The organism is Candidatus Pantoea bituminis (genome assembly GCF_018842675.1).
Taxonomy (GTDB): Bacteria; Pseudomonadota; Gammaproteobacteria; order Enterobacterales; family Enterobacteriaceae; genus Pantoea; species Pantoea phytostimulans.
This window is the reverse complement of record NZ_JAGTWO010000004.1, coordinates 2,361,152-2,476,494: the sequence shown is the minus strand read 5'-3', so window position 1 is coordinate 2,476,494 and position 115,343 is coordinate 2,361,152. Positions and strand designations below refer to the sequence as shown.

General features: G+C 50.6%; 89 protein-coding genes, 5 tRNA genes and 19 pseudogenes (2 of these 113 running past the window's edge). 71 read left to right on the top strand and 42 right to left on the bottom strand.

The features are described 5' to 3' along the window. Positions 1-793 carry the beginning of a 30S ribosomal protein S12 methylthiotransferase accessory factor YcaO gene (ycaO, locus tag KQP84_RS15450; protein ID WP_215847194.1) on the bottom strand. 971 nt of this gene lie to the left of the window's left edge, so the window shows 793 of its 1,764 coding nt (coding positions 1-793); its start codon is at positions 791-793; its stop codon lies off the left edge, out of view. Positions 794-1,104: 311 nt separating this feature from the next. On the opposite strand from ycaO, the gene serC reads away from it, so the two are divergent. From serC to KQP84_RS15390, 12 genes and pseudogenes are all read left to right on the top strand, one after another. Beyond that, positions 1,105-2,190, top strand: a complete 1,086-nt coding sequence (gene serC / locus KQP84_RS15445) for a 3-phosphoserine/phosphohydroxythreonine transaminase (protein ID WP_215847193.1) — start codon at positions 1,105-1,107, stop codon at positions 2,188-2,190. 85 nt (positions 2,191-2,275) lie between these two features. After that, entirely contained in the window at positions 2,276-3,562 is a 1,287-nt protein-coding gene (aroA, locus tag KQP84_RS15440; RefSeq protein WP_215847192.1) for a 3-phosphoshikimate 1-carboxyvinyltransferase, read from the top strand. A gap of 192 nt (positions 3,563-3,754) precedes the next feature. Beyond that, the gene (gene cmk, locus KQP84_RS15435; RefSeq protein WP_215847191.1) at positions 3,755-4,435 is read left to right on the top strand and encodes a (d)CMP kinase; all 681 of its coding nucleotides are present in this window, start codon (positions 3,755-3,757) and stop codon (positions 4,433-4,435) included. Between the two features lie 122 nt (positions 4,436-4,557). Next, complete coding sequence (gene rpsA, locus KQP84_RS15430) at positions 4,558-6,231, top strand: 30S ribosomal protein S1 (protein ID WP_215847190.1); 1,674 nt, start codon at positions 4,558-4,560, stop codon at positions 6,229-6,231. Between the two features lie 83 nt (positions 6,232-6,314). Continuing rightward, positions 6,315-6,599 carry an integration host factor subunit beta gene (gene ihfB / locus KQP84_RS15425; RefSeq protein ID WP_003849360.1) on the top strand — a complete coding sequence of 95 codons (285 nt, stop codon included), beginning with the start codon at positions 6,315-6,317 and terminating at the stop codon, positions 6,597-6,599. A gap of 203 nt (positions 6,600-6,802) precedes the next feature. Further along, positions 6,803-9,054, top strand: a pseudogene (locus tag KQP84_RS15420) (DNA internalization-related competence protein ComEC/Rec2). A gap of 34 nt (positions 9,055-9,088) precedes the next feature. Beyond that, the gene (gene msbA, locus KQP84_RS15415) at positions 9,089-10,837 is read left to right on the top strand and encodes a lipid A ABC transporter ATP-binding protein/permease MsbA (RefSeq protein ID WP_215847189.1); all 1,749 of its coding nucleotides are present in this window, start codon (positions 9,089-9,091) and stop codon (positions 10,835-10,837) included. After that, the gene (gene lpxK, locus KQP84_RS15410) at positions 10,834-11,835 is read left to right on the top strand and encodes a tetraacyldisaccharide 4'-kinase (RefSeq protein ID WP_215847188.1); all 1,002 of its coding nucleotides are present in this window, start codon (positions 10,834-10,836) and stop codon (positions 11,833-11,835) included. Before msbA ends, lpxK begins: the two co-directional genes overlap by 4 nt. Before the next feature lie 28 nt (positions 11,836-11,863). Continuing rightward, positions 11,864-13,090 (top strand): winged helix-turn-helix domain-containing protein, encoded by a 1,227-nt coding sequence (locus KQP84_RS15405; protein WP_215847187.1) that lies wholly within the window; start codon positions 11,864-11,866, stop codon positions 13,088-13,090. Between the two features lie 82 nt (positions 13,091-13,172). Continuing rightward, positions 13,173-13,355 carry a Trm112 family protein gene (locus KQP84_RS15400; protein ID WP_215847186.1) on the top strand — a complete coding sequence of 61 codons (183 nt, stop codon included), beginning with the start codon at positions 13,173-13,175 and terminating at the stop codon, positions 13,353-13,355. Further along, complete coding sequence (gene kdsB, locus KQP84_RS15395; RefSeq protein ID WP_215847185.1) at positions 13,352-14,101, top strand: 3-deoxy-manno-octulosonate cytidylyltransferase; 750 nt, start codon at positions 13,352-13,354, stop codon at positions 14,099-14,101. Before KQP84_RS15400 ends, kdsB begins: the two co-directional genes overlap by 4 nt. A 111-nt stretch (positions 14,102-14,212) precedes the next feature. Next, positions 14,213-15,106 carry a protein kinase family protein gene (locus tag KQP84_RS15390; protein ID WP_215847184.1) on the top strand — a complete coding sequence of 298 codons (894 nt, stop codon included), beginning with the start codon at positions 14,213-14,215 and terminating at the stop codon, positions 15,104-15,106. Here KQP84_RS15390 and elyC read toward each other — a convergent pair. Next, positions 15,086-15,869: pseudogene (elyC, locus tag KQP84_RS15385) on the bottom strand (envelope biogenesis factor ElyC). The gene KQP84_RS15390 and the pseudogene elyC overlap by 21 nt on opposite strands. A 125-nt stretch (positions 15,870-15,994) precedes the next feature. On the opposite strand from elyC, the gene cmoM reads away from it, so the two are divergent. From cmoM to KQP84_RS15350, 7 genes and pseudogenes are all read left to right on the top strand, one after another. Then, positions 15,995-16,780 (top strand): tRNA uridine 5-oxyacetic acid(34) methyltransferase CmoM, encoded by a 786-nt coding sequence (gene cmoM, locus KQP84_RS15380; protein WP_215847183.1) that lies wholly within the window; start codon positions 15,995-15,997, stop codon positions 16,778-16,780. Beyond that, entirely contained in the window at positions 16,777-18,099 is a 1,323-nt protein-coding gene (gene mukF / locus KQP84_RS15375; protein WP_215847182.1) for a chromosome partition protein MukF, read from the top strand. Before cmoM ends, mukF begins: the two co-directional genes overlap by 4 nt. Beyond that, positions 18,080-18,805, top strand: a complete 726-nt coding sequence (mukE, locus tag KQP84_RS15370) for a chromosome partition protein MukE (RefSeq protein WP_215847181.1) — start codon at positions 18,080-18,082, stop codon at positions 18,803-18,805. Before mukF ends, mukE begins: the two co-directional genes overlap by 20 nt. Beyond that, positions 18,802-23,288, top strand: a pseudogene (gene mukB / locus KQP84_RS15365) (chromosome partition protein MukB). Before mukE ends, mukB begins: the two are co-directional and overlap by 4 nt. 150 nt (positions 23,289-23,438) lie before the next feature. Further along, positions 23,439-25,250: a L,D-transpeptidase gene (gene ldtD / locus KQP84_RS15360; protein ID WP_215847180.1), complete on the top strand. Its 1,812-nt coding sequence runs from the start codon at positions 23,439-23,441 to the stop codon at positions 25,248-25,250. Between the two features lie 186 nt (positions 25,251-25,436). Beyond that, positions 25,437-25,988, top strand: coding sequence for a peptidoglycan L,D-endopeptidase MepK (gene mepK / locus KQP84_RS15355; RefSeq protein WP_215847179.1), 552 nt, complete (start codon positions 25,437-25,439; stop codon positions 25,986-25,988). Between the two features lie 35 nt (positions 25,989-26,023). Continuing rightward, complete coding sequence (locus KQP84_RS15350; RefSeq protein WP_215847178.1) at positions 26,024-26,653, top strand: MBL fold metallo-hydrolase; 630 nt, start codon at positions 26,024-26,026, stop codon at positions 26,651-26,653. A gap of 57 nt (positions 26,654-26,710) precedes the next feature. On the opposite strand, the gene KQP84_RS15345 is transcribed toward KQP84_RS15350, so the two are convergent. From KQP84_RS15345 to pncB, 4 genes and pseudogenes are all read right to left on the bottom strand, one after another. After that, positions 26,711-27,901 carry an amino acid aminotransferase gene (locus KQP84_RS15345; RefSeq protein ID WP_215847177.1) on the bottom strand — a complete coding sequence of 397 codons (1,191 nt, stop codon included), beginning with the start codon at positions 27,899-27,901 and terminating at the stop codon, positions 26,711-26,713. 221 nt (positions 27,902-28,122) lie between these two features. Beyond that, the gene (gene ompF, locus KQP84_RS15340) at positions 28,123-29,298 is read right to left on the bottom strand and encodes a porin OmpF (RefSeq protein ID WP_305798590.1); all 1,176 of its coding nucleotides are present in this window, start codon (positions 29,296-29,298) and stop codon (positions 28,123-28,125) included. A gap of 301 nt (positions 29,299-29,599) precedes the next feature. Then, a pseudogene (gene asnS / locus KQP84_RS15335) lies at positions 29,600-30,999 on the bottom strand (asparagine--tRNA ligase). A gap of 164 nt (positions 31,000-31,163) precedes the next feature. Next, positions 31,164-32,375 (bottom strand): annotated as a pseudogene (pncB, locus tag KQP84_RS15330) (nicotinate phosphoribosyltransferase); the annotation flags it as partial. Positions 32,376-32,602: 227 nt separating this feature from the next. Here pncB and pepN point away from each other — a divergent pair. Continuing rightward, positions 32,603-35,218 carry an aminopeptidase N gene (pepN, locus tag KQP84_RS15325; protein WP_215847176.1) on the top strand — a complete coding sequence of 872 codons (2,616 nt, stop codon included), beginning with the start codon at positions 32,603-32,605 and terminating at the stop codon, positions 35,216-35,218. A gap of 47 nt (positions 35,219-35,265) precedes the next feature. Here the strand turns inward: pepN and ssuB are convergent. The 5 genes and pseudogenes from ssuB to ssuE all read right to left on the bottom strand — a co-directional run bounded on the left by ssuB (position 35,266) and on the right by ssuE (position 39,524). Then, positions 35,266-36,053: pseudogene (ssuB, locus tag KQP84_RS15320) on the bottom strand (aliphatic sulfonates ABC transporter ATP-binding protein). Next, entirely contained in the window at positions 36,050-36,841 is a 792-nt protein-coding gene (gene ssuC / locus KQP84_RS15315; protein WP_215847175.1) for an aliphatic sulfonate ABC transporter permease SsuC, read from the bottom strand. The pseudogene ssuB and the gene ssuC overlap by 4 nt, the downstream one beginning before the upstream one ends. Before the next feature lie 10 nt (positions 36,842-36,851). Beyond that, a pseudogene (gene ssuD, locus KQP84_RS15310) lies at positions 36,852-37,999 on the bottom strand (FMNH2-dependent alkanesulfonate monooxygenase). 11 nt (positions 38,000-38,010) lie between these two features. Next, a pseudogene (locus KQP84_RS15305) lies at positions 38,011-38,962 on the bottom strand (sulfonate ABC transporter substrate-binding protein). Positions 38,963-38,972: 10 nt separating this feature from the next. Beyond that, entirely contained in the window at positions 38,973-39,524 is a 552-nt protein-coding gene (gene ssuE, locus KQP84_RS15300) for an NADPH-dependent FMN reductase (protein ID WP_215847174.1), read from the bottom strand. Between the two features lie 737 nt (positions 39,525-40,261). Between ssuE and KQP84_RS15295 the strand changes: the two genes are divergently transcribed. From KQP84_RS15295 to KQP84_RS15275, 5 genes are all read left to right on the top strand, one after another. Beyond that, a complete protein-coding gene (locus KQP84_RS15295) occupies positions 40,262-40,927 on the top strand; it encodes a hypothetical protein (protein WP_215847173.1) in 666 nt (221 codons plus the stop codon). 275 nt (positions 40,928-41,202) lie between these two features. Next, positions 41,203-42,732: a lipopolysaccharide biosynthesis protein gene (locus tag KQP84_RS15290; protein ID WP_215847172.1), complete on the top strand. Its 1,530-nt coding sequence runs from the start codon at positions 41,203-41,205 to the stop codon at positions 42,730-42,732. Next, positions 42,729-43,736 (top strand): glycosyltransferase family 2 protein, encoded by a 1,008-nt coding sequence (locus KQP84_RS15285; protein ID WP_215847171.1) that lies wholly within the window; start codon positions 42,729-42,731, stop codon positions 43,734-43,736. The genes KQP84_RS15290 and KQP84_RS15285 overlap by 4 nt, the downstream gene beginning before the upstream one ends. Before the next feature lie 120 nt (positions 43,737-43,856). Continuing rightward, positions 43,857-44,867 carry a quinone-dependent dihydroorotate dehydrogenase gene (gene pyrD, locus KQP84_RS15280; protein WP_215847170.1) on the top strand — a complete coding sequence of 337 codons (1,011 nt, stop codon included), beginning with the start codon at positions 43,857-43,859 and terminating at the stop codon, positions 44,865-44,867. 150 nt (positions 44,868-45,017) lie between these two features. After that, a complete protein-coding gene (locus KQP84_RS15275; protein ID WP_215847169.1) occupies positions 45,018-45,560 on the top strand; it encodes a cell division protein ZapC in 543 nt (180 codons plus the stop codon). A gap of 5 nt (positions 45,561-45,565) precedes the next feature. On the opposite strand, the gene KQP84_RS15270 is transcribed toward KQP84_RS15275, so the two are convergent. Further along, entirely contained in the window at positions 45,566-46,675 is a 1,110-nt protein-coding gene (locus KQP84_RS15270) for a YcbX family protein (protein ID WP_215847168.1), read from the bottom strand. Between the two features lie 110 nt (positions 46,676-46,785). On the opposite strand from KQP84_RS15270, the gene rlmKL reads away from it, so the two are divergent. The 6 genes and pseudogenes from rlmKL (at position 46,786) to rmf (ending at position 54,753) form a co-directional block, all read left to right on the top strand. Further along, a complete protein-coding gene (gene rlmKL, locus KQP84_RS15265; protein WP_215847167.1) occupies positions 46,786-48,900 on the top strand; it encodes a bifunctional 23S rRNA (guanine(2069)-N(7))-methyltransferase RlmK/23S rRNA (guanine(2445)-N(2))-methyltransferase RlmL in 2,115 nt (704 codons plus the stop codon). Between the two features lie 6 nt (positions 48,901-48,906). After that, positions 48,907-50,825 (top strand): annotated as a pseudogene (locus KQP84_RS15260) (ABC transporter ATP-binding protein). Between the two features lie 16 nt (positions 50,826-50,841). Next, positions 50,842-52,110, top strand: coding sequence for a membrane integrity-associated transporter subunit PqiA (gene pqiA / locus KQP84_RS15255; RefSeq protein ID WP_215847166.1), 1,269 nt, complete (start codon positions 50,842-50,844; stop codon positions 52,108-52,110). After that, positions 52,097-53,736 (top strand): annotated as a pseudogene (pqiB, locus tag KQP84_RS15250) (intermembrane transport protein PqiB). The gene pqiA and the pseudogene pqiB overlap by 14 nt, the downstream one beginning before the upstream one ends. After that, positions 53,736-54,305: a membrane integrity-associated transporter subunit PqiC gene (pqiC, locus tag KQP84_RS15245; protein WP_215847165.1), complete on the top strand. Its 570-nt coding sequence runs from the start codon at positions 53,736-53,738 to the stop codon at positions 54,303-54,305. The pseudogene pqiB and the gene pqiC overlap by 1 nt, the downstream one beginning before the upstream one ends. A gap of 277 nt (positions 54,306-54,582) precedes the next feature. Next, entirely contained in the window at positions 54,583-54,753 is a 171-nt protein-coding gene (gene rmf, locus KQP84_RS15240; RefSeq protein WP_215847164.1) for a ribosome modulation factor, read from the top strand. A 60-nt stretch (positions 54,754-54,813) separates the two neighbouring features. On the opposite strand, the gene fabA is transcribed toward rmf, so the two are convergent. Continuing rightward, entirely contained in the window at positions 54,814-55,332 is a 519-nt protein-coding gene (gene fabA / locus KQP84_RS15235) for a bifunctional 3-hydroxydecanoyl-ACP dehydratase/trans-2-decenoyl-ACP isomerase (RefSeq protein WP_215847163.1), read from the bottom strand. A gap of 68 nt (positions 55,333-55,400) precedes the next feature. After that, positions 55,401-57,218 carry an AAA family ATPase gene (locus tag KQP84_RS15230; protein WP_215847162.1) on the bottom strand — a complete coding sequence of 606 codons (1,818 nt, stop codon included), beginning with the start codon at positions 57,216-57,218 and terminating at the stop codon, positions 55,401-55,403. A gap of 107 nt (positions 57,219-57,325) precedes the next feature. Here KQP84_RS15230 and matP point away from each other — a divergent pair, with 107 nt between their 5' ends. Next, a complete protein-coding gene (matP, locus tag KQP84_RS15225) occupies positions 57,326-57,793 on the top strand; it encodes a macrodomain Ter protein MatP (protein ID WP_215847161.1) in 468 nt (155 codons plus the stop codon). A gap of 88 nt (positions 57,794-57,881) precedes the next feature. On the opposite strand, the gene ompA is transcribed toward matP, so the two are convergent. Together ompA and sulA are read right to left on the bottom strand one after the other, a co-directional pair. Next, on the bottom strand, positions 57,882-58,949 hold the full coding sequence (gene ompA / locus KQP84_RS15220; protein WP_215847160.1) for a porin OmpA: 1,068 nt from the start codon (positions 58,947-58,949) through the stop codon (positions 57,882-57,884). 349 nt (positions 58,950-59,298) lie between these two features. After that, the gene (gene sulA / locus KQP84_RS15215; protein WP_215847159.1) at positions 59,299-59,790 is read right to left on the bottom strand and encodes an SOS-induced cell division inhibitor SulA; all 492 of its coding nucleotides are present in this window, start codon (positions 59,788-59,790) and stop codon (positions 59,299-59,301) included. Between the two features lie 210 nt (positions 59,791-60,000). Here sulA and KQP84_RS15210 point away from each other — a divergent pair, with 210 nt between their 5' ends. After that, positions 60,001-60,603 carry a TfoX/Sxy family DNA transformation protein gene (locus tag KQP84_RS15210; protein WP_215847158.1) on the top strand — a complete coding sequence of 201 codons (603 nt, stop codon included), beginning with the start codon at positions 60,001-60,003 and terminating at the stop codon, positions 60,601-60,603. Positions 60,604-60,626: 23 nt separating this feature from the next. Here the strand turns inward: KQP84_RS15210 and yccS are convergent, their stop codons facing one another. Together yccS and KQP84_RS15200 are read right to left on the bottom strand one after the other, a co-directional pair. After that, on the bottom strand, positions 60,627-62,768 hold the full coding sequence (gene yccS, locus KQP84_RS15205) for a YccS family putative transporter (RefSeq protein ID WP_370661501.1): 2,142 nt from the start codon (positions 62,766-62,768) through the stop codon (positions 60,627-60,629). A gap of 1 nt (position 62,769) precedes the next feature. Then, a complete protein-coding gene (locus KQP84_RS15200; RefSeq protein WP_215847157.1) occupies positions 62,770-63,213 on the bottom strand; it encodes a YccF domain-containing protein in 444 nt (147 codons plus the stop codon). A gap of 123 nt (positions 63,214-63,336) precedes the next feature. Here KQP84_RS15200 and helD point away from each other — a divergent pair, with 123 nt between their 5' ends. Further along, positions 63,337-65,391, top strand: coding sequence for a DNA helicase IV (gene helD / locus KQP84_RS15195; RefSeq protein ID WP_215847156.1), 2,055 nt, complete (start codon positions 63,337-63,339; stop codon positions 65,389-65,391). A 1-nt stretch (position 65,392) separates the two neighbouring features. Here the strand turns inward: helD and KQP84_RS15190 are convergent. After that, positions 65,393-65,850, bottom strand: a pseudogene (locus KQP84_RS15190) (methylglyoxal synthase). Positions 65,851-65,934: 84 nt separating this feature from the next. Beyond that, entirely contained in the window at positions 65,935-66,573 is a 639-nt protein-coding gene (locus KQP84_RS15185) for a YccT family protein (protein ID WP_215847155.1), read from the bottom strand. A gap of 174 nt (positions 66,574-66,747) precedes the next feature. Between KQP84_RS15185 and KQP84_RS15180 the strand changes: the two genes are divergently transcribed. Next, complete coding sequence (locus KQP84_RS15180) at positions 66,748-67,170, top strand: CoA-binding protein (RefSeq protein ID WP_215847154.1); 423 nt, start codon at positions 66,748-66,750, stop codon at positions 67,168-67,170. A 34-nt stretch (positions 67,171-67,204) separates the two neighbouring features. Here KQP84_RS15180 and hspQ read toward each other — a convergent pair whose 3' ends face one another. Together hspQ and rlmI are read right to left on the bottom strand one after the other, a co-directional pair. Further along, entirely contained in the window at positions 67,205-67,522 is a 318-nt protein-coding gene (gene hspQ, locus KQP84_RS15175) for a heat shock protein HspQ (RefSeq protein ID WP_215847153.1), read from the bottom strand. Between the two features lie 59 nt (positions 67,523-67,581). Continuing rightward, positions 67,582-68,771 (bottom strand): annotated as a pseudogene (gene rlmI, locus KQP84_RS15170) (23S rRNA (cytosine(1962)-C(5))-methyltransferase RlmI). A gap of 85 nt (positions 68,772-68,856) precedes the next feature. On the opposite strand from rlmI, the gene yccX reads away from it, so the two are divergent. Next, complete coding sequence (yccX, locus tag KQP84_RS15165) at positions 68,857-69,135, top strand: acylphosphatase (protein WP_215847152.1); 279 nt, start codon at positions 68,857-68,859, stop codon at positions 69,133-69,135. Here the strand turns inward: yccX and KQP84_RS15160 are convergent, their stop codons facing one another. Beyond that, positions 69,136-69,462, bottom strand: a complete 327-nt coding sequence (locus KQP84_RS15160) for a TusE/DsrC/DsvC family sulfur relay protein (RefSeq protein WP_215847151.1) — start codon at positions 69,460-69,462, stop codon at positions 69,136-69,138. It lies immediately after the preceding gene. A gap of 102 nt (positions 69,463-69,564) precedes the next feature. Then, positions 69,565-70,221, bottom strand: a complete 657-nt coding sequence (gene yccA, locus KQP84_RS15155; RefSeq protein ID WP_215848304.1) for an FtsH protease modulator YccA — start codon at positions 70,219-70,221, stop codon at positions 69,565-69,567. A gap of 229 nt (positions 70,222-70,450) precedes the next feature. On the opposite strand from yccA, the gene KQP84_RS15150 reads away from it, so the two are divergent. From KQP84_RS15150 to agp, 3 genes are all read left to right on the top strand, one after another. Then, positions 70,451-70,538: transfer RNA gene (locus tag KQP84_RS15150), tRNA-Ser, on the top strand. A gap of 78 nt (positions 70,539-70,616) precedes the next feature. Next, positions 70,617-70,704: transfer RNA gene (locus KQP84_RS15145), tRNA-Ser, on the top strand. 265 nt (positions 70,705-70,969) lie between these two features. Then, positions 70,970-72,529, top strand: coding sequence for a bifunctional glucose-1-phosphatase/inositol phosphatase (agp, locus tag KQP84_RS15140; RefSeq protein ID WP_215847150.1), 1,560 nt, complete (start codon positions 70,970-70,972; stop codon positions 72,527-72,529). 71 nt (positions 72,530-72,600) lie between these two features. On the opposite strand, the pseudogene KQP84_RS15135 reads toward agp, so the two are convergent. The 3 genes and pseudogenes from KQP84_RS15135 to wrbA form a co-directional block, all read right to left on the bottom strand. Next, a pseudogene (locus tag KQP84_RS15135) lies at positions 72,601-73,973 on the bottom strand (NAD-dependent succinate-semialdehyde dehydrogenase). Between the two features lie 57 nt (positions 73,974-74,030). After that, positions 74,031-74,261: a YccJ family protein gene (locus tag KQP84_RS15130; RefSeq protein WP_215847149.1), complete on the bottom strand. Its 231-nt coding sequence runs from the start codon at positions 74,259-74,261 to the stop codon at positions 74,031-74,033. 32 nt (positions 74,262-74,293) lie between these two features. Further along, positions 74,294-74,893: an NAD(P)H:quinone oxidoreductase gene (wrbA, locus tag KQP84_RS15125; protein WP_215847148.1), complete on the bottom strand. Its 600-nt coding sequence runs from the start codon at positions 74,891-74,893 to the stop codon at positions 74,294-74,296. A 329-nt stretch (positions 74,894-75,222) separates the two neighbouring features. Here wrbA and KQP84_RS15120 point away from each other — a divergent pair. Both KQP84_RS15120 and KQP84_RS15115 read left to right on the top strand, forming a co-directional pair. Then, a pseudogene (locus KQP84_RS15120) lies at positions 75,223-75,398 on the top strand (con-10 family general stress protein). Positions 75,399-75,494: 96 nt separating this feature from the next. Then, on the top strand, positions 75,495-76,412 hold the full coding sequence (locus KQP84_RS15115) for a DMT family transporter (protein ID WP_215847147.1): 918 nt from the start codon (positions 75,495-75,497) through the stop codon (positions 76,410-76,412). Here KQP84_RS15115 and rutG read toward each other — a convergent pair. The 6 genes from rutG to rutA all read right to left on the bottom strand — a co-directional run bounded on the left by rutG (position 76,409) and on the right by rutA (position 81,388). Further along, positions 76,409-77,728: a pyrimidine utilization transport protein G gene (gene rutG / locus KQP84_RS15110; protein WP_215847146.1), complete on the bottom strand. Its 1,320-nt coding sequence runs from the start codon at positions 77,726-77,728 to the stop codon at positions 76,409-76,411. The two genes, KQP84_RS15115 and rutG, sit on opposite strands and share 4 nt — an antisense overlap. 73 nt (positions 77,729-77,801) lie before the next feature. Then, positions 77,802-78,317 carry an NADH-dependent FMN reductase RutF gene (gene rutF, locus KQP84_RS15105; protein WP_215847145.1) on the bottom strand — a complete coding sequence of 172 codons (516 nt, stop codon included), beginning with the start codon at positions 78,315-78,317 and terminating at the stop codon, positions 77,802-77,804. A 22-nt stretch (positions 78,318-78,339) separates the two neighbouring features. Further along, entirely contained in the window at positions 78,340-79,149 is an 810-nt protein-coding gene (gene rutD / locus KQP84_RS15100; RefSeq protein WP_215847144.1) for a pyrimidine utilization protein D, read from the bottom strand. Next, positions 79,149-79,544, bottom strand: a complete 396-nt coding sequence (gene rutC / locus KQP84_RS15095) for a pyrimidine utilization protein C (RefSeq protein ID WP_215847143.1) — start codon at positions 79,542-79,544, stop codon at positions 79,149-79,151. The genes rutD and rutC overlap by 1 nt, the downstream gene beginning before the upstream one ends. Before the next feature lie 36 nt (positions 79,545-79,580). Continuing rightward, positions 79,581-80,297, bottom strand: a complete 717-nt coding sequence (gene rutB / locus KQP84_RS15090) for a pyrimidine utilization protein B (RefSeq protein WP_215847142.1) — start codon at positions 80,295-80,297, stop codon at positions 79,581-79,583. Further along, positions 80,297-81,388 carry a pyrimidine utilization protein A gene (rutA, locus tag KQP84_RS15085; RefSeq protein ID WP_215847141.1) on the bottom strand — a complete coding sequence of 364 codons (1,092 nt, stop codon included), beginning with the start codon at positions 81,386-81,388 and terminating at the stop codon, positions 80,297-80,299. The genes rutB and rutA overlap by 1 nt, the downstream gene beginning before the upstream one ends. 307 nt (positions 81,389-81,695) lie before the next feature. Here rutA and rutR point away from each other — a divergent pair, with 307 nt between their 5' ends. Then, positions 81,696-82,331, top strand: a complete 636-nt coding sequence (gene rutR / locus KQP84_RS15080) for an HTH-type transcriptional regulator RutR (RefSeq protein WP_215847140.1) — start codon at positions 81,696-81,698, stop codon at positions 82,329-82,331. A 35-nt stretch (positions 82,332-82,366) separates the two neighbouring features. Then, a pseudogene (locus KQP84_RS15075) lies at positions 82,367-83,340 on the top strand (metal-dependent hydrolase). A gap of 50 nt (positions 83,341-83,390) precedes the next feature. On the opposite strand, the gene cycA reads toward KQP84_RS15075, so the two are convergent. Then, the gene (gene cycA, locus KQP84_RS15070; protein WP_215847139.1) at positions 83,391-84,785 is read right to left on the bottom strand and encodes a D-serine/D-alanine/glycine transporter; all 1,395 of its coding nucleotides are present in this window, start codon (positions 84,783-84,785) and stop codon (positions 83,391-83,393) included. A gap of 285 nt (positions 84,786-85,070) precedes the next feature. Here cycA and KQP84_RS15065 point away from each other — a divergent pair, with 285 nt between their 5' ends. Next, on the top strand, positions 85,071-85,766 hold the full coding sequence (locus KQP84_RS15065; RefSeq protein WP_215847138.1) for an extensin-like domain-containing protein: 696 nt from the start codon (positions 85,071-85,073) through the stop codon (positions 85,764-85,766). Between the two features lie 27 nt (positions 85,767-85,793). Here KQP84_RS15065 and KQP84_RS15060 read toward each other — a convergent pair. After that, a pseudogene (locus KQP84_RS15060) lies at positions 85,794-86,260 on the bottom strand (DUF4396 domain-containing protein). Positions 86,261-87,021: 761 nt separating this feature from the next. Between KQP84_RS15060 and KQP84_RS15055 the strand changes: the two are divergent. Together KQP84_RS15055 and KQP84_RS15050 are read left to right on the top strand one after the other, a co-directional pair. Further along, a complete protein-coding gene (locus KQP84_RS15055) occupies positions 87,022-87,744 on the top strand; it encodes an autoinducer binding domain-containing protein (protein WP_215847137.1) in 723 nt (240 codons plus the stop codon). A gap of 122 nt (positions 87,745-87,866) precedes the next feature. Further along, positions 87,867-88,478 (top strand): acyl-homoserine-lactone synthase, encoded by a 612-nt coding sequence (locus KQP84_RS15050; protein ID WP_215848303.1) that lies wholly within the window; start codon positions 87,867-87,869, stop codon positions 88,476-88,478. A gap of 33 nt (positions 88,479-88,511) precedes the next feature. On the opposite strand, the gene KQP84_RS15045 is transcribed toward KQP84_RS15050, so the two are convergent. Next, a complete protein-coding gene (locus KQP84_RS15045; protein WP_215847136.1) occupies positions 88,512-88,736 on the bottom strand; it encodes a DUF2594 family protein in 225 nt (74 codons plus the stop codon). Between the two features lie 431 nt (positions 88,737-89,167). Between KQP84_RS15045 and uvrY the strand changes: the two genes are divergently transcribed. The 6 genes from uvrY to KQP84_RS15015 all read left to right on the top strand — a co-directional run bounded on the left by uvrY (position 89,168) and on the right by KQP84_RS15015 (position 92,708). Beyond that, a complete protein-coding gene (gene uvrY, locus KQP84_RS15040; protein WP_215847135.1) occupies positions 89,168-89,827 on the top strand; it encodes a UvrY/SirA/GacA family response regulator transcription factor in 660 nt (219 codons plus the stop codon). Further along, the gene (gene uvrC / locus KQP84_RS15035; RefSeq protein WP_215847134.1) at positions 89,820-91,652 is read left to right on the top strand and encodes an excinuclease ABC subunit UvrC; all 1,833 of its coding nucleotides are present in this window, start codon (positions 89,820-89,822) and stop codon (positions 91,650-91,652) included. Before uvrY ends, uvrC begins: the two co-directional genes overlap by 8 nt. Before the next feature lie 68 nt (positions 91,653-91,720). Then, entirely contained in the window at positions 91,721-92,269 is a 549-nt protein-coding gene (gene pgsA / locus KQP84_RS15030) for a CDP-diacylglycerol--glycerol-3-phosphate 3-phosphatidyltransferase (RefSeq protein WP_215847133.1), read from the top strand. A 152-nt stretch (positions 92,270-92,421) separates the two neighbouring features. Beyond that, positions 92,422-92,497, top strand: a tRNA-Gly gene (locus KQP84_RS15025). Positions 92,498-92,537: 40 nt separating this feature from the next. Next, positions 92,538-92,611: transfer RNA gene (locus KQP84_RS15020), tRNA-Cys, on the top strand. 10 nt (positions 92,612-92,621) lie between these two features. Further along, positions 92,622-92,708: transfer RNA gene (locus tag KQP84_RS15015), tRNA-Leu, on the top strand. 176 nt (positions 92,709-92,884) lie between these two features. Here the strand turns inward: KQP84_RS15015 and KQP84_RS25460 are convergent. Continuing rightward, positions 92,885-93,616 (bottom strand): DUF421 domain-containing protein, encoded by a 732-nt coding sequence (locus tag KQP84_RS25460; RefSeq protein WP_215847132.1) that lies wholly within the window; start codon positions 93,614-93,616, stop codon positions 92,885-92,887. A gap of 2 nt (positions 93,617-93,618) precedes the next feature. Then, positions 93,619-94,317 (bottom strand): DUF421 domain-containing protein, encoded by a 699-nt coding sequence (locus KQP84_RS15005; RefSeq protein ID WP_215847131.1) that lies wholly within the window; start codon positions 94,315-94,317, stop codon positions 93,619-93,621. Positions 94,318-94,617: 300 nt separating this feature from the next. Here KQP84_RS15005 and KQP84_RS15000 point away from each other — a divergent pair, with 300 nt between their 5' ends. Both KQP84_RS15000 and KQP84_RS14995 read left to right on the top strand, forming a co-directional pair. Beyond that, the gene (locus KQP84_RS15000; protein WP_215847130.1) at positions 94,618-95,502 is read left to right on the top strand and encodes a substrate-binding domain-containing protein; all 885 of its coding nucleotides are present in this window, start codon (positions 94,618-94,620) and stop codon (positions 95,500-95,502) included. 404 nt (positions 95,503-95,906) lie between these two features. Beyond that, positions 95,907-96,158, top strand: a complete 252-nt coding sequence (locus tag KQP84_RS14995) for a DUF6404 family protein (protein ID WP_256449291.1) — start codon at positions 95,907-95,909, stop codon at positions 96,156-96,158. Positions 96,159-96,195: 37 nt separating this feature from the next. On the opposite strand, the gene KQP84_RS14990 is transcribed toward KQP84_RS14995, so the two are convergent. From KQP84_RS14990 to KQP84_RS14975, 4 genes are all read right to left on the bottom strand, one after another. Next, on the bottom strand, positions 96,196-97,701 hold the full coding sequence (locus KQP84_RS14990) for a SulP family inorganic anion transporter (protein WP_215847128.1): 1,506 nt from the start codon (positions 97,699-97,701) through the stop codon (positions 96,196-96,198). Between the two features lie 139 nt (positions 97,702-97,840). Then, positions 97,841-98,101 carry a biofilm/acid-resistance regulator YmgB/AriR gene (locus KQP84_RS14985; protein WP_215847127.1) on the bottom strand — a complete coding sequence of 87 codons (261 nt, stop codon included), beginning with the start codon at positions 98,099-98,101 and terminating at the stop codon, positions 97,841-97,843. A 392-nt stretch (positions 98,102-98,493) separates the two neighbouring features. Further along, the gene (locus KQP84_RS14980; protein WP_215847126.1) at positions 98,494-98,901 is read right to left on the bottom strand and encodes a DUF2000 domain-containing protein; all 408 of its coding nucleotides are present in this window, start codon (positions 98,899-98,901) and stop codon (positions 98,494-98,496) included. Between the two features lie 39 nt (positions 98,902-98,940). After that, positions 98,941-99,789 carry an AraC family transcriptional regulator gene (locus KQP84_RS14975; protein ID WP_215848302.1) on the bottom strand — a complete coding sequence of 283 codons (849 nt, stop codon included), beginning with the start codon at positions 99,787-99,789 and terminating at the stop codon, positions 98,941-98,943. Between the two features lie 146 nt (positions 99,790-99,935). Between KQP84_RS14975 and KQP84_RS14970 the strand changes: the two genes are divergently transcribed. From KQP84_RS14970 to KQP84_RS14890, 17 genes and pseudogenes are all read left to right on the top strand, one after another. Continuing rightward, complete coding sequence (locus KQP84_RS14970) at positions 99,936-100,367, top strand: MarR family winged helix-turn-helix transcriptional regulator (protein ID WP_215847125.1); 432 nt, start codon at positions 99,936-99,938, stop codon at positions 100,365-100,367. A gap of 2 nt (positions 100,368-100,369) precedes the next feature. After that, positions 100,370-102,052, top strand: a complete 1,683-nt coding sequence (locus tag KQP84_RS14965) for an MFS transporter (RefSeq protein WP_215847124.1) — start codon at positions 100,370-100,372, stop codon at positions 102,050-102,052. Beyond that, a complete protein-coding gene (locus KQP84_RS14960) occupies positions 102,049-103,143 on the top strand; it encodes an HlyD family secretion protein (RefSeq protein WP_215847123.1) in 1,095 nt (364 codons plus the stop codon). The genes KQP84_RS14965 and KQP84_RS14960 overlap by 4 nt, the downstream gene beginning before the upstream one ends. Further along, entirely contained in the window at positions 103,143-104,528 is a 1,386-nt protein-coding gene (locus tag KQP84_RS14955; RefSeq protein ID WP_215848301.1) for an efflux transporter outer membrane subunit, read from the top strand. Before KQP84_RS14960 ends, KQP84_RS14955 begins: the two co-directional genes overlap by 1 nt. Before the next feature lie 404 nt (positions 104,529-104,932). Further along, on the top strand, positions 104,933-105,319 hold the full coding sequence (locus KQP84_RS14950; protein ID WP_215847122.1) for a hypothetical protein: 387 nt from the start codon (positions 104,933-104,935) through the stop codon (positions 105,317-105,319). Positions 105,320-105,562: 243 nt separating this feature from the next. Further along, the gene (locus KQP84_RS14945; RefSeq protein ID WP_215847121.1) at positions 105,563-106,294 is read left to right on the top strand and encodes a beta-ketoacyl synthase chain length factor; all 732 of its coding nucleotides are present in this window, start codon (positions 105,563-105,565) and stop codon (positions 106,292-106,294) included. Next, positions 106,287-107,086 (top strand): annotated as a pseudogene (locus KQP84_RS14940) (lysophospholipid acyltransferase family protein). The gene KQP84_RS14945 and the pseudogene KQP84_RS14940 overlap by 8 nt, the downstream one beginning before the upstream one ends. 13 nt (positions 107,087-107,099) lie before the next feature. Next, a pseudogene (locus tag KQP84_RS14935) lies at positions 107,100-107,356 on the top strand (phosphopantetheine-binding protein). A gap of 16 nt (positions 107,357-107,372) precedes the next feature. Continuing rightward, positions 107,373-107,627, top strand: a complete 255-nt coding sequence (locus KQP84_RS14930) for an acyl carrier protein (RefSeq protein WP_215847120.1) — start codon at positions 107,373-107,375, stop codon at positions 107,625-107,627. Positions 107,628-107,634: 7 nt separating this feature from the next. Continuing rightward, complete coding sequence (locus KQP84_RS14925; protein WP_215847119.1) at positions 107,635-108,195, top strand: COG4648 family protein; 561 nt, start codon at positions 107,635-107,637, stop codon at positions 108,193-108,195. Then, positions 108,192-109,525, top strand: a pseudogene (locus KQP84_RS14920) (AMP-binding protein). The gene KQP84_RS14925 and the pseudogene KQP84_RS14920 overlap by 4 nt, the downstream one beginning before the upstream one ends. After that, a complete protein-coding gene (locus KQP84_RS26220) occupies positions 109,512-109,859 on the top strand; it encodes a 3-hydroxyacyl-ACP dehydratase FabZ family protein (RefSeq protein WP_215847118.1) in 348 nt (115 codons plus the stop codon). Before KQP84_RS14920 ends, KQP84_RS26220 begins: the two are co-directional and overlap by 14 nt. Next, positions 109,853-111,574, top strand: coding sequence for a glycosyltransferase family 2 protein (locus KQP84_RS14910; RefSeq protein WP_215847117.1), 1,722 nt, complete (start codon positions 109,853-109,855; stop codon positions 111,572-111,574). The genes KQP84_RS26220 and KQP84_RS14910 overlap by 7 nt, the downstream gene beginning before the upstream one ends. Then, the gene (locus tag KQP84_RS14905; RefSeq protein WP_215847116.1) at positions 111,567-111,986 is read left to right on the top strand and encodes an acyl-CoA thioesterase; all 420 of its coding nucleotides are present in this window, start codon (positions 111,567-111,569) and stop codon (positions 111,984-111,986) included. The genes KQP84_RS14910 and KQP84_RS14905 overlap by 8 nt, the downstream gene beginning before the upstream one ends. Further along, positions 111,980-112,597, top strand: coding sequence for an outer membrane lipoprotein carrier protein LolA (locus KQP84_RS14900; protein WP_215847115.1), 618 nt, complete (start codon positions 111,980-111,982; stop codon positions 112,595-112,597). Before KQP84_RS14905 ends, KQP84_RS14900 begins: the two co-directional genes overlap by 7 nt. After that, entirely contained in the window at positions 112,584-114,947 is a 2,364-nt protein-coding gene (locus tag KQP84_RS14895) for an MMPL family transporter (protein WP_215847114.1), read from the top strand. The genes KQP84_RS14900 and KQP84_RS14895 overlap by 14 nt, the downstream gene beginning before the upstream one ends. After that, a protein-coding gene (locus tag KQP84_RS14890; protein WP_215847113.1) for a DUF3261 domain-containing protein crosses the window boundary here: on the top strand, positions 114,886-115,343 show its 5' portion. 115 nt of this gene lie beyond the right edge of the window; the window shows 458 of its 573 coding nt (coding positions 1-458); its start codon is at positions 114,886-114,888; its stop codon lies beyond the right edge, outside the window. The genes KQP84_RS14895 and KQP84_RS14890 overlap by 62 nt, the downstream gene beginning before the upstream one ends.

The window sequence follows — 115,343 nt, the reverse complement described above, 5'->3', positions numbered from 1 at the left end:
GGTTGAACAAGACGACACAGATGACCGGATATTTACCGCCCAGCGAGGCATCATAAGCAAAAATTGGAAAACCTTCGTCTTCAAGGCGAGCGATAGCTTCAATCACGCCTGGGTAACGCTGCATAACTTCATCTGGAATGGCGGGCAGGCTGATCGCCTCGGCTATGATGCGATTTTTAATGTAACGCTCAAAGACTTCTGACAAACCCTGAACGCGAGCTTCATTCGCAGTATTACCAGCAGACATCCCGTTTGAAACGTAGAGATTGCCGATAATGTTCATCGGGATATAGACGGTTTCTTGATCGGACTGGCGAGTAAATGGCAGGGCGCAGATACCGCGCTCGCTGTTGCCTGACTGCAAATCGATGAGTTCAGAACCAACCAGCGCATTGTCGGGATCGTAGAAAGCACGAAGGCGATTATCAAGAATGCCTTCAGGGAGAGTATCGTCTACAGGTAACGGGAACCATTTCTCATTGGGATAATGGACAAAATCGCCATTCGCGATGGAATGTCCTAACCAGAAGTCAGCAAAAAAGTAGTTGGTTGAGAGGCGCTCGAAATATTCACCTAAAGCGGAAGCCAAAGCCGCTTTTTTGCTGGCACCTTTACCATTGGTAAAGCAAAGGGGGCAATCACGGTCACGAATATGTACAGACCAGACATGCGGGACAGGATTTAGCCAAGAGGCTTCTTCAATATTAAAACCAAGGTCCTGCAGTTTCTGCTGGAAGCGAGTGATGGAATCTTCCAATGCGGCATCTTTGCCTGGGATAAAAGTTTGCGTCATGGTGCCGCTCTCTCTGTTTTAGGTGTGCGTAAAGCGCGCAATGATACGGACTTTACTGCTTGTTCGCTATTAAGGCGTTATAAATTTCTCCTGGCTATTCTTCACACTTCCCTTTGTTAACCCACCCGTAAAATCATGACACTCGAGCAGCCTCATAATATTTCGTTGTGCTTTGTATAACTAACATAACCTCCCGAGCGGCAAATTCAGAAAATGTGATGGCTGCCCGATTTGTGATTGCAGCCACCGAGAGGCAGTGATAAAACCGATACGTTATTCATAATCGTTCGATATGACAGTGGTGAGGGGAAATGACGCAAGTTTATAATTTTAGCTCCGGCCCAGCGATGCTGCCGGCAGAAGTGCTCCGTCGTGCAGAACAAGAACTGACAAACTGGCATGGCTTGGGTACTTCCGTAATGGAGATAAGTCATCGCAGTAAAGAGTTTATGCAGGTAGCAGAAGAAGCCGAACAGGACTTCCGTGATCTGCTGAAAATACCCGCTAACTACAAAGTTTTATTCTGCCACGGCGGTGCACGCGCACAATTCGCTGCTATACCCGGCAATCTCTTAGGAAATGCATCCAGCGCTGATTATGTTGACGGCGGCTACTGGGCGCATAGCGCAATTAAAGAAGCCGAAAAATATTGTTCACCACGTACGCTTGATGTGAAAACCACACTCGATGGCAAACGGGCCATTTTGCCGATGAGCGAGTGGGATCTGAGTGACGATGCGGCTTATGTGCATTTTTGCCCTAACGAAACCATTGATGGTATTGCTATTGATGAGCAACCCGATTTTGGTAATAAAATCGTCGTCGCCGATTTTTCTTCGACCATCCTGTCTCGTCCTATCGATGTTAATCGCTATGGTGTGATTTACGCTGGCGCCCAAAAAAATGTCGGGCCTGCAGGTTTGACCTTGGTCATCGTGCGTGAAGACTTGTTAGGCAAAGCGCACCCTTACGTTCCGTCAATTCTTGATTACCAGGTTTTAGCGGAAAATGGTTCAATGTTTAATACACCGCCAACCTTTGCCTGGTATCTTTCAGGTCTGGTCTTTAAATGGCTAAAAGAGAAGGGCGGCGTAGGTGAGATAGATAAGATCAATCAAGCTAAAGCTGACTTGCTGTATGGCCTGATCGACAAGAGTGATTTTTATCGCAATGATGTCGCGACTAAAAACCGTTCACGCATGAATATTCCATTCCAGTTAGCTGATGCATCGCTGGATAAAGTCTTTCTGGATGAGTCATTGAAAGTTGGCTTGCATGCTCTGAAAGGCCATCGTGTTGTAGGCGGCATGCGAGCCTCCATTTACAATGCAATGCCTTTAGAGGGTGTCAAAGCCTTAACCGATTTCATGATTGATTTTGAACGTCGCCACGGCTGATTATCAATGACATGCCAGCCTGAATGTTGGCACCAGACCCCGTCGTCAGGCGGGGTTTTCGTATTTTTTGAGGATTTCGTTTCACATGCAGGACTCCCTGACTTTACAACCCATTGCACGCGTTGACGGTACCGTTAACTTGCCTGGCTCTAAAAGCGTGTCGAACCGTGCATTGTTACTGGCTGCACTGGCAAAAGGCACTACCCGACTGACTAATCTGCTCGACAGCGATGATATCAAGCACATGCTGAATGCGCTTAAAGCGCTGGGTGTGAGTTACTCTCTTTCTGATGATCGTACTGTTTGTGAAGTCACGGGAAACGCAGGGCCGCTACTCTCGTCTGAACCACTGGAGTTATTTTTAGGGAACGCGGGTACAGCAATGCGTCCGCTTGCAGCCGCACTCTGCCTGGGCCAGCAAGATGTTGTATTGACGGGTGAGCCTCGTATGAAAGAGCGCCCAATTGGACACTTGGTTGATGCTTTACGTCAGGGCGGAGCAAAAATCGACTACCTTGAAAACAATAATTATCCTCCAATTCATCTGCAAGGTGGGTTTACGGGTGGTGAAGTCAGTGTCGACGGAAGTGTATCCAGCCAGTTTTTAACCGCATTGCTAATGACGGCACCCCTGGCCGAGCAGGATACTTCTATCAATATTAAAGGCGAGCTGGTTTCTAAGCCTTATATTGATATCACTTTGCATCTGATGCGCAGCTTTGGGGTTGATGTTGAAAACCAAGGTTACCAGCGTTTCATCATTAAAGGTCAACAACAGTACCAGTCGCCAGGCGACTATCTGGTTGAAGGCGATGCCTCGTCGGCTTCTTATTTCCTGGCTGCGGCAGCCATTAAAGGTGGCACGGTGCGCGTTACAGGCATTGGCCGTAACAGTGTGCAGGGCGATATTCATTTTGCGGATGTGCTGGAAAAAATGGGCGCGCACGTTGAATGGGGCGATGATTACATTGCCTGCACCGCTGGAAAATTGCAGGCTATTGATATGGATATGAACCATATTCCCGATGCGGCAATGACTATTGCTACTGCTGCATTATTTGCAGAAGGTACAACCCAGCTGCGTAATATTTACAACTGGCGTGTAAAAGAAACCGACCGTTTGGCCGCAATGGCGATTGAATTACGCAAAGTGGGAGCTGAAGTTGAAGAGGGCCATGATTACATCCGTATCACGCCGCCAACCTCATTAACACATGCTGACATTGGTACATATAACGATCACCGCATGGCAATGTGTTTTTCACTGGTGGCGCTCTCCGATACACCAGTAACCATCCTCGATCCAGGTTGTACGGCTAAAACGTTCCCTGATTATTTCGAACAGTTGGCTAAGATTAGTCATAACGCCTGATAGTCATAATCCGACGTTCCATGCGTCGGATTCCTTCTTTAAATGGCAGTGCCTCGCCAGAAATCCTCTGATTTACCTGTAATTTCTAACGCCGTCTACGCTAAGGGGTAACTAAGCTGGCTCAGGCCGCGTATAATGCTTGCCATTATTAGGGCTCAAAAGCCAAAAGACGCGCGGTAACAGGAGAGAATAATGACGGCGACTGCCCCGGTTATAACTATTGATGGACCAAGCGGTGCGGGAAAAGGCACCCTGTGCAAAGCGATGGCTGAATCCTTGCAATGGCATCTGCTTGACTCGGGCGCGATTTATCGTGTTCTGGCGCTGGCTGCATTACACCATCAAGTTGATATTGAATCAGAAGAAGCGCTGGTTCCGATTGCCGCTCACCTTGATGTGCGCTTTGTATCGCAAAGTGGAGAAATGCAGGTCATCCTTGAAGGAGAAGAGGTAACCGGTGAAATCCGTACTCAGGAAGTGAGTAATACCGCTTCGCGTGTTGCGGCTTTTCCACGTGTTCGTGAGGCTCTGCTGCGACGTCAGCGCGGTTTTCGCGAAGCGCCGGGATTGATCGCCGACGGACGTGACATGGGAACCGTTGTTTTCCCAGATGCACCGGTAAAAATCTTCCTGGATGCAAGTTCGGAAGAACGTGCTCACCGCCGTATGCTACAGTTGCAGGAGAAGGGCTTTAATGTTAACTTTGATCGCCTTTTAGCCGAGATAAAAGAGCGCGATGATCGTGATCGCAACCGTGCAATTGCGCCTTTAGTTCCTGCGCAAGATGCTTTGGTTCTGGACTCAACGCAAATGTCTATCGAGCAAGTTATCGATAAAGCATTGAAATATGCTCGTGAAAAATTGGGCATTTAATATCTCGGTGTGACAGAATTTAATAACCCTGTACCAAGGACCCGGTGCTGGGCATGTGAAACAACCCCATCCGACATGAAGTCAGATGGACGTTAAATTGAAGAATCCTGAAGATTATCAATATGACTGAATCTTTTGCTCAACTATTTGAAGAATCCCTGAAAGAAATCGAAACCCGCCCGGGTTCCATCGTTCGTGGCGTTGTTGTCTCAATTGACAAAGACGTAGTTCTGGTTGATGCGGGCCTGAAATCTGAATCTGCAATTCCTGCAGAGCAGTTCAAGAACGCAGCCGGCGAACTGGAAATCCAGGTTGGCGACGAAGTTGACGTTGCTCTGGACGCAGTAGAAGACGGCTTCGGTGAAACCCTGCTGTCCCGTGAGAAAGCTAAACGTCACGAAGCTTGGATCACGCTGGAAAAAGCTTACGAAGAAGCAGAAACTGTTACCGGTGTTATCAACGGCAAAGTCAAGGGCGGCTTCACTGTTGAGCTGAACGGTATTCGTGCGTTCCTGCCAGGTTCACTGGTTGACGTACGTCCAGTTCGCGACACTCTGCACCTGGAAGGCAAAGAGCTTGAATTCAAAGTAATCAAGCTTGATCAGAAGCGTAACAACGTCGTGGTTTCACGTCGTGCTGTTATCGAATCTGAGAACAGTGCTGAGCGCGATCAGCTGCTGGAAAACCTGCAGGAAGGCATGGAAGTTAAAGGTATCGTTAAGAACCTTACTGACTACGGTGCATTCGTTGATCTGGGTGGCGTTGACGGCCTGCTGCATATCACTGATATGGCGTGGAAACGCGTTAAGCATCCAAGCGAAATCGTGAACGTGGGCGACGAAATCACTGTTAAAGTGCTGAAGTTCGACCGCGAGCGTACTCGTGTGTCTCTGGGCCTGAAACAGCTGGGCGAAGATCCATGGGTTGCTATCGCTAAGCGCTATCCAGAAGGCACCAAGCTGACTGGTCGTGTTACCAACCTGACTGATTACGGCTGCTTCGTTGAAATCGAAGAAGGCGTTGAAGGTCTGGTACACGTTTCAGAAATGGACTGGACCAACAAAAACATCCATCCGTCTAAAGTTGTAAACGTAGGCGATGTGGTTGAAGTTATGGTTCTGGACATCGATGAAGAGCGTCGTCGTATCTCCCTGGGTCTGAAGCAGTGCAAATCTAACCCATGGCAGCAGTTCGCAGAGACCCACAACAAAGGCGATCGCGTTGAAGGTAAAATCAAGTCAATCACTGACTTCGGTATCTTCATCGGCCTGGACGGCGGCATCGACGGTCTGGTTCACCTGTCTGACATCTCCTGGAACGCGACTGGCGAAGAAGCCGTTCGTGAGTACAAAAAAGGCGACGAAATCGCTGCTGTTGTACTGCAGGTTGATGCAGAGCGCGAGCGTATCTCACTGGGCGTTAAACAGCTGGCAGAAGATCCGTTCAACAACTACATCACTTTGAATAAGAAAGGTGCAATCGTCACCGGTAAAGTGACTGCAGTTGATGCTAAAGGTGCTACAGTTGAATTAGCAGACGGCGTTGAAGGTTACCTGCGCGCTTCTGAAGCTTCGCTTGACCGCGTTGAAGACGCAACTCTGGTTCTGAATGTTGGCGACGATGTTGAAGCTAAATTCACCGGTGTTGATCGTAAAAACCGCGTAGTTAGCCTGTCTGTTCGTGCGAAAGACCAGGCTGACGAGAAAGAAGCTATCAATACTGTTAACACCAAACAGGAAGAAAGCAACTTCTCTAGCGCTATGGCTGAAGCGTTCAAAGCGGCGAAAGGCGAGTAATCGTCTTAACGCACCGGGCGGGAAACCGCCCGGTTTCGGTAAAAGGCTGTCATACATTCCAATAGGGATTAACCGGAGGTTAAATGACCAAGTCAGAACTCATTGAAAGACTGGCGGGCCAGCATACTCATATACCGGCGAAAGTCGTTGAGGATGCGGTAAAAGAAATGCTTGAGCACATGGCCACAACGTTGGCACAGGGCGAACGCATTGAAATCCGGGGATTCGGCAGCTTTTCATTGCATTATCGCGCACCGCGCACGGGCCGTAACCCTAAAACGGGTGACAAAGTGGATCTGGAAGGTAAGTATGTTCCCCACTTCAAGCCAGGCAAAGAATTGCGTGATCGTGCAAATATCTACGGTTAAGCCGATACCGAATCGCATAAACGACATCTTAGGATGTCGTTTTTTTTGCTTTAAATTCTTTTTGCGAGCCAACGTCCAAATCAACGTTCTGCAAGATGCAAAGCATCACTCTTCCTACATAACAGCGTCCAAAGTCTTAAATCCTACCTTTTAAATACGTCATAGCTTGTCAAACTGCTGAAATCTTTTAGATGGATTGCATTATGTTGACATGGACTGCATTAGCTCGAATAACGATTATCGCCGCTCTGCCTTTACTGGTGTTGCCTCAACTGCCAGCACCGGGAATTTTGCTCGCTTTATTCTGTGCTGCGGTCGTTTTACTGCAGTTCCGTATACAACCAATACGTATAGCGGGCATTGCGCTCTTGTTACTGGTGTGGATGCTTCACGATGCTCGCCTGATCGTTGATGATATTGAAAAGCTGACTATCAAGCCTCAACAGTTCTATGTCCTTGTTGATGAGGTTCGTCAGGAAAATAAACAAATTAAAGTCAGGCTTTTAAAAGAGGGAGATCACTTTATTTTCCCCCACGTTTTGCCTGGCTCTCATTTGATAGTGATAGCCAAAAGTATTGCCCCGGACAGCGCTGGAGCATGCAACTTCGGCTGCGTGCAGTGCATGCACGGTTAAACGAAGGAGAGTTTGATAACCAGCGTTTTGCATTGGCTAATCACACCCCACTGCAGGGGCGAATCATAAAACAAGATGCAGAATCATCCGCATGTAGTTGGCGCTGGCAATTCATTAAACATCATGAGGCGCAAATCGGGTTTCTTTCGCAACAGGCCACGCTTAAGGCTCTGGCTTTTGGCATCCGCAATGACCTCAGCAAAACGACTCGTCAGCTGTTGCGTGACACCGGAACTGCACATCTCATGGCCATTTCAGGTATGCATATAGCGTTAGCGGGTGGAGTGGGGTGGCTGTTAGCGCGAGGTATACAATTTCTTTTACCGGCACACCGCATCGGTTACCTGTTTCCTCTTATCGCCAGTTGGATTTTAGCTGCAACTTACACTTGGTTATCAGGCGGGCACGCGCCTGCTCAGCGAGCCTTGTTAGCATTAACGATTTGGATAGCCACTCGTATTGCGGCTGCTCAACTAAACGGCTGGCAAATATGGACGTTATGCATTGGCTTGCTATTAATTACGGATCCATTAACTGTTCTTTCAGAGAGTTTTTGGCTTTCAGCTTTAGCGGTGGGCATGCTGTTAATTTGGTATCACTGGTTTCCTTTACCGGTTCGTTTTCATCAGCGACGTTGGTTATTGCTGCAATTATTGCATTTACAGATTGGCATGATGATTTTAATGGCACCGCTGCAGGTCACTCTTTTTAATGGCATCAGCGTAACGGCATTGGTTGCCAACTTGATTGCAGTGCCGGTTATCTCGTTCATTACCGTTCCGTTAATATTGCTTGCCATGATGCTGCCGTTTTCCTCAGCCTCAGCACTCATCTGGTGGTGTGCTGACTCAACATTGCGTGGGCTTGTTTATGTTTTGACGCTTCTTCCTACCGGCTGGTGGCCGTTACATAACGCTTCATTGCTCGCACTTCTTGTTTGGGGTGGGTTAATTATCTGGCGGGCACAAATCTTTTTTAGTGCACCACTTAGCTGCTGTGCTATCGCCATTGCAATGCTATTAAGCCGTCAGGAGAAAATTGAACAGGGCTGGCGAATAGATATGTTAGATGTTGGGCATGGTTTAAGTATCGTAATCAGTCAGGGCAGAGAAGCCATTTTGTATGATACCGGCCCACGTTGGAAAACAGATGATGCCGGAGGACGCGTTGTCATTCCCTGGCTTGAGCGCAAGCAATTGCAGTTGCAGCAGATCATTCTCAGTCATAAACATCTCGATCACAGCGGCGGACTTGAATCCATAAAACAGCGCTGGCCGCAGATTCAAGTGAGAAGCGCATTAAATAATGTTGAACATTTATCGTGCATTCGTGGAACTCAGTGGCAATGGAAACAGCTGCATTTTCAAGTCTTGTGGCCGATAAACGCGTCTGCATCTGGAAATAATAACGACTCATGCGTGATCAGCGTAGATGATGGGAAGGTTCGACTGTTGCTCACAGGCGATATAGAAGCGATAGCAGAGCGGCAACTGGTTGCGTTAGAAAAGCATAATTTAAACGTCGATATCGTGCAGGTTCCGCATCATGGTAGCCGAACATCCTCGTCATCATTGTTTTTGCGAAGCCTGAATGGCCATGCTGCGCTGGCTTCCGTAGCACGTTATAACGCCTGGCGCATGCCTGCAAAATCGGTACTGGAAAATTACCAAAAAACGGGCTTTAACTGGTTTGACACAGGTCAGTCAGGTCAAATAAGTCTCTTCATTAATAACGGTAAAATGCGTGTTGCGACGCTAAGGGAACAATTAATGCCCCGTTGGTATCATCAGTGGTTTGGCGTAAAACGCGAATCCAGGTAGAATGGCCGGCTATTTCCAACAACGTGAATAAATAATGCATCAAGATAAAGATCTCTCAACCTGGCAGACATTTCGTCGACTCTGGCCGATGATCGCGCCGCATAAAGCGGGTTTATTTGTGGCTGCGATAGCCCTGATACTCAATGCCGCAGGCGACACCCTGATGCTTTCACTGTTGAAGCCTTTACTGGATGATGGTTTTGGCAAAGCAGACAGATCAGTGATGCTATGGATGCCGTTAGCCGTAATTGGCTTGATGCTGATACGAGGCGTAACCAGCTATATCTCTAGCTATTGCATTTCTTGGGTCTCGGGAAATGTAGTAATGAGAATGCGCCGTCGATTGTTTAGCCACATGATGGGAATGCCGGTCGCCTTCTTTGATCAGCAATCGACCGGGACACTACTGTCGCGTATTACCTACGATTCTGAACAGGTCGCCTCTTCTTCTTCAAGTGCGTTAGTCACTGTAGTGCGTGAAGGTGCATCAATCATCGGCCTGTTTATCATGATGTTCTATTACAGCTGGCAGCTGTCATTGATTCTGATTGTGCTGGCTCCGGTTGTTTCGTTTGCTATTAGACTGGTCTCTAAGCGCTTTCGTAACATCAGTAAGAACATGCAAAACACGATGGGGCAGGTGACAACCAGCGCGGAACAGATGCTTAAAGGCCATAAAGAAGTGTTGATCTTTGGCGGTCAGGATGTGGAATCTGAGCGCTTTGGCAAAGTCAGTAATCGCATGCGTCAGCAGGGCATGAAGCTGGTTTCAGCCTCATCCATCTCTGATCCGGTGATTCAGCTGATCGCTTCACTCGCATTAGCATTTGTGCTCTATGCGGCGAGCTTTCCAAGCGTAATGGACACATTAACGGCCGGTACGATAACCGTCGTGTTTTCATCAATGATCGCCTTGATGCGCCCACTGAAATCCCTGACCAACGTTAACGCCCAGTTCCAGCGCGGCATGGCTGCTTGCCAAACGCTGTTCTCAATTCTCGACAGTGAGCAGGAAAACGACAACGGCTCGCGTGAAATCACTCGCGCTAAAGGCGACATTGAGTTCCGCGAGGTGACCTTCACTTACCCAGGGCGTGATACGCCTGCGCTGCGTAACATCAACCTCTCGTTACCTGCAGGTAAAACGGTTGCGCTGGTTGGACGTTCCGGTTCAGGTAAGTCAACCATGGCAAGCTTGCTGACACGTTTTTATGACATTCAACAGGGTGAGATTTTGTTGGATGGACATGATTTACGTGAATACACGCTGCGTTCGCTGCGTAACCAGGTTGCGCTGGTATCTCAAAATGTACATCTGTTTAACGACACGATTGCGAATAATATCGCTTATGCGCGTAGTGAACAGTACAGCCGTGAAGAGATTGAGAAAGCGGCAACAATGGCGCATGCAATGGACTTCATCAACAAGATGGATAACGGTCTGGATACGATCATTGGCGAGAATGGTGTGCTGCTATCAGGTGGTCAGCGTCAACGTATTGCCATTGCGCGTGCATTGCTGCGTGACTGTCCGATATTGATTCTGGATGAAGCGACGTCAGCGCTTGATACCGAATCAGAGCGCGCTATTCAGGCTGCGTTGGACGAACTGCAGAAAAACCGTACCTCATTGGTTATCGCGCATCGCCTTTCTACCATTGAAAAAGCCGATGAAATTGTAGTGGTTGAAGATGGGCAGATCGTAGAGCGTGGAACCCACGCAACGCTGCTGGCAGAGAAAGGGGCTTATGCTCAACTTCACAAAATGCAGTTTGGCCAATGATTGAACGTATCTGGAGTGGACGATCGCCGCTGTGGTTGCTGTTATGGCCACTAAGCCTGCTCTACGGGGCGATCTCTACTTTGATTCGTTACAGCTACCAACGAGGCTGGCGTAAAAGTTGGCGAGCGCCGGTTCCGGTGGTGGTGGTGGGGAATCTCACCGCGGGCGGTAACGGTAAAACGCCTGTGGTGATCTGGTTGGTACAAGCATTACAACAGCGTGGCTTACAGGTCGGCGTAGTTTCACGCGGATACGGCGGTAAAGCTGATCATTACCCGCTGCGGGTGAATGCTGACACCTCCACCGAACAAGCGGGTGATGAACCGGTTCTTATTGCCCAACGCACGGGGGCACTCGTCGCGGTGGCCCCGAAACGACGTTTAGCTATTGAAGCATTGCTTGAAGGTGGCGACATTGACGTTGTTGTGACTGATGACGGATTACAACACTACGCGTTGCAACGTGATAAAGAGATCGTAGTAGTAGATGGCGTACGTCGTTTTGGTAACGGTTGGTGGCTACCCGCAGGCCCGATGCGTGAGCGAGCTTCACGCCTCAAAGAAGTCGATGCCATTATCGTCAATGGTGGTGAAGCACAGCCGGGTGAAATGACGATGTTTTTACAGCCCGGTCAGGCAACTAATTTACTCACTGGCGAGCAGCTATCCATCCAACAACTTGAAAACGTTGTGGCAATGGCTGGAATTGGCCATCCACCCCGCTTTTTCACTACGCTCAAGCAACAGGGTTTGACGCCACTAGCGGAAATTGCCTTTGCCGATCATCATGCTTACAGCAAAGAAGAATTATCACGTTTGCTTTTAGCGGGTCAGAACCTGCTTATGACAGAAAAAGACGCGGTGAAATGTCGAGCTTTTGCGCAACCAAACTGGTGGTATTTACCGGTTGATGCTGATTTGCGGGGTGAAGGTGTTGAGCCTTTACTGAATGATATTGAACAACTTTGCCGTAAACCTTCGCCTGATCCGCATCATTAATTACAGGTGATGTCGGATAAGGAAGAGGATGAACGTTACACATTCACTTTCGTTACAACAGGCTCGAAATCTTCATCTTGCTGCGCAGGGAATGCTGCGCACACCTCTTCGTCGCGCACGCTTTCAAGATCTTATTGATTGCGTCTCGCGTATGTCACTGCTGCAAATCGATACCATTAATGTCGTGGCGCGAAGTCCCTATCTGGTGCTATTCAGCCGCCTTGGCCATTATCCCTCGTCATGGTTAGAGCAGGCGCTGAAGCAGGGCGAATTGTTTGAATACTGGGCGCATGAAGCGTGCTTTATTCCTCGCGCGGATTACAAGCTGCTGCGTCATCGCATGTTGTCACCCGAGAAACTGGGTTGGAAATATAACGCAACCTGGATGAGCGAACATCAGCAAGAGATTACCGATCTGCTTGAACACATCAGGCTAAATGGCCCTGTAAGGGCTGCGGATTTTGCGAGTGGCGACAATCATAAACCAGGCTGGTGGGCATGGAAGCCGCATAAACGGCATCTGGAAAATCTCTTTAGCGCAGGGGAATTGATGGTAGCAGAAAGGCGAAATTTCCAACGCGTTTATGATTTACGCAGCCGCGTAATGCCTGAGTGGCAAGATGAATTACATAGCATTGATGAAGCTGAGGCGATCAACCTCATGCTACTCAATAGCGCTCGCAGTCTGGGAATTTTTCGCGCTGCCTGGTTGCCTGATTATTACCGCCTAAAGCGTGTTGCGCTTAAGCCCTTTTTGACGCAGATGCAGGCTAATGGTGACATTGTGGCCGTCAACGTGGCGGGTCTCGGTGATATGTGGCTGCATCGCGATTCTCTTTCGCTGCTTGATTCCCCTCTTTCCGCCAGCCATAGCGCACTGTTATCACCTTTTGATCCCGTGGTATGGGATCGTAAGCGTGTGCTAGAACTGTTCGATTTTGATTACCGCATCGAGTGTTATACGCCTGAAGCGAAACGCAAATATGGCTATTTCGTATTGCCTTTCTTACATCGCGGCCAAATTAAAGCACGGCTGGATGCCCGCATGGTGCGTAAGTCCAACCAGCTCGTGATTAAAAACCTGTGGCTGGAAGATAACACACGTCTGTCCCCCTCATTTATTCAGGATTTTCAACGAGCCATTACGCGGTTTGCAGCCTGGCAAGATGCAGAACAGGTTATTATTGAACAGGCTCCAAAAGCGTTGCTTTATGCATGGAGTTCGTCGTGGAGCATCAACAGCAAAGGTGCGTAACCTCATCCGGTTTCCGTACAGTCGCGATGCTTTCGCTATGGTATGCTTGAAGCCTAAGAATTCGGTCCTTGAAGGAGGATATATGGATCACCGTTTACTCGAAATCGTTGCCTGCCCAGTTTGTAATGGCAAGCTGTATTACAACAATGCTCAACAAGAACTGATCTGCAAACCGGATGCGCTGGCATTCCCGGTGCGCGATGGCATTCCGGTTTTACTTGAAAATGAAGCCCGTACATTGTCGATTGAAGAGATTCATCCATGAGTTTTATTGCCATCATTCCTGCGCGCTATGCTTCTACGCGTTTGCCTGGAAAACCGTTGGTCGATATTCATGGCAAGCCAATGGTGGTGCATGTCATGGAGCGTGCACGTGAATCCGGTGCCAGCCGGGTCATTGTCGCAACCGATCATCCCGACGTGGCAAAAGCGGTTGAAGCTGCTGGCGGCGAAGTCTGCATGACGCGCGCCGATCATCAATCGGGCACAGAACGTTTGGCTGAAGTGATCGAAAAATATCAGTTTGCTGATGATGAGATCATTGTAAACGTGCAGGGCGACGAGCCGATGATCCCTGCGGATATCGTTCGTCAGGTCGCAACCAACCTGGCAAAAGCTGATGCAGGTATGGCCACGCTAGCTGTGCCGATCACCGATGCTGAAGAAGCATTCAATCCCAATGCCGTAAAAGTGGTAATGGATGCACAGGGCTATGCACTCTATTTTTCGCGTGCGACCATTCCCTGGGATCGTGAGCGCTATGCGGCGTCTCGTGACATTATTGGTGACACACTGCTGCGTCATATTGGCATTTATGCCTATCGCGCTGGATTTATCCGTCGCTATATTGCCTGGGCGCCGTGTCCGCTAGAGCAAATCGAACTGCTCGAGCAACTTCGCGTGTTGTGGTACGGCGAAAAAATCCATGTCGCTGTGGCTAAAACCATTCCGAGCGTGGGTGTCGATACCCCAGAAGATTTAGTGCGCGTGCGTTTAGCCATGCAAGCTTAAAAAGGCCGGGGAACACTTCCCCGGCTTATGTCAAAAAGTTGATCCACTTCTAAACTTCTTATGATCAAGCCCTCCAGGATAGTGTGATATTTCATCTCAGGAGGATGACGTATGGAACACCTGAAAGCTGAATTAACGCTGGTGCTGGGTGAAAAAATCAGTCGTCTGGAAACCATCAGTGAACAGCCTCCAACCCGGCTTTATGCCTTGTACGATCATGATGGCAAGCCGATGCCGCTGATAGCGAAATATTATCGCCATCAAGGGCGTGCCGCGCTCGAAGCCAAAAAGCTGGCATTACTAGGCCATGAAGGATTAATTGCCGTGCCTGCAGTTTATGGCGTGGTCATTAGCCAACAAAAGCCAGTGCACGAAATGTTGCTGTTGGCGCGACTCAATGGCGTGTCGGCAGAAGCGCCCACCCGCGACGCTGCGCGATGGCAGGAATTTTGCGAACAGGTGGTTGAAGGCTTGTTGGCCTGGCATCGCATCGACAGTCATGGTTTAGTCGGCACGGTTGACAGCACCCAAGAGAATAGTTGGCCTGCATGGTTTAAACAGCGGGTTGAAGTTCTATGGGCAACAATGAGCTATTTGCGGCCGCCTTACTTCACGCTTGAAGATCGCCAAATTTTATTTCGCTGTCGCGAGCGATTAGCCCATTTGTTGCGGGACTTCGATGATCCCTGTGTAATGCTTCATGGCAATGTGCGATTACAAAGCATGATAAAAAATGCGCGCAGCGATCAGCTCATCGCGATGACGCAGCCGGGAAATATTCTCTGGGCACCGCGTGAATATGAGCTGATCCATTTAGGCGAGTCAGCTGCAGAAACGGCGCTGCTGCATGATTACTTACAGCGCGCACCGGTTTCAGAAGGATTTGTCTGGCGGCGTTGGGTCTATCAATTATGGGATTGCATCGATACCTTGATCCATAGCGGCGAATTTGATCGCCCGCGTTTTGACCATGCGCGTCAGCAGCTACTTCCCTGGCTCGGTTAGCGGTAAATCATCAGCCTTTACGCGTTGCCAGGCTTGCCCCAACGTTTCGTAAACAGCGCGTTCGCTGTGGCCCAACCAAAGCGGCGAAGGTATGGCGCGCTCCCACCAGTTTAAGGGTGAGGTAATGGCCATCTGATTAGCCGGTGCTGCAATCGGATTCAATCCAGCAGCCTGAAAAAATTGCATCGCTCTGGGCAGATGATTAGCAGAACTGATGAGCAGGAAAGGGTGCTGACTAACTTGCCTTTTCACCGCCAGCGCTTCCTCTTCGGTATCTTTAGGTTGATCGAGAATCTTAATCTGCTCAGGCGGTACGCCCAGGCTTTCAGCCACTGAGGCTGCCACCCACGCATTGCTTCTGGGGTTCTGTCCCCCGCTGCGCCAGTGAATATCATCGTGGAATCAGGATTGCGCCGCCATTGCCGCACGCCTTCCGTTACTCTTGGCAAACTATTGCCCACTAAATTTGAACTGGGCGCCCAATTCGGATTGAAGGTATAACCGCCACCCAGCACCACGATATAATCCACCTTTTCTGCACCGTTCCAGGTTGCGTAACGATTTTCCAGAGGGAAAAGCAGGCGATCGGCAACAGGTTGTAGGCTCAATAACAGTAAAACAAGCCAGCTGACTGAGATCACTATTTTGCCGCTTTTCTGCCATCGGCTACACCAAAGCAGTAAAATACCCAAAGCCATCAGCAATAGCAGAAACGGCAGGGAAGTAACAGACCGCCCACCGCTTTTTTCAGGCTAAAAAGCATCTAAAAACTCTCCTGTTGTCCGAAAAAACAGCAGCTGGAAGAGAAGAACAGGATGAAAGGTTCATTCTTCTGGTGCCTGTGACAAAATAGCACAAGTCTCACCGCAGCATACCGGAGCCAGCGCCATGCAGGATCGCAACTTTGACGATCTCGCGGAAAAATTTTCGCAAAATATTTACGGCACCACCAAAGGACTAATACGTCAGGCGATCTTGTGGGATGAGCTTGAAACCATTATTCCCAGCCTGTCAGCTGAACCGTTAAAGATTCTGGATGCGGGGGGCGGTGTTGGACAAATCTCCAGTGGCCTGGCAGCGCGAGGGCATCAGATTTTATTGTGCGATCTCTCCGCTGAGATGCTTCGCCGTGCGCAGGAAAATGCTGAAGCGCTGGGTGTGAGCCAGAACATGCAATTCAAACAAATTAGCGCCCAGCAGGTGGGCGAACATTTGGATACGCCAGTGGATCTGGTATTGTTTCACGCTGTGCTTGAATGGGTCGCTGAGCCTGAGAAAGTTCTTAAAGCCTTGTTCGATGTTTTGCGACCTGGCGGGGTGCTTTCGCTGATGTTTTATAACCTGCATGGCTTAACGCTACGCACCTTAACACTCGGCAATTTTGGCTATCTGCGAACCAATTTAACCAAACGTAAAAAGCGTACGTTGTCACCCGATTTCCCGCGCAATCCTGATGACGTTTATCGTTGGCTTGAAGCGTGTGGATTTGTTATCGAGCAACGTGCGGGCATTCGGGTTTTCAGTGACTACATGAAGCCGCCTAAAGGCGAGCCGAAAAGCGACGAAGAGATCATTGAGATGGAGCGGCGCTATTGCCGTCAGGAACCCTTTTTGAGCTTAGGGCGCTACATTCACGTAACCGTGCGCAAACCCGGGCAGAAGGACGAATTATGAGTGAATTTTCCCAGACGGTACCTGAATTGGTATCCTGGGCGCGTAAGAATGATTTTTCGCTTGCGCTGCCAGTAGAACGTCTGGCCTTTTTGCTGGCCATCGCCACCCTTAACGGTGAGCGGATGGATGGCGAAATGAGTGAAGGCGATTTGATAGATGCCTTTCGTCATGTCAGTAAAGCTTTCGAACAAACCTACGAAACCGTGCTGGTACGCGCAAATAACGCTATCAATGACATGGTGCGCCAGCGCTTACTCAACCGATTCACCAGCGAACTGACGGAAGGCAATGCAATTTATCGCCTGACGCCGTTGGCAATCGGCATCACCGATTATTACATCCGCCAGCGTGAGTTCTCCACGTTGCGTTTATCTATGCAGCTGTCGATTGTCGCGAATGAGCTGAAGCGCGCTGCTGATGCCGCCGAAGAAAATGGCGATGAATTTCACTGGCACCGTAACGTATTCGCGCCGCTGAAATACTCTGTCGCTGAGATTTTCGACAGCATCGACATGACTCAACGTCTGATGGATGAGCAGCAGCAGGCAGTGAAACATGACATCGCCGATTTGCTGAATAAAGACTGGCGAGCGGCGATATCCAGCTGTGAAATGTTGCTGTCGGAAACCTCCGGGACGCTACGTGAGCTGCAAGATACGTTGGAAGCCGCTGGCGATAAGCTGCAAGAAAACCTGTTGCGCATTCAAGATGCCACGCTCGACAGCCCGGATTTAGGCTTCGTCGACAAGCTGGTGTTTGATCTGCAAAGCAAACTCGACCGTATTACCAGTTGGGGCCAGCAGGCAATTGACCTGTGGATTGGTTACGACCGCCACGTACATAAATTTATTCGTACTGCCATCGACATGGATAAAAACCGCGTCTTTGCACAACGCTTGCGCTTGTCAGTCCAAAATTACTTCGATGCGCCATGGGCGCTCACTTACGCCAACGCTGAGCGGCTGTATGACATGCGCGACGAAGAGCTGACGCTGCGTAATGAAGAGGTGATGGGTGAACTGCCCGCCGAACTTGAGTACGAAGAGTTCAATGAAATTCGCGAGCAGCTGGCAGCGATGATTGAAGAAGCGCTGCAAGAGTATAAGTCTCAGCAAAAACCGCTCAACCTCGCCACAGTGATGCGCGATTACCTGGCGCAATATCCACGGGCTCGACATTTCGATCTCGCGCGTATTGTGGTGGACCAGGCCGTGCGTCTCGGCGTAGCAGAAGCTGATTTAGCCGGCTTGCCCGTGGAATGGCAGGCCATTAATGATTACGGAGCCAAGGTGCAGGCACATGTCATCGACAAATATTGAACAAGTGATGCCAGTTAAACTGGCCCAGGCACTGGCAAATCCGCTTTTCCCTGCGTTAGACAGCCAGTTACGCGCGGGACGACATATAGGTATTGAAGAGCTGGATAACCACGCTTTTCTGATGGATTACCAGGAATATATTGAAGAATTTTACGCTCGCTACAACGTTGAGCTGATCCGTGCGCCAGAGGGATTTTTCTACCTGCGCCCGCGTTCGACTACGTTAATCCCGCGTTCTGTATTGTCTGAGCTGGATATGATGGTAGGCAAAATCCTTTGCTATCTCTATCTCAGCCCAGAACGTTTGGCCAATGAAGGTATCTTCACCCAGCAGGAGCTTTACGATGAGCTGCTGTCGCTGGCTGATGAAAATAAACTGTTGAAACTGGTTAATCAGCGTTCAACCGGTTCGGATCTGGATCGCGCCAAACTGCAGGAGAAAACGCGCGCCTCGCTGAGTCGCCTGCGTCGTCTGGGTATGGTGTGGTTCTTTGGCAATGACAGCAGCAAATTTCGCATTACTGAATCAGTATTTCGCTTTGGTGCCGACGTGCGCAGCGGTGATGATGCCCGCGAAGCGCAGTTACGCTTGATTCGTGACGGTGAAGCAATGCTGTTCGAAAATGCAACGGCGCCAGTTGAAGCCGATGAGCCTGAAGAGAATGACAGCGAAGCGAGTGATAACGCGGAGGAACAGCAAGCATGATTGAACGCGGAAAATTTCGTTCGCTAACGCTGATTAACTGGAACGGCTTCTTTGCACGTACCTTTGATCTGGATGAGTTGGTCACCACGCTGTCAGGCGGAAACGGGGCTGGCAAATCCACCACCATGGCGGCGTTTGTGACTGCGTTGATCCCCGATCTGACGCTGCTGCACTTCCGTAACACCACGGAAGCGGGCGCAACCTCGGGTTCACGCGACAAAGGCTTGCACGGTAAATTGCGTGCCGGCGTCTGCTACTCAATGCTGGACGTGGTGAACTCACGCCATCAACGTGTGGTGGTGGGGGTTCGTTTGCAGCAGGTCGCGGGCCGCGACAAAAAAGTTGATATCAAACCGTTCAGCATTCACGGTTTGCCAACTGACACCAATCCCACCGACATGCTGACGGAAGTATTGAACAGCCGTCAGGCGCGCGTGCTGCCGCTCAATGAAGTAAAAGAACGTGTTGAAGCGCAAGAAGGTGTGCAGTTCCGTCAGTACAACTCTGTTATCGATTATCACGCCATGCTGTTTGATCTGGGCGTGGTGCCGCGTCGTTTGCGCTCGGCCAGCGATCGCAGCAAGTTCTATCGCCTGATTGAAGCCTCGCTGTATGGCGGGATTTCCAGCGCCATTACCCGATCGCTGCGTGATTATCTGTTGCCGGAAAACAGCGGCGTGCGTAAAGCGTTCCAGGATATGGAAGCTGCGCTGCGCGAAAACCGCATGACGCTGGAAGCGATTCGCGTAACGCAATCCGATCGCGATCTGTTTAAGCATCTGATCTCCGAAGCAACAAATTATGTCTCCGCTGACTATATGCGTCACGCTAACGAGCGCCGCATCCATTTGGATAGCGCCTTGTTGCTGCGTAATGACCTGTTTAGCAGCCGAAAACAGCTGGCGTCAGAGCAATATCGCCACATTGAAATGGCGCGCGAATTGTCGGAGCACAGCGGTGCGGAAAATGATCTTGAAGTGGATTATCAGGCAGCCAGCGATCACCTGAATTTAGTGCAAACCGCGATGCGCCAGCAGGAAAAATCGAGCGCTACGACGGTGACATTGAAGACCTCACGCTTCGTCTGGAAGAGCAGACTGAAGTGGTGGCTGAAGCGCGCGAAATTCAGGAAGAGAATGAGGCCCGTGCCGAAGCCGCTGAGCTGGAAGTGGATGAACTAAAAAGCCAGCTGGCTGATTTCCAGCAAGCACTTGATGTGCAGCAAACGCGTGCGATTCAGTATCAGCAAGCTTTGCAGGCGCTGGAGCGTGCCCGTGCGCTGTGTCAGTTACCTGACTTAACCATCGACAATGCCGCTGAATGGCAGGAAAGTTTCCAGGCCAAAGAAGAAGAGGCTACCGAGCGTCTGCTGCGCCTTGAGCAGAAGCTGAGCGTAGCAGAAGCCGCGCACAGCCAGTTTGAGCAGGCGTTGGCTTTGGTTACCAGTATTGCCGGCGATGTCAGCCGTCAGGATGCGTGGCAAACCGGACGTGAATTATTGCGCGATGCCAATAATCAGCGCCATCACGCCGATCAACTCTCTTCGCTGCGCCTGCGGTTGAATGAGCTGGAGCAGCGTCTGCGCGAGCAGCATGATGCAGAACGCTTGTTAGCCGAGTTCTGCAAGCGTCAAGGTCAGCACTATGACGCGGATGCTCTGGAAGGTTTGCAGCGCGAACTGGAAGCGCAAATTGAGCATCTGAACAGCAGCGTGGCGGATGCCGGTGAACAGCGCATGAAAATGCGTCAGGAGCTGGAGCAGCTACGCGAGCGCATTACTGCGCTGACTACGCGTGCGCCACACTGGCTGGCGGCGCAAGAAATTCTGACTCAGCTGAGTGAACAAACCGGGCAGGAATTGGCGAGCAGCCAACACGTTACCGAATACATGCAGCAACTGCTGGAGCGCGAACGTGAAACCACGGTTGCCCGCGATGAAGTGGCAGCGCGTAAGCGTGACGTTGAACAGCAAATTGAACGCCTTAGTCAGCCTGGTGGCGCAGATGATGCGCGCTTAAACCAGCTGGCAGAACGTTTTGGCGGCGTGTTGTTATCGGAAATCTATGATGACGTTACGCTTGACGATGCACCTTACTTCTCAGCCTTGTACGGTCCTTCGCGACACGCCATTGTGGTGCCGGATCTGTCACTGGTGCGCGAGCAGCTGGATGGTCTCGAAGAGTGTCCAGAAGATCTTTATCTGATCGAGGGTGATCCGCAGTCATTTGATGACAGCGTATTCAGTGTTGATGAGTTACAAAACGCGGTAGTGGTGAAGGTCGCTGAGCGTCAATGGCGCTATTCACGCTTCCCGAAAGTGCCGCTGTTTGGTCGTGCCGCACGTGAAAATCAGTTGGAACTGCTGCATGCCGAGCGCGATCGTCTGGCTGAACGTTACGCCACGCTGTCATTTGATGTGCAGAAAACGCAGCGTCTGCATCAGTCGTTCAGCCGTTTTATCGGCAGTCATTTGGCTGTGGCGTTTGATGATGATCCAGAAGCGCAGATTCGCCAGCTTGGCGGACGTCGCGGTGAATTAGAACGCGCGCTGAATCAACATGAAAGCAACAATCAGCAGCAGCGTCAGCAGTACGAACAGGCGAAAGAGGGTGTCGCGCAGCTGAACCGTTTGCTGCCGCGCGTTAACCTGCTGCTCGATGAGACGCTGGCCGATCGCTGTGAAGAGATCCGTGAGCAGGTCGAAGAAGCGCAAGATGCCGCACGCTTCCTGCATCAACACGGCGCGAAGTTGGCGAAGCTCGAACCGCTGATTACTGTTTTGCAAAGCGATCCTGAGCAACATGAACAGCTGCAGGCTGATTATCAGCAGGCGCAACAGCAGCAACGCAATGCACGTCAGCAAGCCTTCGCGCTGACTGAAGTGGTGCAGCGTCGGGCGCATTTCAGCTATGAAGATTCTGCTGGCATGTTGAACGGAAACAACGATCTCAGCGATAAATTGCGTCAACGCCTTGAGCAGGCTGAAGGTGAGCGCAGCCGCACGCGTGAACGTCTGCGCGAGCATCAGGCGCAGCTGACACAATATTCACAGGTGCTGGCTTCGTTGAAAAGCGCCTATGACGCCAAGCGCGATATGCTGAAAGAGTTGCAGCAGGAGATGCAGGATATTGGCGTACACGCTGATAGCCGCGCTGAAGAGCGCGCCCGCATTCGCCGTGATGAGCTTTATACCGCACTAAGCCACAACCGTGCGCGTCGTAATCAGCTGGAAAAACAGCTGACCTTCTGTGAAGCAGAGATGGAAGCGCTGCGTAAGAAGCTGCGTCACCTCGAACGCGATTATCATCAGAAACGTGACCAGGTTGTCAGCGCCAAAGCGGGTTGGTGTTTAGTGCTGCGTTTGGTAAAAGACAATGGCGTTGAACGTCGTCTGCACCGTCGTGAACTGGCCTATTTAAGCGGTGATGAGCTGCGTTCCATGTCGGATAAGGCATTGGGTGCGCTGCGTCTGGCCGTTGCGGATAATGAACACCTGCGTGATGTGTTGCGCTTGTCTGAAGATCCAAAGCGACCAGAGCGTAAAATTCAGTTCTTCATCGCCGTCTATCAGCATCTGCGTGAACGTATTCGACAGGATATTATTCGTACCGACGATCCGGTTGAAGCCATTGAGCAGATGGAAATTGAACTGAACCGTCTGACTGAAGAGCTAACGGCGCGTGAACAAACGCTGGCAATCAGCTCACGCAGCGTGGCGAATATCATTCGCAAAACCATTCAGCGTGAGCAAAACCGTATTCGCCAACTGAATCAGGGTTTGCAGACGGTGAGTTTTGGTCAGGTTCGCAGCGTGCGACTGAACGTCAACGTGCGTGAAACCCATGCGATGCTGCTCGACACGCTGTCGGAAGAACATGAACAGCATCAAGACCTGTTTAACAGTAATCGTCTGACCTTCTCTGAAGCCTTGGCGAAGCTCTATCAACGTCTGAATCCTCAGATTGATATGGGCCAGCGGACGCCGCAAACCATCGGTGAAGAGCTGCTGGATTACCGTAACTATCTTGAGATGGAAGTGGAGGTCAATCGGGGCTCCGACGGCTGGTTGCGCGCAGAAAGTGGCGCGCTGTCAACGGGTGAAGCCATCGGTACAGGGATGTCAATTCTGGTGATGGTGGTACAGAGCTGGGAAGAGGAGTCGCGCCGTCTGCGTGGCAAAGACATCTCGCCTTGTCGCTTGTTGTTCCTTGACGAAGCAGCACGTCTGGATGCGCGCTCAATTGCCACGCTGTTTGAACTGTGCGAACGTCTGGAAATGCAGCTGGTTATTGCAGCGCCAGAGAACATCAGCCCGGAAAAAGGCACAACCTATAAACTGGTCCGTAAGGTATTTAACAATACCGAGCACGTTCACGTTGTGGGTTTGCGCGGCTTTGCAGCCGATCCAGCGCCGACGCGGTCTGAAAGCGAGGCTGGTTCCAGTCCCCATTTCGCAATAGAAAAATCGCAGGTGGAATCGTAGTCAAAAACTGCGCCATTGGTTAATCTGGTGACGGCATTTGTCGATTGAGGCAAATGCCGTTTTTTATTCTTATACTCATAAATATAAGTGGCAGCCCAATCGCAGTAATCTCAAGGAACGCTGCGCAGTAGATTAATCAAGGGGGCAGGGATGTTGCTGGTCAATAAGTTGAAACACCGTCGCGTTATTTCATTGTTAGCACTGGCGCTAACCGTTATTCCTGTTGGCGTATCGCAAGCCGCTATCATTAGTGCGTTACCTGGAACGACACAAGGAACGCTGTCGGTCAGTGAAAGTCAGCAACAAATTCAGCAGGCTTTCTCAGGTGCCGATCGACCTTTTTACCAGGCTTCACTGGCTACAATTTATGCGTCGCGTCAGATGCAACCGATTTGGCAAGACCGGGATGCAGTACAGAAATTTCAGCAGCAGCTGGCCGAAGTTGCGCTTTCTGGTGTGCAGCCGCAATTTACTCGCTGGGTTGATCGTCTAACCGATCCGAATATCAAAGGCTTTGCCCGCGATGTGGTGCTGTCTGATGCGATGCTCGGCTATTTGCAATTTGTCTCGAATGTTCCTACTCAAGGCGAAACCTGGCTTTACAGCAACGTGCCCTACAAATTGGCTCAGCCCTCAGTGGCGGTCGTGAATCATTGGTTAAATGCAGTGAATGCCGGGGCAAATGGTGCTTTCATCAGCTCCTTAACACCGCAGCATCCTCAATATGTACCCATGCATACGGCATTAAAAAACCTGCTTAGCGATAAACTTCCCTGGCCGCAGCTGAAAAATAGCCAAACGCTACGTCCAGGCCAGGTCAGCGACGATGTACCGGCTTTACGTGAGATCTTACAGCGCAGCGGCATGATGACGGCGCAGATCGCGACGCCAGCACCCACCGATGATGCTGTGCCGACGGCTGCCGAACCGGTGAGCCAAAGTGAACAGCCAATAGCAGTGAGCCCTTCGGCAACCAGCGTTAACGATCTGCCGGCACAGCCACCGCAAGCGTTGGGTAATGTACAAAATATGAGCGCAGAGGTCAGCGCAGAAAATATTTATGACAACACGCTGGTGGCTGCCGTTAAGCGTTTCCAGCAGTGGCAAGGTCTGGCGGATGATGGCGCGATTGGCCCACGTACCCGCGAATGGCTAAATGTCTCGCCGCAAATGCGTGCCGCATTGCTGGCATTGAATATTCAGCGCCTTCGCTTGCTGCCGGATGATATGCATAACGGCATCATGGTGAACATCGCAAACTACTCGCTGATCTATTACAACAACGGCAACAAGATCCTTTCATCGCGGGTTATCGTTGGTCGTCCCGATCGCAAAACACCGCTGATGCGCAGCGCGTTGAACAATGTGGTGCTTAATCCTCCCTGGAATGTGCCCACCACGCTGGTACGTCAGGATATCATTCCGAAGGTGAAGCAAGATCCTACCTACCTTTACAAGCATGGTTACACGTTGCTATCAGGATGGAGTGCAGATGCGCAGGTCATGGATCCCAGCATGATTGACTGGAGTATGGTGTCGGCTTCCTCTTTCCCTTATCGCTTACGCCAGGCACCTGGCGCAACCAATTCTCTGGGCCGCTATAAATTCAATATGCCAAGCTCAGACGCGATCTATCTGCATGACACGCCGAACCACAACTTATTTCAGCGTGATATTCGTGCACTGAGTTCTGGATGTGTGCGCGTCAATAAAGCCTCTGAACTGGCGGGTTTGCTGCTACAAGATGCGGGTTGGAACGACAGTCGCATCTCAAGTACGCTTAAAGAAGGGGACACGCGCTATGTCCCTATTCGTCACCGCATTCCGGTTAATCTTTACTACCTGACTGCATGGGTGGCGGATGATGGCAAACCACAATATCGAACAGATATTTACAATTATGATGATACTGCGCGCTCAGGCAGTCAGGTATTGCTGCGAGCAGAACAGCTTTTGCTCTAGTGGTTGATTTTTCTTCACTCTTCAAGGCTTATAAAAAGTAAGCCATGTCTTGAAAAGGCGGTCCTGAGCGGGATCGCCGCACAAACTCCCTTGTCACGGGTTGACGATCCTTTGAGAGAAAGTTAAGGTTCGGCCTTGTGCGCTTTTTGCACATTTCTAAGCTTTCACTCTCAGGTAACACGTTACATGTCTAATATTGATTCTTTTCGTCGTAAATTACTGCTTTGCGGAAGCGCAGCCGCAGGTCTGGCATTGTTGCCGACATCCGCAAGGGCCTCACTTTCAACTTCTCGTCCACGTGTATTGACACTCAACAATCTGCACACTGGCGAAACGTTGAAAACTGAGTTTTTCAACGGGAAAAGTTACGACAAGGATGAGTTATCGCGCTTGAACCATTTCTTTCGCGATTTCCGCGCTAACAAAGTAAAAAGCATTGATCCCCATCTGTTTGATCAAATTTTCCGTCTGCAAGCATTGCTGGAAACGCGTAAACCGGTTCAGCTGATTTCCGGCTATCGTTCTTTATCAACGAACAATATGTTGCGTGAAAGCGGGCCGGGTGTAGCCAAACATAGCTACCACACCAAAGGCCAGGCGATGGATTTCCATATTGAAGGCATTGCGCTAAGCAATGTACGCAAAGCGGCATTAACAATGCGCGCTGGTGGTGTAGGATATTACCCACGCAGCAACTTTGTGCACATTGATACCGGGCCGGTCAGGCACTGGTCGTAAACCGGCAACGCTGCGTGTGTCGGTCATGGAGCGTTATGAAATACCACATTATTCCTGTTACTGCGTTTGCACAGAACTGCTCTGTTATCTGGTGTGAAACCACGCGCGAAGCGGCGCTGGTCGATCCGGGTGGCGATGCATCTACCCTCAAGCAAACGCTTGAACAGCTTAATTTAAAGCCTGCGCAGATCTTGTTAACGCATGGGCATCTGGATCACGTAGGCGCGGCGGCTGAACTGGCAGCGTTTTACTCGGCTCCGATTATTGGACCACAAAAACTGGACGCATTCCTGTTGGCGTCGTTACCGCTGCAAAGCCGTATGTTCGGCCTGGACGATTGTGCTGCCTTTACGCCCGATCGATGGCTGGAAGAGGGCGACAGCGTGCAGGTAGGTTTAGTGACGCTGGATATATTACATTGCCCCGGCCATACGCCAGGTCACATCGTCTTTTTTGATCGTGTTGGACGATTACTGATCTCAGGGGATGTGATCTTTAATGGTGGTGTGGGTCGCACTGATTTCCCGCAGGGAAATCATCAGCATCTGATCGAGGCAATTAAAACAAAATTGCTGCCATTAGGCGATGATGTTGAATTTGTGCCAGGGCATGGCGCGACGTCAACGTTGGGAAGAGAACGTCTGAGCAATCCTTTCCTGCAATAACGTTTCTGCAATAAAAAATGGGCCATTTGGCCCATTTTTTTATGACGCTAATTCTGCTTAAAGTACAGCAACAATCGCTTCACACAACGCTGACATATTATCTGGTGTCATGCCTGCTACGTTCACTCGGCCTGAATTCACGGCATAAACCCCGAACTCTTCGCGCAGGCGAATAACCTGGTCTTTAGTCAGTCCGCTGAAAGAAAACATGCCGTTCTGCTTGATGATAAAGCTAAAGTCGCGCTGAGCACCTTTCTCCGCCAGGGTATTTACAAACAAATGGCGCATACGTTGAATACGTTGACGCATATCTGAAAGCTCTTGTTCCCAGATAGTACGTAAAGCATCGTTATCAAGAATGGTCGCTACAACAGCAGCACCGTGTGCGGGTGGATTCGAATAGTTGGCGCGAATGGTGTATTTAACCTGGCTGAATGTAGTATCAGCCACGGCAGCGTCGGCTGCTACCAGCGTAATTGCCCCTACGCGCTCATTGTATAATCCGAAGTTTTTCGAATAGGAGCTAGCAACAATCAGCTCCTGATGCGAAGCCGCAAAAATGCGCAAACCTTCAGCATCTTCATCAAGGCCACGCGCGAAACCCTGATAGGCAAAATCGAACAGCGGCAGCCAGCCGTTAGCGTGTGAAAGCTGTGCCAGCTGCTGCCATTGTTCTGCAGTAGGATCGATACCGGTTGGGTTGTGACAGCAGCCGTGAAACAGGACTACGTCACCCGCTTTGGCTTCTTTAAGGGATGCCAGCATACCGTCGAAATCCAGCTGGTGGTTTTCAGCATCGTAATAGTGGTATTCACACACTTCCAGGCCTGCAGCATTGAACACATTTTTATGGTTCGGCCAGCTTGGATTGCTAACCCAAATACGTTTCACCGCGGTTTGGGTTGAAAGGAAATCTGCGGCTACACGCAGTGCGCCTGTACCGCCAGGCGTTTGTGCAGTACGCGCGCGGCCTGAGGTGATCAATGCATTCTCTTTGCCAAACAGCAATTCCTGCGTGCAGCGCGCGAAATCGGCCAAACCATCAATGCTGAGATAGTTTTTAGTGGTTTCATTCTCAAGCAGATACTGTTCGGCTTTTTTAACGCTAGTCAGAACAGGCGTTTTGCCGGTTTCATCTTTGTAGACGCCAATACCAAGATTAATTTTATGGGGGCGGTCATCAGCGCGGAACAGATCGGCCAGTCCAAGAATAGGATCAGCGGGTGCAGCAGAGATCGATTCAAACATGAGTCAGGTCCAGTAGCGTGAACTTTAGCAAAATGAGCTCTCAGGTTAGCGCTGAGCAGAGCAAAAGCCAACCGTTTGCGAGATAAATTCACAATTTAACGATCAGGGATAAGAGTATTTAAGATTCTAATAATAAACGTGATAAGCGAGGTAAAGAAAGAGCATAGAGTAGACATAAAAAAACGGAGCCGAAGCTCCGTTTTTGCAATTCTGAGTTCAACTTAGAACTGGTATACCAGACCCAGAGCGACGGTGTCGTCTGTAGCCAGACCCAGTGGATTGTTGTCGTCCAGCTGGTTGATCTGATAGTCCACATAGGTAGACATGTTTTTGTTGAAGTAGTAGGTTGCGCCCACATCGATATATTTAACGATATCAGCATCGCCAACGCCTTCAATGTCTTTGCCTTTAGACTGAACATAGGCAATGGACGGACGCAGACCGAAATCGAACTGGTACTGTGCAACTAATTCAAAGTTCTGCGCTTTATTAGCGAAGCCAGAAATCGAAGCGGCAGTGTAAGTCTGTCCGTTACCAGCTACGAAAGTACCGTTTCCAGATGCAGAAATAGGCGTTGAATTGCGGGTTTCACCATACATCGCTGCCAGGTAAATATTGTTCGCATCATACTTGATAGCGGTTGCCCAGTTTTCAGCACGTTTTCCCGCGCCTTCACCGGTAACGTCAGTAGTAGTCGCTGCTGTGCCAGTACCGCCAGTATAGGTTGTTTGTGCGCCTGCTGCTTGGTCATTGGTACGATCGCTGCTGCTATAAGCTCCTACGATACCCAGACCAATTGGTGAGGTATAAGAGGTTGACACGCCCCAGCCGTCGCCGTTCGCACGACGGGTGTCGCTACGGTCGTTTTTACCCTGATACTGAACAGCGAAGTCCCAACCATCAACCAGACCAAAGAAGTTGGTGTTGCGGTAGGTCAACAGACCGGTGCTACGACCGTTCATGAAGTTATCTGAGTATCCTGAGTCGCCACCGAACTCTGGCAGCATATCGGTCCAGCCGATTGCATCGTAAACCACACCGTAGTTACGGCCGTAGTCGATTGAGCCAGCATCGCCGAATTTCAGACCAGCAAAGCCCAGACGGGTTCTGTTACCATCTTGTGCGTCAGAGCCTTCAGAGTTGTTAGCCTGAACGTTGTATTCCCACTGGCCGAAACCGGTCAGTTGGTCATTAATCTGAGTTTCACCTTTGAAACCGAAGCGAACATAGGTGTTGTCGCCGTCGTTGCCGTCGTTGTCAGAGAAGTAATGCAAACCAACAGCTTTACCGTACAGATCCAGTTTGTTGCCGTCTTTATTATAAATTTCTGCTGCATTTGCTGCACCAGCAGCTAACAGAGCTGGAATAACCACTGCAAGAATGTTGCGCTTCATCATTATTTATTACCCTCATTGGAGTTATTCGTACACCTGCCACTGCCGTCAAGAAACCTTTACGGGAACCTTGAAAGAAGTTTGGTGTCTTCCTGTGTCTGCACGCATCTTTCCATCACACCGACGGTAATTCTACCTCGAAAATGCTACTAATCTCGTATTCTTGTTTCAGAAAGAAACTATGTATTACAAAATGTAAAATTAGGGGAACTTTGTGAGGGAACTCTAAATTTACAAAAATAAAAAAAGGCCGGCGATGCCGACCTCTTTATATATATGAATTTCTTATAATTAATGCAGAATCTTAGAAACTCGCGTTACGTGGAGTACGTGGGAACGCGATCACGTCTCTTACATTTTGTACGCCGGTGACATAAGCGATTAAACGTTCGAAACCTAATCCGAAACCTGAATGTGGAACCGTACCGTAGCGACGTAGGTCACGATACCACCAATAATCTTCTTTATTCAGACCCATTTCTTCCAGACGTGCGTCTAACACATCGAGACGCTCTTCACGCTGTGAACCGCCAATGATTTCACCAATACCCGGTGCCAGAACATCCATAGCCGCAACAGTTTTACCGTCATCGTTAAGGCGCATATAGAACGCTTTAATATCTTTCGGATAGTTTTTCACTACAACTGGCGCTTTAAAATGTTTCTCAGCCAAATAGCGTTCGTGTTCGGAAGAGAGATCGATACCCCATGAAACCGGGTTCTCGAAAGTTTCACCACAGCTCATCAGAATATTGACGGCGTCGGTATAGTCGACCTGAGCAAAATCAGTGGTGATGAAGCGCTGTAAGCGATCTACGGCATCTTTATCAACACGCTCAGCAAAGAACGCCATATCATCAGCACGCTCGTCTAAGACGGCTTTAAACACGTACTTAAGCATGGATTCTGCTAATGCCGCTGCATCATCAAGTGAAGCAAAGGCGATTTCTGGCTCCAACATCCAAAACTCAGCCAGATGGCGGCTAGTGTTAGAGTTTTCGGCACGAAAGGTCGGGCCAAACGTATAGATTTTTGACAGCGCGCTAGCATAGGTTTCGCCGTTCAACTGACCTGATACGGTCAGGAAAGCTTCTTTGCCAAAAAAGTCTTCGCTGAAGTCAACTTTGCCTTGATCGTCACGCGGTAGGTTTTCCATATCCAACGTAGAGACGCGGAACATTTCGCCTGCGCCTTCAGTATCGGAAGCCGTAATCAGCGGTGTCGACACCCAAAAATAACCATTTTCATGGAAGAAGCGATGCAGCGCCTGAGCCAGCGTATGACGAACACGCGCAACGGCACCAATCAGATTGGTGCGCGGACGCAAGTGCGCGACTTCACGCAGGTATTCGATACTGTGACGTTTAGCCGCCATGGGGTAGCTGTCTGGATCTTCAACCCAGCCCACTACCTCAAGTTTGGTCGCCTGAATCTCAAATGCCTGGCCTTGGCCTGGGAAGCCACAACGGTTCCGGTAACAATCACGGAACAACCTGTGGTCAGACGCAGCACTTCATTCTCATAATTATTCAGAGAATTATTGACGACAGCCTGAACGGGATTAAAGCAGGAACCGTCATAAACGGCGATGAAGGAAAGACCGGCTTTTGAATCTCTGCGGGTACGCACCCAACCACGTACGGTGACTTCACTGTCAACCGCGACGCGACCGTGCAATACATCCGCTACAGGCACTACGCTCATAAATATCTCTCTATATAGAAGAAGTGAGTAAAAAAGTTGCCCCATCCGGGGTTTTGCTATGTTACTTGCGGCTAAACAGGAAACAAGCAAAATTCCGGGGAATGCAGATTTATTACAGCAGAAGTGGGGCGGATCAACGCCCCGATAAGAGGACGCTTAACTGGCTTTTTTACCAGCGGCAAATCGAAGGCTTTTCTTAAGGCTCTGACGAAGGCTTTATCCTGACAAATAGTTTTGCCCGGACTATCAGAAAGTTTGGCAACCGGTTTACCGTTGCACTCCACTAACTTGATCACGATATTGAGCGGTGTCACGCCAGGAATATCACATGTCAGGCGAGTACCAATCCCAAATACTACATTGGCGCGTTGGCCAAAATGGCGATACAGCGCCAGTGCTTTATCCAGATTAAGGTTATCTGAGAAGACCAACGTTTTGCTTTGCGGATCAATACCCAGTTTTTGATAATGGGCAATCGCTTTTTCACCCCATTCAACGGGATCGCCTGAGTCATGGCGCAATCCCTGATAACGGCGAGCGAATGTCAGACCAAAATCGCGCAAGAAGGCGTCCATGGCGATGCAATCGGTCAGGGCTATTCCCAACTGGCCATCATACTCATCGAGCCATGCTTGCAGAGCCGCACGCTGGCTATTAGCCAGAACCGGGCTGATTTGTTGAAATGCCTGGAACCATTCATGTGCTTGCGTGCCAACCGGCGTCAAATCCAGACGACGCGCCAAATCGTAATTGCTGGTGCCTACCAGCCAAGGGAAATCCTGCTTGAGGGTACTGACGATGGATTGTTGAACATCTTGCGAATAGCGACGGCGGGTGCCGAAATCCATTAGACGGAAACGTGACATATCCAGGTCAGAAACCTGCTGTTTAAACGCATCCAGCTTAATATGTAAATGATCGACAGCCTGCTGTGTGCCGATTTGCGGGGTGCGATGACGATGTACCACTTCACTGATCAACGCCAACAGCGGCACTTCCCACATAATCACTTCGCGCCATGCGCCCTGAATACGAATATCCAGTTTGCCGTGATGATTACGCACCTCGACCTGAGCGGGGTTGTAGCGGAAATTTCGCAGCCAGTCGAGGTAGTCGGTCTGGAAGAAGGGAAGGCTAGCCAGCCAGGCATATTCATCATCGCTGAGCGTTAGCGCCTGCATTGCGTTAATCGCTTCACGGATCTCATCAGCGTAAAAACCCAGCAGTTCGTCACCACGGCAGCGAAACTCGGCCGCCACCGTTATGTCATGATAGCGGTGGAAAACCGCTTGCTGCATATGGAGCTTATACGCATCGGTATCCAGCAAGGAGGTCAGTATCGGGGAAGCATGTCCTGTCATGGCGCGTTTCAGCATCCTGTTCGGTGGCGCAGAGCCCGGTGTGATAAAAGTCATAAAGACGCAAAAGTATAAATCAGTAACTGAGGCCAATCACAGCATATTTCAAGGCTGCAGGTCGAGACTAATCTGTGCCATTGTTAATGAATTGTAGCGATTTTTGCCAATGCGTGCATTGTGCGTGGCAAGCTTGTAGTAACAAGCTTAGACTTTGGCGGTAAACCTATAACAATGCGAGACGGAATATGACGCAACAGCCACAAATTAAAAATCGCCACGATTACCGTGCGCCAGATTACACCATCACCGATATCGATCTGACGTTTGAGCTGGATGCCACCACCACGCGCGTGACGGCGATTAGCCAGGTAAAACGTTTGGGTGACAGCCAGGCTGAACTGCGTCTGGATGGCGAATCGCTTACGCTGATTGCGCTTGAAGTGAATGGGCAACCGTGGACCGCATATCATGAAGATGAAGGCGTATTGGTGCTCAATCAGCTGCCTGAAAGCTTCACGCTGAAAATCATCAATGATATTCATCCTGACCAAAATACTGCGCTGGAAGGATTGTACAAATCAGGCGAAGCACTCTGCACCCAATGTGAAGCGGAAGGTTTCCGACATATTACCTGGTATCTCGATCGCCCAGATGTGCTGGCGCGTTTCACTACCACCATTATTGCTGAGGGCGAGCGTTATCCGTTCCTGCTGTCTAACGGCAACCGCGTTGACAGTGGACGCGATGCACAAGGTCGTCATTGGGTAAAATGGCAAGATCCCTTCCCAAAACCCTGTTATCTGTTTGCGCTGGTGGCAGGTGATTTCGACGTGCTGCGCGACAGTTTCAAAACCCGTTCAGGTCGTGATGTTGCGCTGGAGATCTTCGTTGATCGCGGCAACCTTGATCGTGCTGACTGGGCGATGACCTCGCTGAAAAACAGCATGAAATGGGATGAGGAACGCTTTGGTCTCGAATATGACCTCGACATCTTTATGATCGTCGCAGTGGATTTCTTCAACATGGGCGCAATGGAGAACAAAGGGCTGAATGTCTTCAACTCCAAATATGTTTTAGCCAAAGCAGAAACCGCAACCGATAAAGATTATCTCGGCATTGAGGCGGTGATTGGCCACGAATATTTCCATAACTGGACCGGCAACCGCGTAACCTGCCGCGACTGGTTCCAGCTGAGTCTCAAAGAGGGCTTAACCGTCTTCCGCGATCAAGAGTTCAGCTCTGATCTCGGCTCACGCGCGGTAAACCGTATCGACAATGTGCGCATTATGCGTGGCGCGCAGTTTGCTGAAGATGCCAGCCCAATGGCGCATCCGATTCGTCCTGAGCAAGTGATCGAAATGAACAACTTCTACACCTTAACGGTGTATGAAAAGGGTTCAGAGGTGATCCGTATGATGCACACCTTGCTTGGCGAAGAAAATTTCCAGAAAGGCATGCAGCTCTATTTTGATCGTCATGATGGCAGCGCAGCAACGTGCGATGACTTCGTGCAGGCAATGGAAGATGCATCCAATGTCGATTTGTCACAGTTTCGCCGCTGGTACAGCCAGTCGGGTACGCCGGTGCTGACGGTACGCGACGATTACAATCCAGAAATGGAACAATACACACTTCACGTTACGCAACACACGCCAGCAACCGCCGATCAAAAAGAGAAGCTGCCGCTGCACATTCCACTCGATATCGAACTCTACGATAGCGAAGGTAAAGTGATTCCGTTGCAGCACAATGGTTATCCGGTGCATAACGTGTTGAACATCACTGAAGAGTTCCAGACTTTTATTTTTGATAACGTCTACTTCCAGCCAGTGCCGTCGCTGCTGCGAGAATTCTCTGCGCCCGTGAAGCTCGATTACAAATGGAGCGATGCGCAACTGACGTTTCTGATGCGCCATGCGCGTAATGATTTTTCTCGCTGGGATGCTGCGCAAAGCTTGCTCGCTACTTACATTCGCCTGAATGTGTCGCGTCACCAGCAAGGCCAGCCGCTGTCGCTGCCGCTGCATGTGGCTGATGCTTTCCGCGCGGTGCTGCTTGATACTCACGCCGATCCGGCGCTGACGGCGCTGATTCTGTCGCTACCCAGTGAAAATGAAATCGCTGAGCTATTTGAGGTCATTGATCCTCAGGCGATTACCGTGGTGCGTGAAGCGCTGCAGCGCACGCTGGCGAAAGAGTTGGCCGATGAGTTCTTTGCGGTATACAACGCGAATCAGCAAAGTGAATACCGAATTGAACACGCAGCTATCGGTCAGCGTACGCTGAAAAATGTCTGCCTGAATTATCTCGCCTTTAGCGAGGTGGAACTGGCGGATAAGCTGGTTCAGGCACAATATCAGCAGGCCACCAATATGACTGATTCGCTGGCTGCGTTGTCTGCTGCCGTATCGGCGCAGTTACCTTGTCGCGAAGCGCTGTTAGCGGCTTACGACGAGCGCTGGCATCATGATGGTTTGGTAATGGACAAGTGGTTCATGCTGCAAGCCACCAGTCCAGCGGCGGATGTTTTGACGAAAGTGCGCGCGCTGTTGCAGCATCGGTCATTCACGATGGGCAACCCAAACCGTATTCGTGCTTTGATTGGCGCCTTCGCTTCAGGCAATCCGTCAGCTTTCCATAATAAAGATGGCAGCGGTTATCAGTTCCTGACAGAAATGCTGATTGATCTCAATACTCGCAATCCACAGGTCGCGGCGCGCATGATTGAACCGTTGATTCGTCTGAAGCGTTACGATGCCGATCGCAAGGCGCTGATGCGCAAGGCGCTGGAGCAGTTGAAAGGGTTGGATAAGCTTTCTGGCGATCTGTACGAGAAGATCGCTAAAGCGTTGAACGCCTGATAATGAAACGGCGGGTTTTGCCACTACGTGCATAAACCCGCCGTTTTTTAGCGCTGCTGAGCGTAACGTACCGGTTGATCGCTCTCCCCACGTCGCATTACACGATCCAGCACTTCCGCCTCCAGCTCAGCCAGTCGCGCAGAACCACGTCGGCGCGGACGCGGCAGATCGACCAATAAATCCAATCCAATCTGGCCTTCCTCAATCAACAAAACACGATCCGCCATTGCCACCGCTTCGCTGACGTCATGCGTCACCAGCAGCACGGTAAAGTGATGTTGTTGCCACAGCGATTCAATCAATCCCTGCATTTCGATACGCGTTAATGCATCCAGCGCGCCCAGCGGCTCATCCAGCAGTAACAACCCAGGTCGATGAATCAACGCACGCGCCAGCGCAACACGCTGCTTTTGACCACCTGACAAGGCGGCTGGCCAATCATTAGCGCGTTCAGCCAGGCCAACGGCTTCAAGGGCTTCCATCGCTGCGCTGCGCCATTCGCGGCCGCGCAGGCCAAGTCCGACATTATCGATCACTTTTTCCACGGCAGCAGGCGTGCATCCTGAAACATCAGGCGTGTATCTTCGCGTGCCGAATGTAACGGCGCATTGCCCGCCAGTAGTTGTCCGCTGGAAGTTTGTTCCAGCCCGGCAAGCAAACGCAGCAACGTACTTTTACCGCAGCCGCTGCGACCCACTACCGCCACGAACTGGCCGGAGGGAATGTGCAAATCAATGTTATTCAGAATGGTGCGGTTGCCATAGTGTTTGCTGACCGCATTGACGCCAACGGGTGTACCGGTATTGAGGCGCGCTGGGGGAAGGGTATGACTCATGCGTTCTCCTCCTTCAGTTGATAAGCCGGATGCCAGCGCAGCCAGACGCGCTCTAACAGCTGCGCAGTGACATCGGCTAGCTTACCGAGCAGGGCATAGAGAATGATGGCGACCACCACCACATCAGTTTGCAAAAATTCGCGCGCGTTCATTGCCAGATAGCCGATACCTGAGTTCGCTGAAATGGTTTCAGCCACGATCAGCGTCAGCCACATCAGGCCAAGCGCGAAGCGTACGCCAACCATGATGTTGGGAAGAGCACCGGGCAGAATCACCTGAATAAACAGGCTCCAACCTGACAAACCGTAACTGCGAGCCATTTCCACTAATCCGCGATCAATATTGCGAATGCCGTGATAAGTATTCAGGTAAATCGGGAACAGCGTGCCCAAGGCGACCAGAAAAATTTTCGCCGCTTCATCAATACCGAACCACAAAATCACCAGCGGAATCAGCGCCAGATGCGGGACGTTACGTAACATCTGCACTGAAGTATCTAAAAGGCGCTCACCAGTACGCGAGGTGCCGGTAATCAAACCGAGTATCAAACCAATCGAACCACCAATACTAAAACCGATGGCAGCACGCCAGCCGCTGATAGCAAGGTGTTGCCACAGCTCACCGCTGGCGGCGAGGTTGTAAAAAGTGATAACAATATTTTCGGGTGACGGCAGAATGCGCGTTGATAGCAAGCCGGTTTGCGACGCGATTTGCCACACCACAATCAGCAGGGCGGGCAGCAGCCACGGCACCAGCTGATTCGATATGCGTTTACTGACTTTCGCCATGATGCTCTCCTCAGCCCTGCGCTGCTTTTTTCTCAGGGGTAAAATCATTGGCTACCGCTTCACCATGCGCTTGTACTACGCGAGGTTGCGGCACCAGCGGCACGTTCAAATCGAGATGCGGGAACAGCAACTCGCCAACGCGATAGGCTTCTTCCAGATGTGGATAGCCAGAAAGAATGAACGTTTCGATGCCTAACTCTTCATATTCCTTCATGCGTGCAGCGACCGTTGGTCCATCGCCCACCAGCGCGGTGCCTGCGCCACTGCGAACCAAACCGACACCCGCCCACAAGTTAGGACTGATCTCCAGCTTGTCACGACGTCCACCATGAAGCGCTGCCATGCGACGTTGCCCGATAGAGTCAGCGCGCTGGAACGCAGCCTGAGCTTTAGCGATAGTGGCGTCATCCACATTGGCGATCAGCTTATCAGCGGCCTGCCAGGCTTCTTCGTTGGTTTCGCGCACAATCACATGTAAACGAATACCGAAGCGCACTTTGCGGCCCTGTGCCGCCGCTTTGGCACGCACCTGCTCAATTTTTCTTTCACCTGCGCGGGAGGCTCGCCCCACGTCAGATACACATCAACCTGTTCTGCAGCCAGGTCTTGGGCAGCATCTGACGATCCTCCAAACCACAGCGGTGGACGAGGTTGCTGCACCGGTTTAAACATCAGACGCGCACCGCGTACGTTAACGTATTTGCCTTCATAGTCGACGGTTTCGCCTTCGAGCACCCGGCGCCAGACGCGGGTAAATTCTGCTGATTCAACATAGCGTTCACGATGGTCGAGGAACACGCCGTCGCCGGCTAACTCTTCAGGATCGCCGCCGGTAACAAGATTAAACAGCGCACGACCGTTTGACAGGCGATCCAATGTGGCTGCCTGACGCGCCGCCTGAGTAGGCGAGATCACACCCGGACGCAGCGCCACCAGAAAGCGCAAGCGCTGGGTGACAGGGATCAGTGAGGCTGCAACCAACCACGCATCTTCGCAGGAGCGTCCGGTGGGAATCAGCACGCCACCGAAGCCGAGGCGATCGGCCGCTTGGGCAACTTGCTGTAAATAAGCGTGATCGACAGGGCGAGCACCCTCAGCAGTACCAAGATAGCGACCATCGCCATGCGTCGGCAGAAACCAAAATACGGAAACGCTCATGTTTTCACTCCTTATTGCGTAACGGCATGCGGTTGCCAGATGCGATCTTTGATCGACACTTTTACTGGCATCAGATGATTGGCATAAAACAGGTCAGCGGTTTGCTGCTGGGCTGCAGCGGTTTTAGCGCTAACCGGTGTAATAGTGGTGGGCGGGCGATGACTGAGGTAGCTGGCAATCACCGGTTCTGGCAAGCCCATGGCTTTAGAGAGTAATTCAGTGCTTTGCTGGCGCTGGCTGAGGGTTAATGCATCGGCGTCACTGAAGGTTTTCAAAACGTGTTGTACAAAGTCACCGTGCGTTTCGGTGAATTTACGCGTAGCCAAATAGAAGGAGCCGGTTTGGTTCAGCTTGCTACCATCGACCAGAACGTGAACATTCCCTTGCAGCAACGCAGCGGAGTAGTAGGGATCCCAAATTGCCCACGCGTCTACATCACCTTGCTGAAAAGCGGCACGTGCATCGGCTGGCGTCAAATAAATCGGCTGGATATCGTTGAAACTCAATCCGGCTTGCTCAAGCGCACGCAGCAATAAATTGTGCGAGCTGGAGCCTTTTTGAAAGGCGACCTTTTTGCCTTTAGGTCAGCCACGTTTTTCAGTGGGCTGTTATTCGTCACCAGAATCACTTCTGCCTGTGGCTTTGGCGGCTCTGAGCCAACATAGAGCAAGTCTGCGCCAGCAGCTTGGGCAAACAGCGGGGAATGTCGCCGGTACTGCCTAAATCAATACTATTAACATTCAACGCTTCCAGCATTTGCGGTCCTGCCGGAAACTCTACCCACTGAATTTTAGTGTGAGGAAAACGTTGCTCTAACATCTGATGCGTTTTTGCCAGCACCATGCTGACCGATCCCTTTTGATAACCCACGCGAAATTGTGCCGGATCTTGTTCAGCGGCCTGCGTCTGCAAACCCGCGAATAACAGCGCAGTGGTGAGCCATATTCCTACACGCCTTTTCATCTGTTCTTCCTTATACAGCCTGAGCAACGGGGTGTCGGTGGCGTGTCAGCGCCAACCAAAATGATTCAACGGCTTCATCAAGGCGTTGAGCCAACGGCGCATACAGTTCAGGTTGACGATCGTAATGGGTAATTTGGCTATCTTCTGCGTAAACGCCATGCAGAATTTCTTGCGCTTTTAGCGCATTCAGCACGGGCTTGAGCGCGTAATCCATCGCCAACATGTGTCCCTGACTGCCGCCGCTGGCGAGAGGTAAAACCACTTTGTGTTCCAGCGCACGCTCTGGCAACAGGTCAAGCAGCGTTTTCAGTGCACCTGAAAAAGAGGCTTTATAGATAGGTGTCGCAACAATCAAGCCATCCGCTTCCAGCAAATCTTCACGCAGTGCCAATAAAGCGGGCGCATCGAAGCGCGCATTGATCAAATCGTCTGGCTGAAAGTTATGGATGTTCCATGGAATCACCTCGACACCTCGTGCTTCCAGCTTGTGCTGGCAGAGCGTAAGGAGAGAAGTCGAACGTGAAGGAAATCGAGGGCTACCCGCCAGCGTAATAACGCGCATCGCTACTCCTTATAACTAAAAGTTATTGATTATCTATTGTTGAGAACTGATGCGTTCATCCTGGCAGAGCAAGCGGTGTGTCTTAAATGATTTATCTGGCAATTGATTGTTGAAAATCGGGATTGGGCGGTAAATATAAATGAAGGGGGACGCGAATTGATGTTTTTTAAGTTTTATCTGAAAAGTGGTAAATGATAGCGTTTCAGCGTTCAACTAATAAATAAGTTAAGGTGCGTTAGTCATCAGTTGAGTTAATGAATAACGTTAATTCCAATAGCTGTATAAGATAAACGTTGTCACGATCTAAATTTCAGGGCATAAAAAGCGCAAATGCCATTGATAGCAATAGGATAACTGGCAAGGTTAACTCATCGGAACAGATTTCTGCCAGCAAGAGAGTAGCGTTAATCTGTCACGTCTGCCTTAATTTTGCGCCCGATTTTCTACCTGATTGATTACAATATCAAAAAAATAAAACTAACCTTATTAAGTTTGGTAACAAGTGTTGATGAATTTTCCCCTGTTTCTTTTAAAGAGTGTGAAACAAGACTGAACAATGAATCATTACTGTTACTTTAATGCAGTAATATTTATCTTTTCGTTATTTTGTTGCTGTTTATAATTAGTTGAAGCTGACTGAATTAAAAATTTGATAAGAAAAGTTAGCCTTCATAAATAAGAGCATTTTGCGACGCTTTATTTTATCAATGTCCGCCCACATCTTAAGGGAGATGATCATGGGGAAATCTTTAGATACACAACACAGCAATAATAATGATGAAACGCTACTTTCAACGTTGAGTACGAAACAGTTGTCAGCCTCTCAGTCACCGATAGGATGCTACTGGCTTCAAAAGAGCCTGCCCAGTGGAAGATATATCGCGAATAAAAGCAGCAGCGCAGGGTATACTTTCTCTAATGGCACGCCGGATGACGATGATTTTATAGTAATTTGTCCAGAGGCGTATGCGCTGCCTGAAAATCTTTTAAAAGAGATTGCTAGCCTTAGTGACACGCTGCCAGAACTCAACTGTTACCTGATTTCACTGGTTAAAAATGCATTGCCGCAGGGATTACAAAACTCTTCTGCCTTGTTTCAAAAATTACATGAACAAGGTTTATGGCAACATGATTTGTTCGCCGTGGTATTGCGCGCAGCACAACTAAGAGAATTTAGTAAAGAAACAACTTTGCAGGATGTCATGTTGATGGGGTTGTTAAATACCCAGTCGGTTTGGGTTGTACAACAGTCTGTTAATGAATCCCCAATGAACGCCCAAACGGGATTAAAGCACCCTGTTTCCTACCAGCAATTTATTTCAGACTATGAAAGGTTAACGAGACTGACACAATTTATTCCTGAAAAAATCACTTCAGAGAAATTTATTTACGTCATGCTTTAACGCAGTTAATGCGTGGCGAATGCTCACAACAGCGTCAACTTTCCGCTAATGTTCAACATGCAATCGATTATTTTGGCGATAAAATGAAAGCCAAAAATTATTGGGAAAACTTAATGCTGAAACAACCTGTCATATTTTTCACATTAATGAAACTGAGAAGAAAGCTACAACCACAGTACCAGTTTTAATTTTAAGAATTAGCCCGCTGGGCGAGCGAATATTTTTATGTCACGCTTATGCATACTAGGAAAGTAAGCCAGACACCATTAAAAATTATGTCAATTAAACGTAATGCTATTGCTAATTATATCGGCCAGATTTACCTGACACTGTCTGGTATTTTAGTTGTCCCTCTTTATATTCAACATCTTGGAATGGAAGCCTACGGGTTAGTTGGCTTTTTTTCAATTCTATTGACGTGGCTGCAATTGCTTGATGCAGGCGTTTCGACAACATTGATGCGTGAAGCTGCACGCTATCGTGCAAACCAGAAAGAGTTTGTTTGGTTTCCATCGCTCTTTGCTGCCCTGACGAAGTTCTTTCTGATTTCAACGTTGTTGCTTGTGGTGCTGGGCTGGCTTGCGACGCCGTGGATTGCTACCCATTGGCTGGATGCTAAACATCTTCCTGCAAATGATGTAGTGATGGCCGTGGGTATTATGGTGATTACTGCAGCTATACGTTGGCGCACCAGTCCTTATCGCAGCGTTATTGTTGGGTTTGAGCATCAAGTCTGGCTGAACGGCGTTAACTTAATCATTACGACCTTACGCACTTTCGGTGCCGTGCTCGTCATACAAATTTTCCCTAATCCCGTCCTGACGTTCTTCTTCTGGCAATTGTTGGTTTCAGTGGTGGAAGCCGCATGCTGTATTTATAAGGCGTGCCAACTTGTTCCACGCGAAGCGCGCCAAGAGAAACGTGAAGATCTTAAAGAGGTGCTGAAACCTTTCTTACGTTTCGCGCTGAGCGCGGCGTTTTCTAGTGCTGTATGGACATTTATTTCGCAAATTGATCGGCTGGTACTCTCTAAAACCCTGCCGCTGAGCGAATACGGTTCGTTTACTGTTGTCGCTACAGCCGCCACGGGTATTTTACTGCTTAGTAGCCCAATTATGCAGGCTATTGTGCCCCGCATGACAGGAATGAAAACGCGTTCAGGCAGCGGCGACACTGAATCTTTGAAGCTCTACCGCTACACCACCCAAGCCGTTTCTATCTTTATGGCACCGCTCAGTATAACTATCGCGTTTTACGCAGGCCCCTTGCTTTGGGCATGGACCCAGAAGCAGCAGATAGTTGATGAGATGTCATTTATTCTCAGCCTGTATGCGTTAGGAAGTGGTATTCAAGCAATATGTGGGTTGCTCTATCATCTGCAATATGTGAACGGTAATCTTAAGCTGCATATGAAAGGTTTCACTTTCTTTGCCATCGTGTTGGTTCCCCTCAATATCTGGTCAGCGGTCCATTTTGGCGCGTTGGGCACCGGTTGGTTATGGCTAGGACAGAATGTTTTCTATCTCACAGGGTGGGCATGGTTGGTGCATCGGCGATTTGCACCAGGCATTCATTTTTCCTGGTTAACACGTGATGTAATGATGGTCTGGGCCGTATCGGCACTAATTGCCTGGCTCAGCACGTTACTTCCCATTGAGTGGAATCAAAATCGTTGGATCAATCTGCTGTGGCTTGGGCTGATTGGCTTGGTAAATTTATCGGTGTGTTGTCTGTTGCACAGCCTGGTGATTAAGCGTTTGAAAACGCCTTTGCTCAAGAGATTTAACCTGGAGGGAAGAGGATGACAATGCTGACTTCACGCGATGGCCCTACGGTATCAGTGATTGTGCCGAACTGGAATTGCAAACCTTGGTTGGCTGAGGCCATGACTTCACTGTTGCGCCAGTCCTCACCCCCTGAAGAAATCATTGTTATTGATGATGGTTCAACAGATGGCAGCGTTGAATGGTTAACCGATCTGGCAGCGCGCCATCCACAGGTTACCTTGCTTCGTAACGAGCGCAGCGGAGTGAGTGCTGCACGAATGAAGGGATTAGCCGCCGCAAGCGGCGACTACATCTATTTCATGGACGCAGATGATTTTGTTTCAACCGAACTGTTTGCTGATTTTCGCCGCGTGAAGGCTCGCCATTCAGGCATTGAGCTGTTCTGTTTCGGGGCAAAGATGTTTTTTGACCTGCCAGCCTATCAGCGGGAATATCAGTTGATTCATCAGCGTCATATCAGCGGCTTGCTGTCGGGTGGCAGTGATACATTGATGAAACTGATGAAATCGCAGTCGGCTCATCGTGTGGTCTGGAGCAGTATTATTTCGCGCGAGCTGATTAATCGATTATCGATCGGTTTTTTATCGATTCAAAATCACGAAGACGCGCCCTATATGTTTGCGCTTTATATGCAGGCTAACCAAATTTATCTCACTAGCCAGAGCTACTATTACAAACGTTTTTTGCTAAGTTCCTTGTCGCAAAGTACGCGAGATTTTTCCTGGATTGAAAATTACTTTATCGCTCGCGAAAGCAGTGAAACTTTTTTAAAAAACCAGGGTTTAGAAATCGATGAGGAATTACTGGATGATTATTATCAAACAATAATGCAGGGATGCTTAAGTCAGATTCGTAAGAACACTATGCAAGTTCCTGCTGTCTGGCGCACACCGGTTGAACGCCTGGTACGCAAAGTCACTCAACAAAATCCACGCATGAAACTTTTGTGGTATTGCCCAACGCTTTTCGTGGGACTCCAGGCTTGCCGCAATCGATTGTCCCGCTACTCACCTAAGCGCTGATATTGATCAAATTCAGTTGCACAGGATAAATTTACTTTTGCGCCAGAGCACTTTACCATTCTGGCGCACATTTACCCGTGCACTGACTTTCACGATCGCTTCCGCCCTTCAGGAGAGTGCATGCTTTATCCTATCGTCCGTCCGGCGCTATTTAAGCTCGATCCCGAGCGCGCACACGAACTCACCTTTCAGCAATTGCGTTTTATCAGTGGCACACCGCTGGAAGCATTGATTCGTCAGAATCTGCCCTCCCGTCCGGTAACTTGCATGGGATTGACCTTCAAAAACCCGCTAGGTCTTGCAGCCGGCCTTGATAAAAATGCGGAATGTATTGATGCTTTTGCGGCCATGGGCTTTGGCTTTGTGGAAGTGGGAACGGTAACGCCGCGAGCACAGGCCGGTAATGATAAACCGCGTATGTTTCGTTTAATCCAGGCGGAAGGGATTATCAATCGCATGGGCTTTAATAATCTGGGTGTCGATCATCTGGTAGAGAATGTCAAAAAGGCGCGGTTTAATGGCATCCTCGGCATTAATATTGGTAAAAATAAAGACACGCCGGTTGAGCAGGGCAAAGACGATTATCTGATTTGCATGGAAAAGGTGTATGCCCATGCTGGCTACATCGCCATTAATATCTCTTCGCCTAATACACCCGGTTTACGCACTTTACAATATGGCGAAGCGTTGGATGATCTTCTTTCGGCGATTAAAGCAAAACAAAAAGAGCTAGAGCAGCGTCACCTTAAATATGTTCCAGTGGCCGTAAAAATTGCGCCAGATCTTTCCGAAGAGGAGTTGGTGCAGGTTGCGGACAGTTTAATACGTCACCAAATTGATGGTGTCATTGCCACCAATACAACGCTTGATCGATCACTGGTCAGCGGGCTGAAATATTGTGACGAGGCGGGTGGGTTGAGCGGGCGTCCTGTGCAGTCGCGCAGCACTGCGGTGATCCAACGCCTGTCACAAGAGCTGAAAGGAAGCTTACCGATTATTGGCGTTGGCGGTATTGATTCCCTGACGGCAGCACGTGAAAAAATGGCGGCCGGTGCAACCTTAGTTCAAATTTATTCTGGCTTTATCTATAAAGGGCCGGGGTTAATTAAAGATATCGTGACCCATCTCTAAGACAATTCTCACAATATAGCGCCGGGGGTTTATTTCTCCCTTCGGCTCGTTTATATTTTGGCCTGTTACGCGCTTTTCAGCTTTTCCTTATGTCATTTATTTCGCACTTTTTCGCGTAATTAGACACAGCGGTTTACTACAGGGCACTCCATGAAAATCAAACCTGATGACAACTGGCGTTGGTATTTTGACGCTGACCATGACCGGATGATGCTTGATCTGGCAGACGGTATGCTTTTTCGTTCCCGTTATTCCCGCAAAATGCTTACACCCGATGCATTCAACGAATCAGGCTTTTGCGTCGATGACGCCGCGCTTTATTTCACTTTCGAAGAGAAGTGTCGTCACAGTGAATTAAGCCATAATCAACGCGCCGAACTAGTATTGAATGCATTGGTTGCCGCACGCTTCCTTAAACCGCTGATGCCTAAAAGTTGGCATTTTTCCAGCTGCCAGCAAAGTGTGCAGCCAGCTATGGGTGAAATAGTGGAAGTGACGTTGGCTGACAGCGGTGAGCAAGCACGTTTGCTGGTGGTTGAAAACGGTGATAACGCGGCACTCTGTCTGCTGGCGCAACCTGCCTTAACACTCGCCGGTAAAGGCATGGTATTGGGGGATGCAATCAAGGTGATGAACGACCGTTTGCAGCCGCAGCAACAGGAAATTGCACCGCGCTACGCTCGCGCGGTGTAATCGCGTTAAGCCAGTTCGATATTTCCCGCCGGGATACAGCTACAACTCAAAATGGTGCCATCACTGCGAATGGCACTCTGCTTCAACGCTTTGACCTCGCCTGAAACCAACGTCATTTTACAGCTGCCGCACAAGCCTGCCCGACACGAATAGGGAATGCGGAAACCCTGCATCTCGAGCTGCTCCAGCAGAACCTGCTGATTGTCACCGCTAAATTGTTGTCCTAGATAGTCAATAGTGAGTTCCGTTTTTGCCTGCCGCTGCGGCTTTAGCGTTTGCACAACGGCTCCCGCACCATAAGCGCGCGGCGTATGGCGTTTTGTCACCGTCACTTCATCGCCTACGCGAATAATGCCGCTGTTGCGGGCAACCAGGTTAAGACCAAAATCGATATCGCCGCTGCCATCTTGCGCACTACGGAAGCGCTGTAATGTGGCGAGGGGCTGACCATCAGGATGTTTGCGACCGCTCTCTGGGTTCACGGTGGTAAAAACGCAGCGGCTACAAGGTTTCGGCACTTCAAACGTTACGCCCCCGACCTGCAGTTCAGCCCAGTTATCTTCATCCCAGGCTGCCGCACCATTCACCACCAAATTGGGGCGAAATTGTTCTATGCGCACGCTGGCAGGCGATCGCTGTTGCAAATCGTGTAAAGAAGCACTGTTGATCAGCAAGAAAGGGTAGCCATCGGCGAAACCCAGCGGCACGGTTGCGAAGTTTTTGACCCGGCGCGAAGGCTGCGCGCCTATCCAGCGCAACTCTACCTCACGCGGAAAGAAGCCGCTTAACCACTGATTAATGGTATCCGGCGCAATCCGTGAGGTAAAATGGTTGCCCCACACCTCGGTAGGTTTTTCCTGCGGGGCAAAATCACTAAAGCGAATCAGCGACTGGCTTCCATCCGGGGCTTGTAGAAACAGCCCATCCGGTAATATTGCCGGTGTAAAACGCACCATCTCAGGATACTGACGCGCAGTAATGAAGGTGCCATTAGGTTCGGTCAACATGAAGATGCGATCAAACGCCAATCCGCTCTCCAGAACCTGCGCGTGTGAGAGGTGCAATCCGCGCATCGACTTAACAGGATGAATAAATAAGCGGGAAAGCGTGATCATGGTGTTCTCCTTGAAACCAGGCGCGAAAGACAAAAGAAGCTAACTTTATGACATAGGTCTCTGATTCGCTATAATGCGCAACAATTTTCTCAAGAGTAAGAAGTGACGATATGAATTCTCTGTTTGCCAGCACGGCGCGTGGGCTCGAAGAGCTGTTAAAAAGTGAGCTAGACGCGCTGGGCGCGCAAGATTTGCAAGTGGTGCAGGGAGGCGTTCACTTCGAAGCTGATGACCGCATCATGTATCAAAGCCTGATGTGGAGCCGTCTGGCGTCGCGTATTCTGCTGCCGCTGGGCGAGTTTGGTGTCTACAGCGATCTCGATCTCTACCTTGGCGTGCAGAGCGTTGACTGGACAACCATGTTTGGCAGCGACAAAACCTTCGTGGTGCATTTCAGCGGCACCAATGATGCGATCCGTAATAGTCAGTTTGGTGCATTGAAAGTTAAAGACGCCATTGTTGACAGTTTCACCCGCAAAAATCTTGAACGTCCTAACGTTGACCGTGAACAGGCGGATATTCGTATCAACGTCTGGTTGAATAACGATCGTGCCAGTATTGCGCTGGATCTCAGCGGCAGCTCGCTGCATCAGCGTGGTTATCGTCAGCAAACGGGTCAGGCACCGCTTAAAGAAAACCTTGCGGCTGCGATTGTACTGCGTTCTGGCTGGCAGCCGACTACGCCGTTGATCGACCCCATGTGCGGTTCCGGTACGCTGTTGATTGAAGCGGCTTTAATCGCCAGCGATCGCGCGCCGGGTCTGCTGCGCAAACACTGGGGCTTTACCGCCTGGAGCCAGTTCAACGCGGCATTGTGGTCTGAAGTAAAAACTGAAGCCCAAACGCGTGCTCGCGCCGGTACCGCAGCCACCGAAGCGCGTTTCTTTGGTTACGACAACAACGGACGTGTATTGGAATGGGCACAGGCGAACGCTCGTCGCGCGGGCGTATTCGAGCTGTTTACCTTTGGCCAACAAGATTTGTTGAAGCTGAAAAATCCGCTGCCAGCAGAGGTTCACGGCACGGTTTTGAGCAACCCGCCTTATGGTGAACGACTGGATAGTGAACCGGCGTTGATTGCGCTGCACAGCCAGCTTGGCCGTATTATGAAGCAGCACTTTGGTGGCTGGAATTTGTCGCTGTTTAGCGCCTCGCCCGAACTGCTGAGCTGCTTGCAACTGCGTGCCGATCGTCAGTTCAAAGCTAAAAACGGCCCATTGGACTGCGTACAGAAAAACTATCAGCTGGCGGTTAACAGCAGCGAAAGCGCTAACCAGATCGCTGAAGATTATGCGAACCGCTTGCGCAAAAACCTCAAGAAGCTTGAGAAGTGGGCGCGTCAGGAAAAAATTGAAAGCTACCGCATTTATGATGCCGATCTGCCAGACTATAACGTAGCCGTCGATCGCTACGCCGATTGGGTCATTATTCAGGAATATGCACCACCGAAAACTATTGATCCGAATAAAGCACGCCAACGTCTCTTTGACGTGATCAGCGCGACGCTGACCGTGCTGGAGCTGCCAGCAGATCGCCTGATCCTGAAAACGCGTGAACGTCAGAAAGGCAAAGCGCAGTATCAGAAGCTGAGCGAAAAGGGCGATTACTTTGAGGTGCAGGAGTTTAATGCGCGCTTCTGGGTAAACCTGACTGATTATCTCGACACCGGCCTGTTCCTCGATCACCGCATCGCGCGTAAGATGCTGGGCCAAATGAGTCAGGGCAAGGATTTCCTTAATCTGTTTGCTTATACCGGCACCGCCAGCGTTCACGCCGGACTGGGTGGCGCACGCTCTACTACTACAGTTGATATGTCACGTACCTATCTGGAGTGGGCAGAACGTAACCTGCGCCTGAACGGCCTGACTGGACGTCAGCATCGCCTGATGCAGGCAGATTGTCTGAGCTGGCTGAACGAAAGTGATGAGAACTTTGATCTGATCTTTATTGATCCGCCGACCTTCTCTAACTCCAAACGCATGGAAGAAAGCTTCGACGTGCAGCGCGATCACATGATGTTGATGCGTAATTTAAAACGCCTGCTGCGTCGGGGCGGCACCATCATGTTCTCGAACAATAAACGTGGTTTCAAAATGGATCTGGAAGGGCTGAAGGAATTAGGTCTGCAAGCGCAGGATATCACCCAGAAAACCCAGTCGCAGGATTTCGCGCGTAACCGTCATATACACAACTGCTGGCTGATCACTCACGCCGGTAAGGAATAAGTTTACATGTCATTAATCAGTATTCACGGCGCCTATCTCTCTTTCAGCGATGCGCCGTTATTAGATAACACCGAACTGCACATTGAAGAAAATGAACGCGTCTGTTTAGTCGGGCGCAACGGTGCAGGCAAGTCCACCTTGATGAAAATCATTAATGGTGAACAACCGCTGGATGATGGTCGCATCATTTATGAGACCGATCTGGTGGTTGCACGTCTGCAACAGGATCCACCGCGCAATATCACCGGTTCAGTTTACGATTTCGTGGCTGAAGGCGTGGAAGAGCAGGCTGAACACCTGAAAGCCTATCACGCTATTTCCCATGTGGTGATGGAAGATCCCAGCGATAAGAACCTCAATGAGATGGCTCGTCTGCAAGGCATTCTTGATCATCAAAACTTGTGGCAGCTCGAAAGCCGCATCAATGACGTGTTGCAGCAGATTGGACTGGAACCCGATACCGAGCTTTCTTCGCTGTCGGGTGGTTGGCTGCGTAAGGCCGCTTTAGGCCGCGCGCTGGTGAGTAATCCTCGCGTTTTAATGCTGGATGAGCCAACCAACCACCTCGATATTGAAACCATCGATTGGCTGGAAACGTTCCTGAAAACCTTTACCGGCAGCATTGTGTTTATCTCGCACGACCGTTCTTTCATTCGCAATATGGCAACCCGTATTGTCGATCTCGATCGCGGCAAACTGGTTTCCTGGCTAGGCAATTACGATCTTTATCTTGAAGGTAAAGAAGAAGCACTGCGCGTTGAAGAGATGCAGAACGCCGAATTTGACCGCAAGCTGGCGCAGGAAGAAGTGTGGATTCGTCAGGGTATCAAAGCGCGCCGTACGCGTAACGAAGGCCGCGTGCGTGCCTTAAAAGCGTTACGTCGTGAGCATTCAGAACGTCGTGAAGTAATGGGCAAAGCCAATATGCAGGTCGGTGAAGCCTCACGTTCCGGTAAGATTGTTTTCGAAATGGAAAACGTCGATTACTCAGTGGGCGGCAAAACGCTGGTGAAGGATTTCTCTTCACAAGTGCAGCGCGGCGATAAGATCGCTTTAATCGGACCAAACGGCTGCGGCAAAACGACGTTGCTGCGTTTGATGTTGCAGCAGTTGAAAGCAGACAGCGGACGCGTACATTCCGGTACCAAACTTGAAGTCGCTTATTTCGATCAGCATCGCGCTGAACTCGATCCCGATCGTACCGTGATGGATAACCTGGCGGAAGGTAAGCAGGAAGTGCTGGTCAACGGTAAGCCGCGCCATGTGCTGGGTTATTTACAGGACTTCTTGTTCCACCCGAAACGCGCGATGACACCCGTGCGTGCGTTGTCGGGCGGGGAGCGCAACCGTCTTTTACTGGCGCGTCTGTTCCTGCGTCCAAGTAACCTGATGATTCTCGATGAACCGACCAATGACCTCGACGTTGAAACGCTGGAGCTGTTGGAAGAGCTGATTGATGGATATCAGGGCACCGTTTTGCTGGTGAGCCACGATCGTCAGTTCGTCGATAACACCGTAACGGAGTGCTGGATTTTTGAAGGCAACGGCGAAATTGGTACTTTTGTCGGGGGTTATCATGACGCACAGCAGCAGCGTGCGGCTTACAAACAGCAGAAAACGGTTACAGCGTCAAAAGCGCCAGGTGCAGCGGCTAAACCTGCGGCAGAAAAAATGATTCTGCCAAACGCAGCGCCAACAAACTAAGCTATAACCTGGCGCGCGAGCTGGAACAGTTACCGCAAAAGCTTGAGCAGCTGGAAGCGAAAATCGGCGAATTACAGGCAAAAATGAGCCATCCTGATTTCTTCAGTCAGCCACATGATAAAACCCAGCCGGTTTTAGATGAACTGGCTCAGACTGAACAAAATCTGGAAACCGCTTTTGCTCGCTGGGAAGAGCTTGAGTCACTGAAAAACGGCGGGTAGTTAAAAGGAATAAGGGATGTGTTCAGCAGATAAAACTGGCGCGTGGATGCTCTGTCCACAATGCGATTTGATGGTCAGACTGCCGGACATTCCTGTTGGCAGCCGTGCATCTTGTCCGCGCTGCCGTACCACCTTGACGGCTAACTGGCACGAACCGCGTAAAAGACCCACCGGCTATGCGCTGGCGGCGCTGTTCATGCTGTTATTGGCCAATCTCTTCCCGTTTATCACCATGAAAGTGGCGGGGATCAGCAGCCAAATTTCCTTAATGGAAATACCTCAGGTGATGGTCTCTGAAGATTACAGCAGCCTCGCCACGCTGTTTTTATTGGTGGTACAAGGCATTCCTGCCTTTTGTATGCTCACGATTATTCTGTTGGTTAATCCCATTAAGATGCCTGCCGGTGTGAAACGGATTTTGGCACGCGTGCTTTTCCAGCTTCGCAGTTGGGGCATGGCAGAAATTTTTATGGCTGGCGTGCTGGTGAGTTTCGTTAAACTCATGGCGTATGGCGACATCGGATTGCAAACCAGCTTTTGGCCTTGGTGTCTGTTTTGCCTGCTACAACTGCGCGCTTTTCAGTGCGTTGATCGCCGCGAATTGTGGCAGAACATTGCGCCAATGCCTGCGTTAAGGCATCCACCTGAAGTGGGCGTTACGGGCTTGCGTCAGGGATACCGTTCTTGTCCTTGTTGTACGGCAATTCTGGCGGTTGATCAGCCTGCATGTTCACGTTGCGGCGTGGTCGCCGGTGCGCGCCGCAAGCACAGCCTGCAATGGACGCTGGCGCTGCTGCTCACCTCAGTCATGCTTTATGTTCCTGCTAATCTGTTGCCTATCATGGTGACTGAAACCCTTGGCAATGCATATCCCTCCAATATTATGGCGGGTGTAATTTTGCTGTGGAGTGATGGCTCCTATCCGGTCGCGCTGGTGATTTTCATCGCCAGTATTATGGTACCGACCTTGAAGATGTTGGCCATTGGCTGGCTTTGCTGGGACGCCAGCGGACGTGGACGCCGTGACAGCCACAGAATGCATCTGGTTTATGAAGTGGTCGAGTTTGTTGGCCGTTGGTCGATGATCGACGTATTTGTGATTGCTGTGCTCTCTGCGCTGGTGCGCATGGGGCAATTAATGAAGGTCTATCCAGCGTGGGGAGCCGTGTTGTTTGCGCTGGTGGTCATTTTGACCATGATTGCTGCGATGACCTTTGACCCACGTTTGACTTGGGATCGTGTTCGCGAAAATAAATTAAAGGAGCCGCGCCTTGACGGAAACTAACCACGGGCATGCCAAAGTGGAACAGATTAAGCGCTGGTCGCCGGTCTGGATTGTCCCCATCGTGACACTGCTGATTGGCGGATGGATTTTGTTCTATCACTTCAGCCATCAAGGCCCGGAAGTGACCCTGATTACTGAAAATGCCGAAGGAATCGAAGCAGGAAAAACTACCATTAAAAGTCGCAGCGTTGATGTAGGTATCGTCGAAAGTGCGGTACTGACTGACGATTTACATCACGTTGAAATCAAGGCGCGCTTAAATTCCGGGATGGAAAAACTGTTACACAGCGATTCGGTTTTTGGGTGGTCAAGCCGCAGGTAGGTCGCGAAGGAATATCCGGTTTGGGCACTTTACTTTCCGGGGCGTATATCGAATTACAACCGGGCAGTAAGAATGAGCAGGCAGAACAATATCAGCTGTTGGATGCACCTCCGCTCGCACCACCCGATGCCAAGGGCATTCGCATTACACTCGACAGTAAAAAAGCTGGGCAGCTCAATGCCGGCGATCCGGTGCTGTTTCGTGGCTATCGCGTAGGTACGGTGGAAACCAGCACCTTTGACACCGACAAGCGCATGATGACTTATCAACTGTTTATCGCTGCGCCTTATGATCGCCTTGTCACCACCAATGTGCGTTTCTGGAAAGACAGCGGAATAGCCGTGGATATGTCAGCGTCAGGTATGCGTGTCGAGATGGGCTCCTTAACCACGCTGTTCAGCGGCGGTGTCAGTTTTGATGTACCGGATGGCTGGGAGCTCGGAAAAGCGGCAGAGAACAAATCAGATTACCATCTGTTTGACGATCAGCGCAGTATTCAGGATTCGCTCTATACCAATCACATTGATTACCTGATGTTCTTCACCGATTCGATTCGTGGTTTGCAGGCAGGTGCGCCGGTAGAGTTCCGTGGAATTCGTCTGGGTACAGTTTCTGAAGCACCGTTTATGAAAGCGGGCGTGGATCAGGCGCTGAACAATGATTATCGCGTTCCTGTGTTAATACGTATTGAACCAGACCGCTTTATTAGCCGTTTGGGTGAAAACTTCGATCTTGAGCAACATTTGCAAGATGGTAAAAAACGCGGCCTGCGTGCCACGCTGAAAACAGGCAATTTGCTCTCTGGCTCGCTGTATGTTGATCTCGACTTCTACGATAACGCGCCTGCCTATAAAGGACCGGAAAAGATCTCGGGTTATGAAATCATTCCTACCGTAAGCGGCGGTTTAAGTCAGATTCAACAAAAACTGATGGCGGCTCTGGATAAAATTAATGGCTTGCCGCTGGACGGTATGATTACCCAAGCGACCGGCACATTGAAAGAAAGCCAGCGCACTATGCGTGATCTGCAGCGTACTATTGATAACGTCAACAATCTTACTGGCAGTCCGGCGATGAAAACCTTGCCGGAAGATATGCAGCAAACCCTGCGAGAGTTGAATCGCAGCATGAAAGGTTTGCAGCCGGGATCCCCTGCATACAGCAAATTGGTCGGCGATATGCAACGCCTGGATCAGGTATTGCGAGAACTGCAACCTGTGCTGAAAACACTGAATACCAAGAGTAATGCATTGGTGTTTGAGGCCAAACCGGGACAAGATCCCCAGCCAAAGAGGGCAAAATAGTGAAAAAAGGGTTAATACTTTTTGCCGCGCTCGCGCTGAGTGCATGCAGTAGCACCATTGATACGACCTATTATCAGCTGCCTTCCGGGGCAGCTTCAATGCAGGTCAATAGCGCCAGTCAGACGCAAGGCCAACCCACACTGTGGGTGCAGCAGGTGACGGTGCCAGATTATCTGGCGGGTAACGGCTTGGTTTATCAAACCAGCGATGTTAAGTACGTTATCGCAGCCAATAATCTTTGGGCCAGTCCGCTGGATCAGCAACTGCAGCAAACGTTGATTACTAATCTCAGCAAAGCCTTACCGGGAAGGCTGGTTTCAGGTTCGCCATTGGGTGCCCAACATGACACGTTGAACGTGACAGTGACAGGTTTCCAGGGACGCTACGATGGCCAAGCAGTCATCAGCGGTGAATGGACACTAGAACATCAAGGAAGGTTAACGAAACGCGCGTTTAATCTGACCTTACCGCAGAAAGAAGATGGCTATGATGCGTTGGTCAGAACGCTGGCTTTAGGCTGGCAACAAACGGCACAACAAATCGCCAATAGTGCGGTTGAAATAAATTAGGAATAGTACGAGCATCATCTAAGCCCTTGATTAATCATGATGTTACCGTTGTGATGGTCAGGGGTTTTTCTTAGACGAATCAGCGAGATAGCACAGCAATCTCTGTCACAAAACCCAAACTCTTTTTCAGATACAGGTCACAATTATGAAATTGGCGTGAATATTGCGCATTGATCTTTCTCTTCAGAGCGGGTAGAACATTAGAGTGGTTGAACATTAATTCACCACCTTTTTCTTTCCACCAGATTCCACCGACCTGATATGAGGGACACGGAGTATGAAGAGACAGAAACGAGACCGCCTCGAGCGCGCCCATTCACGAGGTTACCAAGCAGGTATTACAGGACGCTCAAAAGAGATGTGTCCGTATCAATTGATTGACGCTAAGTCTCACTGGTTGGGAGGTTGGCGACAAGCCATGGAGGACAGATCGGCGGCGGTTGCCTAACCGAATGTCACTGAAAAGGGAAAAACCTCCGCTGAACGCGGAGGTTTTCGTTTCTGTCATTTAGAATGCAGCAGTGTCTTTAAACAGACCTACTTTTAAATCGCTGGCGGAATAAATCAGATTACCGTCAACAAACACTTCGCCATCTGCCACGCCCATTACCAGTTTACGGTTAATGACGCGTTTGAAATGAATGCGGTAAGTCACTTTTTTCGCTTCTGGCAGCACCTGACCGGTGAATTTCACTTCGCCCACGCCCAATGCACGGCCTTTACCTTCGCCACCTAACCAGCCCAGATAGAAGCCAACTAACTGCCACATAGCATCTAAGCCCAGGCAGCCTGGCATTACTGGATCGCCGATAAAATGGCAGCCGAAGAACCACAAATCTGGATTGATATCTAATTCGGCTTCAACAAAACCTTTATCAAATTTTCCGCCGTCTTCGGTCATTTTGACGACGCGGTCCATCATCAGCATGTTGCCTGACGGAAGCGGTGGGCCGTTCTCGCCAAACAATTCACCGCGACCAGATAAAATCAGGTCTTCTTTGGTATAGGATTCGCGTTTATCTACCATGTTCTCAATAAGCCTTGTTTTAGTGAATCACGAATACTAGCGAACAGTTGTACGCTGAGCAAATCGGATTAGCGGTGGTTAAACCAGTTGAGCCAACGTAGCGGCCACGGACGATGTGAAATGTCCTGTTGTTGGTTCAGCTGGCTGATGCGTTCCTGAATAGTGCCCAGCAAACAATCGCCTTCGACATTTTCTATATTCCACTCTTTACCGGTTAACAAAGGCAGGGCTTCGTCGGCACGATCAATCGCCCAAATGTGGAAACGACCTTGTTCAACGGCATTCACTACTTCCTGATTCAGGCAAAGATGGCGAACATTACAGGCTGGAATAATTACACCTTGCTGGCCAGTAAGTTCACGCTGATGGCAAATATCAAAGAAGCCTTCAATCTTTTCATTTAATCCGCCAACTGGCTGAACATTACCGAACTGATCAACAGAACCGGTAACGGCGATCTGCTGATTTACTGGCTGATTCGCCAACGCACTGATTAATGCACAAAGTTCAGCTAATGAGGCGCTGTCACCATCGACTTCGGAATAAGATTGTTCGAACACCAGCGATGCTGAGAAGGGCAGTTGTTGTTCAAGCTCGAGTTCGGCAATCAAATATGCCTGCATGATCATCATACCTTTGGCATGGATATTCCCGCCAAGCTCGGCTTTACGCTCAACGTCGGTAAACTCACCGTCGCCAGGATGAACCACACAGGTAATACGTGAAGGATCACCCCATGCACGTGGATGGCCAGGATATTCCACTACTGACAATCCATTTATCTGACCAACCACTTCGCCTTCGGTTTCAATCAAAATCTGCTTCAGCAGAATTTCATCACGCATTCGCTCGTTCAGATAATTTTCACGCCATAAACGCGCATCAAGTGCATCGCGTAAGGTTTCCGCGGAAATGCTTTCACCCATTAAGGATGATTCACGTATCTGTCGCAGCAACCAGCGAGGACAAAGTGGCAACGTTTCCTGATCGCCACTGTACCGGACACCTTCTTTGATTAGCTCTGGCCAAAAATCGGCTTCAGGTATCGGCAGGTTGGCTTGCTTGGCTAAATCCACTGTCCAGCGGCACCACGAGAACATGTCATCCTCATCCAGCACTTGAATGTTTTCTTCAAATTCAGTGTAGATGGACATTTCGTGGGTTTCAGGATCGAGCTCCTGAAATTCAGCTAAGGCTTCGCGATCGCCACAAAGCACCAGATTAAGCTGAAGTGGAAGAGGTGGAATCGACACCGGTAGCGGGCGTCGTTCATCCTGAGAAATCCAGTCAACGAAACCTTGCTCAACGCATTTTTTCAGGCGCATCCACAGCAGCGGCTGCGCCAGAAAGGAGCGTAACGACAAAATTAGCGTACCGCCGTTGGCACGGTGAATTAAACCTGGCTCAAGCTGAATGCGATCTTTATGTGAACGAACGCAGCCAAACAATTGCTCCATCTCAATCCATTCCGCAAAATGCACTTCACCTTGACTGGTAAAAGGGCGATCTTTATTGGAAGGCGGTTGCAACGTGACGTTATCTGCAATGATATGGTAATCACCGCCAAATAATGTGGCTGCATTAGCCGAGAAGCGTTGTGCAGTTTGCGCAATAAGCGAAAGATAATCTCGATTTTCCTGACTGCGAATTAACAACAGAGGAAAACCTTGTGTTTGATGATGTAAATGCGCCAGCGCATTGAGCAGCCGAGGCTGAACCGATGCGAGTGAATCGGTCTCTTCATCAGCAATTCGGGAGAATACGGATTGGTATTGCGAACTATCCGGCTGTAAGTTTTGCCACGTAAGTTGAGTGCTGGTCAAAATAATCGCATTTATCTGATTGAAGAAAAGCGCGATTATACAGGAATCACCCTTGTTAATCACGGCAGAGTTCCAATTGAAGATGTGACGGCGGCAACATGTTTTTCGTTGCTACATCCGGGAAAAAAGCTGTTATTCTTAGATCGTTACGTGATCACGATGAGATTCCGATGAAATACCAGCAACTCGAAAATCTTGAATGTGGATGGAAATGGAAATACCTGGTGAAAAAGCATCGGGAAGGTGAACTGATCACGCGTCACCTTGAGTTAAGTGCGGCGAAAGCTGCGGTAGACGTGCTGTTGGCGATGGAAAACCATCCGGTAGATGTGGGTGAATGGATTGCCCAGCATATTCATCCTGATTTGGATAACCGCCTTAAGCAGACCATCCGCGCGCGCCGAAAGCGTCATTTTAACGCCGAGCATCAACATACCCGCAAAAAATCTATCGATTTGGAGTACCTGGTTTGGCAAAGACTGGCAGGGCTAGCGCAACGGCGGAACAGCACTTTGTCTGAAACCATTGTGCAATTGATTGAAGATGCAGAGCGCAAAGAGAAGTATGCAACCCAGATGTCGAGCCTTAAACAAGATCTGCAGGCTATTTTGGGGAAATCGAGTACAGAAAATGAATAACGGCCTTCTGAATTATTGCTTTATTTTTCCAGCATGATCACCAGATACAAAAAACCCCGCCTGAGCGGGGTTTTTCTTACGTATTAACTTAAGCCTGAGGCTGAGTTACTACGTCTTTGATACCTTTAACGTCGATTTCTACACGACGATCTGGTGCCAGGCAGTCGATCAGGGCGTTACGGCCTTTCACGCTATCACAAGTGTTGCCAGTAACTGGGTTAGATTCACCCATGCCACGTGCAGAGATCTTGTTAGACGGGATGCCTTTAGATACCAGGTAATCTACAACTGACTGAGCACGTTTCTCAGACAGTTTCTGGTTGTACTGCTCTGAACCGATGCGATCGGTAAAGCCCAGGACAACAACGGAACCATCTTTAGGATCCATTGAGCTCAGCTGGCTGTACAGTTGATCCAGAGCTTGCTGACCTTCTGGCTTCAGAGAAGCTTTGTTGAAGGTAAACAGAACGTCAGATTTCAGAGTGAAACGCTTGGTTTCAACAACAGGTGCTGGCGCTGGAGCAGGAGCTGGTGCTGGAGCAGCATCATCCTGACCGAAGCGGTAAGAAACGCCTACGCTCAGCATTGTGTTATCAGGACGTGCACCAACGGTACCTGCGTCACCGATGTTGTTAACCCACTGGTAGTCCAGGCGAGTAGCCCAGTTTTGAGTCAGTGCGTACTCAACACCCACTGCTGCCAGCGGAGAAACACCAGTGTCGTGGTCGCTGATGCGGCCAGTCGTTGGGTTAGTCTGAGTAGAGTCTGCGCGCCATACCATACCACCCAGACGAGTATATACGTCCAGATCGTCAGCAATTGGGTAGCTCAGTTTAGCAGCCAGCTGAACGCCTTGTGCTTTAAATGCGCCGTTAGTCACGTCGCCTTTGTTAGGCATGCGACCCAGCCAGTCATAGCCCAGCTCGAAGCCCAGGTATGGGTTTGCCTGGTAACCAAGGAATGCACCCGCACCCAGTTGGCTTTCATGAGTTGGACCGTCATTGTTCTCGTAACCGTTACCGTAGTAACCAGTATCGTGATACTGAGACCAGCCCAGTTTAGCACCGGTATACCAGGTGTCATCTTTCGGAGCGGCCTGCGCTACGGTAGCGAAGCCAGCCAGTGCCACTGCAATTGCGATAGCTGTCTTTTTCATTTTGCGCCTCGTTATCATCCAAATAGGCAATGAGCAAAAAGGTTGCTCTTGGTTTAAATCCTTCGCCGGGTCAAAACGCTCGCTTATGACTCTACCGAAAAAACGGAGGTTATTGAGCACCCTGGCGAGATAAAGTCTACAACGAGATTGGAAACTTACAAGTATGATGTGAGGCGCTACTGTAAAAAAACAGCCGTTTATACACAAATTCTAACAATTGGCCTTGTATTATCGCCACCGCAAAATGGGTAAAAAAGGTGCTAAGCCATTGTCAATACAGGAGGTAACAGAATCAGTGGCTTAGCGATGAACGATAAGAAAAATAGCCTGAGATAAATCCCATTTTTACTTAATGAAACAAATCCGACTGAATTTTTAGCGCGTTTTGTGGTCGGAGAGGCGCTTCGACAGGATTGCTCGAACGCAAAATGAGCCCTAAAGCTTCACCTTCAGCCGCCGCACGTTCAAGTTCACGACGCTCTTCTTCATCCAGTTCATAGGGAATCCAGGCCAGTACCACGCTGTAATTACCCGTTCTTAACGCTTTAATCATTGTTTCTACAGCATTGAGCCGATCTGAATCAGCGATATGCATGCTTTTATCCAGTGGCAAACCTGACTGCTGCAACCATGCTCGATTGAGTTTATGCGCTGGCGTGAGCCACAGCTGCCAGCGAGATTGCTGACTTAACTGCTGCAACAGCGGTAACAGCAACATTTGCATCATACCCGGTTGCTCGCTGTAGCGTAACTCGGTTATCCAGCCGCTGTTTTGCTGTGGCATGGATGAAGACGCATAACGGTGAGCATCGCGTGCATTATTCGTATGTTGTGTCCGCATAAATTAATCACTCAACAATTGACTGTATGAATATACAGTAATGTCATCCCGCATAAAGATCAACCCAAATTTCTGACAGCAGCTCGCAAAAACGACACAAGGTTGGGCAAGAATGCATTTATTCATTGAACCTGTTATCACTTTTTCTTATCTTCTAAGTGGCTGAATACAAAGCTATTTGAGAAATTTCCTGTACATGGAGGTGGGACTATGAAGAAAGTACATCAGGTTATTGAACGTTCAAAAGAATGCTTGTCACCATTAGGAAAAATAGAATCACGCACACAATTTGGGGGGTACACGTTAGCCGTAGAAAAGGTCGTTTTCGCATTGGTGAATGAGGACGAACTCTATCTGCGCGCCAGTGAAGCGTTACGTGAGTATGTTATTGAACGCCCTTTAGAGCCATTGATCTTTCGCAAACGCGGTTTACCCGTCAGCCTAAACTATTTCAAAGTTGACGAGGCCCTGTGGCAAAACGCTGAGCACCTTCTTGCGCTCTCGGCGTCTGCGCTTCAGGCTGCCCAAGGTGAGTTATTGACAAGACATGTCTCACTGAGATTAAAAGATTTGCCTAATCTCAGCCTTCGAATTGAGATGCTTTTGCGAGAAGCTGGAATCTGCACAGTGAAGCATTTGCGTGAAATGGGGGCTAAACAATGTTGGCTCAAGTTAAAAGCAATTAACAAGCATATTGGCTTGAATACTTTGCTGGCGTTGCAGGGTGCTATCTCAGGTCATCACCATGCAGCCTTACCGCCAGCGGTAAGGGCTGAGTTGAGTGAATGGTATAAGGATACTGTTAAGCGCTAGTCTGGTACGGAAGGTTCAGGGCGTTAATGCCTGACCAGCGTGCGACGCAGGCGTGCAATATCGGGTAACAGCGAAACCAGCAATCCCAACTGTTGTAACACCAGCGGCGCACGCGTTTCCGGATCGGTAGCCAGTTCAGTAATACGTTGAGCGAGCGAAACGCGCATCGCTTCAGCTTGACTATCGGTAACGGTATCTATTTGTAAAACGTCCTCAACATAACAAACGGTATCATCCAGCAATTGGAGGAGTTCAGGTTCTGAGATTTTGTCGCGATGCGCACCAAGAGCAGAAATGTAGCTAAGAAATGAGTGATTAAGGCAGAGCAACTGAAAGGCAGACTCCCGCGTTTTTTGGTCCGGCCGCGTCTCGCTGCTCATATTTGACACCACCGAAGCCAGTTCTGCATCAGCGTTATGAGCATCACGGCGAGCAATACGGTAAGCCAGCCGATTATCTTTGCCTTGATGATATTGCTCCATGATTGCATCAAGATAGCGGCAATTCGCATTTAAGGTGCGTTCAGCGACAGCAGGTAATTGACGGAAACGCCAGTCAGGCCAGATAAATGCCACCGCAAACCATGCCAGAGCGCAGCCCAGCAAGGTATCAACGACACGCGGCAGGGCAATTTCAAACCCTTCGCCCAGTAGGTTAAAGCAGAGTAATACTAATAAAGTGATAAAGAGCGTCGCTTGCGCGTATTGCACCTGGCGAAAAGCGAAAAACAGCACACCGCTCAGCACAATCAAAATCAACTGGCCTTCGACGGAAGGCACTAACCACAGTACCGGCAAACCAATAGCGATTCCCGCCAGCGTACCGCCGATACGTAATGCCAGTCGCCGCTGTGTGGCATTGTAATTGGGCTGACAGACAAACAGGCTAGTGAGCAAGATCCAATAGCCGCGCTCAACCCCGGTGATCTGTATAAAACTATAACCAATACACAGAACCACTGACATACGCACCGCATGGCGAAACAGGGCGGAAGAGGGTGATAAATGACGACTGAATCGCAGTCGAATATCACTCCATCCACTTAATCCTTCACGGGACAGCAGATTATCACTGTGTTGTGGATCGTCTCCGCCCAGCGCTTGCTCCGATTCAATGGATGCCAGCTGAGCGTCAATCGCCTGCAAGTTTCGTAATAACCAATAAAGTGCGCGGATATGTGTGGCTTCCGGCTCGCGCTGTTCCAGCCTTTCTATCGCTTTTTGCAAACGATCAAAGGCCCGCTCAAAGCGACCATCATGTTCCCAGCGCTCACGCATCAAAATAGATTGCGCCAGCTGCCGACAAGCCTGAGCTTGCATATTCAACAGACGCTGGAAGCGGAACAGAATTTCGTTGTAACGCCAGTCACCGCGTAATAAATGGTATTGCAAATGTGATGAGCTGGCGCGTTCATGAATGTCCTGCGCCACGAAGTAATAATGCAAGCTGCGACGCGTTCCCCGAGAGCCGCGGTCACCGCGTAAACGACTCTGCAATGTTGTTTTGGTCAGGTTGAGTTGCGCCACCAGCTGGCTGTTCACCATTGCATTATTGATTAACGAAGCGTCATCATGCTCATTCGCATCGGGATCGAACAAATTGGCTTTGGCTTCAAGATAACGCGCCAATTGCGAATAGCTGCCCGCCAGTTGTTCTTGAACGGGCCGTACCGGAAACATCATGTGGCCCAGTAACGTCAGCAGGTTGTACCATAGCGCGCCCAGCAATAGCAGCATGGGCTGCATATACCATTGCTCAAACAGGCCGATGCCAAGCATGGTGTAAACAGCGATGAGAAGGGCACCAAAGGCGATAGTGGCATAACGTTGCCCCAATGCACCCAGCAGGATGAATCCCCAGCTAGAGAGCGCCAAACCAATAATGAAAGCAATGGGGTGCGGGAAAAGCAGTTCAACGGAAACGGAAGCGATGCAAAAGCATAGCAGCGTAATCAGTAAATTTTTCAGGCGACCCGTCAGGCGATCATCTAAATCTGCCAGCGCGGCAGCCACTACGCCCAAAGTAAGCGGAATGGTCCATTCGATTTGATTCAACCACCATGGCACCGCTGCACATCCAGCCAGGGCAAAAAAGATGCGCAACAAATAGCGCCAGGTGCTGTTGAACAAATATTGCCGCCAGCCAGGCAGCGATTTCGACATCATATTAATGGCGACGACGGGCATTGGCTTCGCGTGCGGCACGCGCCTCCTCAACCGAAACGACGCGGCGTCCCACCGGCCATAGTGCGATAGCGGCAATCTTGAAGTTAGCAATGCCGACCGGAATACCAATAATTGTCAGGCATTGAACGATGCCCGCAGAGATGTGCGCCAGACATAACCACCAGCCAAAAAACAGCAACCATAAAATATTCAGTAAGGTACCGCCGCTGTTCAGGATATGGCTCTTTTCATCAGGACGCAGTACATCCACATGCACCGCTTCATTACCGAAAGGCAGCAATGACAGCTTAGTGATCTCCCAACAGGAACGCGTTAGTGGCAGCGTAAAAATCAAGACGATGGTGACCAGCGTGGCAAAAAGCCAGCTCAGCGTGGTGAAAAAACCGCCCAAGACGAAGTTGAGAATATTTAAAACGGTGCGCATGACAATCTTTTCCTTTTGCATTTCGCAAGATGTGCCGCCAAGTTTAGCCTGTTTTAAGGCTGGAGCGCCAAGTGTCTGACAGGTAAACTCCGCATAATCCTTTTCTTAGTCGTTGGTGTGGACGTGGAACTGAAAGCAACATCCATGGGCAAGCGACTTGCTCAACATCCTTATAATCGGGTTCGTTTACTCGCCGCTGGCGTAGAAGTGAGCGGGGATAAGCATGAGTATTTAATTCCTTTTAACCAATTGCTGAATATTACCTGCAAGCGCGGATTGGTGTGGGGCGAACTTGAGTTCTTATTAGCTGAAGATAAAGTGGTGCGACTGCACGGCACCGAATGGCAGGAAACGCAGCGTTTTCATCATTACCTTCTGCAATCGTGGCAAAGTTGGAGTCACGAAATGAGTGATGTATGTCGTGAGGTGCTTCATACCTTGCGTGAAGAGATCAACGGGTTTGGCGATCAGGATCGTTGGATAAAACGAAGCGAGCTCCAGTCATTAAAAGAGAAAATCGTAAAGCAATTCGACGCCTTGCCATTGCCTTTGTCGCGCCTCACTGAATTCGATCATACCCGCGAGGATTGGGCCTTCTGCCAGCACTGGCTGGATCAGGGCGAAGTTGCATTAAAAGTGCGCAATGGTGACTGGACAGCGAAAATGCTGGCGCACTATAAAGATTTCTTCTCCACCGTCGAAACGACACCGCTCAATCCTTCGCAATGTGAAGCCGTGGTTAACGGTGAGGATGCGCTGCTGGTACTGGCTGGAGCAGGTAGCGGCAAAACCTCGGTGCTGGTTGCGCGTGCAGGCTGGCTGATGCAGCGTAAACTCTCGGCACCGGATCAAATCTTACTGTTAGCGTTTGGTCGTCAGGCAGCAGACGAAATGAACGATCGCATTCAGTCCCGGTTAGGCGCTGGTGAGATTCAGGCACGAACGTTCCACTCATTAGCCCTGCACATTATTCGCGAGGGCAGCAATAAACAGCCTCTTATCAGTAAATTAGAAAGCGATGCTGATGCGCGTCGTGAATTGCTGATTACCGAATGGCGTCAGCAGTGTAATGAGAAAAAAGCACAAGCTAACGGCTGGCGACAATGGCTGCGTGATGAGTTGGAATGGGAAGTGCCGGAAGGTGCATTTTGGCAGGATGATGCTCTAGCGAAACGTCTGTCATCGCGCCTTGAACGCTGGCTGGGATTAATGCGTATGCATGGTGGTGCGCAGGCAGCGATGATAGCTGACGTGAGCGAAGAGAGGCGTGACCTGTTCAGTAAACGCGTGAAGCTGATGGCTCCGCTGCTTAAGGCCTGGAAAACAGCGCTGAAAGAAGAGGGCGCAGTGGACTTTTCTGGCTTAATTCATCAGGCAGTAGCCATTCTTGAAAAAGGGCGTTTCATCAGCCCCTGGAAGCATATTCTGGTGGATGAGTTCCAGGACATTTCACCGCAGCGTGCGGCCTTGTTAACTGCGCTACGTCAGCAAAATAAACGGACGACGCTGTTTGCAGTGGGTGATGACTGGCAAGCCATTTATCGTTTTAGCGGAGCTGAAATGAGTCTGACTACCGCTTTTCATCACTATTTCGGTGAAGGCGATCGCTGTGTGTTGGACACCACTTATCGCTTTAACGATCGCATTGGTGATATTGCCAACCGTTTCATTCAGCAAAATCCTCATCAGTTGCGTAAGCCGCTTAACAGCCTAATCAAAGGCAATAAGAAATCGATAGCGCTTTTATCGCAAGATCAGCTTGAACCGCTGTTGAATAAATTGAGTGGCTACGCCAAACCCGACGAGCGGATATTGCTTTTAGCGCGTTACCACTATTTATTACCGGAAGTCTTGCAGAAGGCCAAAACGAAATGGCCAAAACTTAAACTTGAGTTTATGACGATACATGCCAGCAAAGGGCAGCAGGCAGATTACGTCATTTTACTGGGATTACAGCAGGGCAAAGAAGGCTTCCCGGCTGAGGCGCGCGAATCCATCATGGAGCAAGGCTTGTTACCGCAAGAAGAAGCTTTCCCGGATGCCGAAGAGCGCCGGTTAGCTTATGTTGCGCTGACGCGCGCGCGCCAGCAGGTGTTTCTTATGTTCGATAAGCAGCAACCATCCGTTTTCGTCGATCAATTCCGCGAACTTGGCGTGCCGGTTTTACGCAAGGCCTGAGTTACTTTAGGCGCTCTGCCAAATAGCGTTGATAGTCAGGGATTTGAATCTCGACGGACTGGGCAAACAGCGGTGACTGGATAATGAAGTCTGCTGTTGTCCGGTTTGTCGCAACAGGAATGTTCCAAACTGTGGCAAGGCGCAGCAATGCTTTTACATCGGGATCGTGCGGCACCGCATTAAGCGGATCCCAAAAGAAAATCAGCGCATCAATTCTCCCTTCAGCAATCATTGCGCCCACCTGCTGATCACCCCCATCGGTCCGCTTAGCATAGCGTTAACATCAAGACCGGTATGACGATTGATTAAGTTGCCGGTGGTGCCGGTTGCGTAAAGTTCATGCGTGCCGAGTGCGGGCTGGTTTTGCTTAACCCATTCAAGCAGCGAGGCTTTGCAGTGATCGTGAGCAACCAATGCGATATGTTTTTTTACGCCAAGAGTACGAGCCGTTTGTTCCATAGAGGCTTCCCGATAATGTCACGTGCGCCAGATTTGTTGCACGAGTTTACCTCTTGGCTTTCCTCTCTATCAACTTGAACGTAATCAACTTGTACGTAACATTTTGACGAGGTTGAGAAATTGTTGGCGAGTCGCTTCATCAAAACGCTGAAACCAACGTTTGAGTGAGGGTAATTCAGGCTGATCGGCCCACGCGAGATCGGCAGTAAGTTGGGCTGAAGGCGGAGCGGCAGTTGTTTTAGCGAATTGCGGAACGGAGGCGATATGGTCGTCGCGGTTGTAATTCAACATCGCTTTTTCCATATCAACACCCGCGGCGACAGGCAAGCGATCACGCATACTGACGATCTCTTTGCCATGTTCATCAACGAGCTGAAAGTTTAATGTGCGATCAAAATGGTGGCGAGCGCGCTTATTATCCAGCGGCGGCAAACGAATTGTGATGGTTTTCACTTCGGCGTTAAACGTGACGATCATGGGTATGGATTGGTAGCGTAACGAAGCATCTTTATGGTCATCACGCAGTTGTTCTACACGAAACAGAAACTGGTGTTGGCCTCGGTCTAATTCTAAGCTGTCGGCCCCTTTAAGCAGTGAACCCGAAATTTTGCGGCCATCAAGCACGAGAAGATCGATCTGTGGATCGAGCTTCAATGTAATGGCAGAACAGGACGCCGTTACGAGGAAAAGCATCAACCCCGTGACAGCCAGCGACAGCTTCATTTCAACTCCAGGAAATAGGGCGCAAGGGATGTGTGTAGCAAATTCTTACATTATGGCAGTAAATTTACATTTAAACATATTTATTCGTGCGTCAGCCCTAATAATTACCGCTGTACATGGCCCACTGTTCGTTCTGCCAATCTACAATCAAGCTTGTCGCTAAAGGAGATGAAAATGAATGATCAAACGATTCGTGATGTGCTGACGCGTACGCAACGTATTGCGCTGGTAGGAGCCAGCGATCGTCCTGAGCGCCCGAGTTATGGCGTGATGAAATATCTGCTTGATCAGGGTTATGACGTGATCCCCGTGAGCCCAAAACTGGCAGGACAAACGTTATTAGGTCAAACCGCTTACGCGAGTCTCGCAGATATTCCGGGCAAAGTGGATATGGTGGATGTGTTTCGTCATTCTGAAGCGGCATGGGGCGTGGCGCAGGAGGCCATTGCTATAGGCGCGAAAACCCTATGGCTACAGCTCGGCGTGATTAATGAGCAAGCTGCAGTATTGGCGCAAGATGCTGGGATGACGGTGATTATGGATCGCTGCCCAAAAATGGAAATCCCACGGTTGGGGATTTCAGCTAAACACGCATAACAAAAGTGGCGGCGATTAACACAGCCGCCACCTGTTAATGGCGTAGATGCGGAGCCTGTAACTGTTTGCGAACCGATGCAGCAAGTTCATCCAGTGAAGGCTGTTCCGGGTGTTCAAAGGTGGTTTCACCCGATAATTGAATCTCGGCGACGTAGGTGTGAACCTGATCGCCTTCTTCATCTTCCATTACCACGTGATACCAAGGCGCGGCACGCATTTTTTCCGCAGCGCCAACCTCATCCAACTTAGGTTCATCCAATGAATATTCTGGATCGACATCCACAATCACACCCAAAATACCTGAAAGGCGATGTCGTACCTGCTGTCCAATTCCAAATTTACTGGCAATCATTATGACCTCCGAAAAAACTGTCCTCTGATCAATATGGCGTCAAGAACAGTTTTTTCAAGTCACATTACGCGGCAAGCAAACCCTTTCAGGTAAAGACCTTCTGGATAGCTGGCGATAACAGGGTGATCGGCTGCCTGACGGAATTGCTCAATAAACTGCACTTCGCGACCCGCATCAATGGCGGCGTCCGCAATGATTTTCTGGAACAAATCGGTAGCCATTAGACCCGAGCAGGAGTAAGTCATTAATACGCCACCGGGATTAAGCAGCTGAATAGCTAGCATATTAATGTCTTTATAACCGCGACAAGCGCCCATTAGCTGGTTTTTATTTTCGACGAACTTCGGCGGATCCATCACGATAAGATCAAATTTCTCACCGCTGTCACGATAGCGTCGGAGCAGTTTGAAAACATCATCACGTTGGAACTGGGCGCGCGAAACATCAAGGTTGTTGAGCTCAACGTTTTGACGAGCAACATCCAGCGCATCCTGAGAGGTATCCACGCTGATTACTTCTCGGCAGCCACCCATCAGGGCAGAAACCGCGAAACCGCCGGTATAAGAGAAGCAATTAAGCACGCGAGCATCTTTAGAATAGCGGCGTGTTGCCAGGCGGCTGTCACGTTGATCAAGGTAATAACCGGTTTTATGGCCACCCTGAATATCAACCAACAATTTCATGCCATGTTCTGTTATAGGCAGAAGCGGCGGTGGCAACTCACCGGTGACGGTACCTTGTGTCAGCTCCATACCCTCTTTTTTACGTACCGCTACATCAGAACGATCGTAAATAGCACACTCAGGGAAACAGTGCTGCAATGCAGAAATAATGGCAGGGCGCTGATATTCCGCGCCTGCTGACAACAGTTGAAGCACGAGAAAATTGCCGAAACGATCAATGGTAACGCCAGGCAAATTATCTGACTCACCCGCAATCAAACGGTAGCTATCCAGCCCATCACGTTCCGCCAGCCACTTTCGCCATTGCTGTGCTTGCTCAAAGCGGCGCACGAAAAAAGCGATGTCGATGGATTCATCCTGCTGCCAACTCCAGACGCGGGCACGAATCTGCGACTGCGGTGAATAAGCGGCGCGGGCCAGCCATTTGCCGTTACTGTCACAGACATCAATGGTTTCACCCAGTTGTGCTTTGCCTTCCATGCGAGCGACCGCACCAGAAAAACCCAAGGATGACGACGGAGCAGGGATTTTTCACGTCCCTTCGCAAGAATCAATCGAACTGTCATAGTTTGCTATGCTTACCTGAAAAAATGAGGCGCTATTGTCCGGTGGATAGCGGGAAAATGCAACGAACAGCAGCAGGAGAGAATAATGTCAGCAGCCTGTTTTAAAGCATGGGTACAAGGTCAGGTCCAGGGTGTGGGTTTCCGTTACAGCACGCAAGCGCAGGCTAAGAAGCTCGGTGTGTTCGGTTACGCACGTAATCTTGATGATGGCAGCGTAGAGGTTTTGGCCTACGGAGAAGCGCAGCAGGTTGAAGCCTTAATTGATTGGTTAAAAGCTGGCGGGCCGCGCAGTGCGCATGTTGATAACGTTTTAATCGAACCTCACCAGCCTGCGCAGGCACCAGAGAATTTCACCACAGGTTAATTAAAGACATTTCGCGGGCTTGGGCAAACCGGCAATTTTTGTTGCTTGTTTGGCGGGACCGTCAGGAAACAGGCGGAACAGGTAGCGGCTGTTGCCTTTTTCTTCGCCATATTTCTGGCCCATGGCTTTTACCAACATCCGCACCGCTGGCGATGTGTTGTATTCAAGATAAAACGCCCGTACAAAGTGCACCACCTCCCAATGAGCCTCGGTCATGGTAATCTCTTCCTGCTCAGCAATCTTTGCCGCCAGCGCTTCGCTCCAGTCGTTGCCATCTTTTAAATAGCCTTCGGCGTCGACTGCAATTTCAATACCGTTAAAATTCACCTGAATTCCTCATAAAAAACGACGGCGCATTTTAACAAAATACGCCGTCATAAAAAGCAAAACCCCGCAGAAGCGAGGTTTTGTGAAATCCGTTGTGACCGATTAGTTGCTGCGCGAGAAGCCCAGAATGCTCAGTAAGCTCACAAAGATATTGTACAGCGACACGTACAAACTCACGGTTGCGCGAATGTAGTTGGTTTCGCCACCGTGAATAATGTTGCTGGTTTCCCACAAAATCGCACCCGCTGAGAAGAGGATAAACAGGGCGCTGATTGCGAGGTGAAGTGCAGGCAGCTGCAGGAAGAGGTTTGCCACGACCGCAACCAGCAGCACAATAAAGCCTGCCATCATCATGCCGCCCAAGAAGGACATATCGCGACGTGTCGTTAATACGTAAGCCGAGCAGCAGAAGAACACTAAAGCGGTTCCGCCCAGCGCCAGCGCAATCACATCACCCATTCCGGCCGTCAGAAACGAGCTCAGGATCGGGCCGAGGCAGTAGCCCAGGAAGCCGGTAAAGGCGAATGCAGCCAAAATGCCCATTGGGCTGTTTGCTAAACGGTAAGTAAGGAACATTAGTCCATAAAAACCGACCAGCATTAAGATCAAACCTGGCGCGGGCAAGCCCAGCACGGTGCTGGCTGTGGCAGTCACCGCTGAGAAAGCCAGTGTCAGGCCCAAAAGAAAATAGGTATTACGCAAAACTGTGTGCGTACTCAGCAGCGACTGCTGCGACGATGATGTTGCGACTCTGTCCATTCTGTTCATGTTGCGCTCCTGTTAGCAGAACACCAAATATGCGCTGAGAATACGCAGTGCAATAAAAGGGGAAAAGTCGTTTTACCCTTCTTTACGCGTCAAACCGCTAATTCTTTGAGCAGAGTGGTGATTTTGACAACAAATAATTCTATTTTGACTGTTTTTCAGCCGAACGAATTGAAGCAGGCTTTACATCTCTCAGGGGGATGTTTATAGTGCGCCTCATTGCGGAGGGGTGGCCGAGCGGCTTAAGGCAGCGGTCTTGAAAACCGCCGATGGGAAACCATCCGAGAGTTCGAATCTCTCCTCCTCCGCCACTTCATCAATGTAAAATGATGAAATAGCAGAAACGTAACGCATAACGTTTTTGCCGCACGCAGTACAAAGCATTACACGGAGGGATGGCCGAGCGGCTTAAGGCAGCGGTCTTGAAAACCGCCGATGGGAAACCATCCGAGAGTTCGAATCTCTCTTCCTCCGCCACATTCTACAGGCCAGCATTCGTGCTGGCCTGTTTCGTTTTTGTCCTTTCCCTTCAGTGATTCCGAAAAACATCCCGTTGCTTTTCAATCTGCTGTCACGTCTGCAACTCACTGCAGCAACTCTGCTATAGTCCATTAACTGTTTTTACAATCCACTGGCGCTTTTCCGAGGCGAGCTGAGTTACACTGTGCAGCAATTCGCTCTTAAGCGAGCTAATCGGTTGATAGCCTGAGTGTTTCTCTACTGAATATATGGAATAGGCACAATGATCAAGAAACTGAGTCTTTGCGCATTGTCGGTGCTGGCTGCATTACCGATCGGAACGATGGCGCAAGCCGCTGACGGTGATATGCAGCTACAGCAGGTGCTGATGTTGAGTCGACATAACTTACGCGCACCACTGGCCGACAATGGCAGCGTGTTAGAGCAATCGACCAAGAAAAACTGGCCGCAATGGGATGTACCGGGCGGACAGTTGACGACCAAAGGTGGCGTGCTGGAAGTTTATATGGGCAATTACACCCGCCAATGGTTAGCCCAACAAGGTCTGGTAAAGAACGGCAGTTGCCCAGATAGCGATAATGTTTTTGTTTACGCTAACAGCCTGCAGCGCACTGTCGCGACCGCTCAATTCTTCATTAATGGTGCTTTCCCGGGTTGTGATGTTGCTGTCACGCATCAGGACGCTATGGGCACCATGGATCCCATCTTTAATCCAGTCGTCACTGACGACAGTGATGAATTCAATAAAAAAGCGCTGGCCGCTATGGCTGCGGCTAATGAAAAACTCTCTTTAAAGCCTGCTTTCCAACGTTTGGAAAAGATTGTTGATTACAAATCAGCGCCTGCCTGTAATAACAAAAAGCAGTGTGACCTGAGCAACGCCGAGAACACCTTCTCCGCAGACAACGGCAAAGAGCCCAACGTTAGCGGCCCGCTGAAAGTGGGTAATTCGTTGATGGATGCTTTTACACTGCAATATTACGAAGGTTTCCCGCTGGATCAGGTTGCCTGGGGTCAGATCAAAACGCCTGAACAATGGAAAGAGCTTTCAACCATAAAAAATGGTTATCAAGATGCTTTGTTCACCAGCCCAGATGTCGCGCGTGAAGTCGCTGCGCCGCTGGTGGATTACATTCGTAGCCAGTTAGTTGATCAAGATAAAGCCAACGCGCCTAAGATTACGTTGATGGTGGGACATGATTCCAACATCGCTTCACTGCTAAGCGCGCTGCAGGTTAAACCTTACGAGCTGCCAGATACCTACGAGAAAACGCCCATCGGCGGTCAGGTCGTCTTTGAGCGCTGGCATGATGCTAAAAATGACAAGGATCTGCTGAAAGTCGAATATGTTTATCAAACAGCCGATCAACTGCGTAATGCTGATGTTTTAAGCCTGAAAAATCCGCCTAAGCGCGTAACGCTTCAACTGGCAGGTTGCCAAACCGACGCGAATGGCTATTGCGCATGGGATCAATTTTCCCAGGCTTTGAACGGTGCGCTGCAAGGCACGCCAATGCAACCCGCCGCCGCGCCACAGCCAGCTGCGCAACCTGCTTCCGCTCAGCCTGCCGCGCCTGCATCCGACGATGCGAAAGTAAAAGCAGACAAAGCCGCAGCCGATAAAGCGGCTGCTGAGAAAGCCGCAGCTGAAAAAGCCGCCGCGCAAAAAGCCACGGATGCAAAAGCCGCAGAAGAGAAGGCCAAAGCAGATAAAGCGGCAGCCGACAAAGCAAAAGCCGCTGCAGATAAAGCTGCCGCAGACAAAGCGCCGGCTCAAGTGGAAAACAACGAAAAAGCGAAAGAACCTGTCGCCGCGAGTTAATTCCACATTAGCTGCAATAAATAAAAACCCCGTCAAGACGGGGTTTTTTTATGGTGGTGAATCAGAAAGGTTTAGCCGGAAATGACCACCAACTTCTGATTGGCAAACTCTTTAATGCCCAGATCAGAAAGTTCGCGTCCGTAGCCTGAACGCTTTACGCCGCCAAATGGCAGTTCAGCTGAAGTGTCACTCTGCGAATTAATAAATACCATACCGGTTTCGATTGCTGAAGCCAGCTTACGGCCACGATCAATATCTTGAGTCCAAACTGATCCGCCCAAGCCATAATGAGAATCGTTGGCCAGCGCAACCGCCGCGCGATCGTCACCCACAACATAAATCTGTGCCACTGGGCCAAAGAACTCTTGATAATAAGCAGGATTGTCCGGTTTGATATCGGTCAGGATTGTGGGCTGATAATAGCAGCCGACACCCGCTACCGCTTTGCCGCCTGTCAGCACTTTTGCCCCGTTTGCTACCGCTTCATCAACCTGTTTAACGAGTCGATCACGCGCATCACTGGATGAAAGAGGGCCGAGCGTGGTTTTTTCATCCAGCGGATCGCCGAGCGTCGCGGAAGATAACGCAGCACTGAATTTTGAAATAAAGCTCTCCGCAATTTTCTCATGCAGGATAAAGCGTTTCGCGGCCGTACAGACTTGACCGCAGTTACTGAGTCGCGCCTGCACGCCCTGGCGTACTGCTTCATCGATATCCGCATCATCCATGACCACGAACACATCGTTGCCACCCAATTCCAGCGTGGATTTTTTCAAATGCTTACCGGCTTGCTCCGCGACCGCGCTGCCCGCACGTTCGGAGCCGGTTAGCGCAACGCCTTGCACGCGGTTATCAGCAATCAGGTCAGCCACTTGGTCGGTTGAAATAAACAGATTGGTCCAGGCACCTTCTGGTGCGCCAGCTTCTTTACCAGCTTCTCAAATACGTCGGCACAGTGCGGCACGATATTGGCGTGTTTGGCCAGCACCGGATTACCCAACGCCAGATTCGGTGCCAGCACACGCATCAGCTGATAATAAGGGAAGTTCCACGGTTCGACGGCTACCAGCACGCCAATTGGATGATATTCTACCCAAGCTTCACCCAGCTCGCTGGGATAAGATTGTGGTTTCAGAATACGTTCAGCGTTCTCGGCATAATAACGGGCGATTTGAGAGCAAATCTTTACTTCACCTCGACTCTGGCCGATCAGTTTACCCATCTCTTTACTGGCGATAGTGGCCAGCTCTTCTGCACGACTGTCAATCAGGTCGGCCAGTTTTTTTAATACCTGCACGCGCGGCTGAATATCCCCTTTGCTCCAGCTGGAATGGAACAGGCGATCGGCCACGTCCAGCGCCTGGCTTACTGCCGTCGCGTCGTGGGAAGGCCAGCTTTTCAGCAACTGGTTGTTAGCGGGATTGATACTTTGATAGGAAGACATACAGCGCTCCTTGGTCAATAACTTAAAAATGTGAGGCGGGAAAATCCCGCCTCAGAATTAAACGTTTTTACGTTCTACGGTTTTGTCATCCCAGGTCAGGACGTCTTTATCGGTTTTATCGAAGGCGCGGAACAGGACTTCATCGCTGCCTTGCTGACGCCAAATCTCTTCGGCGAGTTTCTCGTCATAATTTGCCACTTCAAAGATGGCTTCAGCAATTTCAGGTGAGGTGTGACGCAGACTGGCCCATTCGCCAACGTGATGTGTTTTCGCTTGATCGGTCGCCATAAAGGTCTCCTTAAATGAAATCCAGAGTAAAATTAGTCCTTGAGTTTAACTGCCAGCCCGGCAACGTGTTCACCCTGAAAGCGGGCGATATTCAGTTCATCTTCCGTGGGCTGACGCGAACCATCACCACCCGCCAGCGTCGTTGCACCATAAGGCGTGCCGCCGCGGACTTGCGAGATATCGAACAGCTCTTTAGTGCCATAACCAATTGGGACAATCACCATGCCGTGATGGGCTAACGTGGTCCAGACCGAGGTAATAGTTTGTTCTTGCCCGCCACCGGTTCCCGTTGAGGAGAAGACGCTGGCGATTTTGCCAAACAGGGCACCAGAAGCCCAAAGTCCGCCAGTGCGATCCCAGAAGGTACGCATTTGACCAGACATATTGCCAAAGCGGGTGGGTGTTCCAACAATTATGGCATCGTACTGTGGGAGGATGTCGGGCGTGGCTTCTGCAGCAGCTTGTTGCGTTTTACCGCCAACCTGTGCAAAACGTTCTGCATCCATGGTTTCTGGCACACGCAGGATATCGACTTCTGCGCCTGGGACTTTGCGGGCACCTTCGGCAATCGCATTCGCCATCGTTTCTATATGTCCGTACATTGAGTAATAGAGCACCAGGATCTTAGCCATCAACATCTCTCTCAGGTTATTTAGCGTAAAAAGAAGTATAGAAGAGCTTTATTGCGCTGCGAGTCTGAGGCAGGAGCAAAACCATTTTTAGGACCTTTAACCGGCAGACGTTGCATTAAAAGCTGGTTGAATGTTCGATATTTATGCAAATTGCCAGCGCATTATCTGTTGCTAAATGTAACGGTTGCCGGGGCGTGAGCGAAAACTGGCTAAGCTTTAATCATGATTGCTGTATGAAACGCTGCTGTATAAATCGGCAATCAACAGGCTTTACGCCAGTCCGGGTAAATGATGATTTCAGCAACACGATTAAGCGACCGGAGTAAATTATGGCTACACATCGTGGAGGTTCAGGAAATTTCGCCGAAAACCGTGAACGTGCGGCAGAAGCCGGACGGAAAGGGGTAAGAACAGCGGCGGCAATTTTAAAAATGACCCACAACGCGCCGCACGTGCTGGCGAAAAAGGCGGACGCAGCAGTAATAAAAAATCTGCTGATGCCTAATCCTCTTTTGCCGCCGGGAAATACCGGCGGTTAACATCATTGCTTTATCTCCCTTCACTCCGCAAAATGGCGCCCGAATCCCTTTGCAGGTGAATTATGTCGGACGCTATCCGCAGTTTATCCTTGCGCATTTCGCGCCAGGAGCTGGTTTTAATTTTTATAACGATGATCTGGGGCGGCACTTTTCTGGTGGTGCACCGCGCTGTGCAGTACTCCGGGCCTTTTTTCTTCGTTGGCCTGCGCTTTGCCACGGCGGCACTGCTGCTGGCGTTGTTTTTTCGACGCTATTTAGCCGCAATAACCTGGATGGAAATAAAAGCGGGCACACTGATTGGCCTTTCGATTGCTGGCGGTTACGGATTGCAAACCTATGGCATGCAAACCATCTCCAGCAGCCAGTCGGCTTTTTTAACCGCACTCTATGTGCCGGTGGTGCCGTTATTACAATGGGTGTTTCTGCGTCGTCCACCAAGTGTGATGGCGTGGCTGGGGATTTCGCTGGCCTTTGGTGGTTTGCTGTTGGTAGCAGGGCCGCAAGATGGGCGCATCAATTTAAATCAGGGCGAGATTGCTACCCTGATCAGTACATTAGCGATCGCGGCTGAGATTATCCTGATTAGTCGCTTTGCCGGCCAGGTCGATGTGCGCCGCGTAACGTTAATTCAACTGGCTGTCGCCTCTGTTTGCGCATTTTTTCTGATGATACCCAATGGCGAATCTCTGCCTGCGTTTTCGCCGACATTGCTGTTGAGTGCGCTGGGTTTGGGCGCGGCCAGCGCGTTAATTCAGGTGACGATGAACTGGGCGCAGCGCAGCGTATCGCCAACCCGAGCTACCGTGATTTATGCCGGCGAACCGGTGTGGGCAGGGGTTGTCGGTCGAATTGCTGGTGAGCGTTTACCGGCCGCCGCTTTATTTGGCGGTGCGTTGATTGTTTGCGGTGTGATTGTTAGCGAACTGCGTTTTAAGCGGAAAAAGCGGTGCAGCGAGCGCCGACACCGCTTGAGTAACTAACCGACAATCTTATTCTCGGCCAGTGCCTTACCGCGCTGGCGCAGAATAGCATTAAGGATGATCGCACCAAACGTGGCGGTGCCAATACCGCCCAGCGTGAACTCGCCAATTTTCAGCGCAAAGTCGCCTGCGCCTAAAACCAGTGTTGTTGCCACCATAATCAGATTGCCGTTCTGACTAAAATCGACATGGTTTTGCACCCAAATACGCGCACCCGCCACAGCAATCAAGCCAAAGACCACAATGGATGCGCCGCCAATCACCGGTCCGGGAATGGTGTGAATCAGCGCACCAAACTTAGGTGAGAAGCCGAGGATCAACGCAATCACCGCTGCTGCGACAAACGCAAGCGTGGAATAGACTTTGGTAACCGCCATGACGCCAATGTTTTCGGCATAGGTTGTGACGCCGCTGCCGCCCAGGGTGCCAGAAATCATAGTGGCCAGACCGTCGCCGACAAACGCGCGCCCCATGTAGGGATCGAGATTGCGCCCGGTCATACCTGCTACTGCTTTAATATGTCCGAGGTTTTCTGCTACCAGGATAATTGCCACCGGCGCGATCAGCACAATGGCTTGCATATCAAACGTGGGTGCGGTGGTTTGCGGCAGTCCAAACCAAGGCGCTTGAGCGAGCAGGGTGAAATCCACCGGTTTGCCAAATCCTAAACCGTTGGTCAGCAGCGCATAGATTGCCCAGGCTACGATCAGGCCAATAAGAATCAGCAGCCGCTGAATCATGCCACGGGTAAATACCGCCACCAAGCCAATACATAAAACGGTCATTACCGCCATCCAGCTGTCGAAGGAGGAGGCAGAGACGCTGTGAACAGCAATGGGCGCCAGATTCAAACCAATCGCCATCACTACCGCACCCGTTACCACCGGCGGCATCAGGTTTTCAATCCAGCGCGTACCGGCTTTCATCACCACGAAACCAATCAGCGTATACAGCAAACCACAGGCGATAACGCCGCCCAGCGCGATGCTGAGGTTAGGATTCAGGCCTTGACCGTTGAAGCCGGTAACGGCAATCACCACCCCGACAAAGGCGGCGCTGGATCCCAAATAGCTGGGCACGCGACCACCGGTAACAAAGAAGAACAGCAGCGTGCCAATACCTGAAACTAAAATCGCCAGGTTGGGATCCAACCCCATCAGTAGCGGCATTAATACCGTCGCGCCAAACATCGCGACTGCGTGTTGCAAGCCGAGAACAATTGTTTGTCCCGCTGGCAACGTTTCATCGGGGGCGATCAGCCCGTTATCGGTTACTGCCGACTTCTTTTGCCACTGAGGAAACCAGGAACTCGCCATCGTTTACTCCAAAAAGAGATAAATGCCGGGGCCGCGCAATTTCGCTATGAAAGGTCAGCTAATAGCCGGCGGATTAACAGGCTTCCTGCCGCAAAAGAGGATGGTATCCGCGATCAAACCACATCAGGCCATGCGTGTCGTCGTTGCGTACCAGCGCCAGTACTTCGCAAAACAGTGTGTCGTGTGTTCCCACGCTTACAATCTGACTAATGCGACAGTCAAAAGAAGCCACCGCGCCCTGTAAAATGGGGGAACCGGTGATCGCGGTGGTCCACTCTGCCGCGATGAAGCGTTCCGGCATCGGTGTTTTGCCACCGAACAGCGTTGAAAGTGCTTCATGACCCGATGCCAGCGTGTTGACACACAGTTGCATGTTTTCGCGAAATACAGGGTAAACCGAGGCCGAACGGTTTAAGCACACCAGTAAAGTGGGTGGTGAATCCGTTACGCTACATACCGCCGAGGCGGTGAAACCCGCGCGGCCTGCAGGACCTTCAGTGGTGATAATGTTGACGGCTGCGCCCAACCTCGACATGGCGTTGCGGAAGTCCTGTTTTTCCACCAAGGGTGGAAGATCTTCTCTGCTCATACTCTTCTCCGGCTTCGTCGGTTTAGTCCGCCACGTGCGCTGTTTTTAGCACAGTGTCGGTGTCATTCAGCCACTGCATGAGCAGTGCATTAAACGGTTCAGGATCGGTCACGCTCATTGCATGGCCGCCCCACGGCATTTCTACCAGCTGGCTATCAGGCAAGGCGGCAGCGAGCTGTACTGAACAACTCCACGGCGCCAGCAAGTCGTCCTGGCTGCATATCACCAACACCGGCGATGTAATACTGGCGGCGCGGGTGCTGAAGTCAGCCGTCATCAATGCGTTCAAACGGCGTAAGAGATTCTCCGTTCCCTGGAAATGGGCGACATGATGCGCATCTTCCTGTTCCAGCCGCGCCTGATGCTGCGCCATCCACTCAGAGGGATAAAGAAACAGCGGCTGCGCCCGGACAAAGGCATCAATGCCTACGTTGAGCAGCAGATCCTGACGCACATGAAAACAGCGTTGGGTATGCGCATTAAGCGTTAACCAACCATTAATCACCGCGACGCGCTCAACGCGTGTTGGGTAATCAAGCGCCAGCTGTAAACCGATCAAGCCGCCTAGCGCATGACCAACAATGCCAAATTTTGTTATACCGTGCAGAGTTAGCGCCTCTGCTAACTCTGCCGCCATCATTTTCATGCTGTAGCCTTCCGGCAGCGTATCAGCACTACGCCCGGTGCCGCGTTGGTCATACAGCACCACGCAATAACGTTCACAAAGTGTCGCTAACTGTGGCTGCCAAAAGCCGGTAACACCGCCCAACCCGGAAGAGAGCACCAGCGTGGGCGCTTCGTCAGCAGGCTGGCCATGAATTTCAACGTGCATCACGCCTCCTGTTTACCGATGTGCGCAATGCTGGCGATTTCGATTAAGGCGTCCGGTTTGACCAAGCCGCATTGAATGCAGAAGCGCGCCGGTTTTTCGCCAGGAAAATAGTCGGCATAGACCTGATTCACCGCTGCATAGTTTGTCCAGTCGGTAAGAAAAATGGAGTTGAACGTGACGTCCTCCATGCTGCCGCCTGCGGTTTCGATCACTTTCTTGATGGTTTCCAGCACGTGACGGGTTTGCGCGGCCGCATCACCGACATGCACCACGTTGTTATTTTCATCAAACGGCAATGTGCCCGAGACATAAACCACGCCATCTGCCAGCGTTCCCGGAACAAAAGGCGCAATGGGCGTCGTGGTACCTGGCGGGATAATCACACTTTTCGGCATAGCAACGTTTCCTTTTTATCAGCAGGTGAAACCGTTTTAGACGGAGGGTTGCAGGCTTTCGCAAAAAGTATCGACGTTGGATACCCAGCCAAAGAACGTTTCGATATTGAAAATGGCGGCCTGTTGGGCAAAAGTCGGCCCAGCCTGATAGGTTGCGTCTTCCAGCACCACGCCGAAATATTCCAGAAAGAAGCCGTCGCGCAATGTCGATTCCACACAGACGTTGGTCGCGATACCGGTGAAAATTAAATGGCGAATGCCACGGCTGCGCAGCATGCTGTCGAGTGGCGTGTTAAAGAAGCCGCTGTAGCGCGGTTTTGGCAGCACAATATCGCCAGCTTGCGGTGTGAGTTCGTCAACCAGCGCATAATCCCAGCTGCCCTTTGATAACAAGGTGCCTTGCAATTCAGGACGTTTGCGCATGGTTTTCAGGGCATTCGATTTATGGAAGTTGGGTGAACCTGCATCGCCCGCTTCGACGTACTGATCGTCCCAGCCATTCTGAAACCAGATGATTTGAATACCCGCTGCACGTGCAGCCGTTACCGCCTGGTGAATGTTGGCAATCACCGGTTTGGTGGCTGAAACATCAAACCCCGCCAGATCGAGATAGCCGCCTTGAGTGGCATAGGCATTTTGCATATCCACCACAATCAACGCCGTTTGACTGGGCGGGAAGGCGATAGCTTCAGGACGTGCAGGCAGTTCAACCTGGGGAATGTCGGGCGTGTGGGCGCAATAAACCGTATTCATTAAGCTACCTCTTGCTGAGCATCAATCAGTGCGCTGCGGCAAGCCATCAGCGGTTGGATATGTTGACCAAAATCTTCAATACCTTGCAGGAAGTCATCAAAAGTCAGTAACACGCCGTGCGTGCCGTCAACTTCAGCGACGTCGTCCAGCATGCGAGCCACGTTGGCGTAGGAGCCGACCAGCGTGCCCATATTGATGTTTACTGCTGAAGTCGGATCAGCCATTTGACGCACATTGGTGTCGCTACCCGATTTGGTATCTTGCTGACTTTGTGTGGTCAGCCAGGCCAGCGCTTCTTCATCGGCGCCCGCTTTGTAGTGTTCCCATTTGGCGCGTGCTTCTTCATCGGTTTCCGCCGCAATGATCATAAACAGCACGTAAGAGCCGACATCGCGGCCCGCTTTTTCTGCCGCTTGTTTCATGCGTATTGAGGTCGAGGAAAACGCCGTTGGTGTATTGACGCCTTTGCCAAAGCAGAAGTTGTAATCCGCATGCTGCGCCGAAAATGCCATGCCCGCATCGCTTTGACCCGCGCAGATCACTTTCATCGGTTTTTGCGGTTGCGGGCTGACGCGGCAATCATTCATGGTGAAAAAGTCACCTTTAAAGTCTGATTTGCCGGTGCCCCAAAGATCGCGCAGCACCGTGACATATTCGGTCAGATATTTGTAGCGGCTACCGAAATACTCATCACCAGGCCACAAACCCATTTGCTCATATTCTGGTTTTTGCCAGCCGGTGACGAGGTTGACGCCAAAGCGCCCGTTGGAAATGGAATCAATGGTGGCGGCCATGCGCGCCACAATGGCCGGCGGTAAAGTCAGCGTGGCGGCGGTTGCATAGATCTCAATGCGTGAAGTCACGGCGGCCAGACCTGCCATCAGCGTGAAAGATTCGAGGTTATGATCCCAGAATTCCGTTTTTCCGCCAAAGCCGCGCAGTTTGATCATCGACAGCGCGAAATCGAAATGATAATGCTCAGCTTTCTGCACAATCGCTTTGTTCAGTTCAAAAGTCGGCTTGTACTGCGGTGCAGTAGATGAAATCAACCAGCCATTGTTACCAATCGGAATAAAGACGCCTATCTTCATGTGAAACCTCAATTAATTAGGGTGGGACTGTTTCACGCGCTGCGCTGCATCCTGCGTCATCCTTGATGGCGGCGCTCAATCAAAGATTTTGCAAAGGCTGTGCCACAATTTGTAAATCGAGTAATAACAAAAGGTTAAATATAACTCGAAAGAGTTAACTGGAGTGATTGGTCTGTTTTGGACCATCTGGTCAAAATAAGCTGCACGTTTTCCATGCAACCTGAGCAAAAAAGGTGCAAGAGCAGAAATGGGCAGCTGCCGGCAGCTTTGCTATGATGCGGGGATGGAGAGCGGATAAGGTAACAGTGTGAAAACAGATGAAAAAAAACCAACGCGCCGTTCGCGAGCTGTAGCGGCCAAGCGTGCAGCTATCCTGGATGCTGCGCTGGCATTCTTCTCGCAATTCGGTATTCACGGCACTACGCTAGACCAGGTTGCCGAACGCGCCGATGTCTCGAAAACCAATCTTCTTTATTACTATCCTTCCAAAGAAGTTTTGTACGTAGCCGTGCTGAAAGAGATTCTTGACGTATGGCTGGCACCGCTTCGCGCGTTAGCCCACGATCAAGATCCGCTGATGGCTATACGCCGCTATATTCGCCTGAAACTTGAAGTGTCACGCGATTTCCCGCAGGCATCACGGCTGTTTTGTCTGGAGATGCTGCAAGGCGCACCGCTATTGAAGGGCGAACTGGCTGGCGATCTCAAACAGCTGGTGGATGAAAAAGCCGCGATTATTGAACGCTGGATTGATGAAGGTCGATTGGCTGGCGTACAACCGCAGCATTTGATCTTTATGCTGTGGGCAACCACGCAGCATTACGCCGATTTCGCCAGTCAGGTTGAGGCGGTAACTGGGCAAACGTTGAGCGATCCGCAATTTTTCGATCAGACGGTAGATAATGTGCAGCGCATGATTATTGAAGGTATCCGCGTGCGTTAATTTTACGGCCATACGTTGTTGCGACGGAGTAAAAAATGGATTCTGTTTCGCAGTTTGTTCTGGGGGCATCCGTCAGCGTGGCGGTGATGGGCCGACGCGTCCCGCTTTGGCAAGCCGCCGCCGTGGGTGCGGTATGCGGCACGTTACCCGATCTTGATGTCTTTCTTGATCACGGCGATGCCATTCGCAACATGACTTTACACCGTACCGAAAGCCACGCTTTGCTCTATTTGACGCTGGTTTCGCCGCTGCTGGCGTGGTTGGTCGCGGGCCTTTTTCGTGGCAACGTGAAATGGCAAGCGTGGTGGCCTGCCATTTGGTTAGCGTTGATTACGCACCCGCTGCTGGATTTGATGACTGTTTATGGTACGCAGCTTGGACTGCCGATCACCGATCATCCTTATGCAGTGAGCAGCATCTATATTGTTGATCCGCTCTATACCTTGCCGCTGCTGATTTGTCTTGGTGTTGCCCTGTGGCGACGAGGCGATCCTGGCTTGCGCTGGAACCGTATCGGTTTGGCGCTGAGTACGCTTTATCTGGCATGGGGCGTGGTGATCCAGAGCATTGCTACCGGAGAGATTAAGCAATCACTGGTTGATCAGGGTCTTCCAGCCGACAAAGTGCTGGTCACACCCACTGCGTTTAACACGTTGGTGTGGCGCAGCGTGGTCATTACCCCGATCGTTATGGCGAAGCCTATTGGTCGCTGCTGTCGCCAAATCGTCCGCTTAAGGTTAGCTGGCAGCCTCGTCATCCTGAACTGTTTGCACAGTTAAAAGGAGACTGGTATGCCGAACGTGTGGCTTGGTTCAGCCACGGTTTTTATGCGATGAATGAGAAAAATGGCAAGATCACAATTGCTGACTTACGCATGGGAGAAGGGCAAAACTATACGTTTACCTTTAATCTCGGCTCGCCCCAGCAGTGGGAAACCCATCCGCAGCGGCTACCTTCAGCTCGGCCTGCGTTGAGCGCCAGCTTTAGCGCGCTAGCCGATCGTCTGTAAATAAAAAGCCCGGCCATGATTGGCCGGGCTTTTTTGTCATTCTAAATGAGTTAGCGACTAGCGCGACGGCGCAATAACCAACCCAGCGTCAACAAGGCAAACCACACTGGCGTCACCATTAATGCCTGACGCGTATCTTCCTGCAAGGTTAACAGCACTAGCACAAAAGCGAAGAAAGCGATGCAAACCCAGCACATCAATTTACCCATTGGCATTTTGAACGCCGACTTTGCATGGCGCTGTGGATATTTTTTGCGATAAACCAGGTAGCTACAGAGGATGATTGTCCAGACAAACATGAACAGAATCGCTGAGACCGTCGTCACCAGCGTAAATACTGTCATGACATCCGGGATCAGATAAATCAGCGCCACGCCACTCAGCAAGCAAAGGCATGAGAAAAACAGACCGGTAGTCGGCACTGCGCGCGCTGAAAGACGTCCAAATGCACGATGCGCCACGCCTTGCTGTGACAGGCCATACAACATGCGGCTGGTGGAGAAAATGCCGCTGTTGGCAGACGAAGCCGCAGAAGTCAGTACAACAAAATTCACGATGCTGGCGGCAGCCGGTAAGCCAATCAGGACAAACATCTCAACAAATGGGCTGCGATCGGCCTGTACTGCGGTCCACGGCGTCACGGCCATGATTACCATCAGCGCCAACACATAAAACATAATCACGCGCAGCGGAATGGCGTTGATAGCGCGTGGCAAAACTTTATGCGGATCGTGTGTTTCGGCAGCCGCGGTACCCACCAGTTCGATGCCGACAAAGGCAAACACCGCAATCTGGAAGCCGGCAAAAAAGCCGCTTAACCCTTTCGGGAACATGCCGCCATGATCCCAAATATTACTCAGTGATGCAGTCCCGCCGCCTGGCGAAGGATAATGCATTGAAACCAGTACGATACCGGTGACTATCAACGCGACAATGGCGACGATTTTGATAATCGCGAACCAAAATTCCATCTCACCGAACAACTTTACCGTGGCGACATTCAGCGTCACAAAGACAAACAGGCAAAGCAGGGCGCTCATCCATATTGAGAAACCGGGGAACCACAACTGGAAATAGGCGCTTATCGCTACTACGTCGGCAATACCGGTGACAACCCAGCAGAACCAATAAGTCCAGCCGGTAAAATATCCTGCCCAAGGCCCTAACAGGTCGGCAGCAAAGTCACTGAAAGATTTGTATTCAAGGTTGGAAAGCAGCAGTTCGCCCATGGCACGCATGACGAAGAACAGCATAAAACCGATGATCATATAAACAAAAATAATCGAAGGACCTGCAAGGCTGATGGTTTTACCCGAGCCCATAAACAGCCCAGTGCCAATGGCACCGCCGATTGCGATGAGTTGGATGTGGCGATTATGCAGGCTACGCTGCAGTTTTTCGGGGTTCTCCTGCGTAACCACCGCGTCTTTAGAGTGATCAACCATATGATTGTCTTTCCTGTCTTGATGTTGTGTCAGCTCTACTGGCTGTTATTAGGCGAGTCTGCCTCAAGGGCAAGTCGGCATAAGATAGTGGAAAGCGCCTTGAAGTCGGTAATTTTTTTGAACAATTGTGACCTTTCATCACCTTATCGTCGGCAGGTTTTGTTTACGCAGCACACTATTGCGTCAGGATGCGTAAGTTTTAATCACTTTGTGCCAGATTGACTGCGTATTAACTGAGAGCTTCTACACTTTTCTTTTGCTTATCATCATGCTGCGAGAGGGGAAATGCGCACGCTTATCCTGTTACTGGTATTCATTGCGGTGGGTTGGGGAAGTTTGCCGTGGATCAAAAAGAATCTGCCGCCTCAGTTCAATCCCTTCACGCCACTTGCAGTTACCGATCCGCCAGGTTGGATGACGCAACTGAAAATGAAGCGGCTAGCGAGTGATCCTGTTGCCTGTCTGGATGTGATGAATCGTGCTCAGCAAGCAGGATTAGTCAGTTTTAACCAGCGTTCGCCGGTGACGGGCGCATGTCCGCTGGCTAATCCATTGCGCATCCAAAAATTTGGGCCGGTAAGTCTTAGCAGCAGTTTTCTGGCGAGCTGTCCGATGGCGGTTGCCAGCACCATGTATGTTTTACGCAGTCGCGATCAAATAACAAAACAGCAGCAAAGCCCGCTGGTGCGCATCAGCCACGTTGGCAGTTATGCCTGTAGGAATATTTATCATCGCGCTGAGGGGCGACTGAGCGAGCATGCCACAGCGGATGCCTGGGATGTTACTGCTTTTCAATTGGCTAATGGACAGCGTCTTGAGGTAGGCAAAAACTGGCAGCAACCCGCAGCGAAGGCGCAAACGCTGCATAGCTTGTGGCAGGAGGGATGTCGGGTATTCGGTAACGCATTGGGGCCAGATTATAACGCTGCGCATGCCAGCCATTTCCATTTAGGTATGCGCGGTGCAGGCTATTGTCGTTGAGCCTGTAGTACGGCATTTAATACACTATTAATGTGCCGGATTGATACCGCGCTTTATCAAGAAATGATTGGCTGGCCAGGAAAAAACAAATCCAGTCATCATTGCCAGTTGCAGCATAAACCAGAAGGCATTGAGCTGCGGGTTGATTTGTTGATTTAATACAAATTTCAGGGCCAGTGCCATAAAGATAAATATGCCTGTTTGGTAAATAACCAAAGGAAAGGTTTCGATTCTTAATGCTATTAACAAGGCACGCCAAAATGAATTTTTTCACGCTGTTTAATGGCGAGCACTTGAAAAAATAAGCCGATAAGCAATGAAAGAACCAAAGAAATGATCGCTTCTTGCCATATAACTATCAGAATATTCAAATGATTTAGCAGTGAAATTATAGGTAATGTTATTACGTCGCCAAAAATACAGGCTGCTGCTGGAATAGTGGTTGAGACAAATATTGTCTGCCAGCTGTTATGACGGGCTGCTCTTTGCGGCATTAATAAAGCCAGATTTGCTTGACGAGAGGGTTGACGCCCAAGAAACCACCAAGCCAGCCATCCAATGAACGGCATATAAAGTCCGGCGATTGGCCAAATGATATTCATTACGCGAACCGGGTGAGGATGCTTGAAAATATCCTTAGCAATCATCAACGCCGTGCAAAGACCTAAAACTAAAAAAGGCAATGCCAATTTATCCATCATAATCAACCCCTGAAACAGAAAGTTAAAGTCCAGCAGCGCGGCGCAAATCTGCTCCCTAAGCTGCCCGATGCCGATTGCTGGTGAGGACTGAAGGCGGACAATGGAATAAGCGTAGCTTCAAAGCACGCGGACGGAAATGTCTCAAGCCAGTAAATTCTTTAGGTGTGATGAACAATATTTACCGCTTCGGTTATATTTTGCCTACCATTAACTTACTGTATAAAAAATAATTTAGGGGTTGAACCTCTGATTTTTGCCCACAAATAATCATAACCTTTTTGTGTCGAAGGATGATGTCTGCTTTTCAGAGATTGAATTCCTATCGGAAAAATCTTATTCTGACACAAGGTGGAAGTTTGCGGTGCTTCAACACTTTTTCACCGGTTCACCTTTCATGGTTTTTGGTTGAAGTTTATTTTTTCAACTCTTTGGATTTTTTTACTTAAATTATTGCGCATTAAGCAATCAATATTTTTGCTCGAATCAATTAATATTTTGTGGTGAAGAATAATGAATAACAAAACGCATCTGCGTGAGAATAACGTTGAGGGAATATGACCACCGAGAATTATTTCGCCTGGCGAGCTGAGGCGGAAAGTCAATTTCAACATTTAACAGCTGCGCCCCAATTGAAGCGGTTATTACAGAGCTATACCGAATCATTGGGATTTGATTGCTTTGCTTTTTTGATTCAACATCCGGTTCCTTTTACCCGGCCGGGCATTCATGTACACAGCACTTATCCCAAATTATGGGTTAAGCAATATGAAAAGCAGAACTACTTTGCTGTAGATCCGGTGTTGCTTTTGTGTCAAAGACCAGGCAGAGGCGTTGAATGGACTGCCGATCTGTTTACTGGCGCGGGCAATCTTTGGAAAGAAGCAGGCGAGTTTGGCTTGCACAGTGGTTTTTCTTGTTCAGCAATGGCACCAAATCGAGCCATTGGTATATTATCTATATCATCGCATCAACCTTTTACCACGCAACAACGGCGCGTCGAGTTGGAAGTGAAACTGCACTTCCTGGCGGAGCTGAGTTTGCGCGTGCTAGAGCGTTTGAAAGATGATTCGATGCTGGTCCTGAAGAATGACTTTAGTCAGCGAGAACTGGAAATTTTAAAATGGACCGCCGAAGGAAAAACCTCGGTTGAGATTTCGCTTATTTTATCTATTTCTGAACACACGGTGAATTTTCACCAAAAAAAGATGCAAAAACGTTTCAATGTTTCCAATAAAACGCAGATTGCTTGTTATGCAGCAGCGATCGGACTGATTTAAATAAAAAGCAACTACTAAATCTAGTAGTTCCTCTGACTGAGTCAGTTGTCTACCCTGCGCCGGAGCTTTGCCAGGCTGGCGCAAAGAAATCATTGCAAACATGGGGATGTCAAAGGCGCATGATGAAAATAATTCAAACGCAATTAAAGGATATGCCGTCCTCTTTGCTTGCCGAGTTAGGCAGCTATCGTTACAGCGTTTTTGCACGCGGCGAAGGGTGGTCAATTCCACCTCGTTTAAGTACGCCGGGGCAGGAATATGATCGTTATGATCGATCAGATGTAACCTGGCTACTTGCCTGGAGTGCGCGCGAAGGGATCAGTGGCTGCGCACGTTTAATGCCGTGGTTTGAGCCTGAGCAAAATGAAGGCATTATCTTACCTTTCGAACAAGAAAAAGTATGGGAAATGTCACGTTTCTCAGCCCGGCTGGACGTTGATTCTGAACTGCCGCTCAATATTCTGTGGCACGCTGTGCAGTTGGCTGAGCTAAATGGTATTGAATATATTATTAGCTCGGCAACGCCGATGCTGGAAAAGATGTTTGAGCAGCATCAGGTCGCGTACGAGCCACTGACGCCGGGATTGATTCAGTCAGAAGATAATCTGTTTGCGATTCGCATTCCGGTTATTCAACCTGCGCTGGCGGAAAAGTACCGTGGCACGCGTCGCTTTAGCCCGGAAGAGGTGCTGCCATCGTTGGGTGTTTCGGTTAACTGGCAATCACACGGTTAACGCTTTGCCCCCGTAATGCGGGGGCAATTCAGCTTACTGGCGATAAGCGGTTTTGATCTGCTTAATGGTGTTGCTAAAGACCTCAGCCTGCGGCTTATCGCCCAGCGTTTGGACATAACGTTCCATATTAATAATCACTTTCCCTGCGTCAGCCTGGCCCATTCCTTTCAGAATCAGCGTCACCATCATTTTCAGACAGGCAACTTCATCAGACAGTTTCTGGGTTTCCTGCGAGGTTGAAAAATCTTCGTCGCTCATAAAATCTCCTTGGTGATGTACAACGTGTCGGCAATCTGTCCGCACAGCAGTGCGTGAGTATATCACAGCGTTGATAACCTGATGTCTCGCCGCGTTTTGTTAATCCTTTGCCGCTATTCCATCGCGTGAAACAATTCAAAATGCAGCGAAATGCGTTTTTTTGCCAAGGGAAATTAATAAAGCACAGCGTTTAGAAGGTTGAAGTGCATTTATTTTTAATCAATTGAAATATATTGCTTTTTAAATATAACTTTTAAATAAGTTACCTAAGTCACTCTATTAATTATTGGGATTTGAAATCCCTTGATTTAAATCAGTAAATAGCCTCAATCTTCGGCTTTGTTTATGTGCTTTTAAGTGAAAAGCAGGTATGATTATCTTTCGCAATTGTTGATTACTTCCTCTTTATTTAGCCTGCGGAGTGCCCCTCGTTGATCAGTGTGCTTCTTGTTGATGACCATGAACTGGTTCGCGCCGGTATTCGCCGAATTTTGGAAGATATCAAAGGATTAGTGATTGCAGGTGAAGCGAACTGTGGCGAAGACGCGGTGAAATGGTGCCGCCAGAATCAAGTTGATGTCATTTTAATGGACATGAACATGCCCGGCATTGGTGGCCTGGAAGCGACACGAAAAATTGTGCGCTACAATCCAGATATCAAAATCATTATGCTGACAATTCATACCGAAAATCCGTTGCCCGCCAAAGTGATGCAGGCAGGCGCAGCAGGTTATCTCAGCAAAGGTGCCGCGCCGCAGGAAGTGGTAAGCGCGATTCGCTCAGTGAACGCCGGCCAGCGCTATATCGCTTCTGACATTGCTCAGCAGATGGCACTGAGTCAAATTGAGCCGCAAAAAACCGAATCACCCTTCAGCTGTTTGTCGGAAAGGGAATTGCAGATTATGCTGATGATCACCAAGGGACAAAAGGTGACGGAAATTTCCGAGCAACTCAATCTCAGTCCTAAAACCGTTAACAGCTACCGCTATCGCATGTTCAGCAAGTTGAATATCAGTGGTGATGTAGAGTTAACGCATCTGGCCATACGACATGGCCTGTTCAATGCGGAGCCGTTAATCAGTAGTGAGTGACGTTTTTAATTCCAAAGCCTTTCTGAGTACGGTGACCAGCAAACCCGGCGTTTATCGCATGTATGATGCGTCGGGAACGGTTATTTATGTGGGCAAAGCCAAAGACCTTAAAAAGCGTCTAACCAGCTATTTTCGGAGTCAGGTAGGCAGCCGCAAAACCGAAGCACTGGTAAGCAATATCCAGCATATCGATGTCACCGTAACCCACACCGAAACCGAAGCGCTGCTGCTAGAGCATAACTACATCAAGCTCTACCAGCCGCGATATAATGTGCTGCTGCGCGATGACAAATCCTATCCCTATATTTTTCTGAGCAGCGATACGCATCCACGTCTGGCTACACATCGCGGTGCTAAACACGCCAAAGGTGAATATTTCGGCCCCTTTCCGAATGGGTATGCCGTGCGCGAAACGCTGGGATTACTGCAAAAAGTGTTCCCGATTCGCCAGTGTGAGAACAGCGTTTACCGCAATCGTTCGCGCCCCTGTCTGCAATATCAAATTGGTCGCTGCCTCGGCCCTTGTGTTGCTGGTTTGGTCAGTGAGGAAGAGTATGCACAGCAAACCGACTATGTGCGGCTGTTTCTGGCGGGCAAAGACGACCAGGTGCTTAATCTGCTGGTGAAGCGGATGGAAGAAGCGAGTATTGGGCTGCGTTTTGAGGAAGCAGCTCGCTTGCGTGACCAAATCCAGGCCGTGCGCCGAGTCACTGAAAAGCAATTCGTCTCTAATCAAGGCGATGATCTCGATGTGATAGGCGTTGCATATGATGCTGGCATGGCCTGTTTGCACGTGCTGTTTATTCGTCAGGGCAAAGTATTAGGCAGTCGTAGCTACTTTCCTAAAGTCCCTTCAGGTACGGATTTGGCGGAAGTCGTGCAAACGTTTGTAGGGCAATTTTATCTGCAAGGCAGCGAAGCGCGAACGCTACCGGGTGAAATTCTGCTCGACTTCACTTTGCCAGAGCGCGAGCTGCTGGCGGAGTCGCTGAGTGAGTTGGCTGGACGACGCGTTAACATTCAGAGTAAACCGCGGGGTGATCGTGCGCGCTATCTGAAGTTAGCACGTACCAATGCGGCAACGGCGTTAACCACACGCTTATCGCAGCACTCGACCATTCACCAACGGCTGGCTGCGCTGGCTGAATTCCTTGAACTCGACAAAATTAGTCGCATGGAATGTTTCGACATCAGCCATACCATGGGTGAGCAAACCATTGCTTCTTGCGTGGTCTTTGATCAGAACGGGCCGCTGCGCGCCGATTATCGTCGCTACAATATTAATGACATTACGCCCGGCGATGATTATGCGGCAATGAATCAGGTGCTGCGTCGTCGTTACGGCAAAGCTATCGAAGAAGATAAAATTCCTGACGTAATTTTGATTGATGGTGGCAAAGGGCAACTGTCGCAAGCGAAGCAGGTGTTTGCCGAGTTGGACGTACCGTGGGACAAATCTCGCCCGATTTTATTGGGCGTTGCCAAAGGTAGCGATCGTAAGGCGGGACTCGAAACGCTGTTCTTTGAACCCGAAGGTGAGGGTGTTTCCTTACCGCCAGACGCGCCCGCGCTCCATGTCATTCAGCATATTCGTGACGACGCTCACAATCATGCAATTTCGGGCCACCGTAAGAAAAGGGCGAAAGTGAAGAACACCAGCGCACTTGAAAGCATTGAGGGTGTAGGACCGAAACGGCGTCAGCAACTGCTTAAATACATGGGTGGCTTGCAACCTTTGATGAATGCATCAGTGGAAGAAATCGCCAATGTACCGGGCATATCTTTCGCTTTGGCAGAAAAAATATACTACTCGTTGAAACACTAGCATTGAAACGGGGTGGGCAATGTAGGAACATACGTTAAATTCTACCCATTCCAGACAGTTACCGGCATATGCAATTTAACATACCGACGTGTCTCACCCTGTTTCGAGTCGTCCTCATTCCATTCTTTGTGCTGGCTTTCTATTTGCCTTTTTATTGGGCACCGTTTGCTACCGCTTTGATTTTCATTATTGCTGCCGTCACTGACTGGTTTGACGGTTTTCTTGCACGTCGCTGGAAGCAGACAACGCGCTTCGGTGCCTTTCTCGATCCGGTAGCCGATAAGGTGATGGTCGCGATGGCGTTGGTGCTGGTGGCTGAATATTTTCATGCCTGGTGGATTACCTTGCCTGCTGCCACGATGATCGCACGCGAAATCATTATTTCTGCGTTACGTGAATGGATGGCAGAAATTGGTAAGCGCAGCAGCGTGGCCGTATCCTGGATCGGAAAAGTCAAAACCACCGCACAAATGTTTTCACTGTTTGCCTTGTTGTGGCGTCCTGACAGTACGGTTGTGGGTATTGGTGTGGTCGCGTTGTACATCGCAGCCGTGCTAACTTTTTGGTCAATGTTCCAATATTTGAGCGCAGCGCGCGGCGATTTGCTCGAACGGTGATCGATGCGATTTAAAAAGCAGCAAACGGACACGGAGTCAGGATAATTTTATTGACTCATTGCGTCAGGTCAGTAGAATGCATCGCATCGAACGGCAGCCAGTCTGTCAGAAGATAAAGAAAATCAGCAAGTTCTGTGGAGTTGCTGAGATTTGCGGGAATAGCTCAGTTGGTAGAGCACGACCTTGCCAAGGTCGGGGTCGCGAGTTCGAGTCTCGTTTCCCGCTCCAAATTTGCAGTTCAGGGTAACCTGAAAGCACATCAGTTTAAGGCGCGTTGGCAGAGTGGCTATGCAGCGGATTGCAAATCCGTGTACCTCGGTTCGACTCCGGGACGCGCCTCCAGATATACCCTGCCCGGGTGGTGAAATCGGTAGACACAAGGGATTTAAAATCCCTCGGCTTTATGGCTGTGCGGGTTCAAGTCCCGCCCCGGGCACCATTTTCTGAAGTAAAGAAAACCAAATAAAATCAAAGCAATATGCAGTAATGTCGTAACCGCCCAAGGGCGGTTTTTTCGTTTTTTCAAAACCGCATTCCAGCATGTTTATGTTTTTGAACCATCTGACAGAACACAAGCCGTGTCGAAATGAGAGCCAAACGCTTTCCCATACAGGCTTATTCGTTGGCCTCGGTGTCATGCTCTTTTTGGTGCGGATTATAGATTTTCTCCGTCCCAAGCCGCTTAACGGCAGGTTGCCAGTTACGATGCTGACAATAGTCGCACGGTGTTTCGGGTGCGCTGTCACTCTGTATGACAAATCCACAATTGGCACAAGCAAAGCTGCCTTCCACCTTGATACGCTTATTAAAATCCTCATTCTGATCGGGCAAAAGCCAAAGACCGACATGTGGCTGTTTGTAAAGTAACAGACTTACGCGGCCTGTAGGTTCCAACCAGGCACGCCGCACTTCACCCAGATGTTGAACGCCCAATGAACGCAGCTTTGAGAGCGTTCTGTCACGGGAAAACTCCGCGTGATACAGATGCTCCAGCGCCAGCCGACCATCCATAACCAGCAGCGTGGCATCTCCCTGCGTAAAGGTTTCGATCTTGTGGGAATAAAAAGAGAGCAATGAAAGCAGGCGAAAACAGCCCAGCAGCGTAAGCAGTAACAGCACCGTGGGTAAAATGCCTTTTTCGGGCGTTTGCAGCGGTGCGCCAATGGCCGCGCCCAACATAACCATAATTGCCAAATCAACGATGCTCAACTGACCGGCGAACCGGCGGCCCATCAAGCGCAGTACCAGCAATAAAATAAGATAGATAATGACAAAACGCAGCAGTACTTCACCCGCAAAACGCCAGGGCGCTTCACCAATCAGCCATTTATGAAAGACGTTGTTCACTTTCAATCCTCCAGCGAAACGGAAGCAGGTAGCCAGTCTTGCCCATGACAGTATCGACAGGGCTGATTATGCTCTTCTTTACTTTCAGTCAATTTACCGCAGGAGGCACAAACGTAATGCTCATCATCCTGCATAGCCGTAATCAGGGCTTGGTCGTAACGCGGAATGATCGCGAGTCCGGGTCGTGGTGTGTCGCTCCACACCAGTGTTAATGAACCGGAAGGTTCAATATAAACCCGGCTAAGCTGGCCGAGATGCTGCACGCCACGGCCACGCAACAGTGAGAAGAGCTTTTCACGTGATAGCACTGTACCGCGAAGCGTCTCCAGACGTAGGCGACCATCATCTAACGCCACGCGCTCTGTGCCTGCCAATACACGGTCAAGCTTACGAAAGCGGAGGCTGAGATGACCAAACAGGTGTTGTATCGCGAGCAGACCGCAAATAATCAACACTGGCGGTAATAACCCGCGTTTGTCATCCAGCAACGGTACGCCCATGGTACCGGCCAGCGTGATCACCGCCGAAAGTTCGATCAACGTATATTGTGATGCAACGCGACGTCCCAACAGGCGGAGCGTAATAATGATAAGAACAAAGCAAACGAGCGCGCGGATAATCACTTCTATCAAAAAGATCGGGGGATTTTGACCTAAGACGAGACGCGTTATATCTGACAGAAAAATATCAACCTGCTTCATTGACGGACATTCCTCTGGGTTCAGCATGTCGAGATTATTAAGTATAAGCCGTTAAAAGCAGTGACCAGATTGCACTTAAGCGCAAATCTTAGTAAGCCGTATCTATTCAGAAAAAACACAGTAAAAATAATCATTCATGCAGCCAGGACTCAGTTAATCGCGATCAAAAAAGATTCGCAACTTCCGCTAGCTGGCTCACAAATGCACTAAAAATTCCTTTTCTATATCTTTTGAAATTTTCATTCTTACTTTATGCTTTCCTCTATCTAATAAGTTCGAAGCGCAAGCGAATAGTTAATCATGAAGAACACGCTACAAGAGACGCAGGGAAAAGTAGTCAAGGCCCGTTTTATTGGCGTAGTCAGCGCGGGCCTGGCTAATCCACATGCCCAAACAATGCTTGATGAGATTACCCGGCAATTGAATGCACGCGGCTACCTGACGCTGCTGCTAAATGCCGACGCACAAGATTGCTACGCAACGCTGCGTCAAAAGGCTGAGCAGTTGCCGGTAGAAGGATGGGTTTACTTGTCCAACCGTTTTGATGATGCCGCGATTCTCGATCATCATGCCGTCTCGTCCATCTATCTTTGCCACACTCAAACCCCTTCAGAGAGTATCAGCCCGGATGATTACGCAGCTGGCTTTGCCATCGGAAATTTGCTGCTTGAGCAGCAATATCAACGTTTGGGCTTTATGCAATCGCATAACACTCTCTCAAGCCCTTCAAAGCAGATGCAAGGCTATATTGCCAGCCTGAATGCAGCCGATAAAATGCTTAAAGTGGTACTGACAGCAGAGGGTTATGAGCGCGAACAAGCGTATCAAGCAATGATGACTTACCTGAAAAAGACGCGAGCAGCCGAGCGCATTGAAGCTTTGTACTGTGAAAATGATCTGCTGGCGTTTGGTGCGATGCAGGCAATACGAGATTTTGGCCAAGGCACACATATTGCCATCGTGGGTTGTGGCGATGTTGACGAAGCGCGTTCATCAACCTGGCATTTGACCACCTGGACTCAGCGCGTCGATTTACTGGTTACTGAGGCGCTAAACAGATTATTGGAACAACGTGCAGATGAGCAGGGTGCATGGCGACAGGGTGAATTGCAGATCAGGCATTCGCATCTGGGAAAAGAAGTGCTGGGAGAAATGACAAAGTGCGGATGTGCCAGCCGCCATTGATCGCTGACAGTTCATCTCCTGAACCACAATGCCAGTGCAAGGATCGCTTCTTTACACTGGCTTTTTGCTATTAAGCTGGCTAAAAGCCGCTTATTCAGGACTGTGGTTGACCCACCGGCCCGCTGCCGCCCGGTGCGCCGGTGGGTTGCTGTCCGCTTGGCGGGGAGGCGGTGCATCTCCACCGTGATGGCGTGGTGCACAAGCTGAAAGTGTGGCGGCAAGACCTAAAGCGGCAATTAAGCATGCTGTATGCTTCATATGATTTTCCCTGTTAAGTGATTTGACGATTAAGTATAGAAAACCTCATCGGAAAACCTGGGTGGCAGGGCAATAAGCGCTGCTGCAAAAGTATGTCGATTTACTACAGGATATTAGAGGTGCCTCTCAACTTTGCATTGTTAATCATGCGTTCCTCCTCACTCAAAGGTATCGTAGCGCCTCATCTTAAAGGAGTCGTTATGAATGGCATTTTGAAGTTCGTCCGGGGCTGGCTGGTTTTTTCGGTGCTGTGGGGCGTGTTCATGTGGTTTATGTCATGGCAGGCGCAAGGCAAAGAAATTGGCATGGCGATTGTGATGAGCTTATATGCAGGCCTGATTTATCAAGCATTGGCTACCATGATCGCACGTTACAAAGCACGCAAGCAGCAAGCTTAATACAGACCTGCTGCAACCTTGCAGCAGGTCTGCGTCATTAACCCAGATTCCCCGTCAGGCGACGATGAAAATCGTTACTGCGATCATCCAGACCTTCAATCGTGACCTGAGTGCCATAACGCTGATAGCGATATTCAATGGCGTCTAATGCTGCCACACTTGAAGCGTCCCATATTTGCGCGTGAGTTAAATCAATCGTGACGTTTTTGGGATCGTGGGCGTAATCGAAGTGCTCAAACAGATCGTTGCTGCTGGCAAAAAACAGCGGGCCACGCACCAGATAGCGTACTGATTCGCCATCTTCACTCAGGCTACGCTGAGCGTGAATAACGTGAGCAATACGACGTGCGAACAGCATGATTGCCACAATCACACCCGCCAGTACGCCCAGCGCCAGGTTACCTGTCCAGACGGTGACGATAACGGTCAACACCATGACCAACGTTTCTGACCACGGCATCCGTTTTAGGGTCGCTGGTTGCAGGCTATGCCAGTTAACTGTTTTTACCGCCACCACCATCATAATTGCCGCCAGTACCACCATCGGTATTTGCGCCATAATCTGGCTCAATCCGGTGACTAATAGCAACAACACTAAACCAGCGGCAACGGTTGAAACACGGCTACGCGCTTTGCCCAGTTCAACGTTAACGATAGTTTGACCAATCATCGCGCAACCGGCGATACCGCCATAAAAACCCGCAAAAATATTGGCTACGCCCAATGCCCAAGACTCGCGACGCTTACTTGATGGTGTATCGGTGATGTCATCCACCAGCTTCGCCGTCAGCAATGATTCCATTAAACCCACAAAGGCAATACTCAGGGCGGTCGGCCAGATAATTTGTAAGGTTTGCAGGTTGAGCGGCACCATTAAATGATTAAAATCCGGCAATCCAGCGCTCATTGGGCCTTCATCACTGACGTTCGGCACGCGATAACCCATCAGCAGCGCAACGGCGGTCACGACCACAATCGCCACCAGCGGCGACGGCACGCTTTTTAATACGCGTGGCAACAGCAACACAATAGCCAGCGTGGCGGCAAAAAATACCCACACCAACGGCGATTGCCCCCAAACATGCGGCACCTGTGCAAAGAAAATCAGCACGCCCAAGGCGTTTACGAACCCCAGCATCACCGAACGCGGAATATAGCGCATCATGCGGGACAGCCCTGCAAGGCCAAACAATATTTGTATGATGCCACCCATCACCACCGCCGGCAGAATGTATTCCACGCCGTGCGCATGCACCATTGGGCCAATCACCAGCGCCACCGAACCGGCCGCAGCCGTGACCATCGCCGGTCGTCCTCCCAGGATCGATAACGTCAAACAGAGCACCACCGAAGCCACCAAACTGACTTTGGGATCAACGCCTGCAATCACAGAGAAAGAGATCACTTCCGGGATCAGCGCCAGAGCGGTAATAGTGCCCGCCAGGCATTCACGCGTGAGCAGTGCAGGCGAACGTAATACGCGCCCAACACTGAGATCGCTTTCCACAACGCGTGGCGTAGCGACATCATTCGATTTAGTCATAAATTTGTGCAGGCTCTTTTTAATTTTGCTCTCGCGCGAGAGGCGAGAAAGGTTGGGTAAATCATGAGGCGGTAATGTTACCGGGCAGGGCGGGAAGTTTCCAGCGAAAGCCGTATAGACTCCATCCGTGGAGTCACGATTACACCGAAAAATCGTCAGGCGTTTTATGCACGACTAATTCAAGCAGCTGACGATAGATATCGAGCGATGCAACATCTGATTCCAGCTCAAGACGATGAATCAGCTTTGAAATAATGGCTTTGTTGCTGATTGGGGCACCAGCTTGCAAAATCTCAGCCACCACGGCACCCAGAATTTCCATCTCGCTGGCCGGTTTGTTGGCTGCGGCGTTGAAATATTCGGCAATTTCTTTATCGGTTTGAGGTAAAGCATTTTGCATGTGTCAGCCCTTCAAAACAGCCTGAACTTCCGCTTCAGATGTCAGGACAAGAGGAAAAACCCGCGCATGGACAGATGCGTAGGAGCCCGATAATTCAAACACACAGTAATTTGCAAAAAAATAACCTCTGAAGGTGGAAATCCACTGACACCTTCAGAGGCGACGCAAGCGCATCATTCGTTACAGAGTCGTAGACAACTCACGGGGGATAAAGTTATACAAGGAAGTGGGATTTGTAAAATGATGTTCTTAATCAAAAAATGCTATTTCTTATTTATCAATAAGTTAATTTTAATTTAATTCGTTAAAACCTGTACAAGATAGCTGTACAGGTGAATAATTTATCAAGAAAGGGACTGAAAAATGCTGCTATTAAGCGGTGAGTAGCGTTTTCAGCTAAACAAATTCAGTTTGGCAGTTAATTTACGTAGCACTTTCTTGTCACCCACAATGGCTAAGCCTAAAAGACGCCATTCTGCACCGGGGATGAGACGCATTGCATCACTGAACATTTGGTAATCAGTGGTGGTTTGGCCTTCTTCAGGAAACAGCACCACATCACAATTGAGCTCATCACATTTCATTTGCAGACTGTTTAACTGCTCGAAGCTGGCAGCCAGTACCGGAATGCCGACCGGAATTAAACCAGGATAGCGACGCGCATTGGCATCTTCCAGGGCTTCACCAACCATTGTCGGATGGCGCTGTCCCAGCGTTAAGGCCATAACTGCTGCGGCATTGGTGGCTTTTCCTGGCGGTAGATCCGCATTCAAAATCATGACACAACGGGGTTCTTGCATCTTTTTCTCCTTACGTAAAAGCGCATTGTGACAAGGCGCTTAAGCAAGGTCTGGAAGATTTGTGCAAGCCAGTTGATAACGGGAAGGGGTGAGATGACAGGCGCGTTTAAACCAGCGCCCTAAATGGCTTTGATCGGCAAAACCCAGCGCGGCTGCGACATCGACCGGAGGCTGACCTTTTGCCAGTTGTTGGCGCGCCTGACAGAGTCGCCATTGCACCAGCCAGGCGTGTGGCGGCAATCCCCAATGCGCCTGAAAAAGGCGCGAAAGACGAAAACGATCAATATTTAGCGCCTGCGCCATAGTCTGCAAACCGGGGTTTTCAGCGTGATGCGCAATCAACCATTCACGCGCTTGCTGTGCCAGCACCGCATCCTTGTTGATGATTTCGTTTCGATAATGCCACAACGGATGCTGACTAAGCTGGACAAACAGGCGATCCAGCGCGGCATCTTTGATTATTTCTGGATGGTTATGCCACAGCGCTTCAAAAGCGTGCCATACCGCATAGGCAAGTTGTTGATCGTCCCGCAGCGTAGCGGCAAAACTGAGTTCACGCTGTTGCGTTCCCTGTTCAATTAACGGAGACAATTGCTGCTCAACCTGCTGCTGAGAAAGATACAACATGCGATAGGTAAAGCCCTGGGCATTAATGGCATCGCCATCATGCAACTCCTCAGGCTCCAACATAAATACTGTACCGGGTCGGCTTTGATGCTGTTTCCGACGTGAATGAAACTGCTGAACGCCTTGCTCGGTAACGCCAATGAGATAGCTATCATGCCAGTGCGGATCATAAGCATGGCCCGTGAAATGCGCGCGTATTGTTTCAATGCCGCTAAGAGGATCGTGGCGCAAATCAACCCAATTTTGCCTTGCCTGTTTCATATCAATCCTCTTCACAGTGGCGACACCTGGACATTGTGCCGTGGATCACCCATTTTTAACAGAAGCGACTCTTTTCATTACCGTTTGGCTTTGCGTATAATAACGATATTACTTAATTAGATGTCTAACCATTAGGGTGCTAATTTTTGACGCAGCACAATCAGACTTTCACTCGTTTACTTTATCTCACCGCTCACGCGTGGCGCCTGGCTGTTGATCGTCATCTGAAAGACAGCGGTTTAAGCATGAGTAGCTGGATGGCGATTGGTATTATTGCCAGTGAGCCGGGTCGCCTGACGCAAACTGAGTTAGCCCAACTGTTAGGACTGGAAGACGCCAGCATGGTGCCGCTGGTTGATCGTCTGGTGAAGCAAGAGTTGCTGTCACGCGTTCAGCCACCGGAAGATCGCCGCAAACGTCATCTGGTGTTAACCGAAAAAGGCAATCACGCTTTCGCGAAGGTCAAAGACCAAGCCGATCCGCTGCGTGCCGCGTTGTTAGCGGATATTGATCCGCAAGAGTTAGCCGTGACGGAACGCGTGTTAGAGCAGCTGTTGGCGCGCCTGGGAACCATGTAATCATGGCCCGGCGTAATCCCTATGCCGCACGTGAATGGCTGCCGCATGAAAAACCGATGCTGCCGGGCTCGCCGTCAACACCGCTGCATTCAACACCTAAACGTATCGCTTTTGGCCTGATTGGCCTGCTGATTTCTCTGACTGGCGCGCTGAGCAATGCCCTAGTTACCGCCAACCTCACCAACCTTCAAGGCACCTTCGGCGCCTATTCTAACGAAATTGCCTGGTTACCCGCGGTCTATGTGATGGGGAATATCTCCATCAACCTGCTGCTGGTTAAATTCCGTCAGCAATTCGGGCTGCGCGTCTTTACCGAAGCATTTTTGGTGCTTTATGTCCTGGTGGCCTTTTTTCACCTGTTTGCCAACGATCTCGCTTCAGCGATCATCGTGCGTACTGCCCATGGCATGGTCGGTGCCGCGCTGAGTTCGCTGGGTATCTATTACCAAATTCAGGCGTGGCCAGCTAAACACCGCATGAAGGCGCTGGTGATTGGATTAACCGCATCGCAGTTAGCGATTCCACTGGCCCGACTCTTTTCCAGCGAGCTTTTGCAACTGGACGAATGGCGTGGGCTTTATCTGTTCGAACTGGGGCTGGCGCTGATTGCGCTGGGTTGCGTGCTGGTGGTAAAGCTGCCGCCCGGTGACCGTATCAAAGCCTTTGAAAAAATGGATTTTGTCACCTTTATTCTGCTGGCACCGGGCATGGCGCTGCTGTGTGGCGTGCTCTCTTTAGGCCGTATTGAATGGTGGTTTACCACGCCGTGGCTGGGTATTTGCACCGCCATTGCGCTCACGCTGATCGTGGCGGCCTTTGTCATTGAGCATAATCGGCGCAATCCATTAATTAATACCCGCTGGATCAGCAGCGGCATGATGATACGTCTCGGTATCGTGATGATCATGATGCGTATCGTCCTGGCGGAGCAGAACACTGGCGCGATCGGCTTTTTACAGCAAATCGGTTTGCTTAACGATCAGATGCGTGGCCTGGCGCTGGCGATTATCTCTGGCGTCATTGTTGGCATTGTCGCCAGCGCGCTGACCATCAAACCAACCCATCTCAACTGGCCGATTGTCACTTCGCTGGTGGTGATGATTATCGCCTCGCTAATGGATGCGCAATCCAGCCCGCTGACGCGCGGTAATAATATGTATTTCAGTCAATTCCTGTTGGGTTTCGGCAGCGCCTTTTTCCTTGCACCGGCCTTGCTGATTGGTATGGGCAGCGTGGTGACGCAACCCAAAAACCTGGTCAGCTTTGTTGTGCTGTTCGGCATGAGTCAAAACCTGGGCGGCTTGATTGGCTCGGCGATCCTCGGCACCTTTCAGGTTTGGCGTGAGAAATACCACTCCAGTCTACTGGCCGACAAATTATCGCTGCTCGATCCCAACGTGACCGAACGCCTTAATCAATATAATGCGCTCTACAACAACCTGGTCGGTGACAGCGTTTTGCGCGGTGCGCAGAGCACCAGCCAACTGCAAACAGTGGCGACGCTACAATCAAATGTACTGGCCTATAATGACACCTATTTATTAACTGCTGCGCTGGCATTGACTACCCTGATGTGGGTGCTGTGGCGCTTAACCCGACGCCGTTTTCTGGACTGGCGACAAGCAAAATATAACCGGCGTGAGCAGCAACTTGCCGCCTTACAAGAACGAACGGAGCAACAATGAGTCAGCAGGATGAACTTCAGGCTGCAGAACGCGAACGCGCGAATCGTCGCCGTATTCTTTCTATCGCCGTCGGAGGCGGCATTGTGGTGCTGGGTGTGCTGGTGATCCTTTACGCCTGGCAACTGTGGCCCTTTACCAGTTCCGTGCAAAGCACCGAAAATGCCTATGTGCGCGGGCAAGTCACCTTTATCAGTCCACAGGTCAGCGGTTATCTCACCAGCGTTGATGTTATCGATCTCCAACCGGTGAAAAAGGGCCAGTTGCTGATGACGATTGATGACCGAATCTATCGTCAGCGCGTGCATCAGGCTCAGGCGCAGCTGGCAATGAAGCAGGCCGCACTGAAAAATAACCAACAACAACGTCGAAGTGCAGAAGCGACGATTCAGAGCAATAAAGCCGCGCTGGAAAATGCCAAAGCGCAAGCACTGAAAAGCGGCTTTGATCTCAAACGCGTTGAAAACCTGACGGCGGATGGTTCGCTTTCAGTGCGAGAGCGTGATGCCGCACGAGCCGCTAATGCACAAGCGCAGGCGCAGGTGCGCCAGGCTGATGCGCAAGTAGCGGTAGCGCAACAGAATCTGCAAACGGTGATTGTAAATCGCGCCTCGCTGGAAGGCGATGTCGCCAGCGCGCAAGCCGCACTGGAACTGGCGGATATCGATCTGGCTAACACCCGCATTATCGCGCCAGATCATGGTCAGCTTGGTCAGCTTTCGGTGCGAAAAGGCGCATACGTTACTGCGGGTACGCGTCTGACTTCGGTGGTGCCGAATATTAAATGGATCATCGCCAATATGAAGGAGACGCAGCTGGCACGCATTCGGCCTGGTTTGCCGGTAAATATTCGCGTGGATGCCCTCGACGGCAAACATTTTGATGGCCGCGTTGAGTACATTTCACCGGCAGCGGGTTCAGAATTCAGCGCCATTTCACCCGATAATGCCACCGGCAACTTTGTGAAAATTGCCCAGCGTATCCCGGTGCGGATTCGCATTGATTCAACAGATATTGAGCAGTTGCGTCCCGGTATGTCAGTGGAAGTCAGTATTGATACTGATGCGCCAGTAAAAGATGAGGCGACGCCATGATGCGTAGCAGCGTGCTGGCCAGCATGTTGGCGATGACATTAGCAGGGTGTGCCACACAGGTTGAAAAAGCGCCGTCATCATTGCCCATTCCGACGGCGTGGCGTGAACAGGTTGGCCCATCATCGACCGTAGAAGCAGAGTGGTGGCGCGCTTTTGGGGATGAAAATCTCAATCGGCTGGTGACGCAATCGCTGCGCAATAATCCCGATATCTTGATTGCCCGATCGCGCGTCGATCAATATCGTGCCCAACTGCGCGCGGCGCAGGGCGATAACTTTCCCACGCTCAGCGCGGGCGTCGCGGCAACGCGTGAACGTACGCTCTCATCCGTTACCGGACAGCCCTATGAAACAGCCGTGTTTCAGGGATTATTACAAGCCAATTACGATGTCGATTTGTGGGGCGCACGCAGCAGTTCCATCGCCGCGTCACAGGCTTCACTGGAGGCACAGCGTGCCGCCGCCTCTGCGGCTGAATTAACCATCGCCAGCTCGGTGGCTTCGGGTTATCTCACGCTGTGCGCACTGGATGAACAGCTGCGCGTGACCGAAGCGACGCTGGAAACGCGTGGCAATTCGCTGAAACTGGCGCAGCGCCAGTACGAAACAGGCTATACCTCGCGGCTTGAATGGATGCAGGCCGCATCAGAATATCAATCTGCCAAAGCGCAAGTGCCGCAGTTACAGCATCAAATCGGACAGCAGGAGAATGCACTCAGTATTTTGGTCGGCATGAATCCGCGTGAGATTGCGCGTCGTCCTGAGTTTACGCAGATTTCACCACAGCAGATGCCCAATTTGTTGCCCTCACAGCTGATGAATCGCCGGCCTGATATTGTTCAGGCGCAGCGCCAGTTACTGGCTGCCGATGCAAGCCTCGAATCATCAAAAGCAGATCTGCTGCCCAGTCTCAATCTGACGGCAACCGGCACTATGCAGAGTTCAATATTGCATCAGCTGGTAGACAATCCGTTCCGTCTCTGGAGCATTGGCGGCAGCGTACTGGCGCCGCTTCTGAACCGTGAAGCGTTAACCGCGCAGGTTGATGTCTCAATGGCGACGCGCAACCAGGCGCTGTATAGCTATGAAAAAGTGGTTCGCAACGCGTTCTCAGAAGTGAATGATGCAATGGATGCCATTCGCCAGGGTGAAGCACAGCAAGAAGAGCTGCAAAAGCAGGAGAAATATGTTGCCGAAGCGCTGCGCATTGCCAGCAATCGTTATCAGAATGGCTACGCCTCTTATCTGGATGAACTTGACGCTCAGCGCACGTTGTTCAGTACACAGCTCAATTTAGTCACGGTTAAAAACAACCTGTTGTTGGCGCAAATTGATCTTTATCGCGCGTTAGGCGGCGGCTGGCAGGTTAATCCCTCGCATCCGTAACCTAAGCAGTAGAACATTACGCAATAATCAACGCGGGCAGAAAAGGCCAGACTGAGTCAGCAACGGGCAAAACAGAGCGCCATCAATAGCTTTTGTTAATCAGGGCCGCCTTTTCTGCCCCAAACCCTGTTTTTTTATCCTTTCATCGATCCAGCTGTGAGTAAAATAGTCGTGTAAAAAAACGGCTATATTCTTCAGCCCAAACGCGACTTAACTCTCCTCTCTATTACGCAAATAACGGCAATTTACGCGTTATGCTTCGTCTTACGCGCCTTTATAAAAGGTGTTATCATGCGCCGGTTTTTACACAGCCTGAACGGAAAAATGCACATTCAGTGACGTTTGTGTGGGGCAGTTATTTATTTTAACTGCTTGAAATAACAGGGAAATAAAAAAGGAAAATCATGAAGCTTAACACTATTTTGATGCTGGCGCTGACCGCCACCTTATTAACGGGCTGCGCCGGTACTGCACCGATTCATAATGTGAATCAATCATTGTCACAACGCTACACCGATAATCAAATGAAAGTGGCGATAATTGAGGCGGGCATTGGTCGTAAATGGGTGATGACACCTGTCGCACCGGGCATCCTTAATGGCCGACTGTCTCAGCGCGGTTTCACCGCCAATATTCGCGTTACTTATACCGATCAAAGCTATAGCATTCAGTACGTTAGCAGCGAAAATCTGAAAGCGGAAAACGGTAAAATTCACGGTAACTATAACCGCTGGATTAATAATCTGGATCAAGATATTCAGCTGCGTCTGGCGGCACAAAGTATTAAATAGTGCCTTGAATACCTTGTGTGTCATCACGGAATTAACGTAATAACACGCAAGGTAATAAAGAAATAAACCTGTCTGCCGACAAATCAGATGTCCTACTCTTGCTGTCCGTAGGGTAAACCCATACCGTGATGGACCACGTCAGACGTCGCCAGGTATTTCAGGGATGATTCTTTGCTTACGCAGGGAAGGGAGTTGACGATCCCATGGACGGCAATTCCACCAAGCTTATAAAAGAACGCTGGTATGAAACTCGCTTATTCGCTAATTGATTGGCACGCCCTGGCACCGGGGTTAGCCGAACGTGAAGCCTGGCATCGTTGGGCGCAGCACGCTGCCACCATCGACAGCACACAATCGCTTGCTAAGCCGCAGCATCTTCCGATGATGACTGCGCGGCGTCTGAGCGGCGGAAGCCGTGCAGCGGTTGAAAGTGGTTTAGTGCTGCTGGCGCGCCAACGTGTCGATGCCATCGTCTTTACCAGTCGCCATGGCGAACTGGAGCGGAACCTGCGGATACTTACCGCGTTGGCGGAGCGGCAGGCGTTGTCGCCCACTGATTTTGCGATGTCGGTGCATAATTCTGCTGTTGGCAGCCTGACCATCGCAGCAAAAAAGCCACTGGTTTCCACCTCTATTTCTGCTGGCATCGACTCCTTTCAGCAAGGATTACTTGAAGTCAGCGCACTGCATCAGGCTGGGTATCAGCAGGTGTTGCTGGTCGACTTTGATGGCACCATTCCTGATTATTATTTGCCGTGGCTACCGGAAGCAGGCTGCAACGCACCTTATGCAGTGGCGCTGCTGCTTGCGGCTGGCAGCGTGTTGCAATGCACCACCACCCTGAATACCGAGCCGGTTTCGCAGCCGATGCTGCCGCAGAGCCTTGAATTTCTGCATAACGTGCTGGCGCAGAGCAACAGCTTCACCCTTCTGGGTGAACGTCTTAACTGGCATTGGGTGAATTCACATGACTGATTCTTCTCTGTCGCTGCGCCATGGCCGGCCCGGGTTTAACTATTACTGGCGCCTGGTTATGACTGCCGTCAGCTTTACACTGTTTAGCGTGGGCGGTCTGCTGATGTCATTGACGTGGTTTAATCTGCTGTTGCTGATCCAGCGCGACAAACATCGCCGCCGCCGTATCGCGCGCGCCAGCATCGCCTGGAGTTTTCGCTGTTTCCTGCGCTTCTGCCGTTTTGTTGGCGTTTACGACTATCACATTGAGGGCGCCGATCAGCTCCGTCGCGATCGTGGCTGCTTAATCGTCGCCAATCATCCTTCACTGATCGATTACGTGATGATCGCCTCGGTACTGCCGGAAATGGATTGTTTAGTGAAAGCGGAGCTGCAAAAAACTTTTTCCTGCGAGGCGTCATTCGCGCCGCAGATTACCTGATAAACAGTGAAGCGGAGACGCTGCTACCCGACAGCCAACAGCGACTGGCGCGTGGCGATACCCTTTTGATCTTCCCGGAAGGAACGCGCACGCGTCATGGCGAAGCACTAAAGCTGCAACGCGGTGCCGCCAATATCGCGGTGCGCGCGGGCTGCGATTTACGCGTAGTTCACATTACCTGTACTCAGCGTATGCTCGATAAACAGAGCCGCTGGTATCAAATCCCGCCGGTAAAACCTGTATTTACCGTGCGCGTACATACGCGAATCGACAGCACGTCGTTTGGCGAAAGCAACCAAGATGCGCAGCCATTAGCTGCGCGTCGACTGACCCGCCATTTGCAGCAGGCGCTGGTTCCCCAAGATGTGTAATGCGGAAAACGGTATGGACTCATTAATCAACGATATCAAACAGATGATCATCGATACGCTGAACCTTGAAGATGTCGACCTCGACGATATCGACACAGAGGCCCCGCTCTTTGGTGACGGGCTTGGACTCGATTCCATTGATGCGTTGGAACTCGGGCTGGCGGTAAAAAATCGCTATGGCGTGGCACTTTCCGCCGAGAGCGAAACCCTGCGTGCGCACTTTTTTCCGTTGCCTCTTTGGCGGCGTTCGTGAATCAACAACGCGCCTGATCGCTGAGACAAAATTATGATGAACAAAGATGAAATTTATCAGGAAGTCGCCTCACTGCTGACTAACCTGTTTGAAATTGAGGCGGATGACATTCGCCCGGACGTACGCCTTTACGAAGATTTGGAACTCGACAGCATTGATGCGGTTGATATGGTGGTTCACCTGCAAAAACGTACTGGCCGTAAAATCAAACCAGAAACTTTCCGTTCGGTACGTACCGTGCAGGATGTGGTGGATGCGGTAGAACAGTTGATGCGCGAAGGCGCCTGATTTCAACATGCATGCTGCGCTACGCCTGATCAACCTTCTCACGCTGTTGGCTTGGCCTTTTTTGGCCTGGTTGGCGCTGGCGCAACCACAATGGCATGCGCTGTTCTGGTTACTGGCCGCGCTGTTCGGTCTGCGTTGGTTTACCCTGCGTCGGCAGAAAACCGCATTTAACAACGTGATGGGCTGGCTGGCTCTACTCGGCGCGCTGCTGTGTATCAGCAGCATGACGTTGCGCAGTCAGCATCTGCTGTTGTGGTATCCGGTGGCGGTCAACCTGGCCATGCTGATGATATTTGGCGCGTCATTATGGAGCAGCATGCCGCTGGTTGAACGACTTGCGCGACTGCGTGAATCCACGCTGCCGCCGCAGGCCGTGCGCTATACGCGACGCGTCACGCAAGTCTGGTGCCTGTTTTTTATCTTTAACGGCAGCATAGCGCTGAGCACCTGTTTGATGGGAAATCTTCGCCTGTGGACGCTCTGGAATGGCGGCATCAGCTATCTGTTAATGGGCGCGCTGATGAGCGCCGAATGGCTGGTACGCCAGCGCGTGAGACGCAAAGCATGATCGCACAACCCATTGCTGCGTGGCTAACCGGCGAGGATCGCGAAGTGGCGTGGCGTGGCGATCACACATTGATGTTGAGCACGCTGCGCCGTCAGGTATTGTCGCTTAGCCAGACGTTGCGGAGGCAGCCCGGCACGCAGTGGGCGCTCTGTTTTGATGACAGCTACCGATTTTGCGTCGCGCTGCTGGCAACCTGGTACGCGGAAAAAACACCGGTGATCCCGGGCCATCGTCGCGCTGCGCAGCTCAATGAAATGGGCGATGTGCTGGATGGCGTGATCAGCGATCTGCCGTTAGATATTCATTTGCCGTTGCAACGCTGGCAGGATGATGAAGCTGAAGGTGAACTTCCCGCTTTGCCCGCCGATGCCGCGCTGGTGCTGTTTACCTCAGGTTCAACCGGCGCGCCACGTCGTGTCGTAAAATCACTGGCGGTGCTGGAGCAGGAGTCGCGCTGGCTGGCTGCGCTCTGGGGTGAAAGGCTCACAGATTGCCGCATCCTTGCTTCGGTCAGTCATCAACATCTTTATGGCTTAACCTTTCGCATCATATTGCCTATGGCGTTGGGTCAACCGTTTGCGGCGCAGCAGCTATTCTACAGTGAACAACTGGTTGAACAGCTTCGGCACCCAGATTATCGCCACGCTTTAATCAGTAGCCCCGCATTTTTGCGCCGCCTGGATGATCACTTCCCTGTAGCCGCCTGCACGTTGATTGTTTCAGCGGGCGGGGCGCTGGCCTGGCAGGATGCGCAACATACCCAGCAGACAATGCATTGTCCGGTGAGTGAAATATACGGCAGCACGGAAACCGGCGTGATCGCCTGGCGGCAGCGCGATTCAGACGCCGCAGCCTGGATCTGTTTTCCTGGCGTCAGGCTACAACAGATCGACGATGATCGTTGGCAAGTCTCTTCCGCTCTGATTGAAAACGCTGCAGGTTGGCAGCTCGACGATCGCTTGCAGATTGATGCCGCAGGCCACGTTCAGATAACCGGTCGCCACGATCGCATCGTAAAAATTGAAGATAAACGCATTTCGCTGAGTGAAATCGAACGGCGCTTAATGGCGCTGCCCGGTGTCGTCGATGCCGCCGCGCTGGCTATTACGCGCCACGATCGTCAGGGTATTGGCGTGGTGCTGGCGTTGGCGACGCCGCTTGATGATCATCAGCTAGCGGCGCAGAAAAACGCTGGAAGCAGCATCTGCAACCTTTGCTGGAGTCGGTGGCGCTGCCGCGTTACTGGCGTGTGGTGGCGACCATTCCCGTCACCACACAAAGCAAACGCGCCTGGCCACAAATTGAGGAGCTTTTTCATGTTGCCGGTTGAACGCAGCCGCCAGATTCAGGACAACAGCGTAACCCTAACGCTGTATGTCGCTGCCGATCTGTTCTGGTTTCAAGGCCATTTTCCCACGTTGCCGATTCTGCCTGGCGTAGCGCAACTCGATTGGGTTATGCATTACGCGGTGCAGTGTCTGGCACCCGGCAAACAGTTTGCTGCGGTCGAAAACATCAAATTTCAACAGCCGGTAGCGCCGGATTCGCTGTTGCAACTGCATATTGAGTGGGATGCGACGAAATCCCGCCTCAGCTTTTGTTACAGCCTGCTGCGTGACGGTAACGCGCTGAGCGCCAGCAGCGGAAAAATTCAGCTGTGTTAACACCTAAATTGTCGTCTGACTTCTCACCGTGCGTGGTGATTCCCTGCTACAACCACGGCGCGATGATGGCTTCAGTGCTGGCACGGTTGGCACCTTTTAACCTGCCCGTGATCATTGTGGATGACGGCAGCGAAGCCAGCACCCAACAGCAACTGGAAAGCGTGCGGGCTGAACAGATCACCGTACTGCGGTTAACGCACAATCAGGGCAAAGGTGCGGCGGTAATACAGGGACTGCGAGCTGCCGCTGCGCAGGGTTTTACCCATGCGCTGCAGTTGGATGCCGATGGACAGCACCAGATTGAAGATTGCCCAGCCATGCTGGCGGAAGCGCGGCGTTATCCTGAATGTTTGATCTCCGGTAAGCCGCTTTACGACAGTTCGATCCCCAAGTCACGTTTATATGGGCGCTACATCACCCATTTTTGGGTGTGGATCGAAACGCTGTCGTTTTCGATCAAAGACAGCATGTGCGGCTTTCGCGTCTACCCGTTATCGCCAACGTTGGCGCTGTGCGATCAGCGTGCGATCGGTCAGCGCATGGATTTTGACACTGAAATCATGGTGCGACTCTATTGGCAGGGCACACCAAGTCGCTTTCTCACCACGCGTGTGACTTACCCAGAAACCGGAGTGTCACACTTTGATGCGCTGTATGACAATCTGCGCATCTCCTGGATGCATACGCGCCTGTTTTTCGGCATGTTGCCGCGCATTCCGCGTCTGGTAAACATGCGTCGCCAGCAAAAACATTGGTCCGGCGAACCGGAGCGCCGTGGGCAAGTAGGTCTGCGCTTCATGCTGGCAGTTTATCGTCGCTGTGGCCGCTTACCTTTTCTAATACTGCTGTGGCCGGTGGTGGCGGTTTACTGGCTGAGCGGACAGCGCGCCCGTCACGCTTCACAGCAATGGATCACGCGAGTCAGTGATTACGCCAGCCAACAGCAGGTTACGCTGCCCAAACCGCTTAACAGCTATCGCCATTTTTTGCGATTTGCTGAAGCGATGCTGGATAAGGTAGCCAGTTGGCGTGGCGATTTGCGCTGGGGACGCGATATCGATTTTGGGCCAGGTGCAGAAGCGGTGATCCGTGCGCCCGGCGAACGCGGAAAGCTGATTCTTGCCTCGCATCTGGGTGATATCGAAGCCTGCCGCGCCATGGCAAAACAGGTCAGCGGCTTGGTGATCAACGCCTTGGTATTCACTGACAATGCCCAACGTTTCCGTGCGGTGCTGGAAACTATTGCGCCAGACGCGGGCGTTAATTTGCTGCCGGTTAGCGATATCGGCCCGGAAACAGCCATTCTGCTGCAACAAAAGCTGGATGCGGGCGAATGGATTGCTATCGTCGGCGATCGCACCGCCGTTAACCGTCAGCGCGGCGGGGAGCGTCGCGTAGTCTGGAGCGCGTTTTTGGGTCGTCCCGCACCCTTTCCCCAAGGCCCGTTTGTGTTAGCTGCGGCGCTGCGCTGCCCGGTGTTGTTGATGTTCGCCTTGCGCCAGCAGGGTAAATTACAGATTCATTGCGAACCTTTTGCCGATCCGCTGCTGCTGCCACGCGCACAGCGTCAACAGGCGCTACAGGTCACGGTTGATCGCTATGCGGATCGTCTGGCGCACCATGCACTGCTGGCACCGCTCGACTGGTTTAACTTTTTCGATTTCTGGACGTTGCCCGATGATCGGGTGCGCCATGAGGAGTCCGACAATGCCTGATCACCTGCATACCGTGGAAGTCGCGCTCACGGTCTCTTTTCACGACTGCGATCCGATGGGCGTGGTCTGGCACGGTAACTACTTCCGTTATTTCGAAGTGGCCCGTGAAGCGCTGCTGCGCAGCATTAATTACAGCTACAGCGAAATGGCGGCCAGCGGCTACATCTGGCCGGTGGTCGACACCCGCGTTAAGTATCGCCAGCCGCTGCGCTGTGAGGAACCGATCACCGTCAGCGCCAGCATCACCGAATATGAAAACCGGTTACGCATCGACTACCAGGTCCGCAATGCGGCAGGGGAGATCACCACCAAAGCGCACACTTTGCAGGTTGCGGTGGAGCAGGCAACAGAAACCTTATGCTTTGTTACGCCCGATATTTTGCTGGAACGCCTAGGGGTGAAAGAATGCTAAAAATTATCGTTGCCAGTTTGCTACTGTGGGCCAGCGCGGCCAGCGCGGCCAGCGCCGTCACGCTGGAACAGTTACAGCAGCGCTTTGCCAGTCAACCGATCATTCGCGCAGATTTTGTTCAAACACGCACCATTTCCGGCATGGCGCAGCCGCTGGTATCACATGGCAACCTGCTGATCGCGCAACAACAAGGACTGTGGTGGCATCAAACAACGCCGTTTGTCATGACGCTGCTGCTTGATGATAAGCGCATGGTACAAACGCTGAATAATCAGCCGCCGCAAGTCATCACTTCAGACAGTAATCCACAAATGTTCCAGTTCAATCATTTGTTGCGCGCGCTGTTTCAGGCAGATGAGAAAGTCTTGAAAGAGAACTTTACGCTCGATTTTCAGGACAACGGCAACCAGCGCTGGACGCTGGGACTCACGCCTAAAGCCGCGCCGCTTAACATGATATTTAATCGTATCGATCTGGCGGGCAGCGAATTTCTCGAACGTATCGATTTGGATGACAAGCAGGGTGATAAGACCCACATTCAACTCAGCAACACGCGCATTAAGCCGCCGCAATTAAGTGACGAGGAGCGCACACGTTTTGCCGGGCCGTAATGATAAATTCTTCGCCGCGCTGTGGTTAGTGGTTTGCATGGTGTTAGCTGTCGCCTTGGTGCTGCTGTTGCCGCGCAGCCATCTCAACAGCAGCGTACTGGCGTTGTTGCCGCAGCAAAACCTCGGTGCCGCGCCTGCGGAGTTGCAGGAAGGTTTTATGCAGCGGCTGGATCGACAAATGGTCTGGCTGGTATTACCAGGAAAAACCGACGATCCCGCAGTAGCGCGCTGGTGGCTTGAGCAATTACGCGCTTTGCCTGCACTCAAACAGGTGCAGGGCGATCTCAATGAAAATCAGCAGCAGCAGTGGGGCCGTTTTGCCTGGCAACATCGTAACGGTCTGATTGATGATGCAACCCGTGCACGATTGCAAAACGGCGGCGATGCGCAAGCTGATTGGCTGTTAGGCCAACTCTTTTCCGCCTTTTCTGGGGTAGGCAGCAAGGAGTTACAAAACGATCCGCTGATGCTGGTACGAGGCTCACAGCTGGCACTTCAGCAAAATGCCGATCGCATGATGCTGCACAATGGCTGGCTAACGGTGCAGGATAAGCAAGGCCAACGCGGCTATTTCCTGCATGGCGAACTGGCAAATAATGCGTTTAGCATTACGCAGAGCCATCAACTTGTGTCGCAACTCAGGCAGCTTGAAAAAGCGCTAAAACAGCGCTGGCCGCAGGCACAACTGCTTACGCGCGGCACGGTACTGTTCAGTGATGATGCCAGCCAGCGTGCGCAACACGATGTTGAAACACTCGGCACAATAACCGTGGGCGGCGTGTTGATACTGGTGCTTTTGGTGTTCCGCTCGTTGCGCCCATTGCTGCTATGCCTCGCATCGGTCGCCATTGGCGCGATGGCGGGCACGGTCGCCACGCTGCTCTGTTTTGGCGAGCTGCACATCATGACGCTGGTGATGAGCCTGAGCATTGTCGGCATCTCTGCCGATTACACGCTCTACTACCTCACCGAACGCATGGTACATGGTGAACACGCCACGCCGTGGCAGAGTCTACGCAAAGTGCGCGGTACGCTGCTGCTGGCGTTAGCCACCACCGCGATTGCCTGGCTATTAATGCTGCTGGCGCCTTTTCCGGGTCTGCGTCAGTTGGCGGTTTTTGCGGCCAGCGGTTTAACGGCATCCTGTTTAACGGTGATTTTTCTCTATCCGTGGTTGGTGCGCGGTTTACCGGTTCGTCCTGTGCCGTTGATGGTGCCGCTTGCGCGCTGGTTAGCCGCGTGGCGTCGCCGCAAAGCGTTGCGAATTGGCTTGCCGCTGGCGATGGCGATTTACGCGCTGGGCGGTATGGTGCAATTAAAGGTGGATGATGATATTGCCCATCTACAAAGCGCGCCGGCCCATCTGCTCGAACAGGATCGCCAACTGGCGGATTTGACAGGTCAACGCGCCGATCAAACTTGGTTTGTGGTGTGGGGCGATAACGCACAGCAGACGCTGCAGCGTTTAGCGCAGCTGGTGCCAGATTTAAAACAGGCGCAGCAGCAAGGTGTGCTGCAAAACTTCCGTTTACTGCCGTTACGTTCGCTGGAACAGCAGCAACAAGACATTGCTACCCTGCAACAGGCCGCACCGAAGATCGTGGCGCGGCTAAAACAGGCGGGGATCAGCGTGCCCGCACCCGATCTTCAACCGATGACGGTAACGCCAGAAGCCTGGCTGAACAGTCCGCTGAGTGAAGGCTGGCGACTGTTATGGCTGTCGCTGCCTGACGGGCGCAGCGGCGTGCTGGTGCCGACCAGCGGCGTAAAAAATAGCGCGGCGCTCAGTGCGCTGGCGCAAAAATATCCAGGCGTAAGTTGGGTCGATCGTAAGGCCAGCTACGATACGCTTTTCAGCTTCTGGCGCTCGCTGTTGAGCGGCTTACTGTTGCTGGCGTTAGCGCTGATTGCGCTGAGCTACGTGCTGCGTTTAGGCCTTAAAGCGGGTTTGCGCAGTGCATTGCCTTCATTGCTGTCGCTGGCAACCGCGTTGGCAACGTTGGGCTGGATGGGCGCGTCATTGAATCTGTTCGCGCTGTTGGCATTGATTCTGGTGCTGGGCATTGGCATTAATTACACCTTGTTCTTTAGCAATCCGCAGGGTACGCCGCTGACTTCACTGTTGGCGGTCTCGCTGGCGATGATGACAACGTTGCTGACGTTGGGCATGTTGGTTTTCAGCAGCACCAGCGCCATTGCTGGTTTTGGTACCGTGTTGTGCAGCGGTATTTTTAGCGCCTTTCTGCTCTCACCGCTGGCCATGCGGCCCACTAAATTGAGGAAAAAAGATGATTCGCGCAGCGATGATGTTGATATTCAGTCTGCTGCTCAGCGCCTGCGCCAACCCTAAGCCAGATAATACGCAGCCTACCGCCTGGCTGAAGCCTGGCGTGAAGATTATGCTGCCACCGCCGGGCATCACGCCTGCATTTCAACAGCAGCAACTGTTAACCGGCCAGATAAAAGGAACCCGCCAGTCGCTGCTGGTGTTGCTGAGCGCCGATGCGCAGAAAATAGAATTAGCGGGCTTATCATCGGTGGGGATTCGCTTGTTCCGTGTCAGTTACGATGCCAGGGGCATTCATACGCAACAGCTGATGCCGCTGCCCAATATGCCGCCCGCCAGTCAGGTATTGGCCGATATTATGTTGAGTCACTGGCCGATTGCGGTATGGCAAAAACAGCTGCCGCGCGGCTGGACGCTACAAGACAAAGGATTGAAGCGCGTGCTGCGAGATGCCGATAA

Excerpts from the sequence above, each read along its gene's own strand:
- serC (WP_215847193.1), top strand. The coding sequence starts at position 1,105 with ATGACGCAAGTTTATAATTTTAGCTCCGGCCCAGCGATGCTGCCGGCA.
- aroA (WP_215847192.1), top strand. The coding sequence starts at position 2,276 with ATGCAGGACTCCCTGACTTTACAACCCATTGCACGCGTTGACGGTACC.
- cmk (WP_215847191.1), top strand. The coding sequence starts at position 3,755 with ATGACGGCGACTGCCCCGGTTATAACTATTGATGGACCAAGCGGTGCG.
- rpsA (WP_215847190.1), top strand. The coding sequence starts at position 4,558 with ATGACTGAATCTTTTGCTCAACTATTTGAAGAATCCCTGAAAGAAATC.
- ihfB (WP_003849360.1), top strand. The coding sequence starts at position 6,315 with ATGACCAAGTCAGAACTCATTGAAAGACTGGCGGGCCAGCATACTCAT.
- msbA (WP_215847189.1), top strand. The coding sequence starts at position 9,089 with ATGCATCAAGATAAAGATCTCTCAACCTGGCAGACATTTCGTCGACTC.
- lpxK (WP_215847188.1), top strand. The coding sequence starts at position 10,834 with ATGATTGAACGTATCTGGAGTGGACGATCGCCGCTGTGGTTGCTGTTA.
- KQP84_RS15405 (WP_215847187.1), top strand. The coding sequence starts at position 11,864 with ATGAACGTTACACATTCACTTTCGTTACAACAGGCTCGAAATCTTCAT.
- KQP84_RS15400 (WP_215847186.1), top strand. The coding sequence starts at position 13,173 with ATGGATCACCGTTTACTCGAAATCGTTGCCTGCCCAGTTTGTAATGGC.
- kdsB (WP_215847185.1), top strand. The coding sequence starts at position 13,352 with ATGAGTTTTATTGCCATCATTCCTGCGCGCTATGCTTCTACGCGTTTG.
- KQP84_RS15390 (WP_215847184.1), top strand. The coding sequence starts at position 14,213 with ATGGAACACCTGAAAGCTGAATTAACGCTGGTGCTGGGTGAAAAAATC.
- cmoM (WP_215847183.1), top strand. The coding sequence starts at position 15,995 with ATGCAGGATCGCAACTTTGACGATCTCGCGGAAAAATTTTCGCAAAAT.
- mukF (WP_215847182.1), top strand. The coding sequence starts at position 16,777 with ATGAGTGAATTTTCCCAGACGGTACCTGAATTGGTATCCTGGGCGCGT.
- mukE (WP_215847181.1), top strand. The coding sequence starts at position 18,080 with ATGTCATCGACAAATATTGAACAAGTGATGCCAGTTAAACTGGCCCAG.
- ldtD (WP_215847180.1), top strand. The coding sequence starts at position 23,439 with ATGTTGCTGGTCAATAAGTTGAAACACCGTCGCGTTATTTCATTGTTA.
- mepK (WP_215847179.1), top strand. The coding sequence starts at position 25,437 with ATGTCTAATATTGATTCTTTTCGTCGTAAATTACTGCTTTGCGGAAGC.
- KQP84_RS15350 (WP_215847178.1), top strand. The coding sequence starts at position 26,024 with ATGAAATACCACATTATTCCTGTTACTGCGTTTGCACAGAACTGCTCT.
- KQP84_RS15345 (WP_215847177.1), bottom strand. The coding sequence starts at position 27,901 with ATGTTTGAATCGATCTCTGCTGCACCCGCTGATCCTATTCTTGGACTG.
- ompF (WP_305798590.1), bottom strand. The coding sequence starts at position 29,298 with ATGATGAAGCGCAACATTCTTGCAGTGGTTATTCCAGCTCTGTTAGCT.
- pepN (WP_215847176.1), top strand. The coding sequence starts at position 32,603 with ATGACGCAACAGCCACAAATTAAAAATCGCCACGATTACCGTGCGCCA.
- ssuC (WP_215847175.1), bottom strand. The coding sequence starts at position 36,841 with ATGGCGAAAGTCAGTAAACGCATATCGAATCAGCTGGTGCCGTGGCTG.
- ssuE (WP_215847174.1), bottom strand. The coding sequence starts at position 39,524 with ATGCGCGTTATTACGCTGGCGGGTAGCCCTCGATTTCCTTCACGTTCG.
- KQP84_RS15295 (WP_215847173.1), top strand. The coding sequence starts at position 40,262 with ATGGGGAAATCTTTAGATACACAACACAGCAATAATAATGATGAAACG.
- KQP84_RS15290 (WP_215847172.1), top strand. The coding sequence starts at position 41,203 with ATGTCAATTAAACGTAATGCTATTGCTAATTATATCGGCCAGATTTAC.
- KQP84_RS15285 (WP_215847171.1), top strand. The coding sequence starts at position 42,729 with ATGACAATGCTGACTTCACGCGATGGCCCTACGGTATCAGTGATTGTG.
- pyrD (WP_215847170.1), top strand. The coding sequence starts at position 43,857 with ATGCTTTATCCTATCGTCCGTCCGGCGCTATTTAAGCTCGATCCCGAG.
- KQP84_RS15275 (WP_215847169.1), top strand. The coding sequence starts at position 45,018 with ATGAAAATCAAACCTGATGACAACTGGCGTTGGTATTTTGACGCTGAC.
- KQP84_RS15270 (WP_215847168.1), bottom strand. The coding sequence starts at position 46,675 with ATGATCACGCTTTCCCGCTTATTTATTCATCCTGTTAAGTCGATGCGC.
- rlmKL (WP_215847167.1), top strand. The coding sequence starts at position 46,786 with ATGAATTCTCTGTTTGCCAGCACGGCGCGTGGGCTCGAAGAGCTGTTA.
- pqiA (WP_215847166.1), top strand. The coding sequence starts at position 50,842 with ATGTGTTCAGCAGATAAAACTGGCGCGTGGATGCTCTGTCCACAATGC.
- rmf (WP_215847164.1), top strand. The coding sequence starts at position 54,583 with ATGAAGAGACAGAAACGAGACCGCCTCGAGCGCGCCCATTCACGAGGT.
- fabA (WP_215847163.1), bottom strand. The coding sequence starts at position 55,332 with ATGGTAGATAAACGCGAATCCTATACCAAAGAAGACCTGATTTTATCT.
- matP (WP_215847161.1), top strand. The coding sequence starts at position 57,326 with ATGAAATACCAGCAACTCGAAAATCTTGAATGTGGATGGAAATGGAAA.
- ompA (WP_215847160.1), bottom strand. The coding sequence starts at position 58,949 with ATGAAAAAGACAGCTATCGCAATTGCAGTGGCACTGGCTGGCTTCGCT.
- sulA (WP_215847159.1), bottom strand. The coding sequence starts at position 59,790 with ATGCGGACACAACATACGAATAATGCACGCGATGCTCACCGTTATGCG.
- KQP84_RS15210 (WP_215847158.1), top strand. The coding sequence starts at position 60,001 with ATGAAGAAAGTACATCAGGTTATTGAACGTTCAAAAGAATGCTTGTCA.
- yccS (WP_370661501.1), bottom strand. The coding sequence starts at position 62,768 with ATGATGTCGAAATCGCTGCCTGGCTGGCGGCAATATTTGTTCAACAGC.
- KQP84_RS15200 (WP_215847157.1), bottom strand. The coding sequence starts at position 63,213 with ATGCGCACCGTTTTAAATATTCTCAACTTCGTCTTGGGCGGTTTTTTC.
- KQP84_RS15185 (WP_215847155.1), bottom strand. The coding sequence starts at position 66,573 with ATGAAGCTGTCGCTGGCTGTCACGGGGTTGATGCTTTTCCTCGTAACG.
- KQP84_RS15180 (WP_215847154.1), top strand. The coding sequence starts at position 66,748 with ATGAATGATCAAACGATTCGTGATGTGCTGACGCGTACGCAACGTATT.
- hspQ (WP_215847153.1), bottom strand. The coding sequence starts at position 67,522 with ATGATTGCCAGTAAATTTGGAATTGGACAGCAGGTACGACATCGCCTT.
- yccX (WP_215847152.1), top strand. The coding sequence starts at position 68,857 with ATGTCAGCAGCCTGTTTTAAAGCATGGGTACAAGGTCAGGTCCAGGGT.
- yccA (WP_215848304.1), bottom strand. The coding sequence starts at position 70,221 with ATGGACAGAGTCGCAACATCATCGTCGCAGCAGTCGCTGCTGAGTACG.
- agp (WP_215847150.1), top strand. The coding sequence starts at position 70,970 with ATGATCAAGAAACTGAGTCTTTGCGCATTGTCGGTGCTGGCTGCATTA.
- KQP84_RS15130 (WP_215847149.1), bottom strand. The coding sequence starts at position 74,261 with ATGGCGACCGATCAAGCGAAAACACATCACGTTGGCGAATGGGCCAGT.
- wrbA (WP_215847148.1), bottom strand. The coding sequence starts at position 74,893 with ATGGCTAAGATCCTGGTGCTCTATTACTCAATGTACGGACATATAGAA.
- KQP84_RS15115 (WP_215847147.1), top strand. The coding sequence starts at position 75,495 with ATGTCGGACGCTATCCGCAGTTTATCCTTGCGCATTTCGCGCCAGGAG.
- rutG (WP_215847146.1), bottom strand. The coding sequence starts at position 77,728 with ATGGCGAGTTCCTGGTTTCCTCAGTGGCAAAAGAAGTCGGCAGTAACC.
- rutF (WP_215847145.1), bottom strand. The coding sequence starts at position 78,317 with ATGAGCAGAGAAGATCTTCCACCCTTGGTGGAAAAACAGGACTTCCGC.
- rutD (WP_215847144.1), bottom strand. The coding sequence starts at position 79,149 with ATGCACGTTGAAATTCATGGCCAGCCTGCTGACGAAGCGCCCACGCTG.
- rutC (WP_215847143.1), bottom strand. The coding sequence starts at position 79,544 with ATGCCGAAAAGTGTGATTATCCCGCCAGGTACCACGACGCCCATTGCG.
- rutB (WP_215847142.1), bottom strand. The coding sequence starts at position 80,297 with ATGAATACGGTTTATTGCGCCCACACGCCCGACATTCCCCAGGTTGAA.
- rutA (WP_215847141.1), bottom strand. The coding sequence starts at position 81,388 with ATGAAGATAGGCGTCTTTATTCCGATTGGTAACAATGGCTGGTTGATT.
- cycA (WP_215847139.1), bottom strand. The coding sequence starts at position 84,785 with ATGGTTGATCACTCTAAAGACGCGGTGGTTACGCAGGAGAACCCCGAA.
- KQP84_RS15065 (WP_215847138.1), top strand. The coding sequence starts at position 85,071 with ATGCGCACGCTTATCCTGTTACTGGTATTCATTGCGGTGGGTTGGGGA.
- KQP84_RS15055 (WP_215847137.1), top strand. The coding sequence starts at position 87,022 with ATGACCACCGAGAATTATTTCGCCTGGCGAGCTGAGGCGGAAAGTCAA.
- KQP84_RS15050 (WP_215848303.1), top strand. The coding sequence starts at position 87,867 with ATGAAAATAATTCAAACGCAATTAAAGGATATGCCGTCCTCTTTGCTT.
- KQP84_RS15045 (WP_215847136.1), bottom strand. The coding sequence starts at position 88,736 with ATGAGCGACGAAGATTTTTCAACCTCGCAGGAAACCCAGAAACTGTCT.
- pgsA (WP_215847133.1), top strand. The coding sequence starts at position 91,721 with ATGCAATTTAACATACCGACGTGTCTCACCCTGTTTCGAGTCGTCCTC.
- KQP84_RS15005 (WP_215847131.1), bottom strand. The coding sequence starts at position 94,317 with ATGAAGCAGGTTGATATTTTTCTGTCAGATATAACGCGTCTCGTCTTA.
- KQP84_RS15000 (WP_215847130.1), top strand. The coding sequence starts at position 94,618 with ATGAAGAACACGCTACAAGAGACGCAGGGAAAAGTAGTCAAGGCCCGT.
- KQP84_RS14995 (WP_256449291.1), top strand. The coding sequence starts at position 95,907 with ATGCGTTCCTCCTCACTCAAAGGTATCGTAGCGCCTCATCTTAAAGGA.
- KQP84_RS14990 (WP_215847128.1), bottom strand. The coding sequence starts at position 97,701 with ATGACTAAATCGAATGATGTCGCTACGCCACGCGTTGTGGAAAGCGAT.
- KQP84_RS14985 (WP_215847127.1), bottom strand. The coding sequence starts at position 98,101 with ATGCAAAATGCTTTACCTCAAACCGATAAAGAAATTGCCGAATATTTC.
- KQP84_RS14980 (WP_215847126.1), bottom strand. The coding sequence starts at position 98,901 with ATGCAAGAACCCCGTTGTGTCATGATTTTGAATGCGGATCTACCGCCA.
- KQP84_RS14975 (WP_215848302.1), bottom strand. The coding sequence starts at position 99,789 with ATGAAACAGGCAAGGCAAAATTGGGTTGATTTGCGCCACGATCCTCTT.
- KQP84_RS14965 (WP_215847124.1), top strand. The coding sequence starts at position 100,370 with ATGGCCCGGCGTAATCCCTATGCCGCACGTGAATGGCTGCCGCATGAA.
- KQP84_RS14960 (WP_215847123.1), top strand. The coding sequence starts at position 102,049 with ATGAGTCAGCAGGATGAACTTCAGGCTGCAGAACGCGAACGCGCGAAT.
- KQP84_RS14955 (WP_215848301.1), top strand. The coding sequence starts at position 103,143 with ATGCGTAGCAGCGTGCTGGCCAGCATGTTGGCGATGACATTAGCAGGG.
- KQP84_RS14950 (WP_215847122.1), top strand. The coding sequence starts at position 104,933 with ATGAAGCTTAACACTATTTTGATGCTGGCGCTGACCGCCACCTTATTA.
- KQP84_RS14945 (WP_215847121.1), top strand. The coding sequence starts at position 105,563 with ATGAAACTCGCTTATTCGCTAATTGATTGGCACGCCCTGGCACCGGGG.
- KQP84_RS14930 (WP_215847120.1), top strand. The coding sequence starts at position 107,373 with ATGATGAACAAAGATGAAATTTATCAGGAAGTCGCCTCACTGCTGACT.
- KQP84_RS14925 (WP_215847119.1), top strand. The coding sequence starts at position 107,635 with ATGCATGCTGCGCTACGCCTGATCAACCTTCTCACGCTGTTGGCTTGG.
- KQP84_RS26220 (WP_215847118.1), top strand. The coding sequence starts at position 109,512 with ATGTTGCCGGTTGAACGCAGCCGCCAGATTCAGGACAACAGCGTAACC.
- KQP84_RS14905 (WP_215847116.1), top strand. The coding sequence starts at position 111,567 with ATGCCTGATCACCTGCATACCGTGGAAGTCGCGCTCACGGTCTCTTTT.
- KQP84_RS14900 (WP_215847115.1), top strand. The coding sequence starts at position 111,980 with ATGCTAAAAATTATCGTTGCCAGTTTGCTACTGTGGGCCAGCGCGGCC.